110 protein-coding genes and 1 pseudogene (2 of these 111 cut by a window edge) are annotated in these 111,797 nt (G+C 71.5%); 50 read left to right on the forward strand and 61 right to left on the reverse strand.

Going from position 1 to position 111,797, the window contains the following annotated elements; translation table 11 throughout:
* The 3 genes in view from HP507_RS15245 to HP507_RS15255 are tightly spaced (each overlapping or abutting the next) and all read left to right on the forward strand, a layout consistent with a single transcriptional unit that may run on beyond the window.
* Positions 1–349, forward strand: partial view of a dipeptide ABC transporter ATP-binding protein gene (locus HP507_RS15245; protein ID WP_175352644.1) — the 3' end only. Its footprint begins 1,454 nt before the window's first position; only the last 349 of its 1,803 coding nucleotides appear in the window; the start codon falls outside the window, past its left edge; the stop codon is at positions 347–349.
* Positions 346–1,284: an ABC transporter permease gene (locus tag HP507_RS15250; protein WP_175352645.1), complete on the forward strand. Its 939-nt coding sequence runs from the start codon at positions 346–348 to the stop codon at positions 1,282–1,284. Before HP507_RS15245 ends, HP507_RS15250 begins: the two co-directional genes overlap by 4 nt.
* Positions 1,281–2,279: an ABC transporter permease gene (locus HP507_RS15255; protein ID WP_175352646.1), complete on the forward strand. Its 999-nt coding sequence runs from the start codon at positions 1,281–1,283 to the stop codon at positions 2,277–2,279. The genes HP507_RS15250 and HP507_RS15255 overlap by 4 nt, the downstream gene beginning before the upstream one ends.
* A 15-nt stretch (positions 2,280–2,294) precedes the next feature.
* On the opposite strand, the gene HP507_RS15260 is transcribed toward HP507_RS15255, so the two are convergent.
* The 4 genes from HP507_RS15260 to HP507_RS15275 form a co-directional block, all read right to left on the reverse strand.
* Entirely contained in the window at positions 2,295–3,281 is a 987-nt protein-coding gene (locus tag HP507_RS15260; protein WP_175352647.1) for a squalene cyclase, read from the reverse strand.
* Between the two features lie 92 nt (positions 3,282–3,373).
* Positions 3,374–3,514 (reverse strand): hypothetical protein, encoded by a 141-nt coding sequence (locus HP507_RS15265; RefSeq protein ID WP_175352648.1) that lies wholly within the window; start codon positions 3,512–3,514, stop codon positions 3,374–3,376.
* A 24-nt stretch (positions 3,515–3,538) separates the two neighbouring features.
* Positions 3,539–3,865, reverse strand: a complete 327-nt coding sequence (locus HP507_RS15270; protein WP_175352649.1) for a MazG nucleotide pyrophosphohydrolase domain-containing protein — start codon at positions 3,863–3,865, stop codon at positions 3,539–3,541.
* Positions 3,865–5,184, reverse strand: a complete 1,320-nt coding sequence (locus HP507_RS15275; RefSeq protein WP_175352650.1) for a GNAT family N-acetyltransferase — start codon at positions 5,182–5,184, stop codon at positions 3,865–3,867. Before HP507_RS15275 ends, HP507_RS15270 begins: the two co-directional genes overlap by 1 nt.
* Positions 5,185–5,287: 103 nt before the next feature.
* On the opposite strand from HP507_RS15275, the gene HP507_RS15280 reads away from it, so the two are divergent.
* Complete coding sequence (locus HP507_RS15280) at positions 5,288–5,728, forward strand: hypothetical protein (RefSeq protein WP_175352651.1); 441 nt, start codon at positions 5,288–5,290, stop codon at positions 5,726–5,728.
* 118 nt (positions 5,729–5,846) lie between these two features.
* Here the strand turns inward: HP507_RS15280 and HP507_RS15285 are convergent, their stop codons facing one another.
* From HP507_RS15285 to HP507_RS15305, 5 genes are all read right to left on the reverse strand, one after another.
* Positions 5,847–6,374, reverse strand: a complete 528-nt coding sequence (locus tag HP507_RS15285) for a hypothetical protein (RefSeq protein ID WP_175352652.1) — start codon at positions 6,372–6,374, stop codon at positions 5,847–5,849.
* A 1-nt stretch (position 6,375) separates the two neighbouring features.
* Complete coding sequence (locus HP507_RS15290) at positions 6,376–7,086, reverse strand: signal peptidase I (RefSeq protein ID WP_254701158.1); 711 nt, start codon at positions 7,084–7,086, stop codon at positions 6,376–6,378.
* Positions 7,083–7,967 (reverse strand): hypothetical protein, encoded by an 885-nt coding sequence (locus tag HP507_RS15295; protein WP_175352654.1) that lies wholly within the window; start codon positions 7,965–7,967, stop codon positions 7,083–7,085. The genes HP507_RS15290 and HP507_RS15295 overlap by 4 nt, the downstream gene beginning before the upstream one ends.
* A complete protein-coding gene (locus tag HP507_RS15300; RefSeq protein WP_175352655.1) occupies positions 7,964–8,560 on the reverse strand; it encodes a TasA family protein in 597 nt (198 codons plus the stop codon). The genes HP507_RS15295 and HP507_RS15300 overlap by 4 nt, the downstream gene beginning before the upstream one ends.
* A gap of 156 nt (positions 8,561–8,716) precedes the next feature.
* Complete coding sequence (locus HP507_RS15305) at positions 8,717–9,271, reverse strand: alternate-type signal peptide domain-containing protein (protein WP_175352656.1); 555 nt, start codon at positions 9,269–9,271, stop codon at positions 8,717–8,719.
* A 335-nt stretch (positions 9,272–9,606) separates the two neighbouring features.
* Here HP507_RS15305 and pnuC point away from each other — a divergent pair, with 335 nt between their 5' ends.
* Both pnuC and HP507_RS15315 read left to right on the forward strand, forming a co-directional pair.
* Positions 9,607–10,272 (forward strand): nicotinamide riboside transporter PnuC, encoded by a 666-nt coding sequence (gene pnuC / locus HP507_RS15310; protein WP_175352657.1) that lies wholly within the window; start codon positions 9,607–9,609, stop codon positions 10,270–10,272.
* A gap of 67 nt (positions 10,273–10,339) precedes the next feature.
* Positions 10,340–10,972 (forward strand): TetR family transcriptional regulator C-terminal domain-containing protein, encoded by a 633-nt coding sequence (locus HP507_RS15315; RefSeq protein WP_175352658.1) that lies wholly within the window; start codon positions 10,340–10,342, stop codon positions 10,970–10,972.
* A gap of 22 nt (positions 10,973–10,994) precedes the next feature.
* Here HP507_RS15315 and HP507_RS15320 read toward each other — a convergent pair whose 3' ends face one another.
* Positions 10,995–12,212, reverse strand: a complete 1,218-nt coding sequence (locus HP507_RS15320; protein WP_175352659.1) for an ABC transporter permease — start codon at positions 12,210–12,212, stop codon at positions 10,995–10,997.
* A complete protein-coding gene (locus tag HP507_RS15325; RefSeq protein ID WP_175352660.1) occupies positions 12,209–13,141 on the reverse strand; it encodes an ABC transporter ATP-binding protein in 933 nt (310 codons plus the stop codon). Before HP507_RS15325 ends, HP507_RS15320 begins: the two co-directional genes overlap by 4 nt.
* A 170-nt stretch (positions 13,142–13,311) precedes the next feature.
* On the opposite strand from HP507_RS15325, the gene HP507_RS15330 reads away from it, so the two are divergent.
* On the forward strand, positions 13,312–13,686 hold the full coding sequence (locus HP507_RS15330) for a hypothetical protein (protein ID WP_175352661.1): 375 nt from the start codon (positions 13,312–13,314) through the stop codon (positions 13,684–13,686).
* A 13-nt stretch (positions 13,687–13,699) separates the two neighbouring features.
* A complete protein-coding gene (locus tag HP507_RS15335) occupies positions 13,700–13,888 on the forward strand; it encodes a hypothetical protein (RefSeq protein ID WP_175352662.1) in 189 nt (62 codons plus the stop codon).
* 87 nt (positions 13,889–13,975) lie between these two features.
* On the opposite strand, the gene HP507_RS15340 is transcribed toward HP507_RS15335, so the two are convergent.
* From HP507_RS15340 to HP507_RS15355, 4 genes are read right to left on the reverse strand one after another with little or no spacing between them, the layout of a single operon-like run.
* Entirely contained in the window at positions 13,976–15,634 is a 1,659-nt protein-coding gene (locus HP507_RS15340) for a glycoside hydrolase family 13 protein (protein WP_175352663.1), read from the reverse strand.
* 50 nt (positions 15,635–15,684) lie between these two features.
* Complete coding sequence (locus HP507_RS15345) at positions 15,685–16,605, reverse strand: carbohydrate ABC transporter permease (RefSeq protein WP_175352664.1); 921 nt, start codon at positions 16,603–16,605, stop codon at positions 15,685–15,687.
* A complete protein-coding gene (locus HP507_RS15350) occupies positions 16,605–17,552 on the reverse strand; it encodes a carbohydrate ABC transporter permease (protein ID WP_175352665.1) in 948 nt (315 codons plus the stop codon). The genes HP507_RS15345 and HP507_RS15350 overlap by 1 nt, the downstream gene beginning before the upstream one ends.
* A gap of 11 nt (positions 17,553–17,563) precedes the next feature.
* Positions 17,564–18,871: an ABC transporter substrate-binding protein gene (locus HP507_RS15355; RefSeq protein ID WP_175352666.1), complete on the reverse strand. Its 1,308-nt coding sequence runs from the start codon at positions 18,869–18,871 to the stop codon at positions 17,564–17,566.
* Positions 18,872–19,003: 132 nt separating this feature from the next.
* Here HP507_RS15355 and HP507_RS15360 point away from each other — a divergent pair, with 132 nt between their 5' ends.
* Positions 19,004–20,167, forward strand: coding sequence for an ROK family protein (locus HP507_RS15360; RefSeq protein ID WP_175352667.1), 1,164 nt, complete (start codon positions 19,004–19,006; stop codon positions 20,165–20,167).
* Positions 20,168–20,265: 98 nt separating this feature from the next.
* On the opposite strand, the gene HP507_RS15365 is transcribed toward HP507_RS15360, so the two are convergent.
* From HP507_RS15365 to HP507_RS15415, 11 genes are all read right to left on the reverse strand, one after another.
* The gene (locus HP507_RS15365) at positions 20,266–20,949 is read right to left on the reverse strand and encodes a glycoside hydrolase family 16 protein (RefSeq protein WP_271207252.1); all 684 of its coding nucleotides are present in this window, start codon (positions 20,947–20,949) and stop codon (positions 20,266–20,268) included.
* A 379-nt stretch (positions 20,950–21,328) separates the two neighbouring features.
* Entirely contained in the window at positions 21,329–22,522 is a 1,194-nt protein-coding gene (locus HP507_RS15370; protein WP_175352823.1) for an alpha-hydroxy acid oxidase, read from the reverse strand.
* A gap of 128 nt (positions 22,523–22,650) precedes the next feature.
* Positions 22,651–24,129 carry a rhamnulokinase gene (locus HP507_RS15375; protein WP_175352669.1) on the reverse strand — a complete coding sequence of 493 codons (1,479 nt, stop codon included), beginning with the start codon at positions 24,127–24,129 and terminating at the stop codon, positions 22,651–22,653.
* 8 nt (positions 24,130–24,137) lie between these two features.
* Complete coding sequence (locus tag HP507_RS15380; protein ID WP_338085245.1) at positions 24,138–26,195, reverse strand: bifunctional aldolase/short-chain dehydrogenase; 2,058 nt, start codon at positions 26,193–26,195, stop codon at positions 24,138–24,140.
* A 28-nt stretch (positions 26,196–26,223) separates the two neighbouring features.
* Positions 26,224–27,396 (reverse strand): L-rhamnose isomerase, encoded by a 1,173-nt coding sequence (gene rhaI / locus HP507_RS15385; protein WP_175352671.1) that lies wholly within the window; start codon positions 27,394–27,396, stop codon positions 26,224–26,226.
* Positions 27,397–27,567: 171 nt separating this feature from the next.
* On the reverse strand, positions 27,568–29,892 hold the full coding sequence (locus HP507_RS15390) for an alpha-L-rhamnosidase (RefSeq protein ID WP_175352672.1): 2,325 nt from the start codon (positions 29,890–29,892) through the stop codon (positions 27,568–27,570).
* Between the two features lie 66 nt (positions 29,893–29,958).
* Entirely contained in the window at positions 29,959–30,825 is an 867-nt protein-coding gene (locus HP507_RS15395) for a carbohydrate ABC transporter permease (protein WP_271207284.1), read from the reverse strand.
* A gap of 5 nt (positions 30,826–30,830) precedes the next feature.
* Complete coding sequence (locus HP507_RS15400) at positions 30,831–31,685, reverse strand: carbohydrate ABC transporter permease (RefSeq protein WP_175352825.1); 855 nt, start codon at positions 31,683–31,685, stop codon at positions 30,831–30,833.
* A gap of 88 nt (positions 31,686–31,773) precedes the next feature.
* A complete protein-coding gene (locus tag HP507_RS15405) occupies positions 31,774–33,096 on the reverse strand; it encodes an ABC transporter substrate-binding protein (protein ID WP_175352673.1) in 1,323 nt (440 codons plus the stop codon).
* A gap of 350 nt (positions 33,097–33,446) precedes the next feature.
* Entirely contained in the window at positions 33,447–34,541 is a 1,095-nt protein-coding gene (locus HP507_RS15410; protein WP_175352674.1) for a LacI family DNA-binding transcriptional regulator, read from the reverse strand.
* Positions 34,542–34,801: 260 nt separating this feature from the next.
* Positions 34,802–35,812, reverse strand: a complete 1,011-nt coding sequence (locus HP507_RS15415) for a LacI family DNA-binding transcriptional regulator (protein WP_175352675.1) — start codon at positions 35,810–35,812, stop codon at positions 34,802–34,804.
* 123 nt (positions 35,813–35,935) lie between these two features.
* Here HP507_RS15415 and HP507_RS15420 point away from each other — a divergent pair, with 123 nt between their 5' ends.
* Positions 35,936–37,309 (forward strand): MFS transporter, encoded by a 1,374-nt coding sequence (locus HP507_RS15420; protein WP_217508846.1) that lies wholly within the window; start codon positions 35,936–35,938, stop codon positions 37,307–37,309.
* Positions 37,306–37,707 carry an L-rhamnose mutarotase gene (locus HP507_RS15425; protein ID WP_271207247.1) on the forward strand — a complete coding sequence of 134 codons (402 nt, stop codon included), beginning with the start codon at positions 37,306–37,308 and terminating at the stop codon, positions 37,705–37,707. The genes HP507_RS15420 and HP507_RS15425 overlap by 4 nt, the downstream gene beginning before the upstream one ends.
* A gap of 66 nt (positions 37,708–37,773) precedes the next feature.
* Here HP507_RS15425 and HP507_RS15430 read toward each other — a convergent pair whose 3' ends face one another.
* A complete protein-coding gene (locus tag HP507_RS15430) occupies positions 37,774–38,784 on the reverse strand; it encodes a threonine aldolase family protein (RefSeq protein WP_271207246.1) in 1,011 nt (336 codons plus the stop codon).
* Between the two features lie 59 nt (positions 38,785–38,843).
* Between HP507_RS15430 and HP507_RS15435 the strand changes: the two genes are divergently transcribed.
* Together HP507_RS15435 and HP507_RS15440 are read left to right on the forward strand one after the other, a co-directional pair.
* A complete protein-coding gene (locus HP507_RS15435) occupies positions 38,844–39,758 on the forward strand; it encodes a metallophosphoesterase (protein WP_175352676.1) in 915 nt (304 codons plus the stop codon).
* Between the two features lie 147 nt (positions 39,759–39,905).
* The gene (locus tag HP507_RS15440; protein WP_175352677.1) at positions 39,906–40,964 is read left to right on the forward strand and encodes an NADP-dependent oxidoreductase; all 1,059 of its coding nucleotides are present in this window, start codon (positions 39,906–39,908) and stop codon (positions 40,962–40,964) included.
* On the opposite strand, the gene HP507_RS15445 is transcribed toward HP507_RS15440, so the two are convergent.
* The 3 genes from HP507_RS15445 to HP507_RS15455 are packed head-to-tail and all read right to left on the reverse strand — an operon-like array spanning position 40,957 to position 43,893.
* Positions 40,957–41,832 (reverse strand): ABC transporter permease, encoded by an 876-nt coding sequence (locus HP507_RS15445; protein WP_175352678.1) that lies wholly within the window; start codon positions 41,830–41,832, stop codon positions 40,957–40,959. The two genes, HP507_RS15440 and HP507_RS15445, sit on opposite strands and share 8 nt — an antisense overlap.
* Positions 41,819–42,775 (reverse strand): ABC transporter ATP-binding protein, encoded by a 957-nt coding sequence (locus HP507_RS15450; RefSeq protein ID WP_175352829.1) that lies wholly within the window; start codon positions 42,773–42,775, stop codon positions 41,819–41,821. Before HP507_RS15450 ends, HP507_RS15445 begins: the two co-directional genes overlap by 14 nt.
* Positions 42,776–42,822: 47 nt before the next feature.
* Positions 42,823–43,893 (reverse strand): LolA family protein, encoded by a 1,071-nt coding sequence (locus HP507_RS15455; RefSeq protein WP_175352679.1) that lies wholly within the window; start codon positions 43,891–43,893, stop codon positions 42,823–42,825.
* Positions 43,894–44,100: 207 nt separating this feature from the next.
* Between HP507_RS15455 and HP507_RS15460 the strand changes: the two genes are divergently transcribed.
* Positions 44,101–45,660 carry an FGGY-family carbohydrate kinase gene (locus HP507_RS15460; RefSeq protein ID WP_175352680.1) on the forward strand — a complete coding sequence of 520 codons (1,560 nt, stop codon included), beginning with the start codon at positions 44,101–44,103 and terminating at the stop codon, positions 45,658–45,660.
* A gap of 21 nt (positions 45,661–45,681) precedes the next feature.
* On the opposite strand, the gene HP507_RS15465 is transcribed toward HP507_RS15460, so the two are convergent.
* Positions 45,682–46,812, reverse strand: coding sequence for a zinc-binding dehydrogenase (locus tag HP507_RS15465; RefSeq protein ID WP_175352681.1), 1,131 nt, complete (start codon positions 46,810–46,812; stop codon positions 45,682–45,684).
* A gap of 105 nt (positions 46,813–46,917) precedes the next feature.
* Between HP507_RS15465 and HP507_RS15470 the strand changes: the two genes are divergently transcribed.
* Both HP507_RS15470 and HP507_RS17620 read left to right on the forward strand, forming a co-directional pair.
* Positions 46,918–47,742: a GolD/DthD family dehydrogenase gene (locus tag HP507_RS15470; RefSeq protein ID WP_175352682.1), complete on the forward strand. Its 825-nt coding sequence runs from the start codon at positions 46,918–46,920 to the stop codon at positions 47,740–47,742.
* 100 nt (positions 47,743–47,842) lie between these two features.
* Positions 47,843–48,040: a MarR family transcriptional regulator gene (locus HP507_RS17620; protein WP_254701173.1), complete on the forward strand. Its 198-nt coding sequence runs from the start codon at positions 47,843–47,845 to the stop codon at positions 48,038–48,040.
* Here the strand turns inward: HP507_RS17620 and HP507_RS18030 are convergent.
* A pseudogene (locus tag HP507_RS18030) lies at positions 48,037–48,465 on the reverse strand (DinB family protein); the annotation flags it as partial. The gene HP507_RS17620 and the pseudogene HP507_RS18030 overlap by 4 nt on opposite strands.
* 191 nt (positions 48,466–48,656) lie before the next feature.
* On the opposite strand from HP507_RS18030, the gene HP507_RS15480 reads away from it, so the two are divergent.
* Together HP507_RS15480 and HP507_RS15485 are read left to right on the forward strand one after the other, a co-directional pair.
* The gene (locus HP507_RS15480; protein WP_175352684.1) at positions 48,657–50,186 is read left to right on the forward strand and encodes an MFS transporter; all 1,530 of its coding nucleotides are present in this window, start codon (positions 48,657–48,659) and stop codon (positions 50,184–50,186) included.
* Between the two features lie 85 nt (positions 50,187–50,271).
* Complete coding sequence (locus HP507_RS15485; protein ID WP_175352685.1) at positions 50,272–50,928, forward strand: histidine phosphatase family protein; 657 nt, start codon at positions 50,272–50,274, stop codon at positions 50,926–50,928.
* A 117-nt stretch (positions 50,929–51,045) separates the two neighbouring features.
* On the opposite strand, the gene HP507_RS15490 is transcribed toward HP507_RS15485, so the two are convergent.
* Positions 51,046–52,788 (reverse strand): glycerol-3-phosphate dehydrogenase/oxidase, encoded by a 1,743-nt coding sequence (locus HP507_RS15490; protein WP_175352686.1) that lies wholly within the window; start codon positions 52,786–52,788, stop codon positions 51,046–51,048.
* A gap of 178 nt (positions 52,789–52,966) precedes the next feature.
* On the opposite strand from HP507_RS15490, the gene HP507_RS15495 reads away from it, so the two are divergent.
* The 10 genes from HP507_RS15495 to HP507_RS15540 all read left to right on the forward strand — a co-directional run bounded on the left by HP507_RS15495 (position 52,967) and on the right by HP507_RS15540 (position 62,724).
* The gene (locus HP507_RS15495; protein ID WP_246328478.1) at positions 52,967–53,929 is read left to right on the forward strand and encodes a sugar-binding transcriptional regulator; all 963 of its coding nucleotides are present in this window, start codon (positions 52,967–52,969) and stop codon (positions 53,927–53,929) included.
* Positions 53,930–53,978: 49 nt separating this feature from the next.
* Positions 53,979–54,947, forward strand: a complete 969-nt coding sequence (locus HP507_RS15500) for a helix-turn-helix domain-containing protein (RefSeq protein ID WP_175352687.1) — start codon at positions 53,979–53,981, stop codon at positions 54,945–54,947.
* Positions 54,948–55,066: 119 nt separating this feature from the next.
* Positions 55,067–56,167 (forward strand): alanine dehydrogenase, encoded by a 1,101-nt coding sequence (gene ald, locus HP507_RS15505; protein ID WP_175352688.1) that lies wholly within the window; start codon positions 55,067–55,069, stop codon positions 56,165–56,167.
* A gap of 34 nt (positions 56,168–56,201) precedes the next feature.
* On the forward strand, positions 56,202–57,185 hold the full coding sequence (locus HP507_RS15510) for a magnesium and cobalt transport protein CorA (RefSeq protein WP_175352689.1): 984 nt from the start codon (positions 56,202–56,204) through the stop codon (positions 57,183–57,185).
* 44 nt (positions 57,186–57,229) lie between these two features.
* Entirely contained in the window at positions 57,230–58,522 is a 1,293-nt protein-coding gene (locus tag HP507_RS15515) for a chloride channel protein (RefSeq protein ID WP_175352690.1), read from the forward strand.
* A 96-nt stretch (positions 58,523–58,618) separates the two neighbouring features.
* Complete coding sequence (locus HP507_RS15520; protein ID WP_175352691.1) at positions 58,619–58,831, forward strand: antitoxin; 213 nt, start codon at positions 58,619–58,621, stop codon at positions 58,829–58,831.
* A 111-nt stretch (positions 58,832–58,942) separates the two neighbouring features.
* A complete protein-coding gene (locus tag HP507_RS15525; protein WP_175352831.1) occupies positions 58,943–60,244 on the forward strand; it encodes a SufS family cysteine desulfurase in 1,302 nt (433 codons plus the stop codon).
* Positions 60,241–60,684 (forward strand): Fe-S cluster assembly sulfur transfer protein SufU, encoded by a 444-nt coding sequence (sufU, locus tag HP507_RS15530; protein WP_175352692.1) that lies wholly within the window; start codon positions 60,241–60,243, stop codon positions 60,682–60,684. The genes HP507_RS15525 and sufU overlap by 4 nt, the downstream gene beginning before the upstream one ends.
* Before the next feature lie 104 nt (positions 60,685–60,788).
* Positions 60,789–62,192, forward strand: a complete 1,404-nt coding sequence (locus HP507_RS15535; RefSeq protein ID WP_271207244.1) for an LLM class flavin-dependent oxidoreductase — start codon at positions 60,789–60,791, stop codon at positions 62,190–62,192.
* 4 nt (positions 62,193–62,196) lie between these two features.
* Entirely contained in the window at positions 62,197–62,724 is a 528-nt protein-coding gene (locus HP507_RS15540; RefSeq protein WP_175352693.1) for a GNAT family N-acetyltransferase, read from the forward strand.
* Here the strand turns inward: HP507_RS15540 and HP507_RS15545 are convergent.
* Positions 62,691–63,179 carry an SRPBCC family protein gene (locus tag HP507_RS15545; RefSeq protein WP_175352694.1) on the reverse strand — a complete coding sequence of 163 codons (489 nt, stop codon included), beginning with the start codon at positions 63,177–63,179 and terminating at the stop codon, positions 62,691–62,693. The two genes, HP507_RS15540 and HP507_RS15545, sit on opposite strands and share 34 nt — an antisense overlap.
* Complete coding sequence (locus tag HP507_RS15550; protein ID WP_175352695.1) at positions 63,176–63,751, reverse strand: GNAT family N-acetyltransferase; 576 nt, start codon at positions 63,749–63,751, stop codon at positions 63,176–63,178. Before HP507_RS15550 ends, HP507_RS15545 begins: the two co-directional genes overlap by 4 nt.
* A gap of 43 nt (positions 63,752–63,794) precedes the next feature.
* Here HP507_RS15550 and HP507_RS15555 point away from each other — a divergent pair, with 43 nt between their 5' ends.
* The 3 genes from HP507_RS15555 to epsC all read left to right on the forward strand — a co-directional run bounded on the left by HP507_RS15555 (position 63,795) and on the right by epsC (position 66,681).
* A complete protein-coding gene (locus HP507_RS15555) occupies positions 63,795–64,832 on the forward strand; it encodes a dipeptidase (protein ID WP_175352696.1) in 1,038 nt (345 codons plus the stop codon).
* 329 nt (positions 64,833–65,161) lie between these two features.
* Entirely contained in the window at positions 65,162–66,100 is a 939-nt protein-coding gene (gene cysK, locus HP507_RS15560) for a cysteine synthase A (protein WP_175352697.1), read from the forward strand.
* Complete coding sequence (epsC, locus tag HP507_RS15565) at positions 66,097–66,681, forward strand: serine O-acetyltransferase EpsC (RefSeq protein ID WP_271207242.1); 585 nt, start codon at positions 66,097–66,099, stop codon at positions 66,679–66,681. Before cysK ends, epsC begins: the two co-directional genes overlap by 4 nt.
* A gap of 30 nt (positions 66,682–66,711) precedes the next feature.
* Here the strand turns inward: epsC and HP507_RS18465 are convergent, their stop codons facing one another.
* Positions 66,712–67,011, reverse strand: a complete 300-nt coding sequence (locus HP507_RS18465) for an excalibur calcium-binding domain-containing protein (protein ID WP_217508848.1) — start codon at positions 67,009–67,011, stop codon at positions 66,712–66,714.
* 83 nt (positions 67,012–67,094) lie between these two features.
* On the opposite strand from HP507_RS18465, the gene HP507_RS15575 reads away from it, so the two are divergent.
* Positions 67,095–67,478 carry an MmcQ/YjbR family DNA-binding protein gene (locus HP507_RS15575; RefSeq protein WP_175352698.1) on the forward strand — a complete coding sequence of 128 codons (384 nt, stop codon included), beginning with the start codon at positions 67,095–67,097 and terminating at the stop codon, positions 67,476–67,478.
* Positions 67,479–67,525: 47 nt separating this feature from the next.
* On the opposite strand, the gene HP507_RS15580 is transcribed toward HP507_RS15575, so the two are convergent.
* Both HP507_RS15580 and HP507_RS15585 read right to left on the reverse strand, forming a co-directional pair.
* Positions 67,526–67,966 (reverse strand): nuclear transport factor 2 family protein, encoded by a 441-nt coding sequence (locus HP507_RS15580; RefSeq protein WP_175352699.1) that lies wholly within the window; start codon positions 67,964–67,966, stop codon positions 67,526–67,528.
* Positions 67,963–69,252 (reverse strand): FAD-dependent monooxygenase, encoded by a 1,290-nt coding sequence (locus HP507_RS15585; protein WP_175352700.1) that lies wholly within the window; start codon positions 69,250–69,252, stop codon positions 67,963–67,965. The genes HP507_RS15580 and HP507_RS15585 overlap by 4 nt, the downstream gene beginning before the upstream one ends.
* Before the next feature lie 101 nt (positions 69,253–69,353).
* Here HP507_RS15585 and HP507_RS15590 point away from each other — a divergent pair, with 101 nt between their 5' ends.
* Positions 69,354–70,667 carry a DUF3500 domain-containing protein gene (locus tag HP507_RS15590; RefSeq protein ID WP_271207241.1) on the forward strand — a complete coding sequence of 438 codons (1,314 nt, stop codon included), beginning with the start codon at positions 69,354–69,356 and terminating at the stop codon, positions 70,665–70,667.
* An 80-nt stretch (positions 70,668–70,747) separates the two neighbouring features.
* Here HP507_RS15590 and HP507_RS15595 read toward each other — a convergent pair whose 3' ends face one another.
* Positions 70,748–71,950, reverse strand: coding sequence for an MFS transporter (locus HP507_RS15595; RefSeq protein WP_175352702.1), 1,203 nt, complete (start codon positions 71,948–71,950; stop codon positions 70,748–70,750).
* Between the two features lie 93 nt (positions 71,951–72,043).
* Here HP507_RS15595 and HP507_RS15600 point away from each other — a divergent pair, with 93 nt between their 5' ends.
* The 4 genes from HP507_RS15600 (at position 72,044) to HP507_RS15615 (ending at position 77,014) form a co-directional block, all read left to right on the forward strand.
* A complete protein-coding gene (locus HP507_RS15600) occupies positions 72,044–73,096 on the forward strand; it encodes an ABC transporter permease (protein WP_175352703.1) in 1,053 nt (350 codons plus the stop codon).
* Positions 73,097–73,134: 38 nt separating this feature from the next.
* Positions 73,135–74,301 carry a sugar ABC transporter substrate-binding protein gene (locus HP507_RS15605; protein ID WP_175352704.1) on the forward strand — a complete coding sequence of 389 codons (1,167 nt, stop codon included), beginning with the start codon at positions 73,135–73,137 and terminating at the stop codon, positions 74,299–74,301.
* A 71-nt stretch (positions 74,302–74,372) separates the two neighbouring features.
* Entirely contained in the window at positions 74,373–75,908 is a 1,536-nt protein-coding gene (locus tag HP507_RS15610) for a sugar ABC transporter ATP-binding protein (RefSeq protein WP_217508849.1), read from the forward strand.
* A 17-nt stretch (positions 75,909–75,925) separates the two neighbouring features.
* Positions 75,926–77,014 (forward strand): amidohydrolase family protein, encoded by a 1,089-nt coding sequence (locus tag HP507_RS15615; RefSeq protein WP_175352706.1) that lies wholly within the window; start codon positions 75,926–75,928, stop codon positions 77,012–77,014.
* A gap of 81 nt (positions 77,015–77,095) precedes the next feature.
* Here the strand turns inward: HP507_RS15615 and HP507_RS18225 are convergent, their stop codons facing one another.
* Positions 77,096–77,578 (reverse strand): MarR family winged helix-turn-helix transcriptional regulator, encoded by a 483-nt coding sequence (locus HP507_RS18225; protein WP_175352707.1) that lies wholly within the window; start codon positions 77,576–77,578, stop codon positions 77,096–77,098.
* Positions 77,579–77,688: 110 nt separating this feature from the next.
* On the opposite strand from HP507_RS18225, the gene HP507_RS15625 reads away from it, so the two are divergent.
* Genes HP507_RS15625 through hpaD form a run of 3 tightly spaced genes read left to right on the forward strand, consistent with a single transcriptional unit; the run spans position 77,689 to position 80,328 of the window.
* Positions 77,689–78,423, forward strand: a complete 735-nt coding sequence (locus tag HP507_RS15625; protein ID WP_175352708.1) for a dienelactone hydrolase family protein — start codon at positions 77,689–77,691, stop codon at positions 78,421–78,423.
* A gap of 21 nt (positions 78,424–78,444) precedes the next feature.
* A complete protein-coding gene (locus HP507_RS15630) occupies positions 78,445–79,299 on the forward strand; it encodes a fumarylacetoacetate hydrolase family protein (RefSeq protein ID WP_175352709.1) in 855 nt (284 codons plus the stop codon).
* A 27-nt stretch (positions 79,300–79,326) separates the two neighbouring features.
* The gene (gene hpaD / locus HP507_RS15635) at positions 79,327–80,328 is read left to right on the forward strand and encodes a 3,4-dihydroxyphenylacetate 2,3-dioxygenase (protein ID WP_254701159.1); all 1,002 of its coding nucleotides are present in this window, start codon (positions 79,327–79,329) and stop codon (positions 80,326–80,328) included.
* A gap of 75 nt (positions 80,329–80,403) precedes the next feature.
* On the opposite strand, the gene HP507_RS15640 is transcribed toward hpaD, so the two are convergent.
* Genes HP507_RS15640 through HP507_RS15655 form a run of 4 tightly spaced genes read right to left on the reverse strand, consistent with a single transcriptional unit; the run spans position 80,404 to position 84,285 of the window.
* Positions 80,404–81,843 (reverse strand): NAD-dependent succinate-semialdehyde dehydrogenase, encoded by a 1,440-nt coding sequence (locus tag HP507_RS15640; RefSeq protein WP_175352710.1) that lies wholly within the window; start codon positions 81,841–81,843, stop codon positions 80,404–80,406.
* The gene (locus tag HP507_RS15645) at positions 81,840–82,646 is read right to left on the reverse strand and encodes a fumarylacetoacetate hydrolase family protein (RefSeq protein ID WP_175352711.1); all 807 of its coding nucleotides are present in this window, start codon (positions 82,644–82,646) and stop codon (positions 81,840–81,842) included. Before HP507_RS15645 ends, HP507_RS15640 begins: the two co-directional genes overlap by 4 nt.
* Positions 82,643–83,590 carry a 4-hydroxy-tetrahydrodipicolinate synthase gene (dapA, locus tag HP507_RS15650; protein ID WP_175352712.1) on the reverse strand — a complete coding sequence of 316 codons (948 nt, stop codon included), beginning with the start codon at positions 83,588–83,590 and terminating at the stop codon, positions 82,643–82,645. Before dapA ends, HP507_RS15645 begins: the two co-directional genes overlap by 4 nt.
* The gene (locus HP507_RS15655) at positions 83,587–84,285 is read right to left on the reverse strand and encodes an RraA family protein (protein WP_217508851.1); all 699 of its coding nucleotides are present in this window, start codon (positions 84,283–84,285) and stop codon (positions 83,587–83,589) included. Before HP507_RS15655 ends, dapA begins: the two co-directional genes overlap by 4 nt.
* A 73-nt stretch (positions 84,286–84,358) precedes the next feature.
* Between HP507_RS15655 and HP507_RS15660 the strand changes: the two genes are divergently transcribed.
* The 3 genes from HP507_RS15660 (at position 84,359) to HP507_RS15670 (ending at position 89,356) form a co-directional block, all read left to right on the forward strand.
* Complete coding sequence (locus HP507_RS15660; RefSeq protein ID WP_175352714.1) at positions 84,359–85,807, forward strand: helix-turn-helix domain-containing protein; 1,449 nt, start codon at positions 84,359–84,361, stop codon at positions 85,805–85,807.
* Between the two features lie 133 nt (positions 85,808–85,940).
* Positions 85,941–87,866, forward strand: a complete 1,926-nt coding sequence (locus HP507_RS15665) for a phosphoenolpyruvate carboxykinase (GTP) (protein ID WP_175352715.1) — start codon at positions 85,941–85,943, stop codon at positions 87,864–87,866.
* Entirely contained in the window at positions 87,863–89,356 is a 1,494-nt protein-coding gene (locus HP507_RS15670; protein WP_175352716.1) for a glyceraldehyde-3-phosphate dehydrogenase, read from the forward strand. The genes HP507_RS15665 and HP507_RS15670 overlap by 4 nt, the downstream gene beginning before the upstream one ends.
* Positions 89,357–89,383: 27 nt before the next feature.
* On the opposite strand, the gene HP507_RS15675 is transcribed toward HP507_RS15670, so the two are convergent.
* From HP507_RS15675 to HP507_RS15710, 8 genes are all read right to left on the reverse strand, one after another.
* Complete coding sequence (locus HP507_RS15675) at positions 89,384–90,532, reverse strand: low temperature requirement protein A (RefSeq protein ID WP_271207240.1); 1,149 nt, start codon at positions 90,530–90,532, stop codon at positions 89,384–89,386.
* A 93-nt stretch (positions 90,533–90,625) separates the two neighbouring features.
* Positions 90,626–91,489 carry an aggregation-promoting factor C-terminal-like domain-containing protein gene (locus HP507_RS15680; RefSeq protein WP_175352717.1) on the reverse strand — a complete coding sequence of 288 codons (864 nt, stop codon included), beginning with the start codon at positions 91,487–91,489 and terminating at the stop codon, positions 90,626–90,628.
* Between the two features lie 284 nt (positions 91,490–91,773).
* Positions 91,774–92,235 carry a MarR family winged helix-turn-helix transcriptional regulator gene (locus HP507_RS15685; protein ID WP_175352718.1) on the reverse strand — a complete coding sequence of 154 codons (462 nt, stop codon included), beginning with the start codon at positions 92,233–92,235 and terminating at the stop codon, positions 91,774–91,776.
* Positions 92,236–92,411: 176 nt separating this feature from the next.
* Entirely contained in the window at positions 92,412–93,062 is a 651-nt protein-coding gene (locus tag HP507_RS15690; RefSeq protein WP_175352719.1) for a GntR family transcriptional regulator, read from the reverse strand.
* A gap of 115 nt (positions 93,063–93,177) precedes the next feature.
* Positions 93,178–93,612, reverse strand: coding sequence for a DUF1810 domain-containing protein (locus tag HP507_RS15695; RefSeq protein ID WP_175352720.1), 435 nt, complete (start codon positions 93,610–93,612; stop codon positions 93,178–93,180).
* The gene (locus HP507_RS18040; protein ID WP_175352721.1) at positions 93,609–94,406 is read right to left on the reverse strand and encodes a YqjF family protein; all 798 of its coding nucleotides are present in this window, start codon (positions 94,404–94,406) and stop codon (positions 93,609–93,611) included. Before HP507_RS18040 ends, HP507_RS15695 begins: the two co-directional genes overlap by 4 nt.
* Positions 94,403–94,801, reverse strand: coding sequence for a DoxX family protein (locus HP507_RS15705; RefSeq protein WP_175352722.1), 399 nt, complete (start codon positions 94,799–94,801; stop codon positions 94,403–94,405). Before HP507_RS15705 ends, HP507_RS18040 begins: the two co-directional genes overlap by 4 nt.
* Positions 94,802–94,845: 44 nt before the next feature.
* Complete coding sequence (locus tag HP507_RS15710; RefSeq protein ID WP_175352837.1) at positions 94,846–96,168, reverse strand: bifunctional phosphopantothenoylcysteine decarboxylase/phosphopantothenate synthase; 1,323 nt, start codon at positions 96,166–96,168, stop codon at positions 94,846–94,848.
* A gap of 65 nt (positions 96,169–96,233) precedes the next feature.
* On the opposite strand from HP507_RS15710, the gene HP507_RS15715 reads away from it, so the two are divergent.
* A complete protein-coding gene (locus HP507_RS15715; protein ID WP_175352723.1) occupies positions 96,234–97,022 on the forward strand; it encodes an NRDE family protein in 789 nt (262 codons plus the stop codon).
* A 64-nt stretch (positions 97,023–97,086) separates the two neighbouring features.
* On the opposite strand, the gene HP507_RS15720 is transcribed toward HP507_RS15715, so the two are convergent.
* Positions 97,087–97,995 (reverse strand): SDR family oxidoreductase, encoded by a 909-nt coding sequence (locus HP507_RS15720; RefSeq protein WP_175352724.1) that lies wholly within the window; start codon positions 97,993–97,995, stop codon positions 97,087–97,089.
* A gap of 112 nt (positions 97,996–98,107) precedes the next feature.
* On the opposite strand from HP507_RS15720, the gene HP507_RS15725 reads away from it, so the two are divergent.
* The 3 genes from HP507_RS15725 to HP507_RS15735 all read left to right on the forward strand — a co-directional run bounded on the left by HP507_RS15725 (position 98,108) and on the right by HP507_RS15735 (position 100,706).
* Positions 98,108–99,217 (forward strand): LLM class flavin-dependent oxidoreductase, encoded by a 1,110-nt coding sequence (locus HP507_RS15725; RefSeq protein ID WP_175352725.1) that lies wholly within the window; start codon positions 98,108–98,110, stop codon positions 99,215–99,217.
* A 98-nt stretch (positions 99,218–99,315) separates the two neighbouring features.
* Positions 99,316–99,939: a hypothetical protein gene (locus HP507_RS15730; protein ID WP_175352726.1), complete on the forward strand. Its 624-nt coding sequence runs from the start codon at positions 99,316–99,318 to the stop codon at positions 99,937–99,939.
* Positions 99,940–100,214: 275 nt separating this feature from the next.
* Positions 100,215–100,706 (forward strand): pyridoxamine 5'-phosphate oxidase family protein, encoded by a 492-nt coding sequence (locus tag HP507_RS15735; protein ID WP_175352727.1) that lies wholly within the window; start codon positions 100,215–100,217, stop codon positions 100,704–100,706.
* Between the two features lie 28 nt (positions 100,707–100,734).
* On the opposite strand, the gene HP507_RS15740 is transcribed toward HP507_RS15735, so the two are convergent.
* Entirely contained in the window at positions 100,735–102,000 is a 1,266-nt protein-coding gene (locus HP507_RS15740) for a hypothetical protein (RefSeq protein WP_175352728.1), read from the reverse strand.
* A gap of 217 nt (positions 102,001–102,217) precedes the next feature.
* Here HP507_RS15740 and HP507_RS15745 point away from each other — a divergent pair, with 217 nt between their 5' ends.
* The gene (locus HP507_RS15745) at positions 102,218–102,607 is read left to right on the forward strand and encodes a RidA family protein (protein WP_175352729.1); all 390 of its coding nucleotides are present in this window, start codon (positions 102,218–102,220) and stop codon (positions 102,605–102,607) included.
* A gap of 24 nt (positions 102,608–102,631) precedes the next feature.
* Here HP507_RS15745 and HP507_RS15750 read toward each other — a convergent pair whose 3' ends face one another.
* The 5 genes from HP507_RS15750 to HP507_RS15770 are packed head-to-tail and all read right to left on the reverse strand — an operon-like array spanning position 102,632 to position 107,985.
* Complete coding sequence (locus HP507_RS15750) at positions 102,632–104,224, reverse strand: N-acyl-D-amino-acid deacylase family protein (RefSeq protein ID WP_175352730.1); 1,593 nt, start codon at positions 104,222–104,224, stop codon at positions 102,632–102,634.
* Positions 104,221–104,883 carry a bifunctional 4-hydroxy-2-oxoglutarate aldolase/2-dehydro-3-deoxy-phosphogluconate aldolase gene (locus HP507_RS15755; RefSeq protein ID WP_175352731.1) on the reverse strand — a complete coding sequence of 221 codons (663 nt, stop codon included), beginning with the start codon at positions 104,881–104,883 and terminating at the stop codon, positions 104,221–104,223. The genes HP507_RS15750 and HP507_RS15755 overlap by 4 nt, the downstream gene beginning before the upstream one ends.
* Positions 104,884–104,942: 59 nt before the next feature.
* On the reverse strand, positions 104,943–105,920 hold the full coding sequence (locus tag HP507_RS15760) for a sugar kinase (protein WP_175352732.1): 978 nt from the start codon (positions 105,918–105,920) through the stop codon (positions 104,943–104,945).
* The gene (locus HP507_RS15765; RefSeq protein ID WP_175352733.1) at positions 105,917–106,759 is read right to left on the reverse strand and encodes an IclR family transcriptional regulator; all 843 of its coding nucleotides are present in this window, start codon (positions 106,757–106,759) and stop codon (positions 105,917–105,919) included. The genes HP507_RS15760 and HP507_RS15765 overlap by 4 nt, the downstream gene beginning before the upstream one ends.
* Positions 106,759–107,985 carry an alanine racemase gene (locus HP507_RS15770; RefSeq protein ID WP_175352734.1) on the reverse strand — a complete coding sequence of 409 codons (1,227 nt, stop codon included), beginning with the start codon at positions 107,983–107,985 and terminating at the stop codon, positions 106,759–106,761. Before HP507_RS15770 ends, HP507_RS15765 begins: the two co-directional genes overlap by 1 nt.
* A gap of 155 nt (positions 107,986–108,140) precedes the next feature.
* On the opposite strand from HP507_RS15770, the gene HP507_RS15775 reads away from it, so the two are divergent.
* A complete protein-coding gene (locus HP507_RS15775; RefSeq protein ID WP_175352735.1) occupies positions 108,141–109,544 on the forward strand; it encodes an MFS transporter in 1,404 nt (467 codons plus the stop codon).
* 147 nt (positions 109,545–109,691) lie between these two features.
* Positions 109,692–110,468, forward strand: a complete 777-nt coding sequence (locus tag HP507_RS15780) for an endonuclease/exonuclease/phosphatase family protein (protein WP_175352736.1) — start codon at positions 109,692–109,694, stop codon at positions 110,466–110,468.
* Positions 110,469–110,693: 225 nt separating this feature from the next.
* On the opposite strand, the gene HP507_RS15785 is transcribed toward HP507_RS15780, so the two are convergent.
* Both HP507_RS15785 and HP507_RS15790 read right to left on the reverse strand, forming a co-directional pair.
* Positions 110,694–111,365, reverse strand: coding sequence for a methionine ABC transporter permease (locus HP507_RS15785; protein WP_271207239.1), 672 nt, complete (start codon positions 111,363–111,365; stop codon positions 110,694–110,696).
* Positions 111,362–111,797, reverse strand: the 3' end of a protein-coding gene (locus tag HP507_RS15790; RefSeq protein WP_175352737.1) for a methionine ABC transporter ATP-binding protein. The gene runs 596 nt beyond the window's last position; only the last 436 of its 1,032 coding nucleotides appear in the window; its start codon lies beyond the right edge, outside the window; its stop codon occupies positions 111,362–111,364. The genes HP507_RS15785 and HP507_RS15790 overlap by 4 nt, the downstream gene beginning before the upstream one ends.

Consider the following 111,797-nt stretch of genomic DNA (forward strand, 5'->3'; position numbering starts at 1 on the left):
GCGTGCACTCGCACTCCGGCCGGCGCTCGTGATCGCCGACGAGCCGACCTCGGCCCTCGACGTCACGGTGCAGGCCGCCGTGCTCGACCTGCTCTCCGCGCTGCAGGAGGACTTCGGGTTCGGCATGCTCCTCATCAGCCACGACCTCGCCGTCGTCCGGCAGCTCGCCGACGAGGTCGTCGTGCTCCACGACGGCCGGGTGGTCGAACGCGGCACGACCGATGCGGTGCTCGACGACCCGCAGCAGGACTACACGCGCATGCTCCTCGCGGCAGCGCCCGTCGCCGACCCCGTGCGACAGGCAGCCCGACGCGAGGCCTGGCGTGCATGGGAAGGGGTGGCCTCGTGACCGCCAACGTCGTCGACCGTCCGGTCGCGGCAGCCGCGAACCGGAGCACCGGGTTCCGAGCCGTCGTGCGCCGGGTGCGGCAGGACCGCTGGGCCGTCGCGTCGGCGGTCGTCATCGCCGTGTTCGTCGTCGTGGCGATCGCCGCGCCGCTCATCGCAGCCGTCACCGGGCAGAACCCCTACGGGTACCACATCGACGCGCTCAACTCGTTCGGTGCGCCGAAGGGCGTCGGTGGAGGCATCAGCGGTGAGCACTGGTTCGGCGTCGAGCCGCTCACCGGGCGCGACCTGTTCGCCATCGTCACGTACGGCGCCCGGACCTCGCTCGGCATCGGGCTCGCCGCGACCGTCGTCTCGATCGTCATCGGTGTGCTCGTCGGCGTCACGACCGGGTTCTTCGGCGGCTGGTACGACCGGGTGCTCTCCCGGGTCGTCGACGTCATCTTCGGGTTCCCGTCGCTGGTGTTCATGATCGCGCTCACCGCGATCGTGCCGACGTCGTTCCCGAAGCCCGTGCTCGTCGTCCTCGTCATCGGGTTCTTCGGCTGGCCGTCCGTCGCCCGTGTCGTGCGGGGACAGACGCTGTCGCTCGTCACCCGGAACTACGTCGTCGCGTCGACCGCGATGGGCGCCGGGCGCTGGCACGTCATCCGCACCCAGCTGCTGCCGAACCTCGCCGCGACGATCACCGTGTACGCCACGATCTCGATCCCGTCCATGATCGGTGCCGAGGCCGCACTGTCGTTCCTCGCCGTGGGCGTCACCCCGCCGACGCCGTCGTGGGGGCGCAGCATCGGCGATGCGGTCGGGTGGGTGCAGACCGACCCCATGTACCTGGTGTTCCCGGGTCTCGCGCTGTTCCTCATCACGCTGGCCTTCAACGTGCTCGGCGACGCCCTCCGCGACGCCCTCGACCCGCGAGGAGCCGCCCGGTGACCACCTTCCGCTTCATCGCCATCCGCGTCCTCGGCGCCGCCGTCGTGCTGCTCGCCGTCGCCGCGATCACCTACGCGCTGTTCATGCTGCTGCCGACGAACCCGGCCCGAGCGATCTGCGACAAGCCCTGCACGCCCGACCGGCTGCGGGAGGTCCAGGCGTTCCTCGGCACCGACAAGCCCTGGATCGCCCAGTTCGGCGCGTACCTCGGCGGGATCTTCACGGGCCGGACGTTCGGGTCCGGTGCGTCCGTGATCCACTGCGCGGCGCCGTGCTTCGGGTACTCGTTCCAGCTGCACGACAGCGTCACGAACCTCATCCTCACCCGCCTGCCCGTCACGGCGTCGATCGCGGTCGGTGCGGCGGTGCTCTGGCTCGTCGCCGGGGTCGCCGGTGGCGCGCTCTCGGCGCTGCGCCGGGGGACCTTCGTCGACCGGGCCGTGATGACCGTGGCGGTCGCCGGGGTGTCCGCGCCGTCCTATCTAGTCGGCCTGCTCGCGATCCTGCTGTTCGGGTTCGTGCTCGGCATCCTGCCCACGAGCGGCTACGTGGCGTTCGGCGACGACCCGGTCGGCTGGTTCACGCACCTGGTCCTGCCGTGGTGCGTGCTCGCGTTCATCAGCGCGGCGATCTACGCCCGGCTCACCCGCGGCGAGATGCTCGAGTCGATGTCGCAGGACTTCGTCCGCACCGCCCGAGCGAAGGGGCTCCGCGAACGGCAGGTGGTCGTGCGGCACGGGCTCCGGACGGCGATCCTGCCCGTGGTCACGCTCTTCGGGCTCGACCTCGGGTCCCTGCTCGGCGGGGCGGTCATCACCGAGAAGGTGTTCTCGATGCAGGGCCTCGGGGCGCTGCTCATCGACGCGGTGCACACCCTCGATCTCCAGGTGGTCGTCGGCTTCACGCTGTTCTCGGCGCTGCTCATCGTGACGGCCAACGTGATCGTCGACGTCGTGTACGCGTTCGTCGACCCGCGGGTGCGTCGCCGGGCGTAGGCGCCGAGCGAGGGGTCAGGCGGCCTGCGCCTCGTCCCACCACCGGAGCACGCGGGTCCCGGACAGGGTGAGCCACTTCGACGGCTCGCCCGCCGGGACGTCCACCTCGAACCACTGCCGCCCGGGAGGCCGTTCGCCCTGCGTCCAGGTGCCGTCGGGGTTCCTCGCGGCACGGACCACCTCGATCGCCTCGGCTGCGCGCGGGTCCGGCGGGGTGCCGTCGTGCAGCGAGGCCGCGCGCAGGTGGTCGGTCGCCCGGAGCGCCGTGTAGATCCACCGGAACGGGTACGCGAAGCGGTGGACCCAGGGGCCGACGACCTCACCGTCGGACTTCCGGTGCAGCAGCCGCCGCTCGAGCAGGTACTCCGCGCCCCGGTGCCGGGCATCGCGGAGCTCGGCCGCCCGCCGGTGCCCGCCGTCGGTCAGCTGGTCGTGCTGCAGCAACCCGTCCAGCACGTTGAGGGTCGAGTGGAACGACGACACCGTCGACCCTTCCACCCACTCGCAGTTCCAGCCGCCGTCAGCCTGCTGGTGCTCGAGCATCCAGTCGGCGATGCCGTCGACGTCCGCGCCGAGCCACACCCCGTTCGCGAGCGTGAACGCGTTGATGCAGCAGTCGACCTCGCCGCTCCAGTACGGCAGTTGCTCGTACTCCCACCGGCTGTTCGCCCCGAGCCTGGCGGCGGTGTCACCGAGCACGGCGGCGTCGAGGCCCCAGTCGCGCAGGGCGTTGAGCGACCAGGTCGTCGCCGTGTACGGCTGACCGGGCTCCTTCGCCTCGGGGCCGTCGAAGTCGAAGTCGGCGGGGAAGTACGCCCCGCCTGCCCACTGCCCGTCGGGGTCCTGGTGTGCGAGGAGTGCCGCACCGAGTCCTTCGGTGGCCACACGGGCGCGGGTCGCCTCCCACGTCGAGGCGGGCGCGCCGACCAGGTCCCGCTCCACCTGCCACCGGATGGCCGGGTCCGAGTCGAGCAGCCAGTCGACCACCGTGTCGTCGGTCATGGCGGGCAGACTACGCCGGACGCTCGGCGAGGGCGAGGGCGAGGGCGAGGGCGAGGGCGAGGGCGAGGACGAGGACGAGGACGACGTGCGCCCTACCCGAGGTCGAACTCGAGCAGCGCCGCCGGTCCCTGCAGGCGCTGGAGGTCCTGCGCGGTCCGACTGAGCAGCGGCGCGTCCGGTCCGGCGTCACCGAGCCAGTCGAACGCCCCGATCGGCGACCGCCTGCCGCGCACGACCCACCGAGAGGGACAGCTCGCTCATGTACCGGTCGCCATCCGGTCCGGGTGCCACTTCGACCACTTGTCCCGCACAGCGTCGTCGAGGGGGACGTCGAAGTGCCGCGCCACGAGGAGCACCTGGGCGAGGACGTCGGCGACCTCGTCGCGGAACCCCTGCTCCATCTCGTCGTCCGTCCGGCCCTTCCGCCGTGCCTGGCCGGACCGGGCGAGGAACGCCTGCGTCAGCTCGCCGACCTCTTCCCCGAGCTTGAGCACGAACCATTCATCGGTTCGGTCGATGCCGTGGCGCTCGGCGTAGTGCGCCGACACCGCTTCGACCTCGTCGCTCAGTTCTCGTAGGTCCATCAGAAGTACGTGATCCCGTGCGGCGTCCGGGGCGGGGTCAGCATGGTACGGAGCAGCGCGGGCGCAGCCGGGTCGACGGCGCGGACGAGCCCGGCCGACGCGAGCGTCGTCGGCGACACCGAACCGAGGAGCAGCGCACCGAGGTCCGCCACGTCGAGCTGGATGTCGGAGCCGGCCACGTCGACGTCGTCGGCGACCTTCGTCACGCTGCCCCGCGCCTCCTGGACGTCCAGCCGGTACGTGCCGGAGGCGAACCCGAGCGCGTCCGTCACGGCGAGCGTCAGCGATCCGTCGACGGCGTACGGCCGGGAGGCGAGCACCGCCTCGACGTCGAGGACCCGCAGCCAGACGTGGTCTTCCTCGTGGTCGACGTCGTACGCGCGGTTGTCGCCGAGGGCCGCCACGATCGGGTCGTCGAGGCGCGACCGGTTGTACTTCACGACGTCGTTGAGGTCGACGGAGAGCAGGAACTCCCAGAGCGACAGGTAGGCCTCGTCGGTGGCGTAGACCAGGTCGACGACCTCGAGCACGGTGTCGCCGTCGCGGTTCTCCTTCACCCGCCAGGTCACGTAGCCGTCGACCTCGTCGGAGCCGTCGGGCCGGTGCACGGCGGCCCGGACGTCCTTCGCCTTCTCGCCGTCCTGGGTGCGGAGCCCGAGGGCGACCGGCCAGGTGCCGGCGTTCCGCACCATCGAGCCGGGGGTGCGGGCGTCGAACCGGTCGAAGACGGCGCGGCCGGGACCGCCGGCGAGCCACTCGGGCGTCACCACGCTGACGACCCCGGACGTCGGCGCGAGGAACGGCAGCGCCCGGTCGCGGCGGACGCTCACGGCGCGCTCGCGGATCGCGCTGCCGAAGCCGAAGCGGCGGTAGATGGTGCCCTCCGACGCGGTGAGGGACGCGACGGCGTAGCCCTCGGCGACGCCGCGCTCGAGAGCGTGCGTCATCATCCGGCGCAGGATCCCGCGGCGGCGCTCCGTCGGCCGGACGGTGACCGCGGAGATCGCCTGCGTGTCGATCGACGAGCCGTCGCCCCAGCTCAGCGGCTTCCGGAACCACGCGAACGTGCCCGCGGGCCAGGTCTCGTCGACGGAGCCCGGTGCCGGCCGACGGACGTACGCGCCGAGCCAGGTGTTGCCGTCCTCGACGAAGTGCTCGACCATCCGGCCCGCGGCTTCCTCGCCGGGGTGGGTCTCGTGGAAGCCGAGGCCGACCGCCTGCATCCAGGCCTCGGTCTCGGCGTTCGGTGCCCCCTTGTCGTCCGTCCCGGGCGCGAACTCGCGCAGCTCGTAGCGGTCGTCGAATGCCTCGTTGCTCACGGTTCCGACACTATCGGTGGCCGGTGACGAACGGGGGTGTCAGGATCGGGGGACCGGTGACATCTCCCATTGAGGGCATCACCGACCACGAGGGGCGACAACGATGCGACAAGCATTCATCCGGACCATCGTCGGGACGACCGCGGCGTGCGCCGTGCTGGGCCTCGCGACGGGGTGCGCGACCGAGGGGGCCTCGTCGGCACGGACGTCGACCCTGCAACCGTCGCCTCCGCCGGTCGCCACGCGCACGGCGACGGCCCAGACACCCTCCGCCGCAGCCCCGTCCGCGTCACCGCCGGGCTCGAGCACCGCGACCCACTGGCTCGACGTCTGCAGCGCCGGAGCGGCCGAGACGGGCATCAGCGAGTTGGAGTCCACGTCGTCGCCGGTGCAGGACACCTCGTCCGGCTCCTTCACCCTCACCTACCCGGTGGCGCGCTTCGCGGACGGGCACACGGATCCGTACGCAGCGTTCGTGTGCGTCCTCAGCGACGACAGCGGTGCGGCTCGGTTCGTCTCGGGCGGCCCGATCGACACGCACTGACGGGGCGGGGTCCTCGGACGGTCGTGCCGCGCGGCCCGCGCCGGGTCCTCAGTCGGCCGCGCCGCGCGGCCGGCACCGGATCCTCAGACGGTCGTGCCGCGCGGCCCGCGCCGGGTCCTCAGTTGCTCGCGCCGTGCGGCGGATCGACCAGCAGTCCGACCCGGTCGGCCAGGTACGCCTCGAGTGGCACCGCCGCACCGGCGGCCGGCGACCAGCGGACGAGCGGGGCGTCGTCCTCCACGAAGAGCACGCCGTCCGACCCGACGAGCGTCCCGTCGAGCGGGATCGGCGTCGCCCCGTGGTTCACCGTGTCGCCCGGCTCGAAGTGCCCCTTCTGCGCGGCCGCCCGGTAGGCCCGGCGTACCTCGGCGGAGACGGAGACGAACTGGGAACGACCGGGTTCGGTCACGCGGGTGATCAGCCCCGTCGCCCAGACACGGCCGCCGGTCTCGAGCGAGGAACCGACGAGCAGTGCGCCCACCCGCCAGACCCGGCCGAGTGATCGCATGGTGGGCTCGCGACGGATGCCGAGGACGGCCTTCGGCTCGACGTACTCGCCGAGCGCCTCGTCCGGGACGCCCGCCGTCCGGAGCGTCCGGGCCGCGTCGTCGAGCAGGGACCTCGTCAGTTCCACGCCGTCCGTCACGTCACCCGAGCGTAGCCCGGTGCGCCCCGGACGAGCGCCGGCCCCGTCGCCGGCCGGCGACGGGAGCGCGTCGGCGCCGGACGACGACGGAACCCCGTCGGCGTCGACCAGCGACGGAAGCGCGTCGGCGCGGACCACCGGCGGCAGCACCGGCGGTCGATCGCCGTCGTCGCCGCGCCGCGGACACGATCCCGATCGTCACCATCACCGCCCCGTAGGCGAGCAGCACCCCCGCGATGGTCGGCACGAGCCAGGTGCGCGACCCGTTCACGAGCTGGTTGACGAGCCCGATGTCCGGCAGGCTGTACCAGACGACGCCCCGGATCTGCGCGGCGGTGACCGGTGCCGGATCGGCGAGGGCGTTGTTGTCGCCCTTGAGCGTGAAGGTGCGGGAACCGTCCGACGAGGACTCGATGGAGACCACCCGGTGGCTGATCACGGCGGGCTGGCCCGAGGTGATCTGGTACGTCACGACGTCGCCGACCCGGATGGCGTCGACGGGCGTCGGGCGGACGACGAGCAGCGTTCCCGGGGGCAGCGTCGGGTCCATCGACTGGGTCAGGACGGTGAGGGGCGTCGACCCGGTCGCCTTCGGCACGACGATGAGCACCACCGCGAGCCCGGCGACGATGACGAGCAGGCTGGTGCTCAGGCCGAGTGCGAGGGCGTGGACGATCGCCCGCCAGCCGGTGCGCGGTGTCGTGGGGGTCATGCGCCGCATCGGACGGCCTTCCCGTTGCTCTGGGTGAGGAGGGTGATCGTGCCGGTTCCCGCGACGGTGCTGGTCGGGTTGCCGGCGCTGTCGAGGACCTTCACGGTCACGGTCACGGGGCCGCTCGTGCCGGCGCTCGCCGGGACCTGGTCCGGTGCCAGGGTGATGCGTCCGTAGTAGCCCTGCTCCTTCGCGGCGACCATCGTCGAGCCGACGAAGGCGCCGTACCAGGTGTCCTTCGGTCGTGACGTCGTGTCCCAGGCGAGTTCGACGTACGTGCCGTTGTGGTCCGTGCAGGTGAGTGCGGGGGAGGCGGCCGGGGTGGTGAGGGAGAAGGCGCCCTGCACGACGCCCGAGGTCCAGGTGCCCGTCGTGACGGTGAGGTTCACGTGCACGGTGGTCGTGCTGGACGCGGGGGCGGACGACGTCGGCGTGCTCCGCGCGCACCAGACGGCGCCGGTCCCCGCGGCGAGCTTCGACGTCATGCTCGGCAACGAGTTCCACGTGCCGCTGACGGATCCGGTACCGACCGCGGTCGAGTCCGTGCAGGCGGTCGCCGATGTGACCGGCCAGGCGGTGACGGTGACCGCCTGGGCGAGGGTGGTCGAGCTCCCGGAGACGACCGACACGCTGGTGGTGGCGGTGCCGGCGAGCGAACCGGAGTTCGTCAGGGTGATCGGCTTCGTGATCGAGGTCACGGTCGACGAGAACGTCGTGGTCATGGCGCTCGTCCCGCTCAGGGAGGCGCCGGTCTTCCCGATCGTCACGCTCGAAGCGGTGGTCCCGGTGGCGGTCCAGAGCGCCCACGCGGCCGAGGAGCCGCCGGCGACGAACGCGATGGTGAGGGCGGCCGCGAGGAGGACACGGAGGCGGCGGCTCATGCGGTGACCTGCGTTCCGGTGACGGTGAGGGTGAAGTCCGCGACGGCGCCGGACACGGTCTGGGGTGCGTCGGCGTCGAGGTCCATCTCGACACAGCCGACCGCGGTGGCACCGGCGGCGAGGGTGAACGACCCGCTCCCGGTGTCGAACGACGCGAGTCGGCCGCTCGCTCCGGAGAGTCCGGTGCGGCAGTCGCCCGTGCTCCCGACCACGGCGAGCCGCAGGGTCAGTTCGCCGAGGACGGCCGCGGGTGTGGAGTTCGTCGCGTCGGCGACGGTGGTCGAGGTCGTCGCCACGCGCATGGTCAGCGGGATGGAACCGGTGTTCCGCACGGTGAACGTGCCGGTCGTGCCGGAGCCGGGTCCGAGCACGGCGGTGTTCATCGCGGAGAGCGTCCCCGTGGTGATGGTCGCGGTGGCGGAGCGGACGGTCGACGCCGAGGTGCTCGCCGTCCCGTTCCAGAGCGCGTAGGTGCCGCCGGTCCCGAGCATCGCCGTGACGACCGCGACGACCAGGGCGATGACGGTCGGCCAGATCCACCGGTGACGACGGCGCGCGCGGTGGCGTCCGGTCGTCCTCGGCGTGCTGGTCATGTCCGTCTCCTGGTCGTCGTGGTCGCTCGGTCACCGCCGGTACGGCGGTGCGGTGCTGCAGATGGTGCCGACAGGGCCTGGAGGCGCGTGGTCGCGATCGCCGGATCAGGGACTCATCGAGACCACGGCTTGTCGGGCCCGGGGCGGCACCGCGGGTCAGGAACCGATCGCGGTCTGCGTCAGCGTGAAGGCGAGGGCGCCGACGTTGAGCGTGCCGCCCTGGCCGGTCGTCGCCGTGGACGGCAGCGCGATGGTGAAGACGACCTTCACGGTCGAGGTCGCCGACGAGGGGGAGACCACGAAGGTGTTCGCGTTCGCGGTCGACTGCACGACCGACGCGCTCGAGGAGGTCACCGCGAGGGTCTTCGTCGTCGCGGCGAGCAGCGCGGCGTCGCCGGTGATGCTCTGGTTCGCGTAGGTGAGGTTGGCCTTGAGGTCCTGGCCGGTCGCGCCGATGGTCAGCGTCTGCGTGAACTGGTACGTGTTGCCCGGGACCATGAGGGCGTTCGCCGGGTTGATCGTCGTCGAGCGGCCGTTCGTGACGTCCGTCCACACGCCGTCGTTGTTGGCGCTGAGGGTCAGCGAGCCGGAGCTCACGGACGACGCGGCGCTGCTGGCGCTGGCGTTCCAGAGGGCGAAGGTGCCCGCTCCACCGAGGAGGAGGGCGACACCGGCGGCGCCGGCGATGGCGCCGGTCACGATCTTGTGCATGGGGAGTCCGTTCTGCGCGTTCGGGCGCGCTGAGGCCACCGGCAGTGCCGATGGGACGATGTCATCGGCCCCTGGTTCGCGGGGCCGCGGCTGACCGATGCCGGAGGGTGGTCGCCGGGCTCCGCGACGTGACACGTCTCGGGCGGGCTGGACTCGCTCTCTGGTGATGACGCTACTCGTCCCCCAAAGTGCGGACAAGGGGAAACATGCGTCTGAATGGACCCAGTACGGGGGGCATTTTCGTCCCCGACAGTGCGGACACGGTTTGTACCCCGGTCTCCGCGGAATGCGGACCGTCCCCGTACCGTTGCACCGACCGGAAACGAGGAGGGCCCATGGGCATCGTGCGATGGCTGTTCGACGCGCAGCTCGTCATCGGCGACCAGACCGTGCTCTGGCGTGAAGTGATCGGCAACGTGTTCGGGTTGCTCAGCGCCCTCGGTGGGATGCGTCGCAAGGTGTGGGCGTGGCCGGTCGGCATCGTGGGCAACGCCCTGCTCTTCACCGTCTTCATGGGTGCGCTCTTCGACACCCCGAACCCGGTGAACCTGCTCGGCCAGGCCGGGCGGCAGGTGATGTTCGTCATCGTCAGTGTCTACGGCTGGTACCGGTGGACGCACCGACCCGACGACGCGACGACCGTGATCGAGCCGCGCTGGGCCTCCTGGAAGACCCGCGGACTGCTCGTCCTCGCACTGGTGGGCGGGACCGCGGTCCTGACACCGATCTTCCGCGCCCTCGGTTCGTACGAACCGGTCTGGAGCGACGCGTGGATCTTCGTCGGGTCGCTGCTGGCGACGTACGGCATGGCGAAGGGGTGGGTCGAGTTCTGGCTCATCTGGGTGGCGGTCGACCTCGTGGGCGTGCCACTGCTGTTCTCGGCGGGGTACTACGCGTCGGGGCTCATGTACGTGTTCTACGGGGTCTTCACCCTGACGGGCTTCTTCGTCTGGATGAAGCAGCGGACCGAGCCGTCGGCCGCTCCCGTCACCGTCGGCTGAGGCGTGCCCGTCCGCGGCCCCCGCTCTGGGACGAGACACCCGCGCGCCCGTGCGGTGTGATGGTCGAATGGAACACGACCACGACGCTGCGCTCGAGGGTGAGCAGTCCCTCGCCGAGCGGATCGTCCGCGGAGCCATCCGCGCCTATCGTCTGCACCCGTTCGACAGCGTGGACGCGAACGTCGTCGCCGAGACCGCCGGCATCCCGGTCGACACGGTGCAGCGACTGTTCCCGACCTGGGACGCCCTGCTGCTCGTGACGTACGACCGCTGGACGCAGCTCCGCGGGACACGTCGCACGAAGCCGCCGAAGTGCACGATCGACCACCTCCGCATGACCCTCGCCGAGGACGTCGCGGACCCCGGTCTCGTCCGTGTGCTCGCGGGCGTGATCACCATCGCGGCAGCCGACACCGGTTTCGCCGAGCTGTTCCGGAAGCGCTTCGAGGAGTACGCCGAGCAGCTGTCGACGGGGCTCCAGCACGATGTCGACGGAGGCTCGGAGCGCCTGGCGATCCCCGCCTACCAGGCGGCCACGCAGCTGCTCGCCGTCTACGAGGGGTTGCAGATCCAGATGCTCGTGCGGCCCCACATCGACGTCCTCGTGGAGTTCGACCGTGCGGTCCGGACCCTCCGCAAGGGATGGCGAGAGCGCGAGGTGCCGGCCTGGGACCTCGACGAGGCCGTCCTGACGAGCTAGGGACGGACGCGGCCGCGGGCCGTCAGTGCGTCCGGCGTCGCCACGACGCGATCTGCTTGAGCGTCACCTTCGACCCGTACTGCGCGACGGAGTGCCGGAACAGGTACTCCGCGAACCACAGCAGCAGACCGGCCACGACGAACACCTCGACGATGCAGACCACCGATTCGGTGACGGTGAGCGATCCGACGGCGTTCCGGACCATCGCCGTGATGGGCGTGAACGTCGGGAAGTACGTGAAGAAGGCCGCGATCGGCGACGACGGGGTGGTCATCACGAAGAACGCCGCGTAGAGCGGGATGATCAGCGAGAAGATCGCCACGGACTGCAGCGCCGAGGCGTCCTTGATCGACGGCACGGCGGCGCCGACGGCGACGAACAGCGCCGACGCGAGCAGGACGCCGCCGACGAGCAACAGCGCGCCGACCGCCATCCGCCACGGGTCGACCACGAGCCCGCCGAGGCGCGACGCGATGAGCGGGAGCGCGGCGAGCAGGCCGATCAGCCCCGGGACGACGAACACCCCGACCTGCACGAACCCGACGAGCAGCATCGCGATGACCTTGCCGCGGATGAGGTCGCCGGCCGTCACGGTGGTGAGGATCATCTCGGAGATGCGGTTCTCCTTCTCCTCGACCACCACGGTCACCATGCGGGTGGCGAGCAGGATGACGAGTCCGAAGAACGCCGCGACGTAGAGGAAGGGCGGCACGATCGACAGCCAGCCCGGGGCGACCTTCCCGTCGGCGTACGTCGTGAGGTCGGTGTCCGGCGGGGTGCGGAGGAGCTGCACGGACTCGGGATCGTCGACGGTCGCGGCCACGCTCTGCTCGAGCACCCGTTCGGCGAGCGAGGAGTACCCGCCGTTGCCGAAGAGCCCACGGTCGGCGGCCTCGACGCGGATCGGTGTCGTGGAGGGTGACCTCGGGAACTCGATGAACGCGTCGAGCGTGCCGTCGCGGACCGCCGCACGGTCGGCCGCCGCGTCCGAGGACGGCGACCCGCCCCACTTCGCGGCGACGCGTTCGGACACGAGCCCGGAGTCGTCGACGTACCGGAACGGGGTCTTCGCGGCCGACGAACTCGTCATGACCGAGTCGGTGCCCGCCGCCTGTCCGACGCCGACGAGCAGGGAGACGAGCACGATGACGACCGGCAGCGCGAGCGTGCCGATCCAGAAGGCGGGTTTCTTGACCGCGCGGACGAACTCGAACCGGATGACGGTCCCGAGCCGGCTCACGCGGCGACCCCCGTCGACTCCCCGACGAGCGCGTCGTGCCCGTACACCTGCACGAAGATCTCGTCGAGCGGGATGCGGCGCATCTCGAACCCGGTGACGTGCACCCCGGCCGAGACGAGCGACGCGAGGATGTCCGACCCGTCCGCCGCGGCCGTCGGTGTGGGGACGAGGTAGGCCACGTGTCCTTCGTGCCGGGCCAGCCGGTAGAGCGACGACGGCGGCACGGGGCCGTCGAGTCCGACCCGGGCGACGGCGCCGCCGAAGGCGTCCTGCACGTCGGGGATGGTGCCGTACGCCGCCGCGGTGCCGTCCTTGAGCAGGAGGATGCGGTCGCAGAGTCGTTCGACCTCGTCCATGTGGTGCGTCACGAGGATCACCGTCGCGCCGTCGGCCTTGCGCTCGTCGACGAGGTCGAGGAGCAGCCGGCGGTTCACCGGGTCGAGGCCCTTCGTCGGCTCGTCGAGGATGAGCAGGCGCGGCCGGTCCATGATCGTGATGCCGAGCTGCACCTTCTGCTGCTGGCCGCCGGAGAGCTTGTCGACACGGAGCTTCGCACGGTCGGCGAGTCCGACGCGGGCGAGGTACTCCATGCTCCAGGCGGTCGCCTCGGGTCCGCGCAACCCGCGGAGCCGGCCGAAGTACGTCATCACGTCGATGACGGACTCCTTGCGGTACAGCCCGCGTTCCTCGGGCAGGTAGCCGATGCCGCCCGTCGCGGGCCGGTACGGGTGGCCGTCGATGGTGAGCGTGCCGGCTGTCGGGGTCGTGATGCCGAGCAGCGCGCGGATCGTGGTGGTCTTGCCGGAACCGTTGCTGCCGAGGAGCCCGAAGGTCTCTCCGGGGGCGATGTCGAAGGACAGCCCGTCCACGACGTTCCGGTCGCCGAAGCGCATCACGAAGTCCCGCACACCGATGCTCGCCCCGGCCATCCTCGCCCCTCTCGACGGGACCGACCATACCGGTGTCGCCTGACGGGCAGGCTCGCGAGGGTGGGTACATGCGGCTGCGACGGCACCGATGTCGGCGGTTCCGCCGTATGTCTTACGCCCGCAAGTGCGGTCTTCGTAGCGCCGGGAGGGCCGGCGGGGGAAGGAACACCATGTACAAGAGGCTCACTGCCGCGATTCTCGGACTCAGCCTTCTGGGCGGCTCGGTTGTCGCCGCGGTTCCCGCACAAGCGTCGACCGCGCCGAAGTACCTCTGCTACAACAACGGGTCCGTGCCGAAGCAATTGACGGCGAACACGAGTCCGAAGACCTGCAACGGCATCTACCGCATCACCGTGAGCGGCAAGATGGTTGCGCAACTCGACAACCGCAGGGTGAAGAACTACGCCGACCTCCTGAAGCGTCTGCAAGCCGGCTACACGGCGTCGCAGAAGTGGTGCGCGCAGAACTCGCTCACGTGCACGATCGTGACGTCGGTTGGATCGCTGCTGCTCGGCGGAGTCATCAAGCGGACCATCACGGGATAGTACGGTGAGCACCATGACCCCAGCCCAAGCGCGGAAGTACGCCTCGTACCTCGCCATTGCGCTTGCCGTCGGCGTTGTCCTGCTCGTGCTCGGCCTGGCTCTGTCCGACGCGCTCCTCCGGACGACGGGCCTCTCGCTCGTCGTCGTGATGGCTTTGCTGCTGATCGTCCAGGCTGTCCGCTCCAGCAAGCACCGTGAGTAGCCGAGCCTGCATCCTCCTCGCACCGACTGGCGCGCCCCGTGCAACGCGAGCGTTGCACGGGGCGCGCCAGTCGGTCACCGGGTCACGTCAGGAACGCAACCAGGCGGTCCCCACACCCGACAGTGCGCCGTCTGCCACCGGCGCGGAAGCGAGCAGCAGCTCACCGGAGGGGAGTTCGTACGGCTCGTCGCCGAACACCGTGACGCTCGTCCAGCCGTTCGGCCGACGGAACGCGAGGACGTCCTCGCGGCCGGTCTCGAGCCACTCGAGGCGCTCCTCGGACTGCAGCTGACCACGCAGGCCGAGTGCCTTCCGGTAGAGGTTCAGCGTCGAGTCGGGGTCGGCGTCCTCGGCCTCGACCGAGTACTCCGCGAACCAGGCCGGCTGCGGCAGGTGCGAGCCGCCGGGCCCGAAGCCGAAGCTCCCGCCGGTCGTCGTCCAGGGGAGCGGCACGCGGCAGCCGTCGCGGCCGACGTCGACGCCCGGGTTCCGGAAGAACGCCGGGTCCTGGCGATCGGCGTCCGGGATGTCGCCGACCTCCTGCAGACCGAGCTCCTCACCCTGGTACAGGTACGCGGAACCGGGCAGGGCGAGCTCGAGGAGGGTCGCCGCCTTCGCGCGCCGCAGGCCGAGCGAACGGTCGAGCGCGTCCTGCGACCCGCCGGCGAGCAGCCAGGCGCCGCCCTGCTTCTGGTCCGACCCGTTCCGGGCGGGGAGGGCGTACCGGGTGGCGTGCCGCACGACGTCGTGGTTCGAGAACACCCACGTCGTCGACGATCCGGACTGCTCGGCGAGGCCGAGGTTGAACTCGATGATGCTCCGGAACTGCTCGGCGTCGAAGTCCGCTTCGAGCAGGTCGAAGTTGAACGCCTGCCCGAGCCCTTCGGCACTGGCGTAGCGGGCGCGGCGGTCGGCGGCGACCCAGGCCTCGGCCACGGCGGTCCGGGCGGGCGTGTACTCGTCGAAGACCTTCCGCCACTCGGCGTAGATCTCGTGCACGTCGTCGCGGTCCCAGAGGATGTGCGAACCGTCCTTGGGCGCGGCGAGCACCTCGGCCCAGGTGGGCAGCTCGGTGGGCAGGTCCTTGGCCAGGCCGTGCGCGACGTCGATGCGGAACCCGTCGACCCCGCGGTCGGACCAGAAGCGGAGGGTGTGCAGGAAGTCGTCGCGGACCTCGCGGTTCGCCCAGTTCAGGTCGGGCTGCTCCTTCGCGAAGTTGTGCAGGTACCACTGGCCGTCGCCGACCGCGGTCCAGGCCGGCCCGCCGAAGATCGACACCCAGTCGGCCGGCGGGTTCTCACCGGAGGGGCCGGTTCCGTCGCGGAACACGTACCGGTCGCGCGCCTTCGAGCCCGCAGGGGAGGCGAGTGCCTCGCGGAACCACTCGTGCCGGTCGCTCGTGTGGTTCGGCACGATGTCCACGATGACGCGGATGCCCGCTCCGTGCAGCGCCTCGACCATGGCGTCGAACTCGTCGAGCGTGCCGAGCTTCGGGTCGACGTCCCGGTAGTCGTCCACGTCGTACCCGCCGTCGGCGAGGGCGGACGGGTAGAAGGGGCTGAGCCAGACGGCCTCGATCCCGAGCGACGCCAGGTACGGTACGCGCTGGGTGATGCCAGGGAGGTCGCCGATGCCGTCGCCGTTCGCGTCCGCGAAGGAGCGCGGGTAGATCTGGTAGACGCTCGCTTGGCGCCACCAGGTGCCGTCGATGGCGGTCGGGTTCTGTGCGGGGAGCACGTCGGTCATGGAGGTCCGGGTCCTTTCGAGGGGGCTGGTGTCGTCGGTCACGGTCGTGCTCACTTGATGGCGCCCTGCGTCACGCCTGCCATCACCCATCGCTGGGTGATGAGGTAGACGATGATCGCCGGTGCCATCGCCATCAGGTACGACGCGAACGACACGTTGTAGTTGTTGCTGAACTGGGTCTGGAACATCTGCTGCAGCACCGGGAGTGTCTGCAGCGCCGGGTCGGAGGTGATCAGCGACGGCATCATGAAGTCGTTCCACGACGCGAGGAACGCGAAGATGCCGACGGTGGCGCTCATCGGTGCGAGCAGGGGGAACACGAGTCGCCAGAACACCTGCCCCGTGCTCGCACCGTCGATGCGTGCACTCTCCTCCAGCTCGGCCGGGATCGACCGCAGGAACGCGGTGAAGAGCAGCACGCTGAAGGACAGCTGGAACATGACGTGCAGGATCGCGACGCCGATCGGGTTGTCCAGGTGGGCGAGGCCGGTGAGCTTCACCTGCGACAGTGCGAGCACCGGGAACGGCAGGAACATCGCGGCGAGCAGGTAGAAGAACGACCAGCGGAACAGTCGGCGGTCCCAGTTCCGGGCGATCGCGTACGCGGTGAACGACGCGAGCAGGATCGTCCCGACGACGGTGATCGCCGCGACGAGCACCGAGATCCCGAACGCCCGCGGGAAGTCGGTGAGCTCCCACGCCTGCACGAAGCCGTCGACGCTGAACGGCGCCGGCAGGGAGAACGCGTTGCCGTCGACGGACTGCGAGGTGGTCTTGAACGCCATCGTGAGCGTCACGTACAGCGGGACGAGGACGGAGAGGGCGCAGACGACGAGGGCGATCGTCACGGGCCAGTTCGCGCGGCCGCGGCCCTTGCCCGCAGCCCGACCGCCGGCGTCGCGGTCCGCGTCCACGGAGCGGATGCTCCCGGTCTTCGTCGTCCCTGGTCGCAGGGGTGCTTGCAGGGTCATCAGAGCGCTGCCTTCCCGCGGGTCGCCCGCAGCTGGATCACGGCGATCACGACGGCGATCACGAAGAAGATCGTCGCGTTCGCCATCTGGTAGGCGTAGTCGCCGCCGTTGAAGCCCTTGAAGATCGACATCGCCACGCTGGTGGTGGAGGTGCCCGGGCCGCCGTCGGTGAGGCCGACGATGATGTCGTACGAGTTGAGGAAGTTCTTGAACCCGATCACGAGGTTGATCACGATGTAGCCCGCCGTGAGCGGTGCCGTGATCGAGATCAGCTGGCGCCACGAGCTCGCGCCGTCGAGCGCCGCGGCCTCGTACACCTCGCCGGGGATGGACAGGACGCCGGCGATGTAGATGAGGAGCGTCGACGGGATCGCCTGCCAGGCCGTGACCAGGACGATCGCGATCCACGCCAGGTCCGGGTTCGCGAGGATGCTCTGCTCCAGCGGTGCGAAGCCGAGCGTGGTCGCCAGGGCCGGGAGGCTGTTCGCGAACAGGAACGAGAACACGTACGCGATGACGATGCCGGAGATCACCATCGGCAGCACGAACACCGCCCGGAGCGCGATCTTCCCGCGCACCTTCGACGTCAGCGCGATGGCGAGCAGGAACGCGACCGCGTTCACGACGATCACGGTGACGAGCGAGAACCCGAGGGTGAACAGGTACGCCTGCAGGATCGCCGGGTCGGAGAACACCGCCACGTAGTTGGTGAGCCCGATGAACCGGAACTCGCCGAACCCGACGGAGTTCGTGAAGCTCAGCACGATCCCCATCACCGCGGGGAGCGTGATGGCGAGCGTGAAGAGCAGGATGGTGGGGAGCAGGAACGCCAGGAAGAGCGGTTCGATGCGCCTCCGCTTGTGTGTGACGGTCTGGAGGCGCGGTGCGGCTCCGCCCCGTCGGCGGCGGCCCGCCGTCGTGATGGACTCGGTGGTCGTGGTGGCCATTCGTCGTCTCCTTACGCGGCCGTGCGGAGCGCGAGGCGCGCCCAGTCGGCGTCGAGGGTGCGGAGCTGGGGCTGGGGGTCGCCGCCGAAGGCGATCGACTGCGCGTAGTTCGCGACGGGGATCTCGGCGGGGATGAGCTGCGAGGCACCGAGGTAGAAGGCGGCGTCGTCGTAGTAGGACTGCATGCCGGTGAGGGTGGGGTTCGACGCCGGAGGAGCGTCCTTCCGTACGCCGAAGCCGTTGTTGTCCGCGTTGTACTTGTCGTTGACCTTCGAGGTCATCAGGTACGACAGGAACTCCCGTGCCGCCTCCTGCTTGCGGGACGCCTCCGGGACCCAGAGCGCGAGGTCGACGTTCACGCGGACCTTCCGGTCGGCCGGGTCGTCCGTGACGGGGAGTGGGAACGTGCCGAGGTCCATGTCCGGCGACGTCTTCGCGATCTCGCCGAGCGCCCACGGCCCCTGCAGGTACATCGCCGCCTTCCGCTGGGCGAAGGCGAGGTTGCCGTCGCCGTACCCGCGGCTGTCGGCGCCCTTCTGGTGCCACTGGCGGAGCTGCACCATGCGCTCCATCGGGGCCCGGAAGTCGCGCTCGAACGACACGGAGGCGCCCTTGCCGACCTTCGTGCCCTCGCGCTCGAGCGCCGCGAACGTCTTCGGGACGTCGACCATCCCGCCGATCGTGTAGTCGAACATGCCCTGCGCGATCGTCCAGTTGTCCTTGAACGTGCCGTAGATCGGGTCGATGCCGGCGCGGGTGAGCCGCTCGCAGACGTCGGCGAACTCGCTCCACGTCGTCGGGACCTCGAGCCCCTGCTCGGCGAAGCGCTGCTTGTCGTAGATCACCGACGCGGCGGTGACCGAGTACGGCAGGGCGCTCTTGCGGCCCGGGTGGTCCGCGGTCTGGCGGAGGAGCGGCCAGAGGTCGGGGTTGATCGTGTCGGCCTGCGGCAGGTCGGACAGGTCCGTCAGCGCTCCGTGCTCGACGAACGGTGCCACCGAGAAGTTGTAGTTCCAGCACCCGAGGTCCGGCGGTCGGTTCCGGACGAAGTCCGCGGACATGCTCGAGGTCGAGTCGCGGATCACCCGGATCCTGGATTGGCTGTCGTGGAACTTCGCGATCACGTCGTCGAAGTACCCGATCACCTCGGGCTTCGACACGTAGAAGGTGATCGTCTCGGGTCGGCTGCTCGAGGAACCGAGCGGGGCGCACCCCGCGAGCGCCAGGCCCGCACCGATGCCCCCTGCTCCGAGCAGGAACGAGCGGCGGCTGACCGCGGCAGCGCTCCTGACCGGGTTCCCTGTGGGGTGTGGTCGCACGTCGTCTCCGTCCGCCCGGACCCGGCGTCCCTGCCGTTCCGGACCGCGGATGGCTTCGGTGCCACCCGCGGGACTAAATGTAGCGAGAAAATCTAATTACGCAAGGAACTCGTTCCGCGGTAGTGTGCCGGCATGCCGCCGCACCGTGGAACGAGCGCAGGGACGCTGCTCGCCTACGCGTTCGCAGTGCGCGCCTTCACCGCGACCGAGGCGATCGACGCCACCGGCCTGACCCGCTCGACCGTCCTCGCTGCCTGCGAGGAACTCGTCCGGCTCGGCTGGGTCCGCGAACTCGACGACGCCCGGGCTGCCGGCGAGTACCGCATCGGCCGTCCCGCCCGCCGCTACGAGCTCGACGACGCCGCCGGTGTGGTGGTCGGCGTCGACGCCGGACAGCACCGTGTGACGGCACTCGCCGCCGATGTCCGCGGCACCGTGCTCGGTCGTGCCGAGGGGAACCTCGGAGCCTCCGGTCTCGACGTCGCGGTGCGTCTCGCCGTGCTCGCGGAGACCGTCGCCGCGGCGCTCGCCGACGCCGCGGTCGATCCCGAGCGGGTGCTCGTCTCCGTCGTCAGCATCCCCGCACCGGTGGACGCCGGTGGTGCGTCGCCGGGCGACGGCGGGTTCTGGGACCGGATGAACCCGGGCTTCGCCGACGCCGTGCCCGGCCACCTGGTCGTCGTCGAGAACGACGCGAACCTGGCGGCGCTCGCGGAACGGCCGTCCTCCGGCGAAACGTCGTTCGCCGCGCTGCTCTCCGGCGAGCGGTTCGGCGCGGGCCTCGTCGTCGACGGGGTCCTGCTCCGTGGCACCCACGGCGGTGCGGGGGAGATGCGCGTGCTCGACCTCGTCGAGGGGGTCGGTTCGTCGGACGGCATCGGGGCCACGGCCCGCCGACTGGTCCTCGAGGCCGTCGCCGCGGGCGAGGTGCCGGCGGACGGTCCGCTTCCCCTCGACGCCGACGCGGCCGCGGTCTTCGCTGCGGCACGGGCGGGGGACCGCGTGGCGCTCGCGATCGTCGACCGGCTCGGCGACCGGCTCGCCCGGGTCTGCGTGCTGCTCGCCAGCCTGCTCGACATCGACCGCGTGGTCGTCGCCGGCGCGATCGCTCGACCGGCGGCCGCGGTGATCGACCGCGCCCGGGCGCTGCTCGGTGACTGGAACTTCGACCCCGTGCCCGAGATCGTCGCCTCCTCGCTCGGGGCGGACGTGGTCGTCATCGGGGCGGTGGCGCACGCGGTCGACGCCGTGCGTGGCGACCCGCTGTCGTTCCCGCTCCGGCCGGTGCACGCCTGATGTCCTCGACGTGATGCCGACCGGCGCGGCCGCGGGGCCGAGTACCGCCAGCCGCCCCCTGGCGGTACTCGGTCACCCGGCGTCGAGCGCGTCGGGCGTCACTCGGTGGTGGACACCCAGTCGATCAGCAGGTTGCCGGAGGCGCCCCAGTTCCCGACCTGGAACATGAACCGGTGCGGCGTGGTGGGGACGTCCTGGGTCACGGTCTCGAGGACCTTGCCGTCGATGCTGTAGGTGACGGACTTCCCCGGCACCCAGTCGATCGTGTAGGTGTGCCAGTCCCGCCATGAAACGCCGGTGTCCACCTGCACCCGGTTCGCCTCGTCGCCGGGGGTCATCGAGTGCTGGAAGGCGGACGGGCTCGACTCGAAGTTCCCCTCGGGGAAGTCGATCTCGCCGTCGGACCAGACGTCGGACGTCGGCCAGAGCATGAACGCCGCGCCGTTGCCGTCGCCACCGGTCGCCTTCGCGCGCACGGAGAACGAACCGCCGACGTGGCCCCAGGCCCCCTCGACCGAGCCGAACGTGCCGGCCGTGCCGGCACCCCCGAGGGCGACGTCCATGACGCCGTCGTGCACGGAGACGGTGCTGCTCGGCTCGTACATGCCGGACGTCCCGTCGGGGTAGGGCTGCCAGGACTGCGGGTACGCGGCGGTCACCTTGCCGGCGGCGGCCGACGTGGTGAAGTCCTCGACGAACGAGGAGTCGGGGGCGACCGCGGACGCGTCGGTCTGCGTCTCGGAAGCCGTGGGGGTGGCGGTCGCGGCGGCGCTCTGCGTCACCGTCGGTTCGTCGGCGGGTGTCGGCGAGGCGGTCGGCGCTGCGTGGTGGCCACGGCCGCTCCACCCCCACCCGGTCTGGGCGGAGGCGGCGGTCGGCGCGCCGATCACCAGGGCGCTGGCGGCTGCAGCCGCCAGGAGTACGGGGCCGCGGCTGCGGCGCGTGGGACGTCGGTCGATGGAGGTGTGCCGCGCTCGGGCGTGCACGTGCTTGGAAGCAGAGATAACGGGTTCCTCGTGTGGGGATCGGGGATGGGATGGACCCGCTCCCACGAGCGGTGCCCGAGGGATTTCGGTGACGAGTCCACGACCATCATGCCTCATCTGTGCCCCGTTCGGGGGGCGCCCCGTCGTCCGGCACGTGAATGCCCGGTGCGTCCCGTCAGCTCCGCGCGATCGGCGTCAACCGCTGCAACTGCGTCACGTGCCCGGGCTCGAGTTCGTCGAGGGTCGCGACCCCGAGCAGCCGCATCGTCCGTTCGATCTGCTCGGACAGGATCTGGATCATCCGGTCGACCCCCGCCTCACCGCCCGCCATCAGGCCGTACAGGTACGCCCGGCCCACCATCGTGAACCGTGCTCCGAGGGCGACCGCGGCGACGATGTCGGCGCCGGACATGATCCCCGTGTCGAGGTGCACCTCGGTGTCGTTGCCGATCTCCCGCACGACCTGCGGCAGGAGGTGGAACGGGACCGGGGCACGGTCGAGCTGCCGGCCGCCGTGGTTCGACAGGGTGATCCCGTCGACGCCCATGCCCGCCAGCCGCTTCGCGTCCGCCAGGGACTGCACGCCCTTGACGACGATCTTGCCCTTCCACTGCGACCGGATCCACTCCAGGTCCTCGTAGGTCACCGTCGGGTCGAACATGTGGTCGAGGAGCTCCCCGACGGTGCCGGACCAGCGGTCGAGCGATGCGAAGGCCAGTGGCTCGGTGGTGAGGAAGTCGAACCACCACCACGGCCGGGGGATGGCGTTGACGATGGTCTTCACACCGAGCTGCGGCGGGATCGAGAACCCGTTCCGCTTGTCCCGCAGTCGTGCGCCGGCGACGGGGACGTCCACGGTGACGAGCAGGGTGTCGAAGCCGGCCTTCTCCGCGCGGGAGACGAGTGCCATGGACTTCTCGCGGTCCTTCCACATGTAGAGCTGGAACCAGTTGCGTCCGTGCGGGTTGGCGTCGCGGACGTCCTCGATCGCGGTGGTCCCCATCGTGGACAGCGAGAAGGGGATGCCGGCGCGTCCGGCTGCCCGGGCACCGGCGCGCTCGCCCTCGGTCTGCATCATCCGCGTGAACCCCGTCGGGGCGATGCCGAACGGGTACGCGACGGGGGCGCCGAGCACGGAGCGGGAGGTGTCGACCGTCGACACGTCGCGCAGGATCGCGGGCGTGAACTCGATGTCCTCGAACGCCTGGCGGGCGCGGGCGAGTGAGATCTCCGCCTCGGCGGCACCCTCGGTGTAGTCGAACGCGGCCCTCGGCGTGCGCCGGGCGGCGATGTCCCGCAGGTCCCAGATCGTCAGCGCCGACTCGAGCCGCCGACGCCGGGCGTTCAGGTCGGGCTTCTTGAACTGCATGAGCGGCGCGAGGTCGTGCAGGGTCGGAAGCTGCCGCTTGACCCGTGTCCGTGCGGTCGAGGCCGTCCCTGTGGTGGGTGCCGGCGCGCCGGTGGCGGGGTCGACGCGGTGTTGGTCGTCGGTCGAGGTCATACAGACATCCTACGTCTCGGGGTGGATCGGGGAACAGGAAGGCTCGTGCCCCTCGGGGTGTAGCGAACCGGCTCGACGGCCTGCGCGACCGTGCGGCGGAGTGCCTCCAGGGACGCCCCACCGAGACCGCCGAGCCCGACAGCCCGGGCCTGCACGAGGACGTTGCCGAGCGCGGTCGCCTCGACGGGGCCGGCCAGGACCGGCAGACCGGTGCGGTCGGCGGTCAGCTGGCAGAGCAGACGGTTCTGCGAGCCGCCGCCGACGATGTGCACCTGTCGGACGTCTCGCCTCGTGACGGCGGTGATCGTCTCGAGCGTCGAGGCGTAGGCGGTGGCGAGCGACTCGAGGATCGACCGCACGAACTCGGCCCGTGAGGCCGGTGCGCTCAGCCCGTGCTCGGTGCACCAGGTGGCGATGCGGGCGGGCATGTCGCCGGGCGGCGTGAACGACTCGTCCGCGACGTCGAAGACGGGGACCGGTGCCGTGACGGCCGCGGCGGAGGCGAGCAGCGCCTCCAGGTCGACGGCCTCGCAGCCGCGCTCCCAGGTGCGCACGCTCTCGGAGAGCAGCCACAGCCCGGACACGTTCTTGAGGAACCGCACCCGCCCGTCGACGCCGCCCTCGTTCGTGCAGTTCGCCTCGCGGGCCGCGTCCGTCAGGACCGGCGCGTCGAGCTCGACGCCGACGAGCGACCAGGTCCCGGAGGAGATGTACGCGAAGTCGTCCTCGGTCGCGGGCACCGCGACGACGGCGGAGGCCGTGTCGTGCGAGCCCACCAGGGTGACGGGCGCCTGCCCGCCGACTGCGTCGGCGACCGACGGCAGCAGGGGACCGAGTCGATCACCCGGGTCGTGCAGCGTCGGCAGGAGTCCGGATGCCAGGCGCGCAGCAGCCCGCACCGCCGGGTCCCACCCACGGGTGGTCGCGTTCAGCAGCCCGGTCGTCGATGCGTTGGTGCGCTCGGCCGCCTCGACCCCGGTGAGCCAGTAGCCGAGCAGGTCGGGGACGAGGAGCGCGCGGTCGGCGAGCGGCGCGGTCGGGTCGGCGGCGAGCTGGAACACCGTGTTGAACGGCAGGTGCTGCAGGCCGTTGCGCGCGTACAGCTCCGCCGCCGGGACCTGCGCGTGCACGGGTCCGACGCCCTGCTCGTGCCGCGCGTCACGGTAGTGGTACGGCAGCCCGAGCAGTCGGCCCTCCCGGAGCAGGGCGTAGTCCACCGCCCACGAGTCGATGCCGATGCTCGCGATCGACGGGTGTCGACCGAAGGCGTCGCGCAGGCCGGCGGTCACCTGCCGGTCCAGGTCGACGACGTCCCAGTGCAGCGCCTCGCGGTCGCGCTCGTGGAGGGTCACCGGGCCGTTCGGGAACCGGGCGACGTGCTCCATCCGCACGCCGTCGGTGTCGACGTGGCCGACGATCACCCGACCGCTCGTGGCCCCGAGATCGACCGCGGCGACGCTGCCGCTCTTCGTCATGACGGTCCCTACCGCAGGAACGCCGCGGCGACGCCCGCGTCGACCGGCACGTGCAGCCCGGTGGTGTGCGAGAAGTCGTCGGTGCAGATGGCGTACACGGCGTTCGCGACGTTCTCCGGCACGACCTCGCGCTTGAGGATGGTGCGCTGCGCGTAGAACTTGCCGAGGTCCTGCTCGTCGATGCCGTACGTCTTCGCCCGGTTCGCTCCCCAGCCGGAGGCGAAGATGCCCGAGCCGCGGACGACCCCGTCGGGGTTGATGCCGTTGACGCGGACGCCGTGCTCGCCGAGCTCGGCCGCGAGGAGCCGGACCTGGTGCGCCTGGTCGGCCTTCGTCGCGGAGTAGGCGATGTTGTTCGGACCGGCGAACACGGAGTTCTTGCTCGAGATGTAGACGATGTCGCCGCCGAGGCCCTGCTCGATGAGGACCTTCGCCGCCGCCCTGGACACGAGGAACGAGCCCTTTGCCATGACGTCGTGCTGCAGGTCCCAGTCCTGCTCGGTGGTGTCGAGCAACGACTTCGAGAGCGAGAGCCCGGCGTTGTTGACCACGAGGTCGAGACCGCCGAAGTGCAGGAGCGCCTCCTGGATCGCCTCGTCGATCGCGCCGGAGTCGGTGACGTTCGCCGCGACGCCGATCGCCGTGTCCGGGCCACCGATCTCGGCGGCCGCCTCTTGGGCCTTCGCCAGGTCGAGGTCGGCGATCACGACGGCGGCGCCCTCGGCCGCGAGGCGCTTCGCGATCGCCTTGCCGATGCCGCTCGCCGCACCCGTGACGAGGGCGATGCGGGTGGCGAGCTTCTTCGCCGGCGGCATGCGCTGGAGCTTCGCCTCCTCGAGGGCCCAGTACTCGATGCGGAACTTCTCGGCCTCGTCGATCGGCGCGTAGGTGCTGAGTGACTCGGCGCCGCGCATCACGTTGATCGCGTTGACGTAGAACTCGCCGGCGACGCGGGCGGTCTGGGCGTCCTTGCCGTACGAGAACATCCCGACGCCGGGGACGAGCACGATGAGGGGGTCGGCGCCGCGGATCGCGGGGGAGTCCGGCGTCGCGTGGCGGTCGTAGTAGGCCTGGTAGTCCGCGCGGTACTCCTCGTGGAGTTCGTGCAGGCGGGCGACCTGCTCCTCGACGCTCGCCGTCGCGGGCAGGTCGAGGAGGAGCGGCTTCACCTTGGTGCGGAGGAAGTGGTCCGGGCAGCTCGTGCCGAGTGCTGCGAGGCGGGGCGCGTTCTCGCTGGCGAGGAAGTCGAGCACGACGTCGCTGTCGGTGAAGCGGCCGACGACGGGCTTGTCGTGGCCGGCGATGCCGCGGATCGTCGGGGCGAGGGCGGCGGCGCGCCGGCGTCGTTCGGTGGCGGGGAGTGCCTCGTGGCCCGCCCGCGTCCCGCCGAACGGCTCCACCTTCCCGTTCGCCTGGATGTACTGCTCGGCCGTGTCGATGATCCAGCGCGAGTTCGCCTCGGCCCCGGCGCTCGTCGCGCCCCAGGCGGTGATGCCGTGCCCGCCGAGGATCGTGCCGACCGCCTGCGGGTTGTCCCGCTTGATGCGTGCGATGTCGAGACCGAGCTGGAACCCGGGACGACGCCACGGCACCCAGACCACGCGGTCGCCGAAGATGCGTTCGGTCAGTGCCGGGCCGTCGGCCGCCGTCGCGATCGCGATGCCGGCGTCCGGGTGCAGGTGGTCGACGTGCGCGGCGTCGACGAGGGCGTGCATCGCGGTGTCGATGCTCGGAGAGGCTCCACCGCGTCCGAACAGGCAGTGGTCGAACGCGGCGACCATCTCGTCCTCGCGGTCGACGCCGGGGTAGACGTCCTGGAGGGCACGGACACGGTCGACGCGCAGGACCGCGAGCCCCGCCGGGGTCAGGGTGCCGAGGTCGCCCCCGGAGCCCTTCACCCAGAGCAGTTCCACCGGTTCGCCCGTGACCGGGTCGGTGTCGGTGCCCTTCGCGGACGTGTTGCCGCCCGCGTAGTTCGTGATCCGCGGATCCGAGCCGAGCGCGTTCGAGCGCGTGATGAGGTCCGCGACCACCTGTTCTGCCGTCACCTGCGTTGCGGGGTCCACCCGTGCCTCCAGTCCTGTGTCCATCTGTCTACGCGCCCCACCCGGCCTGGACGCCGCCGACGCGGTCCTCGGCGATCTGCCGCTGGTAGCCCGACTCGCGGTACGCCCGCATCGGGTCCGCCGGCAGCCCGCGCGACTCCCGCCACTCGGCGAGGTCCTTGCGGACGTCGGTCTGGTACGCGTCCATGAAGATCTCGTTCGCGCCGAGGACGTCGTGCGCCTCCTGCGCCGCGGTCAGCGCGACGCGGTCGAGGAGCAGCGCGCGGGCCGTCATCTCCTGGACGTTGAGCACCGAGCGGATCTGGCCCGGGATCTTGTCCTCGATGTTGTGGCACTGGTCGAGCATGAACGCCACGTCGGGGTTGTCGTAGCCGCCGCCGCGGACGACCTCGACGAGGATCCGGAACAGCTGGAACGGATCGGCGGCGCCCACGATGAGGTCGTCGTCGGCGTAGAAGCGCGAGTTGAAGTCGAAGCTGCCGAGCTTGCCGAGCCGGAGCAGCTGCATCACGATGAACTCGATGTTCGTGCCGGGCGCGTGGTGACCCGTGTCGAGGCAGACCATCGCCTTGTCACCGAGGGCAGCCGTGTGCACGTAGCTCGTGCCCCAGTCCGGGACGTCCGTGTGGTAGAACGACGGCTCGAAGAACTTGTACTCGAGCACCAGGCGCTGGTCCGGGCCGAGGCGCTCGTAGATCGTGCTCAGGCTCTCGTGCAGGCGGTCCTGGCGGCTGCGCATGTCCTCCTGGCCGGGGTAGTTCGAGCCCTCGGCGAGCCAGATCTTCAGGTCGCGGCTGCCGGTGGCGTCCATCACGTCGATGCAGCGCAGGTGGTGGTCGATCGCCTTCTGCCGGATCGTCTCGTCCACGTGGGTGAGCGCGCCGAACTTGTAGTCGTCGTCCTGGAACGTGTTCGAGTTGACGGTGCCCAGGCGGACGCCGTGCTCCTCGGCGTGGCGGCGGAGGTCGGCGAAGTCGTCGACGAGGTCCCACGGGATGTGCAGCGCCACGGTCGGGGCCAGGCCCGTGTACCGGTGCACCTGGGCGGCGTCGGCGATCTTCTCGTAGGGGTCGCGCGGGGTGCCGGGCGTGCTGAACACCTTGAAGCGGGTGCCGGAGTTGCCGAATGCCCAGGAGGGCAGCTCGATCTGCTGCCGGGCCAGCTGGTCCGCGATCCCGGCGAAGGTCGGGGTTGATGTCATCGTGCACTTCCTCGTGGTCGATTGAATCGTTTCATACGGTACGGCCTGCGCGTCGCCCGCGCAACCCACCGAGTACGTGGTCGGCCGCAAGACACCGGTGTTCGCCCGATGAACACCCGCATACCGGGGTGCGACGAGCGAACACCGGTGTCTTGCGGAAGGGGGCCGGCGTCAGCCGGCTGGGACCGCGGCCGGCGAGCGGAACTCGTGCGTGCCCGCGCCGACGCGCTGCTCGTCGAGACCCGGGAGCCGCACGACCGCGGTGACGCCGTCCGGCACCGTCGCCCGCACGACGAGCTCGCCGTCGACGAGCTCCCACCGCACGGCGACGTGCCCGTGCACCGTGTCGAGCGAGGTCGACGCCCACGTCAGACCTCCGCCCGGCTGCGGCGCGATCAGCACCTCCGCGTAGCCGGGCGACAGCGGCGCCAGGCCACCCACCACCCGGTGCATCCAGTCCGCCACCGCACCGAGGGCGTAGTGGTTGAACGACGTCATCTCGCCGGGGTTGATCGTCCCGTCGGGCAGCATCGAGTCCCACCGCTCCCACACCGTCGTCGCACCCATCGTCACCGGGTACAGCCACGACGGGCACTCGGTCTGCAGGAGCAGCCGGTACGCGTCCTCCAGGTTGCCGGTTTGCGTCAGCGCGTCCGTGATGAACGGCGTGCCGGCGAAGCCCGTCGAGATCCGGTACCCGCTGCGCTCGGCGAGTTCGGCGAGGCGGTCGCCCGCCAGCCGCTCACCCTCGGCGTCGAGGATCCCGAACACGATCGCCAGCGTGTACACGGTGGTCGAGTCGGACAGGATCCGTCCGTCCTCCAGCAGGTAGTGGGCCCGGAAGCCGGCCTGGAGGCGCGACGCGAGTTCCCGGAACTCCGTCGCCTCCCCCTCGTGGCCGCCCAGCAGCTCGGCCGCCTCCGCCACGATCGTCGCGGACCGGAAGGCGCAGATCGTCGCGACGACGCCCTTGTCGGCCTTCGCGTCCGCCGGGTCCTCCGGCGGGGCGTCCGGGTCGAGCCAGTCGCCGAACTGGAAGACCGTGTCCCAGAGGTCCTGCGGGGACAGGTGGTCGCGGACCCGGCGGAGGTGCGCCGCCATCGACTCGAACTGCTCCTCGAGGACGGCGGTGTCGCCGTACGCCTGGTAGAGCGTCCACGGCACCCACACTCCGGCGTCCGACCAGATCGCGGTGGCCTCCGGCTTGCCGAAGTGCTCGGAGGGGGAGTACTTGAGCACGTCGGGGACCACGAAGGGGATGACACCGTCGGCGTGCTGCTGCTCGAGCCACACGTCGCGGAGCCAGTCCGCGAGGAACGTCCTCGTGTCGAACAGGTACGAGGCCGTCGGGGCGAACGCCGCGATGTCGCCCGTCCACCCGAGGCGCTCGTCGCGCTGCGGGCAGTCGGTCGGGACGCTGAGGAAGTTGCCCTGCATGCCCCGGACGACGTTGTCGTGGAACGTGTTCAGCAGATCGTGGCTCGACTCGAACGTGCCCGTGCGGGTGAGGTCGGAGCCGACCTGCACGGCCGTCAGCGCAGTCCGGAGTTCGTCGAGCGTGCCGGGCCACCCGTCGATCGAGGCGTACCGGAAGCCGTGGAACGTGAAGCGCGGCTCGAAGCGGTCCGGCTGGTCCGGACCGCTGCCGCTCAGGGTGAAGTGGTCCGTCGCCTTCGCGGAGCGCAGCGGGCGGGTGCCGAGTTCGTCGTGCTCGAGGACCTCGGCGTGCCGCAGGGTCAGGACGGTGCCGGCCGGGCTGCTGGCGGTGACGCGGATCCAGCCGACGAGGTTCACGCCGAAGTCGACGAGGGTGGCGCCGGACGGGCTCGTCCAGACGTCGACCGGGGCGATCTCGGCGAGCGGCCGGACGGGCGGGACGGTGTCGGCGACGAGTTCGCGGTCGCCGAGGTCCACCGCGTGCACGGTGCTCGTCCGGCCCTCGTGACCGTCGACGCTCGGGATGGTCGGGGTCCCCGGCTGCAGGAACGACCCGTCGCGGAGTCGGGCGTCGATGTCCTCGCCGTCGTAGAGCTGGTCGGCGGTGATCGCACTCGACAGCGCCTGCCATTCCGTGTCCGTCGCGACGTGCTGCTCGTGCCCGTCCTCGAACGCGATGCGGAGCTCGGCGAACCCGGCGCGCTCGTCCGTGTACCAGCCCCCGCCACCGCCCCAGGCGAGCCGTCCCGCCGCCCAGCCGTTGCCGACGACGAGCGCGAGCACGACGGCACCGCCGGGCTCGGTGCCGCCGAGGTGCGAGGTGACGTCGTGCGAGACGACGCGGACGCGCCACTCGTAGCTGGTCCACCCCGGTTCGAGCAGGTGGTCGGAGACGCGCTGTCCGCCGAGCCACCCCTCGACGACTCCGAGGGCGCTGAGGTGGAGGGTGGCGCTGGTGACGGGGCCGTGGCCGGTGTGGAGCGTGAACTCCCGACGCAGGATCGGTGCGCTCCCGAGGTCGTCGTCGCTCGCGATGAACGATGCGGTCCAGGTGGTCATGGTGTCCTTCCGGCGGACGTCGTCGTCCGCGTCGTGGGTGGATGGTGGGGCTGCGCGGGTCCGGCGTCAGCCCTTGACGGCGCCGCTGGTCATGCCGGCGACGATCTGACGGTTGAAGAAGATGTAGAGGATGAGCGGCGGGATCGTGATGAGCAGCACGTCGGTGAACAGCAGGTTCAGCTGGCTGACCGACTGGCTCTGGAACGTGTAGAGCGTCTGCTGCACCGTGGCGTTCTCGGACCCCGGCAGGAAGTACAGCGGGTTCGTGAAGTCGTTGAAGACCGTGACCGACTGCACCAGCACGACCGTGATGATGACCGGCTTGAGCAGCGGCAGGACGACCCCGAAGAACAGGCGGATCGGGCCGGCGCCGTCGAGCACGGCGGCCTCGTCGAGCTCCTTGGGGATCGTCGCGACGAAGGCCCGGAACAGCAGGATGCAGAACGACAGGCCGAACGTCGCCTCGACGAGGATCATCCCGCCCATGGTCTTGAACAGGTTGAGACCCTGCAGCACCCAGATCGTCGGGACGATCGCGGGCGGGACGATGAGGCCGGCGAGGACGAAGAAGTTGATCACGCCGTTCCACCTGCTCGGCCGGCGCTGCAGGACGTAGCCGACCATCGCGGCGAACACCACCATGATGACGACGCTGCCGACGGTCAGGACCGCGCTGTTCAGGAAAGCGCGGAGGATGCCACCGTCACCGGTCTGCATGACCGCGACGAGGTTCTGCCACAGCTGCCACTGGGTCGGGAGCGTGAAGCCGAGCTGGTTCGCCTCCGCCGGGGACTTCGCGGCCTGCAGCAGGACGAAGACGAACGGCACGAGGAACACCACGAAGCTGACGACGATGGCGATGGTGCCGATGACCCACTTGCGGGCGTTGTGGCGTCCGCGTGTACGGGACGGGGACAGCCGCTGGCTGGTGATCGCGGTCACAGTTCCGCCTCCTTGCGGTTGAGGAGCCAGGAGATCGGCACCATGATCGCGGTCACGACGATGAACAACACGACGTTGCCGGCGGTCGACAGTCCGTAGAACCCGGCCTGGTACTGCTTGTAGATCACGCTCGCGATGACGTCGCTCGTGAAGCCCGGTCCACCGCCGGTCATCGCCCAGATGAGGTCGAACGACCGAAGACCGCCGATGAGCGACAGGATGATGACCGTCCCCATCGCCGGCCGGGACAGCGGCAGCGTGATGTTCCGGAAGATCGTCCACGAACTCGCGCCGTCCACGCGGGCGGCCTCGAAGTACTCCTGCGGGATCGCGACGATGCCGGCGATGAAGATGAGCGTGGCGATCCCGACGCCCTTCCACACGTCGACCGCTGCGACGCTCCAGAGCGCGAGGCTCGGGTCCGTCAACCACCCCGGCGTCGGGAGGCCGACCGAACCGAGGACGCCGTTGATGATCCCGTGGAACGGGTCCATCAGTGCCTTGAACGTGATGCCGATGCCGATCGTCGACACCAGTACGGGGAAGAACACCACCGCTCGGAGGTACCCGCGCCCGAGCACCGGGCTCGTGAGGAGCAGGGCGAGGGCGAGTCCGAGGACCACCTTCGCCGCGCTCGTCACGAACCCGTACTCGAACGTGTGCACGAACCCGGAGACGAGCTGCGGGTCCTGGAAGAACCGGACGAAGTTGTCGAAGCCGATGAAGGTCTGGTCGAACAGCGTCCAGCGGGTGAGCGAGAAGTAGAACCCCGCGAAGGTCGGGACCGCGAAGAACACGACGTACAGCGCGATCGCCGGGATGAAGAACCACGCCGGGTAGAACGAGCGCATCCGCTTCCGAGCGGGCCCGGCACCACCGGCGCCGGCTCTGGTCGTCTTCGACGGTTCGAGCGCCGTCGTGAGCGTCGCGGTCACCGGATCACCAGCCCTTGAGGCCGAGCTGCTGGGCCTGCTGGACGACGTCCTCGTCGTACTGGTCAGCGCCCTTGGCGGCGGAGGTGATGCCCGACCCGACCTGCACGCAGATCTTCTCGAGGTTCGGGCCCTTGATCGGGGAGAGGAACTCGAGCGCCGGGCTCGCCTTCTTCTCGTCGAGGTACTTCTGCAGGTCGTCGATCATCGGCGGCACCGAGTCGGGGAGCGTGCAGGTCGAGATCACGTACGGGCCGCCGGGTGTGCCGGTGTCGTTCTGCACCTTGCAGCCGCCGGACGAGTTCGCGAAGGCGATGAACTTCTTCGCGGCCGTGAGCTTGTCGCCCGTGGTCGTCTTCGGGATGTACAGGCCGTTCGGCTCCCAGATGGTGAGGTTCGTGTCGTCCGCGTTCGCCGCCGGCAGGGCGAAGGCTCCGATGTCGTTCACGGCGTCAGGGCTGTCCTGCTGGATCGCCGAGATCGCGTTCGTCAGCATCGGGTACTGCGCACCGGTGCCGTCGGCGAGCATCTTCAGGCCGTTCGCCTGCGTGGCCGACGCGTAGTCCTTGTTGTAGAGGTCCTTGTCCTTGCCCTCCTGGAGGTGCTGGAACCCGGCGAGTGCCGGCTGCTTCGCGTAGGACTCCTTGTGCTTCGTGTACTGCGTCGCCCAGTTCTTCTGCTGCGCGGTGATGTTCCCGAAATCGGCGAGGACGAACAGCTGGCTGGTCCAGGTGTCGCCGTAGGTCTGGATGATCGGCGCGATGCCCGCGTCCTTGATCTTCTCGCTGTTGCTGATGAACTCGGCCCAGGTGGTGGGGACGCTCAGTCCGAGCTTCGCGTAGACCTTCTTGTTGTAGAGGACCGCGCCGCCGAAGCTCGTGCCGAACGGTGCGCCGTACATGCCCTTGTCGGTGCTCACGACCTTGGTGAACTGCGGGTCGACGTCCTTCGCCCAGCTCTCCTTCGACAGGTCGACGAGGGTGTTGTCCGGGTTGAGGGCCTGCATGAGCGAGCCGGAGTTGTAGTTGAAGACGTCGGCCATCTCGCCGGTCGACAGCCGGGTCTTCACCAGGTTGTCGCCGTCGGTGCCCTGCGGCTTCGTGTCGAGCTTGACGGTGATCTCGGGGTTGGCCTTCTCGAACGCCGTGATGAGGGCCTTCGCGGTGACGCCGGTCGCCTCCGCGTTGTCGACCAGGTACGTGATCGTGGTCTTGCCGCCGCTGCTGCCGGTGTCGGCGGAGCCGCCCGACGAACACGCGGCCAGACCGCCGATGAGGACCGTGGCGCCGCCGATGGCGAGCAACCTGGTGGTCAGGGAACGAGCTGACATTCCTTACCTCCTCGTAAGGCCCGGGGCAGGGGTACCCCGGGTGAAACGGACCCGGGTCCCGCTCCAGTGCGGGGCCCGGTGCTGCTGTTTAGAACGTTTCAATCGGAATCGAACCACGACGATTGAAGCGTGTCAATCACCGATTCGGATTCGTTACGGAAGTGCGTGCTCCCGCACCGCGTCCCCCTTGTGCCCGCGAAAGCGACAGCCTGCCGCCTCCGCGAAAGCGACAGCCTGCCGCCGAAGTTCGGCGGCACCATGTCGCTTTCGCGGCACAGACAGGCGCGCTCGACGGCAACGTGTCGCCTTCGCAGGTGAAACCGGCCCCGTCCGCCGAGGCCCGGCGCGCCTCAGCCCTCGCGCAGCCGCGGGTCGGCCGGCGTCCGGAGCCGCGCAGCTTCGGCGGCGGCCGCGCGCCCGAGCGTGCTCTCCCGCGCCACGAGTTCGCTGCCGATCACGATCGTCCGGTGCACGTGCTCCTCGGGCGGTTCGCGCAGTTCGTCGAGCAGCAGCCCCACCGCCGCCTGGCCCATCTCCGCTCCGTGCATCGTCACCGAGGTCAACGGGACCGCACCGCCCCACGCCACGGAGTTGTGGTCGCAGCCCGACACCGGGATGTCCTCCGGCACGCGGAGTCCGGCCGCGCGCAGCTCCGTCACGACCGCCATCGCGAGGAGGTCCGTCACCCCGAGCACGCCGTCCGGGCGCTCCGCAGCGGGCATCCGGGCGATGCGGGCGCCGGCGTCGGTGCCTCCCGGCGGGTCGATGTCCCCGGCGTCGACGTCGACCAGCACGACCCCCGGGTGCTCGGCGATCGCCCGGAGCACCCCGGCGCGACGTCGGTGCACCGGTTGGAGGTCCGGCCGTGCACTGACGAAGCCGATGCGCCGGCAGCCCCGCTCGATGAGGTGCGTCGTGGCGAGGTACCCGGCCTGCTCGTTGTCCACGACGACGGAGCAGGCGTCGACCTCGGACGGCTCGTAGTTGACGTAGACGACCGGGTGCCCGTGCCGGCGGGTCAGCTCCACCTGGTCGCGGGACTCCGTCATGGTGGCGAGCAGGATCCCGGACACCCTCGTGCTCTCGAGGTAGGCGAGGTGGTCGCCCTGCGCCTCGAGGTCGTCCTCGCTGCTCGCGATCAGCAGGGTGTGGCCGCGGTGCCGCGCCTCGAGCTGCGCCCCGTTCACCATGTCGCTGAACAGGGAGTTCCGCAGTGACATGACGACGAGACCGATCGACCGCGTGGTGCCCGACACGAGTGCCCGCGCGTTGCGGTTCGGCGTGTACCCGAGCTCGGCGATCGCGTCGCGGACGCGTGCGGCGGTGGCGTCCGCGACCCGCTCGGGGTGGTTGAGGACGTTCGACACCGTGGCGAGCGAGACGCCCGCGCGAGCGGCGACGTGGTGCACGCTCGGCGGTCCGTCGCGCCGTGGGACATGCACCATGGTCCGATCGTAGGCGGAGCGGGATGCGGTCCCGCCCCACCGCCGGACTGGAGGCGCGGTGCGGCGCCGCCCCGCGCCTCCAGTCGGTCGCGGCGGAGCCGACCCGTTCGCGAAAGCGACAGTGTGGCGCGAAGGGTTGCCGGCATTCTGTCGCTTTGCCGGGAGGGACGCCACGGCTTGCCGGGATCCTGTCGCTTTGGCGGAACTGACCGCGCACGACGCGCACGACGCGCGATGCGCGCCGCACAGCGCCGGCGGCGTCAGTGCTCGGCGACCGTGGACTGGCGCACGACGAGTTCGGGCGTGAACTCCACGTGGAGCGTCTCGACGCCCTGGCCCTCCTCGACCTGTGCGAGCAACAGCTCGATGGCTCGGCGCCCGAGGTCCTGCGCCGGCTGCCGCACCGATGTCAGCGGGACGACCGCGACCTCGGCGAACGCGATGTCGTCGTACCCGACGATCGCGATCTCCTCGGGCACGCGGATCGTGCCCCGCATGATGAACGCCTGCTCGAGTCCTACGGCGAGCAGGTCGTTCGCGGCGAACACCGCGTCCGGGCGCTCCGACGCCGGGCGTGCCTGGATCTCCTCGCCGATGCGGCGGCCCTCGAGCACGGACAGCGACGTGGTCGGCAGGACCTCGAGCTCCACGCCGGCCGAGCGTGCCGCTGCGACCGCCCCGGCGTGCCGGTCGGTGACCTGCCGGATGCCGAAGGGCCCCCCGACGAACGCGATGCGGCGGCGCCCGATCGCCGCGAGGTGCGACACGGCGATGCTCCCGCCCGCGACGTCGTCGACCGAGACGGACGCGAAGTGGTCGTCGTCGGAGCGGCGGTCGACGAGGACCACGGCCGTGCCCTGGTCGCGGAGGCGTCCGAGGCGGGTGAGGTCGTCGCCGGCGGGGGAGATGAGGAGTCCGGCGACGCGGCGTTCCTCGAACAGGTCGACGTAGGTGTGCTCGCGGTCGACCGACTCGTCGGAGTTCCCGACCAGGACGGCGAGGCCCTTCCGCATCGCCGCGTCCTCGGCGCCGCGAGCCACGTCGGTGAAGAACGGGTTGCCGCCGTCGAGCACGATGAGCCCGACGGTGGAGCTCCGGCCGGCCCGGAGTTGGCGAGCGGAGTCGTTCCGCACGAACCCGAGCGACGCGATCGCGGACTGCACCCGCTCGACCGTGGCGGGGGCGACCTTGTCCGGTCGGTTGAGCACGTTCGAGACCGTGCCGAGGGACACGCCGGCGAGCGCCGCGACGTCCCGAACGCTCACTGCCATGGGGTCATCCTGACATCGGGCACTCCATTTCGACGGAACGACTTGCCCTCGTGTGGATCGGCGGGTAACGTCCTCGCAGCACCGTTGAAACGATTCACCGACGAACGCACGAACGGAGGACCAATGGCGGTCCGCATCGGAGCCCGCAACACCACGGGCTGGAAGGCGACTATCTCGGTCGCCATGTCGAACTACATCGAGTCCGGGTCGATCATCGCGATCGCCACGAGCCTGAGCCTCTGGCAGGCGCAGTTCCACATCGGGGACCTGCAGGTCGGACTCCTCGCGAGCCTGTCCGCGAACGCGTTCGGCGCGGCCGCCGGCGCGATCATCGGCGGTCCGCTCTGCGACCGCTACGGCCGCAAGTTCATCTACACGTACGACCTGCTCCTCTACATGCTCGGCATCCTGCTCGCGGTGTTCGCCGGCAGTTACGGCATGCTGCTCACCGGGTTCATCCTCACCGGCATCGCGGTCGGCGCGGGGGTCCCCGCCAGCTGGACCTACATCGCCGAGCAGGCCCCGGCGGACAAGCGCGCCGCCCACGTCGGCACCGCGCAGCTCGCCTGGTCGATCGGTCCGATGGTCGGGTTCGCCCTCGCCATCGCGGCCGCACCGCTCGGGTTGCTCGGCAGCCGCCTGATCTTCGCGCACCTGTTCGTCGTCGCCGCGATCGTCTGGTGGCTGCGCCGCGGCCTGCCCGAGTCCGCGATCTGGAAGGACGAGCGCGCCGCCACCGGGACCGCGAACTTCTTCCACGGCATCACCCAGCTCTTCAGCCGACGCAAGAACCTCACCGCGATGCTGTTCCTGTTCGGCGTCTACGCCCTCTGGAACACCGTCGCCGGGCAGGCCGGCATCTTCCAGCCGCGCGTCTACTCGGCGACCGGCGTCACGAGCGTCACGGAGCAGTACGGCCTGCAGATCCTCGTGTGGGGCTGCACCGTCGCCGCGACCTACTTCGGGTTCATGCGCTTCGCCGACCGGATGAGTCGCCGGGTCCTCTACGCCATCGGCGCCCTGCTCGCGATCATCGCGTGGGCCGTCCTCATCTACGCACCGGCGAACCTCGGCACCCTCCTGTTCTTCGCCATCGCCTGGGGCATCTCGTCGGGCATCGGGGCGCAGGCGTTCTACGGCCTCTGGACCTCGGAGCTCTTCGCCACCCGCTACCGTGCCAGCGCGCAGGGCGTGCTGTTCCTGGCTGCCCGCGTCATGGTCGGTCTGCTGAGCATCTGGTTCCCGCTGCTCCTGTCCGACATCGGCCTCCGTGCCCTCGGCGGGCTCATCCTCGGGCTGCTCGCACTGTCGTTCCTCGTCGGCACGATCTGGGCGCCGAACACGCGCGGCAAGACCCTCGACGAGATCGAGGCCGAGCGCTACGGCACGGTCACCAGCATCACGGGGACCGTCCGCACGGTCGACGAGCACGAGGAGCGTCGGCAGGCGCTGCGCGACCAGGTCCGTGGTGCGCGAGACGAGCGGACGCCGCGGTGAGCGACGGCGACCGGCGTGAGCCGCACACCGGGGACCGGACTGGAGGCGCGGCTCACGTCACCCGCGTCTGCTTCCGACTGCAGGTGGCGGCCGAGCACATGGACGCCTACCGGGAGCGTCACGCCGCGGTCTGGCCCGACATGCTGCGGGCCATCGCCTCGGCCGGGCGGCGGAACTACTCGCTCTTCCTCGACGACGACGGCCTGCTCATCGGGTACTACGAGACGGACTCGGTGGCCGACGCCGACGCCTCGCTCGCTGCGTCCGAGGTGGCGACGGCGTGGGAGTCGCACATGCAGGACCTCTTCACCGGGGCCACCGGGCGGGCCGACCAGGCAGCGCGGGTGCTGCCGGAGGTGTTCAACCTCGAGGACCAGCTGGCCGCGGCACGGGGATGACCCGACCTTGCGGTGCTCGTGCCGGGCGGTGCTCGTGCCGGCGGACGTGCTGCCGGCCCGACGTGGTCAGCGGGGGAGTGCCGCCAGGACCTCGGCGGCGCGGACGGCGTCCTCGCGCGAGACGTCCAGGTGCGTCACGAGCCGGATGCGCCGCGGCCCGAGCTGCATGAGCACCACACCCCGTTCGGCCGCCCGGGCCACGAACGCCGCGGGGTCCGAGACCTCGGCGAAGACGATGTTCGTCTGCACCGTGTCCGGGTCGACGTCGAGTGCCGCCGCCAGCACCCGAGCGTTGGCGTGGTCGTCCGCGAGCCGGTCGACGTGGTGCCGGAGCGCGAACCGTCCGGCCGCCGCGAGGAACCCCGTCTGCCGCATGCCGCCGCCGTACCGCTTCCGCCAGATCCGCGCGGCGTCGACGCGCTCACGGGAGGCCACGAGCACGGAGCCGACCGGGGCGCCGAGGCCCTTCGACAGGCAGACGGACACGGTGTCGAACCCGGCGGCGAGCTCGGGCAGCGGTGTCCCCGACGCGACGTGGGCGTTCCAGAGCCGTGCGCCGTCGAGGTGCAGGGCGATGCCGTGCTCCCGGGCGTAGGACTGCACGGCGCGGACCTCGTCGAGCGGCTGGACGGTGCCGCCGCCGAAGTTGTGCGTGTTCTCGACCGCGATCGCCGCCGTCGACACCGAGTACGCGCCCGCGTTCGGCTCGGCGATCTCCTGCACCGCGGCGGCCACGAGACGACCGCGGTCGGAGGCCCAGGTGCGGGTCGTGATGCCGGAGAACACCGCCGCTGCGCCGAGTTCCGCACGGACGACGTGCGCCTGCTGGTCGGCGACGAGTTCCTCCCCGGGGCCGACGAGCAGCCGGAGCCCGAGCTGGTTCGCCATCGACCCCGACGGCGTGAAGAGCCCCGCCTCGCAGCCGAGCAGGTCCGCGACCTCCTGTTCGAGGGCCGCGGTCTCCGGGTCCTCGCCGAAGACGTCGTCACCGACCTCCGCCTCGGCCATCGCGGCGCGCATCGCCGCGGTCGGACGGGTCACGGTGTCGGAGCGGAGGTCGATCGGCGCGTCGGTCACCAGGCAACGCTAACGCGCCGTTCAGTCCACCGATCACCGCCGTGGCTAGCGTGGGGCCCATGCAGCCGCCCGCAGCAGGAACCCTCCGCGTCCTCCACCTCTCCGACACCCACCTGACGGGCGACCGCGCCCTGCACCAGGGATCGGTCGACACCACCGCGGCGCTCGAGCGCGTGCTCGCCCGCGTCGACACCGTTCCCGGCACCGGCCTCGTCGTGGTCTCCGGAGACGTGTCCGAGGACGGCTCCGCGGAGTCGTACGCGGCGGTGCTCGAGCGGGTCGGCGGTTGGGCCGGACGGCACGGTGCGGCGCTCGTCGCCGTCCCCGGGAACCACGACCTCCGCGAGGGGTTCCGGCAGGTCCTCGCGAACGGGCACGTCCTCGGCGAGGGCGGTCGCCCGCTCGCGCACACGATGGAGTACCACCCGCCGACCGTCCCGGTCTGGGGTCAGTCCCTCGTGTCGGGACGCCGGATCGTCACCGTGGACACCAGCGTCCCCGGCGCCGGGTACGGCGAGATCACGGACGCGTCGCTCGACCGGCTCCGCGCCGCCCTCGCCGGAGACCACGCGCCGCACGGCACCGTGGTGGTCCTGCACCACCCGCCGCTGCCGGCCCCGACGGCCCTGCACGACGCGCTCAAGCTCCGGAACCCCGGCGACCTCGCCGACGCGATCAGCGGCTCGGACGTGCGGGTCGTGCTCGCCGGGCACTACCACCACCACTTCGCCGGGTCGCTCGCGGGCGTTCCGGTGCTCGTCGCCCCGGGCGTCGCGAACGACACCGACGTCACGGGCGTCTACGACGAGGAGGCGGCGTACGTCGACGCGGGCGCCCTCGTCGTCGACATCGCCGAGGACGGCTCCGTCTGGTCGACGCCGGTCCGCGTCCCGCGACCGGACGCGGATCCGCTCGCGTTCGCGTTCGACGCGGAGACCGTGACCCGGATCATCGAGGCGTCCACCGGTCCGTGACGCAACCGCCTGCGGGCCGGGAGGCGCGGTGCGGGCCCGCACCGCGCCTCCCGTCGGTCGTCTGCGCGCGTCGGTACCCGGCGTGTTCGGGTTGCGTTCGGGAGCACCGAGTAGGCCGGTGCCACACCTCCAGGGAAGGAGCACCCCATGCGGATCGGCAGTGCAGTGCAGTACGACCGGTACGGCGGGTTCGACGTCGTCGAACTCGTCCCCCAGGAGCGTCCGGAACCGGGACCGGGCGACGTCGTCGTGGAGATCGTCGCGTCCGGACTCAACCACATCGAGCGGTTCCTCCGCGAGGGCGGACTCCGCGACCGCATCGAACTCGAGTTCCCCGCCCACCAGGGGGTCGACTTCGCCGGCATCGTCCGCGCGAAGGGCGCCGAGGTCCGGCGGATCCGCGTCGGCGACGAGGTGATGGGACACGCCCCCGACGGTGGCGCGCACGCGACCTGGATCCGGGTTCCGCGCGAAGCCGTCATGGTCAAACCGACCCACGTTGGCTGGGAGGTCGCCGGCGGCCTGTACCTCGCCGGGTGCACCGCGGTGTCGATCGTCCGCGATCTCCGGCTCGGGCCGGACGACACCGTCGTCGTCAGCGCCGCGGCCGGCGGGGTGGGGCACATCGAGTGCCAGCTCGCACACGACGCCGGGGCCACGGTGATCGCCCTCGGGAGTCCGCGCAACCACGACTACCTGCGGCAGATCGGCACCCTGCCGGTGGTCTACGGGGACGGCGAGGAGACGCGCATCCGTGACGCCGCGGACGGCCGTCCGATCACGGCGTTCATCGACAACCACGGCGACGCGTCCGCTCGGAGCCTGGCGGCCGCGCTCGGCGTCGACGAGAAGCGCTTCGTGTCCTCCGAGGACCGCCGCGACGTCGAGATCCGGTTGCTCCGCGCACCGGCGGCCGATCACGAGGTCATGGAGGACCTCGCCCTGCTCGCGAAGGCCGTCGAGGAACGCCGTGTGCAGGTCCTCATCTCGGGCTTCTACCCGTTCGAGTACATCGTCGACGCCTACGAGGACCTCGCCGAGATGCACTCCCGCGGCAAGGTCGTCGTGGGCATGCAGCCCGTCGAGTCCGGCGCACGACTCGACTGGTACCGCTCCGAGAAGGCCAGGGACCTGCGTGACCGGTACGCGGAGGAGCGCGCACCCGAGACGGAGACGATGGCGGGCGGTTCCGCCTCTCCTAGCTGAGGACGTCCTTCGTGGCGAAGCGGCTGTACGCCAGCGCACCGAACACCACGACGTATCCGAGCTGCAGCACGGCGTTCGACCCGAAGGAGTCGAACGCGATCGGGTCCCGCAGCAGGTCGCCGAACCCGAGCCACTGGTGCGAGAACAGGTACGGGTGCAGCCAGTCCAGCTGCGGCAACTGGTCGAGCACCTGGGACGCCCCCGCGAGCACCACCGTGGCGGCCATCGCCCCGACCGGCACGGTCGTCAGCGTCGACGCGAACAGGCCGATCGCCGACAGTCCGAGCATCGACAGCGCGACGTACAGCGCGAGGAGCAGTGCCCGGCCGGCGTACGACCAGCCGCCGACCTGGGTGCCGGAGAGCAGCGTGACGGGCCCGATCGGGAACAGCACCGCCCCGATCGCCGCCCCGACCAGCACGATGAGCAGGGTCGCCGCGAGGCAGAACGCGACCGCGCCGGCGTACTTCACCAGGATGAACCGGACGCGCCCGGTCGGTGCGACGAGCAGGTAGCGCACGGTGCCGTGGCTGGCCTCGCCCGCGACCGTGTCGCCGGCGACCACGCCGACCGTCAGCGGCAGGAACAGCGGGATCGAGACCGTCAGGGCGGTGAACGCCACGAAGAGCCCGTTGTTCGTGATGTCGCCGAGGAACGCCGGGCCGCCGCTGTCGTCCCCGGTGGTGAGGCGCACCGCGATCGCGATGAGGATCGGCACGAGTGCGAGTGCCCCGAGCATCGCCCAGGTACGGCGGCGCCGGAAGACCAGCGCGAGCTCGGAACCGAGCAGCGCGAAGGGACGCTGCCGACGTCGCGGGAACGAACGGACGTCGGGGGCCCGCCGGACGACGACGTCAGGCTGCGACATCGAATCCCTCCCCGGTGAGCGCGACGAACAGGTCCTCGAGCGTGCCCCCGCCGACCGTCAGGCCCCGCACCCGGACGTCGGCGCGGACGAGCTCGGCGGTGATGGTCTCCGGCAGGAGCTCGTGCGGCAGGTCGGCGACGAGGGCGTCCGCACCACCGTCGTGCCGGGGCGTCAGACCGAGGCGCGTCAGGACGGAGCCGGCCTCGCCGAGGTCCGGGGTGCGGACGGTGACCGTCCGGGCGCCGGCGGACCGGAGCTCCTCGAGGGTGCCCTGCGCGACGAGCCTCCCCGTCCGCATGACCGCGGCGTGCGTGCACACCTGCTCGATCTCGGCCAGCAGGTGACTCGACACGAAGACCGTCGTGCCGTCGTCCGCGAGGGAACGGATGAGGTTGCGGACCTCGCGCGTGCCCTGCGGGTCGAGGCCGTTCGTCGGTTCGTCGAGCACGAGCAGGTCCCGCGGTGCGAGGAGGGCGTTCGCGAGTCCGAGCCGCTGCTTCATGCCGAGCGAGTACGCGTGCGCCTTCTTGTCGGCGGCGTGCGTCAGGCCGACGCGGTCGAGGGCGCTCGCCACGCGGTCCGTCCTGGTGCGCGGGTCCGACGTCGGGTCGGCGGCGTCGAAGCGGAACAGGTTCGCCCGTCCGGACAGGTACGGGTAGAACGCCGGCCCCTCGACGAGCGCACCGACGCGCGGAAGGACGTCGTGCAGCGCCTTCGGCATCGGTTCGCCGAGCACCTCGATGCTGCCGCCCGTCGCGCTCGAGAGCCCGAGGAGCATGCGGATCGTGGTCGTCTTGCCGGAGCCGTTCGGTCCGAGGAAGCCGAAGACGGCGCCTCGGGGGACGGCGAGGTCGATGCCGTCCACGGCGCGCTGCCTGCGGAACACCTTGCGGAGGCCCGTGGTGCGGATCGCGAGGTCCGGTCGCGTGGCCGGTGCGGACACGTCGGGCGCCGGTCCGTGCGCGCCCGACGTGTCGGCGTCCGTCGTGCTCACTTCGCGGCGGCGACCAGGGCGGACACCGGCACGGCGCCCGCGAGCACCCGCCCGTCGTCCGTCAGGTAGACCGACACGAGCGACGTCTGGACCGCGCGACCGCCGTCGACGGACTTCGTCAGCTGGTTCAGCAGCCCGGTGGCGTCGACACCGAGCGACGACCGGTCGACGGTGCCGGCCGGGAGCTCGGCGATCGTGCTCCAGCCCTTCCCGCTGAACGTCGGCTCGTCGCCGGAACGCTCGCCCTGACGGTGCGTTCCGTCGCCGTTCGCGTTCGGTGCGGCGTCGGAGAGGTCCTTCGTCTCGACCTTCGCGTTCGACGGAGGTGTGAAGTCGAAGAGCCGTGCGGCCGGTGCGCCGTACTGCAGGCTGGTGAACCCGACCTGGACGGCGGGGTCGTCCTGCCCCTTCGCCTCGATGGTGGCGCGCAGCGGGAGGCCGGTCTGCTGGTCGACTGCGAGTCGCACCGTGCCGACCAGCGTGCCGGAGGACTTCGGGGTGAGCGTGATCTGCCAGGCGTCGTGTCCGGCGACGCGGACGTCCTTCGGCTTCGACACCGTCGTGGACGGCGTGATCGCCGTGATCGCCTGCTTCGCGACGTCGGACGGCGTGGTGGTGCCGTCCGGGGTGGCCGCGTCCTTCGGCAGCGTGACGTGTGTCGCGGTGCGCTCCTTCGAGTCCCAGGTCCAGACCTCGGACCCGTTGCGGATGACGTCCTGCTCGGCGAGCTGCTGCGTCAGCTGGACGCGCTGCTTGTCCGCGCCGTCGACGTAGACACGAGCGGTGTGCGACGAGGTGAGGAGGCCGAGCGCGTCGGAGGCGTCGCCCTCGAGCGAGGAACCCCCGGAGCCCGTCGGGAGCTCGGGGAGACCGAGGTCGCTCGTCTGCTCGAGCTTGCCCGAGTACTTCGCGTCGGACGACTTCGCGATGCTGGCGATGACGTCGGCAGCGCTCGGGTTCGTGCCTGCGATCGGGTCGCTCGACGCGTTCGCGATCATGGGTGCGGCGACCGCGCCGGCGACGACGACCGGAGCGATGACTGCGGGCAGCCAGGCTGACTTCTTCATCGGTTTCCCCTCGGTGGAGCATTCGGAGTCGGGAGCACGGTACGTCCGGCCCCCGACAGGAGCCTGGGCGTCGCCGTGTTCCCACGATGCCTCGTGCACCACCCACTGTCGTCCCCCGCGAGGATGACCATCGCCGATCGTTCGTAGACTCGTGGGACGACCGACGACGGTCGGTGGCGGCGAGTCGGTGGCGGCGAAGGAGGCGGCATGCGGGTGGTGCTCGGTCTGGACATCGGGACGTCGAGCACGAAGGCGCTGCTCGCCCGGTTCGACGGCACCGTGATCGCCGAGGTCGGACGCCGTCACGAGGTCGACCGGCCCGAACAGGGACTCGTGGAGATGGACTCCCGGATCTGGTGGGACGAGTTCACGACGCTGACGCGGGAGCTGCTCGAGCGGGTGCCGGACGCCGAGGTCGCCGCCGTGGGCGTCAGCGGGATCGGCCCGTGCGTGCTCCTCACCGACGGCGCCGGGGAGCCGTTGCGCCCGGCGGTCCTGTACGGCGTCGACACGCGGACGGCGGAGATGCTCGCCGACGTCACCGCGGAGCTCGGCGGTGAGGGTGCGATCCGCCGGCGGTGCGGCTCGGCGCTCTCCACACAGGCAGCGGGGGTGAAGCTCGCCTGGGCCGCCCGGCATGAGCCCGACGTGTGGGCGCGAGCGGCACGCTTCACGATGCCGTCGTCGCGCATCGTGGAACGGCTGACGGGGGAGTACGTCCTCGACCACCACTCGGCGAGTCAGACCACGCCGCTGTACGACGTGCACGAGAACGCCTGGATCCCCGAGTGGTGCGAGCGGCTCGCACCGGGGCTCGAGATGCCCCGACTGCTCTGGTCCGGGGACCCGGCGGGCGCCGTCACGGACGCGGCGGCCGCGGCCACGGGCCTCCCGGCCGGCATCCCGGTGACGGCAGGGACCATCGACGCCTGGGCCGAGGGAGTGAGCGTCGGGGAGTCCGTGCCGGGTCGGATGTTCCTGCAGTACGGGACGACGATGTTCATGATCGTGCCGACCTCCGAGCCCACCGCGGTGCCCGGCATGTGGACCACGGTCGGGACGCACCCGGGGCAGCCGAGCGTGTCCGGCGGGATGGCGACCTCCGGAGCGATCACGGACTGGTGGCGACGCCTCGTCGACGGAGACTGGGCGACGATGCTCGCGGAGGCCGAGTCGTCGGGCGCCGGAGCGAACGGCCTGCTCATGCTGCCGTACTTCGCGGGGGAGCGGACGCCGATCGCGGATCCCGACGCCCGCGGGGTGGTCGCCGGGCTCACCGTGCGGCACACCCGCGGGGACCTGTACCGGGCGACGCTCGAGGCGACGGCGTTCGCGGTGCGGCACAACGTCGAGGTCCTGCGGGAGGCCGGGGTCGAGGTCCGCGAACTCGTCGGCGCCGGCGGAGGGTTGCTCGGGCGGCTCTGGCCGACGATAGTGACGGACGTCACCGGGCTGCCGCAGACGGTGCCGAGCGTCACGATCGGCGCGTGCTACGGGTCGGCATTCCTGGCGGCGTCGCTCGTCGAGGCAGTGGACATCACGACGTGGAACCCGCCGTCGACCGTCATCGAGCCGGACCCCGACGCGTACGCTGCGTACGAGCCCGGGTACCGCGACTACCGCGAGCTGTACGAGGCCACGAAGTCGGTCGTCCACCGGTTGGCGGAGCGGGGCCGGAGGAGTGCGCCCCGGGGCCCGGACGGCGGGCCCCGGGGTGGTCTCCTGCCGGGCGGGCCCGCCGGCGGGTCGGTCGACCGGTCCTGCTGAGCACCGGACCGGTCCTGCGGTTCAGGCGTGCAGGGCGGGGATGATGGAGACCTTGACGCTGGCGCCGGCGGAGTCGCCGACGAGGTCGAGGGCTTCCTGGAACTGTTCGAGCGGGAATTGGTGGGTGCAGATCTCGGACATCGGCAGCGTTTCGGTCTCGAGCAGTTTGATGGCGGCGGGCCAGGTGTGGGGGCCGAGGTGGGCGCCGCGGACGTCGAGTTCCTTGTCGTCGGAGATGATGGACCAGTCGACGGAGACGTTGTCCTTGAACACGGAGTACTCGACGAAGGTGCCGAGTTTGCGGAGCAGATTGAGGCCTTGTGGGACGGCGGAGGGGTGGCCGGTGGCTTCGATGTAGACGTCGGCGCCGTAGCCGTCGGTGAGTTCCTTGACGCGGGCGACGGCGTCGTCCTCGGCGATGTTGATCGTGATGTCCGCGCCGACCTTGCGGGCGAGGTCGAGCTTGGCCTCGACGACGTCGAGGGCGATGATGCGCAAGGGGTTCTTCTGGCGGGCGCCGGCGATGGCGGACAGGCCGATGGGGCCGGCGCCGGCGATGACGACGGTGTCGCCGAACTTGATGTCGCCGCGTTCGACGGCGTGGAAGGCGCAGGAGAGGGGTTCGGCGAACGCGGCGACCTGGCCGGGGAGTGCGCTCGACACCGGGTGGGTCAGGGCCTTCGCCGGCACGAGGACGTACTCGGCCATGGCGCCGTCGTAGCCCTTGAAGCCGAACATGTCGTGGACGTTGCACATCCAGTAGGCGCCTTCGAGGCAGTACTTGCATTCCCAGCAGGGGACGATCTGTTCGCAGGCGATGCGGTCGCCGAGGGTGACCTTGCGCTTGGTGAGGGTGTCGTCGTCGCCGGCGACGATGGTGCCGACGAATTCGTGGCCGGGGATGCGGTTTGTCTCGGCCCAGGCGGGGCGGTTGTCGTCGCCCCAGAACTTCGCGGCGCCGTGGTAGCACTTCAGGTCGCTGGCGCAGATGCCGACGGCGTCGGTGCGGAGCAGGAGTTCGCCGGGGCCGGGTGTCGGGACGGGGCGGGTCTCGAGGCGGTAGTCCCCGGGGGCGTGCACCACGACGGCACGCATCGTCGTGGGGATGGTGGTTGCGGCGGTCGTCGCCGCGTTCTCGGTCGTCGTCGACATGAGCTGTTCCTCCGTTGGGTGGCTTCGCGACGACTGTACACCACGCGGAACGTTTGTCCAGAACACAATTTCTGCTAGGTTCTGGCTGACTGCAAGGGAGCGCACATGACCACCAGCACGAGCACCGACTTCGCGGCCGCCCTCCGCCAGGGCCCGGACACCGTGGATCTGACGAACGACTTCTCCGGGCGTACCGCGATCGTCACCGGGGGCGCGTCGGGTATCGGGAACGCCATCGCCCGGGCACTCGCGGTGCGCGGTGCGCGGGTCGCGATCGTCGACGTCCGAGCCGAGGGGGCAGCGGCGGCCGCAGCGGCCCTGCCCGCAACCGAAGCCGGCGACGGCGTCCACGCCGGGTTCGGCTGCGACGTCACCGACGAGTCCTCGGTGGCCGGCACGATCGCCGCCGTCACCGAGCACTTCGACGGCATCGACGTCCTCGTCAACTGCGCCGGCATCGTCGCCCTCGCACCGGCTGAGGACCTCGAACCCGGCGCGTGGGCGAAGACCATCGACGTCAACCTGACCGGCACCTACCGCGTCGCGCAGGCCGCCGGCCGTCACATGCTCGCCGCCGGGTACGGCCGCATCGTGAACATCGCCTCGCAGGCCGCCCACGTGGGGATCGACGGCCACGCGGCGTACTGCGCGTCGAAGGCCGGCGTGATCGGGCTCACCCGCGTGCTCGCGCTCGAGTGGGGCGGCCGGGGCGTCACCGTGAACACGGTGTCGCCGACCGTCGTGCTCACCGACCTCGGCCGAGCGGCCTGGGCGAACGAGAACGGCATCCGGCACCAGGACGAGATCCCGACCGGCCGGTTCGCGACGCCCGACGAGATCGCCGCGGCCGTGCTGTTCCTGGCGGGGGAGTCGAGCGCCATGGTGAACGGCGCCGACCTCCGTGTGGACGGCGGGTTCACGATCCGCTGACTCGCCCCGGGACTACGATCACCCCATGTCCGCCGAGATCCCCACCCCGGATGGTGCCCGGACCCGCTTCCCGCTCGACACCGTGTACCAGGCGGCGCGGATGTACTACCTCGAGGACGCCACCCAGGTCGAGATCGCCTCGCGCCTCGGGGTCTCCCGTCCCACGGTGAGCCGGCTGGTCGCCGAAGCCCGGAAGGCCGGACTCGTCCGGATCGAGGTCGTCGACCCGTTCCAGGACGAGACCGTCGCGCTCGCCGAGCGGCTGCAGGTCGTGCTCGCGCTGCCGTCGGAGCGGTGACCGGTGCGTTCCAGCTGGTCGTCCCGGACGTCGTCGAACGCGCGTGCCGCTCGGTGCGCCGCCTCGCCGAGCTCCCGGGCGACGGTCGCCGGGTCCTGCTCGCCGTAGCGGTCCTCGACCGCCGTGGCGTCCTGGTCCCAGTTCGGGAACGTCGGGGCGTCCTCGGCGAGCATGAGCGCGAGCCGCTCCGCCATCTTCCGGTGGACGTCGCGCACGTGGGCGGCGTACTCCAGCGCCGACCAGGTGTGGTCGTCGGGGCGCTCCCGCACGTCGTCGCGCTCGAGCACCCCGGGCCAGGCCGCGGCGTTCGCGTCGATGATGCCCGGCACGTCGCGGATCGTCACGGCGCTGCCGTCGTAGCCGCACTCCGGGCACGCGGACTCGATGACCCACGTCCAGTTCTTCGTCTCGGGTTCGATCGCCATACCCGGATGTTACGGCCTCGTTATTCAGGCTCTGCGATGCCCGCACACGCGCGGATCCACTGCGGCCCCCGTTCGGGTGACACGCCGGTTCCTGTGAATCACCGGCCAATGACATTTCGGTTGCTCGGTAACGTCGCTCGCTGTTCCCGGGCCGGTACCCGCCGGCCCGCCGATCCCTCGAGGAGAAACGCATGGGCTCCGATCCCAGCCATACCCCGATCCGACCCGCGCGGCGCCTCCGTGTGAGCGACGTCACCGTGGTCGACAAGAGCATGATGCGCCGAGCCGTCAGTGGCATGGTCGTCGGCAACACCATGGAGTGGTACGACGTCGGCGTCTACGGCTACCTGGCCGTCACGATGGGGAAGGTCTTCCTCCCCACCGCCGAACCCGCCGTGCAGATCCTGTTCAGCCTCGGCGTCTTCGCCGCGACGTACGTCGCCCGTCCACTCGGCGGGATCGTCTTCGGACGGCTCGGCGACCGCATCGGTCGCCAGAAGGTGCTCGCGACGACGCTGATCATGATGGCGGCGTCCACGTTCCTCATCGGAGCACTGCCCGCCTACGCCACGATCGGTGTGTTCGCACCGATCGTGCTCGTCGTCCTGAAGCTCGCGCAGGGCTTCTCCACCGGCGGCGAGTACGCCGGTGCGACGACGTTCGTCACCGAGTACGCGCCGGACCGTCGCCGCGGCTTCTTCGCGAGCATCCTCGACTTCGGCAGCTACCTGGGCTTCGCGCTCGGTGCGACCGTCGTCTCCGTGCTGCAGATCTCCCTCGGCGACGAGGCGATGACGGCGTACGGCTGGCGCTTCCCGTTCCTCGCCGCCGGGGTGATCGGTGCCGTCGCGATCTGGTTCCGTCTGCGCATCGAGGAGTCCCCGGTGTTCCAGGCGACGCAGGCCGCGCAGGAGGCGGCGGACGACGTCCACGCGTCCTTCGAGGGGCGTCCCGCGAACCTGTTCGCGATGCTCCGCGACCACTGGCGCCCGATCCTCATCGCGGTGATGCTCGTCGCCGCCTCGAACACCGTCGGGTACGCGCTGACGTCGTACATGCCGACGTACCTCACCGACTCGCTCGGCTACTCGGCGCTGAACGGCACGCTCCTGACGATCCCGGTGCTCGTGCTGCTCGCGGTCATGCTGCCCCTCACCGGCAAGCTCTCGGACAAGCTCGGCCGCCGCGTCGTCATGTGGATCGGTGCCGGCACCACCGTCGTCCTCGTCGTCCCGGCGTTCCTGCTCATCGGGCACGGGGCGCAGTGGTCGACGCTCACCGGTCTCGCCCTGCTCGCACTCATGACGGCGCTGTGGGTCTCGAACCAGGCCGCGTCGCTGCCGGCGCTCTTCCCGACCGCGACCCGGTACGGCGGCATGGGCTTCGCGTACAACATCGCGATCGCGGTGTTCGGCGGGACGACGCCCCTCATCGTGCAGGCCCTGCTCACGGCGACGGGTGACGAACTCGCGCCCGCGTACTTCCTCATGGCGATGAGCGTCATCGGGGCGATCGGGGTGTTCTGCATGAAGGAGTCCTCGCGCCGGCCGCTGCCCGGGTCGATGCCGGCGGTGGAGACCGAGGAGGAAGCCCGCGAACTCGTGCTCACGCAGGACACGAACCCGGACCTCGACCTCGGCGACCTGCCGTTCGCGGCCGAGGACGCCGTGCGCCGAGCCCAGGAGGCCGCGCGTGAGGCGGAGCTGACGCGGGCGCACTGAGCTCGGCGCGTGAGGCGCGGTGCGGGAGGCGCGGTGCGGGGCGGTCCCGCACCGCGCCTCCCGCCCGTGTCCGTAGGGTGGCTGCATGCGACTGCTGCTCATCCGTCACGGCCAGACCCCTGCGAACGTGAACGGCGTCCTCGACGCCGTCGTCCCCGGACCGGGCCTGACGGAGCTCGGGCAGCAGCAGGCGGACGCGCTGCCGGCGGCGCTCGGCGACCGGGGCATCGAACGGCTCTTCACCTCGACGATGGTCCGGACGCAGGTCACCGCGGCGCCGCTGGCCACCGCGCTCGGACTCGAGCCGGTGGTGCTGCCGGGGCTCCGCGAGATCGAGGCCGGTGACACCCAGGGCAGGAGCGACAGGGTCTCCGTGCAGACGTACCTCTCGACCGTGCACGGCTGGTCCCAGGGCGACCGGACCATCCGGATGCCCGGGGCCGAGAGCGGCGTCGAGTTCTTCGAGCGTTACGACGACGCCGTGCGGCAGATCCTCGAGACCGGGGTCGAGGTCGCGGCCGCGTTCAGCCACGGCGCGGCGATCCGGACGTGGGCGAGCGCCGCGGCGCAGAACACCCCGGACGAGTTCGGGACGAAGCGGCACCTGGAGAACACCGGGATCGTCGAGGTCGAGGGTTCGTTCGACGACGGCTGGCGCCTCATCGACTGGGAGGGTGAGCCCGTCGGCGGTGAGCAGCTCATCGACCGGACGGCGCAGGACCCCACCGGCGAGCGCTTCTGACGCGCCGCGGTCACGGCGGCGGCTCGCAAAACGCAAAGGAGGCGGTTTCTCGCAGCGCCATATCGCTGCGAGAAACCGCCCTCCTTGCGTCTTGCGGGAGGAGGGAGGAGGCGAGCGCTACGCGAGCTGCGACGCGGACGTCAGCGGCACGATCACGCCGTGCGCCTCGCGCAGGACGTCGAGCGTGCGCTGGATCTCGTCCGCGCGCTCTTCGGGCGTCCAGCCCAGGGGCGACGCGAGCACGTCGGCCAGCTCGTCGAGCAGGTCGATCGTGACCCCGCCCACGAACGCGAGGTTCGTGCGCCGCAGCACCACGTCGACCAGGTGCACGGCCTGCTCGTGCTCGGCGAAGTACGCGACCTCGGCGCGGGTGAGCGCCGGGTCCGACTCGAGGGGCTCGACGGGGCCGTTCACCAGGACGTCGACGACCTCGGCGGCGCGGGTGCCGTAGCGCTCGAGCAGCCCCTCGACGATCGACGCGTCGAGGCCGTCCCGGTGCGACCTGATCCAGAGGGCACGCTGCGCGTCGGTGGTCGGGAACTCGTTGCCGCCGCCGATCGGGAGCCCTGCGGTGTCGACGGTGCGGGTGATGCCGAGCTTCGTGGTGACGTCGGTGGAGAGGTGCGCGGCGAGGGCGCGGAACGTGGTCCACTTGCCGCCGACGAGGGAGAGCACCGTGGTCCCCGGCAGCCCGGCGATCGGGGTGTCGACGATCCGGTAGTCGCGGGACACGAAACCGGGGGCGGTGTCCTCGTGGCGGGGGAGCGGGCGGATGCCGGAGTAGCGGTAGACGATGTGGTCGCGGTTCAGCTCGATCTGCGGGAAGACGTGCTTCACGAGGCCGAAGAAGTAGTCGACCTCTTCCTCCGTGCAGACGGCCGGCTGTGACGGGTCGGCGTCGATGTCGGTCGTGCCGATGAGCACCCGGCCCTTGAGCGGGTAGATGAGGACGATGCGGCCGTCATTGTTCTCGAAGAACAGCTCGCGGCCCTTCGTTGCCTCGAGCAGCTCGGGGTTGTCGACGACGATGTGGGAGCCCTTCGTGCCGCCCATGTACTTCGTCTCGCCGCCGAACGCCTCGTTCGTGAGGTCCGTCCAGGGTCCGGACGCGTTGATGACGACGTCGGCGGTGAAGACGAACTCGTCGCCGGTCTCCTGGTCGCGCAGCAGGACGCGGCCGTCCCGGGTGCCGGCGGCTTCGACGTAGTTCACGGCGCGGGCGGTGGACGCCGCACCGTCGCCCGACCCGGCGGCGAGGCCGTCCTTGAGGACGTCGAGTGCCAGGCGCTCCGGCTCGTGCACCGAGGCGTCGTAGTAGGTGCCGGTGTACTTGAGGTCCTTGTTGAGCGCCGGCATGTCCTCGAGTGCCGCCTTCTTCGTGAGGAAGCGGTGCTTCGGGACCGAGCCGCCGTCGCGCGAGAAGGAGTCGTAGATCGTCATGCCGATCTTGATGAGCGCCGCACCGCGCTCCTTCGTGGAGCGCTGCTTGTGCGTGAGCATGCGCAGCGGGGCGTTCATGATGCCGGAGAACGTCGAGAAGATCGGCATCGTGGTCTGCAGCGGCTTGACGTAGTGCGGCGCGATGCGGATGAGGCCGTTGCGCTCCTGCACGCTCTCGCGCACCAGGCGGAACTCGCCGTTCTCGAGGTAGCGGATGCCGCCGTGGATCATGTGGCTCGACGCGGCCGAGGCGCCGGAGGCGTAGTCGCCGCGCTCGACGAGGGCGACGTCGACTCCCTGCAGCGCGAGGTCGCGGAAGGTGGCGATGCCGTTGATGCCGCCACCGACGACGAGGACCTGTGCGTTCGGGCGCTCCGTGAGCGCGTTCACCGTGTTCCGGGGCTGCGTCTTCTTCGACATCGTGCGTCGCTTCCTTGGTCGGTTCCGTGCTGGTCGACACGATCGTGCTCCCCGGTTGGGAGGTCGGGCAACTCGCGTGCACGAACGTGCAGCACGTCCGTCGCGACGTGCCGACGGAGGGCCAGGAGGCGCGACAGGGGTTGCAGAGGCCGTGCACGTCCGTGCATGCTCGGTTCCCATGAGTGACGCAGCGCAGTCCATGCGCACGCAGCAGGCGCTGCGCGCCGCGCATCTGTACTACCTGCAGGACCTGACGATGGACGCGATCGCCGACGAGCTCGGCACCTCGCGGTCGTCGGTGTCCCGCCTGCTGAAGTACGCGAGGGACACCGGGCTGGTCGACATCCAGATCCGCTCGCCCCTCGACCAGGCCGCCGCGCTCAGTCGGAGCATCCGGTCCCGGTTCGGCGTGCACGCGCACGTGGTTCCGGTGCCGGACCACACCAGCGACGTCGACCGTCTCGAACGGGTCGCGCTGTCCGCAGCACGGATCCTCACCCAGTACGTCGAGTCGAACATGGTGATCGGCATCTCGTGGGGGTCGACCGTGAGCGCGGTCAGCCGGTACCTCGTGCCGAAGACCACGCACGGCTCGACGGTCGTGCAGATCAACGGCGCCGCCAACACCCGCACGACCGGCATCGTCTACGCGTCCGAGATCCTGCGCCGGTTCGGCGAGGCGTACGGCGCGTTCGTGCAGCAGTTCCCCGTGCCGGCCTTCTTCGATGACCCGTCCACGAAGGAGGCCCTGTTCCGGGAGCGCTCGATCCGCCGCGTGCTCGACCTGCACGAACGGATGGACCTGGTGGTGTTCGGTGTCGGTGCGCCGCAGGCCCCCGTGCCCTCGCACGTGTACTCGGGCGGCTACCTCGACCCGTCCGACCGCGAGGACCTCGCGCAGGCGGAGGTCGTCGGCGACGTGTCCACCGTGTTCTACCGGGCGGACGGGTCGTGGAAGGACATCGGCGTCAACGCCCGGGCGGGCGCGCCGGACCTCGACACGATCAAGCGCGCACCACGCCGGGTCTGCGTGGTCGCCGGGCGTTCGAAGGCGGCGTCGCTGCGCGGGGCGCTGGCGGCCGGACTCATCACCGACCTCATCCTCGACGAGAGCGTGGGCCAGGCGATCCTGGAGCCGTGAGTCGGGACGCGATCCGCTCTTGTCGGCGTTGCCGGGTAGGTTCGGATGCATGGTCGCCATGCCCGATACCCGCCCGCCCGGCGACACGCGGTACTTCCGGCGGCTCATGGGCACGGATGTCGACCAGGCACTCGCGTTCTTCACCGGCGACTACGACTTCCGCACCCCTCGCGTCCGGCGTACCAGGCCGCAGGCCCACTGGGACTTCGCCGGCGTCGGGGACGAGCGACTGTCCCTCCGGTCGTCGCGCTTCCTCGTCGACCTGCGGAGCGACAGTCGTGTCGACGACGAGTTCGTGGTCGCCTGGATGCGCAGCGGTTCGAGCACGCTCACGCACGACGGTACGTCGTACGACCTCGAGCCGGGCGTCCCAGTCGTGCTGCCGTTCGCGGCCGCCTACGAACTGCACCACCGTGACATCGCGCTCAACCTCGTGCACCTCGACGCCGCGTTCGTCCGGTCCGTCGTGGGCGAGGACGACTTCGCGTTCGAGCCGATGCGCCGCCCGTCGGCCGAGGGGATGCGGACGTGGCAGTCCGTCGTCCGCGCCTACTCGTCCACGTGGCTCGACGTCGACCACGGGCTGACCGAGTCCTCGCAGCGGGACATCGCCGAGGCGTTCGCGAGTGCGGCGATCGCCGCGTTCCCCCAGCGTGATCGATGGCGGTCGGCCGTGACCGGCAGCGGGCCCGAGCACGAGCGGCTGAGACGTGCGCTCGAGTACGTGCACGAGCACGCGCGCGACGCGATCGGCACGCCCGAGATCGCCGCCGCCGCGGGCCTCAGCCCGCGGGGGTTGCAGCAGTCGCTCCGGCGGCACCTCGACCAGACGCCCGGCGACCTGCTCCGCAGCGTGCGGCTCGACGGTGCACGAGCCGACCTCGTGCGGGCCGACCGCGACGAGACCTCGGTGGCGGACGTCGCGCGGGCCTGGGGCTTCGGGCACCTCGGGCGGTTCTCGGCGACGTACCGCGCCCGCTTCGGGGAACTGCCGAGCGAGTCGCTCCGTTCGCGCTGACACCGAATTCCGTGGCACGGATTCGCGAGAACCTGCCCGGATGTTCTGCCGTCACGTCGCTGTAACGAACCCGGCGCTCAATGGTGGGGACGAACGCACCGCCCACGAAGGAGTCCGCAATGCTCATCGGCGTCCCCACCGAGATCAAGAACAACGAGTTCCGCGTCGCCGCCACCCCTGCCGGCGTCGCCGAGTTGGCACTGCACGGCCACGAGGTGCTCGTGCAGGCGGGCGCCGGGGACGGATCGTCCTTCGCGGACGCCGAGTACGCGGCCGCCGGAGCCACGATCGTGGGTTCGGCGGACGACGTCTGGTCGCGGGCCGAGCTCGTCCTCAAGGTGAAGGAGCCGGTCGCGTCCGAGTACGACTCGATCCGGCCCGGCCAGGTGCTGTTCACCTACCTGCACCTCGCGGCGGACCGTCCGCTCACCGACGCCCTCGTCGACTCGGGCGCGACCGCGATCGCCTACGAGACCGTGCAGCTGCCGGATCGGTCGCTGCCGCTGCTCTCGCCGATGTCCGAGATCGCCGGACGGCTCTCGGCGCAGGTCGGCGCGAACCACCTCATGCGCGCGAACGGCGGTCGCGGGCTGCTGCTCGGTGGCGTCCCCGGTACGCCGAAGGGCCGCGTCGTGGTCATCGGCGGCGGGGTCGCAGGGGAGCACGCCGCGACGATGGCGCTCGGCATGGGTGCCGACGTGACGGTGTTCGACATCAGCCTGCCGCGGCTCCGTGCGCTCGACGCCCGGTTCGACGGCCGGATCACCACGCTGCGGTCGTCCTCGCACGCCATCGCCGAGGCACTGCGAACCGCTGACCTCGTCATCGGATCCGTCCTCATCCCGGGCGCCTCGGCACCGAAACTCGTGACCGACGCCATGGTCGCGGACATGCAGCCCGGGTCGGTGCTCGTCGACATCGCGATCGACCAGGGCGGCTGCTTCGAGGGCTCCCACCCGACGACCCACGACGACCCGACCTTCGCCGTGCACGACACCGTGTACTACTGCGTCGCCAACATGCCCGGCGCGGTGCCCCGGACCAGCACGATCTCCCTGACGAACGCCACGCTGCCGTACGCCGTGGCGATCGCGAACCAGGGGTGGGAAGCGGCGACCGCCGCCGACCCGGCGCTGGCGCTCGGGGTGAACGTGCACGCGGGGCGGGTCGTGAACGAGGCGGTCGCGGCCGCGCACGGCCTGACGCCGGCGGTGCGCTGACGCGGCGCCACCTCGCCCTGCGTACGGTGGGGGCGTGAGCGTCGAACTGAACACCGTCTACGTCGACCGGATCGCCCCGATCCCGAGTCCCTCGCTCGACGACACGTTCCGGATGCTCGAGGACCAGGGCGCCAGTGCGTGCATCGTCCTCCACCGGCCCGATGCCGAGGAACTCGGCGACGTCGCGGTCGCCCTCGGCCTGCACGAACTCGCGGTCGAGGACTCCGCCGAGGGTCACCAGCGCCCGAAGCTCGAGCGCTACGGTTCGACGCTCTTCGCGGTCCTCAAGCCCGCGCTGTACAACGACCGGCAGGAGGAAGTGGAGTTCGGCGAGGTCCACGCCTTCGTCGGCGAGGACTTCTTCCTCGCTGTCGTCCAGGCCGACCCGCGGGGCAAGCAGACCGTGCCACGGGCCCTGCAGCGGATGAGCGGCAAGCCGGGCCTCGTCACGGTGGGACCGCAGGCGCAGCTCTGGGCCCTGATGGACTCGATCGTCGACGGCTACGTACCGGTGATCGACGGCCTCGAGGAGGACATCAACCAGATCGAGGAGCAGCTCTTCGCGGGCGAGGCCGGTGTCTCCCGCCGCATCTACGAGCTGTTCGGCGAGGTCGTCGACTTCCAGCGGGCCGCCCGTCCGCTCATCCACATGATCGAGAACCTGCACCGTGGAGCCGAGAAGTACCACCTGCCGGTGGAGATGCAGCGCCGGTTCCGCGACGTCCTCGACCACGCGATCCGGACGGTGGAGCGGTTGGACACCTTCCGGCAACTGCTGCAGAACGCGCTGACGGTCGACTCGACGCTCGCCGCCCAGAAGCAGAACGACGACACGAAGCGCATCTCGGGCTGGGCGGCGATCCTGTTCGCACCGACGCTCGTCGCCGCGATCTACGGCATGAACTTCGCGCACATGCCCGAGTTGCAGTGGCCGTGGGGGTACCCGCTGGCGCTCGTGGCGATGGTGCTGTTCGCCGCCGTGCTGTGGGTGGTGTTCAAGGTCAAACGCTGGTTCTGACGCGTCGTCCTGCGCGCTGGGGGTGAGCCGATAGGCTTCCCGATATGCCGCACACCGGACACGCGACACGCGCGACCCCTGTCTGGGCACTCAAGCTCGCCGTCGTCACCGCGCTCGTCGGCGTCGCGGGTGGCATCGCCGGCGTCTCGGTCTGGCTCGCCCTGCAGCTCATCCAGTTCGTCGCGTTCGGGTACCCGTTCGGCGGTCACCTCGAGGCGGCCGACGCCCCGTCGGCGGGCAACCGCCTCGTCGCGCTCGTCGCGGCCGGGGTCCTGACCGGGTTCGCCTGGTGGGCGCTCCGTCGCTGGGCACGCCCGGTCGTGTCGGTACCCGCTGCCGTGGGCGGCAAGCGGATGCCCGTGTTCTCGACGGTCGCGAACGCCGGCGTGCAGATCCTCGCCGTGGGGCTCGGAGCCTCCATCGGCAAGGAGGTCGCGCCGCGCGAGATCGGCGCCTGGCTGTCCCAGCTCGTGACCGCTCGGGCCGGTCTCACCGGTCGTGAGACGAAGATCCTCGTCGCGTGCGGTGCCGCCGCGGGCCTCGCCGCCGTGTACGACGTCCCGCTGGGCGGTGCGCTGTTCGCGGTCGAGGTGCTGCTCGGCGAGCTGACCTTCGCCACCGCGCTGCCGGCGTTCGCGACGAGTGCCATCGCGGCGTTCGTGGCCCGGCTCGTCATCCCCGACGAGGTGCTGTACCACGTGCCGGCGATGCACCTCTCGCCGTCGCTGCTCGTCTGGGCCGTGATCGTCGGCCCCGTGCTGGGGTTCGCCGGTGTCGCGTTCGTCAAGCTCACGAACGGGCTGCAGGGCCTCGCGCCGAAGGGCTGGCACCTGCTGGTCGTGCTCCCGGTCGTGTTCGCGATGGTCGGGGTCATCGCGGTGCCGTTCCCGGAGATCCTCGGCAACGGGCGCGCCCTCGGCCTGGTGGCGATGAACGCGTCCCTCGACGCCGGGTCCGTCGCGGGGCTGTCGCCGATCGTGTTCCTCCTCGTCCTCGGTGTCATCCGGACGATCACGACCTCGGCCACCATCGGCGCCGGGGCCGTCGGCGGCACGCTCACCCCCTCCATCGCGATCGGGTCGGCCGTCGGCGGTGGACTCGGTGGGCTGTGGCTCCTGCTCTGGCCGACCGACGGTCCGAGCCTCACCGCCTTCGCGTTCATCGGTGCCGCCGCCTTCCTCGCCACGACGATGCGCGCTCCGTTCACCGCCCTCGTGCTCGTCGTCGAGTTCACCCAGCAGGGCACGGACATCCTCATCCCGTCGCTCCTGGCCGTCTCCGGATCGGTGGCCGTCGGCTACGTGCTCGCCCGTCGGCGCAGCGCACAGATGGTCTGAAACGCTCGTCACGAACCGGTGCGCGAGCCGGACACGCGGCCTAGCATCGGCTGCAGGACGGGGCATCGGGCTCCGCCCCGAGGTGAGGAGCTGCCGATGGCGGGGTTGGACGACATCACGAAGAAGGCGCAGGAGTTCCTGAAGGACGGCAAGGTCCAGGACGCCCTGAAGAGCGAGCAGGCGGAGGGCATCAGCGACAAGGTGCTCGACGGAGTCGTCGATGCGGTGAAGAAGGCGACGGGCGGCAAGTTCGACGACAAGATCGACGGTGCCCGCGACGCTGCGGACAAGCGGATCGGCAACCAGTAGTCGCACGACACGGACGACCCCGGGCCGTGTGGTCCGGGGTCGTTCGCCATCAGCGGGACCGGCCGACTGGACGCCGCGCCGTCCGCGGACCACCATTGTCTGGTGACTGTCGTGGCGCCGAACCAACCGCTCACCGAGTCCGAGGTCGAGGCGATCAAACGGGACTTCCCGATCCTCCAGCAGGAGGTGAACGGGTTCCCCCTCGCGTACCTCGACTCCGGTGCCACGGCCGAACGACCCCGCCAGGTCCTCAAGGCCGAACGCCGCTTCCTCGAGCACGACAACGCCGCCGTGCACCGCGGCGCCCACACCCTTGCGGCGCTCAGCACCGACGCGTACGAGGACGCCCGCACCACCGTCGCCGGCTTCATCGGCGCGGCGTCGGCGTCAGAGGTCGTGTGGACGTCGAACGCCACGGACGCCCTCAACCTCGTCGCGTACGGCATCGCGAACGCCAGCCGTGGTCGCGGGGGAGCGGACGCCGAGCGCTTCCGCATCGGGCCGGGTGACGAGGTCCTCGTCACCGAGGCCGAGCACCACGCGAACCTCGTCCCCTGGCAGGAGCTCGCCGCGCTGACCGGTGCGACGCTCCGCTGGGTCCCGGTCGCGGACGATGGCACCTGGACCGCCGAGGACGCCGTCGCCCTGATCTCCGAACGGACGAAGGTCGTCGCGTTCGCCCACGTCTCGAACGTCACCGGGATGGTCGCGCCGGTGTCGGCCGTCGTCGCAGCCGCGCACGCGCACGGCGCCCTCGTCGTGCTCGACGCCTGCCAGTCGGCACCCCACCGGCCGCTCGACGTGCAGGCGCTCGACGTCGACTTCGCCGTGTTCTCCGGGCACAAGATGCTCGGCCCGAACGGCATCGGTGTGCTCTGGGGACGGCACGAGCTCCTCGACGCGCTGCCACCGTTCCGCACCGGCGGCTCCATGATCACGACGGTGACGATGGAGCACACCGACTTCATGCCGGCGCCCGAGCGCTTCGAGGCCGGCACGCAGCCGGTGTCCCAGGCCGTGGCGCTCGCCGAGGCCGTCCGCTACCTCCAGGGCATCGGCATGGAGCGGGTCCGCGCGCACGAGGAGCACCTCGCACGACGGCTGCTGGACGGGCTCGCCGGGATCCCCGGCATCCGCGTGGTCGGACCACCGGCCGGGGTTCCCCGGTCGGGCCTCGTGTCGTTCGACGTCGACGGCGTCCACGCACACGACGTCTCGCAGTACCTCGACGCGCAGGGCATCGCGGTGCGCTCGGGTCACCACTGCGCCCAACCCCTGCACCGCCGGCTCGGCCTCGTCGCCACGAGCCGCGCGAGCACGTACGTGTACACGACCGACCAGGACGTCGACCGCTTCCTCAGCGCGGTGGGCGAGATCCGTGGCTACTTCGGCGCGGACGGGGTGGACGCGTGAACGCCCTCGACTCGCTCTACCAGCAGGTCATCCTCGACCATGCCAAGGCCCGGCACGGCGACGGCCCGCTCGAGGCCGCCGACGCCGAACACTTCGAACGGAACCCCACCTGCGGCGACGAGATCACCGTGCGGGTGCGGCTCGAACCAGGAACGGACCGCATCGCCGAACTGGCGTGGCAGGGCGACGGCTGCTCGATCTCGATGGCCTCGGCGTCCGTGCTCACCGACATGGCCGTCGGCCGCACCGTCCCCGAGCTCCTCGCGCTCACCGAGGCGTTCCGCACGATGATGCGCTCCCGCGGGACCGGCGAACCCGACGAGGACGTCCTCGAGGACCTCGTCGCGTTCCACGGCGTCTCGAAGTTCGTCATGCGCGTGAAGTGCGGCATGCTCGCCTGGGTCGCGGCCGAGGCCGCGGTGCGCGACGCGACCGCCTGAGGGGCCGCCGGTGGTGGCGGACCCGCGCCGCGCCTCCAGGCCGTCCGCGTCACACGACGCAACGTCCGAGACGGTCCCGGGGCACCGCACGTAGCCTCGCGCGGGTGACGACGAACAGCGCACCCCGGCAGATCCGCTTCAACGCGTTCGACATGAACTGCGTCGCGCACCAGTCCTCGGGGCTGTGGCGGCACCCGCGCGACCGGTCGCGGCACTACAACGACCTGTCGTACTGGACGGACCTCGCGAAGCTGCTGGAGCGTGGAGCCTTCGACGGGATCTTCATCGCCGACGTCCTCGGCACGTACGACGTCTACGGCGGGACGAACGAGGCGGCGCTCCGCACGGGGTCGCAGGTGCCGGTGAACGACCCGATCCTGCTCGTGTCCGCGATGGCGTCGGTGACGGAGCACCTCGGCTTCGGGATCACCGCGGGGACCGCGTACGAGCACCCGTACCCGTTCGCGCGCCGCATCTCGACGCTCGACCACCTCACCAAGGGCCGCATCGGCTGGAACGTCGTGACCGGCTACCTGCCGAGCGCCGCTCGGAACATGGGACAGAGCGACCAGCTCTCGCACGACGACCGGTACGACGTCGCGGACGAGTACCTCGAGGTGCTCTACAAGCTGTGGGAGGGCTCGTGGGAGGACGACGCCGTCGTCGAGGACCGCGAGTCCGGCGTCTTCACCGACCCGGCGAAGGTGCACCCGATCGAGCACCACGGCACGCACTTCGACGTCCCGGGCATCCACCTCTCCGAGCCGTCCGTGCAGCGCTCGCCCGTCATCTACCAGGCGGGCGCGTCGCCGCGCGGCATCCGCTTCGCGGCGGAGAACGCCGAGGCGGTGTTCGTCGGTGCGCCGACGGTCGAACAGCTCGCCACGACCGTCGCGAAGGTCCGCGATGCCCTGGAGGCTGCTGGTCGCGACCGGTACGCCGCTCGCGTCTACACGCTGCTCACCGTGATCACGGACGCGACGGACGAACTCGCGCAGGCGAAGTACGAGGACTACCTGTCCTACGCGTCCGAGCTCGGCGCGCTCGTCCTGAACTCCGGCTGGATGGGCGTCGACCTGTCGCAGTGGGACCTCGACGAGCCGCTCGGGGACGTCGAGTCGAACGCGATCCAGTCGGCCGCGGCGAACATCGCGGCGGCGACCGGTTCGGACGGCTCGAAGTGGACGATCCGCGACCTCGCCCGGCACACCGCGATCGGCGGGCTCGGTCCGGTGGCGGTCGGCAGCGGTGCGACGATCGCGGACCGGCTCGTGGAGATCCAGGAGCAGACCGACGTCGACGGGTTCAACCTCGCGTACGCGGTGACCCCCGGCACCTGGGAGGACGTCATCGAGTTCGTGGTGCCGGAGCTCCGCGCGCGGGGCGTCTACCCCGACGGTTACGAGCCCGGGTCGCTCCGTCACAAGCTGCACGGCCGCGGCGATCGGCTGCCGGACGAGCACCGCGGTGCCTCGTTCCGTGTCGGCCAGCGCTCCGTCGTAGGCTGAACGGATGATCGGATCGTCCTGGGTCGTGCGCGCCGCGACCGAGGACGAGGTCGCCGGCTGCACCGCCCTGTGGACGACCGCCGTCGCGACGCGTGACGGTGCTCCGGAGTCGGACGCCGTCCGGGACCGCGCACGGGCGAAGTTCGCGGCGCCGCGGGTGGCGCTCGTCGTGGCGTCGGACGACCGTGGGCTCGCCGGGTTCGGCCTCGTCACGGCGCCAGGCACCGGCCGGCCCGACGATCCGGACGACGCCGCGTACCTCTCACTCCTCGCCGTCGATCCGCGGGCGCAGGGTCACGGCCTCGGTCGGTCCCTGCTGCGGGCCGCCGTCGCCGGGGCCGGAGGCGCCGGACACCGCCGGTGCCTGCTGCACGCGCTCGAGGGCAACGCGCCCGCGCTCCGGCTCTACCGCAGCGCCGGTTTCCACCCCGTCGGGGCAGTGTTCCCGCATGCGCTGAGCGGCCGGCCCACCCGCGCCTGGGTCGCCGATGCAGGCACCTACGGCGCGGACGGTGAGCTCGTCGGGGCCTGACCGCCGTCGCGGAGCTCGGCCGCCAGGGACGCGTTCCGCGCGCGGATGAGGTGCGGCAGGTACCGCGCCAGCGCGACCCGCTCGGCGAGCAGGCCGAGCGGACCGAGCGGCGCGCGGAACTCGATCTCGTCCACCATCCGGGTGCCGCGAGCCGACGGCTCGAAGCGGTGCTCGTGCCGGAACCGGGCGAACGGCCCACGCACCTGTTCGTCGACGAACGCGTGGGGCGCCTCCAGAGCGGTGATCCGGCTCGTCATCCGCCAGACGACACCGAAGTGACGGGCTCGCCACGTGACGGTCTCGCCGAGCCCGATCGTGCCGGAGGTCGTGCCGGCGACCGCGCGCTCGGCGCTGGCGGCCATCGATCGTTCGTGCGCGTCGATGTCGAGCGACAGCGCGAAGGCGCGCTCGGGCGGGACGTCGAGCTCGGTGACGACCCGGAACGACACGGTCACGTCGTCGGCCAGACCGTCGGGTCGGAACGGTCGTCCTCGCGGAGTGCTGCGGCGATGAGCTGGTCGTGGCGTCGCCCGCGGTGGAGCACGCCGGCGCGGAGCCGGCCCTCGTAGCGGAGGCCGAGCCGCCGGGCGATCGCCGCCGACGGTGCGTTCGCCGCGATCGCGCGCCACTGCACACGGACGAGACCGAGTCCGTCGGGGAACGGCGCGAACGCCCACTCCAGCACGGCCGCTGCGGCCTCGGTCATGAGCCCCTGCCCGCGTCCGTCCGGGTGCATCGCGTACCCGATCTCGGCGGCACCGTCCACGAACCCGAACAGGCCGACGGTGCCGAGCAGCCGGGGATCGTCGGCCCGACGGACGCCGAACTCGTACCGGGAGCCCGCCGTCCAGCCCGCGCGCACGATCTCGGTGATCCAGTGGTGCGCCTCGGCACGGCCGTACGGCACCGGAACCGGGGTGTAGGCGATGACGTCCGGATCGTTCGCGTACGCCACGACGTCGTCCGCGTCGGCGGGTTCCGGCACCGAGAGCACGAGCCGGTCGGTGCGGAGCGTGACGGGGTCCATCCGCCGAGCCTAACGACGCCCGGGCCCGCGGTACCGTCGGGACATGACGTTCGACACGCTGCCGTTCCCGGTCATCGACGGACACAACGACCTGCCGTGGGAGCGACGCGACACGCACGGTTCCGGGGTGGACGGCATCGACTCCGAGGAGGGATCGCTGCACACCGACCTCCCGAAGCTCCGCGCGGGCGGCGTCGTCGGTCAGTTCTGGTCGGTGTTCGTCCCCGCCGACGACCCCGACCCCGTGCGGACGACGCTGCAGCAGATCGACGTCGCGCACCGGCTCATCGAGCGGTACCCGGAGTCGCTCGCGCTGGCCCGGACCGCGGCCGAGGTCCGAGCCGCCGTCGACTCCGGTCGGATCGCGTCGCTCCTCGGTGCGGAGGGCGGGCACTCGATCGGCGACGACCTGGCCGTCCTCCGTGACCTGGCCCGGCTCGGCGTCCGGTACATGACGCTCACGCACAACGACGACACCGCCTGGGCCGATTCCGCGACCGGTTCGCACCCGCACGGCGGGCTCACGGACCGCGGACGAGAGATCGTCGCCGAGATGGAGCGGATCGGCATGCTCGTCGACCTGTCGCACACCGCACCGGCGACGATGCGCGACACCCTCGACGTCGCCACGCAGCCCGTGGTGTTCAGCCACTCGTCGACGATCGCGGTGAACGACCACCCCCGCAACGTGCCGGACGACGTGCTCGCCCGGCTGGCGGACAACGGTGGCGTGGTGATGATCACCTTCGTGCCGAAGTTCGTGTCGGCGGCCTGGGCCGGGTGGGAGGACGCCGGGTCGGTCGGGGAGCCGCCGCTCGTGACGGTGTCCGACGTCGCGGACCACGTCGAGCACGCGCGCGAGGTGGCTGGTGCGTCCCACATCGGCCTCGGTGGGGACTACGACGGCACCCCGGTGCTGCCGCCGGACCTCCGGGACGTGTCGCGGTACCCGGTGCTCGCGGCGGAGCTCCGCCGCCGTGGATGGGGCCAGGAGGACATGCGGGCGCTGGCCGGCGGCAACGTGCTCCGGGTGCTCGAGGCGACCGACGGGCGCTTCGCGCGCACGGCGCACGTGCGCTGACGCGTCGGCGCTGCGGTGGTAGCGGCGGCGGTGGCGCGGCGGCGCTGTGGCGCGGCGGCGGTGGCGCGGTCGCTGTGGCGCGAAAGCGACAAGCCCGCGGCAAGCGGCACGGTCCTTTCGGCGAAAGCGACAGATTGCCGCGAGAGTCAGGCGGGAAGCTGTCGCTTTGGCGAGCGAGCCGGCCGGCGACGGACGGGAGGCGCGGCGCGCGTCCGTCGCGCCGCGCACGTCATCGGACAGGGACACGCTGGGTCGGATCGCTAGGATCGCAGCGCACGCCGTGCCTCCAGGGCGGAGGCACGCGACCTGACCCGAAGAGGACGGTACCGATGAGCGGCACGATCCACGACAACATCTCGCAGGCGTTCGGGAACACGCCGCTGGTCCGGCTGAACCGCCTCCCGAAGGAGGGCGGAGCCGAGATCCTGGCGAAGCTCGAGTTCTACAACCCGGGCGCGAGCGTGAAGGACCGCCTCGGCGTCGCGATCATCGACGCAGCCGAGGAGTCCGGCGAGCTGCAGGCCGGTGGCACCATCGTCGAGGGGTCCTCCGGCAACACGGGCATCGCGCTGGCGCTGGTCGGCGCCGCCCGCGGGTACCGGGTCGTCATCACGATGCCCGAGACGATGAGCGTCGAGCGTCGTGCGCTCATCCGCGCGTACGGGGCCGAGATCGTCCTCACGCCCGGTCCTGAGGGCATGAAGGGCGCGGTGTCGAAGGCCGAGCAGATCGTCGCGGAGACGCCGGGCGCGATCCTCGCCCACCAGTTCGAGACACCGGCGAACGCGGCGATCCACCGGAAGACCACGGCGGAGGAGATCCTCCGCGACACCGAGGGGCACGTCGACGTGTTCGTCGCCGGGGTCGGCACCGGTGGCACCATCACGGGCGTCGGCCAGGTCCTCAAGGAGCGCGTGCCCGGCGTGCAGATCGTCGCCGTCGAGCCGAAGGACTCGCCGCTGCTCACCGAGGGCAAGGCCGGTCCGCACAAGATCCAGGGCATCGGCGCGAACTTCATCCCGGAGGTCCTCGACCGGAGCGTCATCGACGAGGTGTTCGACGTCGAACTGGACGACGCGCTCCGCGTGGCCCGCGACCTCGGCACGCAGGAGGGGATCCTCGCCGGCATCTCGTCGGGCGCGATCGTCCACGCCGCGATCGAGATCGCCGCCCGCCCGGAGAACGTCGGCAAGCGCGTCGTCGCGGTCGTGTGCGACACCGGTGAGCGCTACCTGTCGACCGTGCTCTTCGAGGGACTCACTGCGTGAAGCCTCCTGTCCGACGAGGCGTGCTGCGGACCGTCCGGGAGGACCTCGCCGCAGCACGCCGCGGTGACCCCGCTTCCCGCGGCGACCTCGAGAACGCGCTCGTGTACTCGGGGTTGCACGCCATCTGGACCTACCGGCTGACCCACCGACTGTGGATCGCCGAGGGGCTGCCCGGCTCGCGGTTCGCGGCGCGCGTGATCGCGCAGATCGCCCGTTCGCTGACGGGCATCGAGATCCACCCCGGCGCGCGCATCGGCCGGCGGTTCTTCATCGACCACGGCATGGGCGTCGTCATCGGGGAGACGGCGGTGGTCGGCGACGACGTGGTGGTCTTCCACGGGGTGACCCTCGGTGGGCGCGGCGGCGAACACGGCCCCGGCGCTCGTCGGCACCCGGCGGTGGGCGACCGAGTGGTGCTCGGGGCGGGGTCGTCGCTCATCGGCGCGATCACGGTCGGGGCGGACTCCGTCGTGGGAGCGAACACCGTGGTGACGAAGGACGTCCCCGCGGGCTCGGTCGTCACGGGCGTGGCTGGCTCGGCGCGCCCCCGCTCCGGGCACGAGGGCGTGCCGACGCTCTGAGGGAGCGGGCGCGTCGACGCCCGCACCGCGTCAGCTCTTCTCGCAGGCGATCCCGTCGCCGTCCGCGTCCATCTTCTTGTTCGCCTTGTAGAGGGCGTCGTCCTTCTTCACGGTGCCCTTGAGCGCCCGGTAGGTGACCTTCCCCTTCGACGTGACGCGGTTCTTCGTGACGGACTTCTTGGCGATGCCGCCCGAGTACACCTTCTGCACGGCGGTGCAGTTCTTGTAGACGGTCGGGGCGGCCTGCGCGGTCGAGGCGCCGCCGACGACGACGGACGCGGCGAGCACGGTGGCGGCGGCGGTGATGCCGAGGGTTCGGGTGAGTCGCACGACCTGAGGGTACGTCGCTGCCGGGCGCCGGGTCCCACCCCAGAACGAGGCGCGTGGTCGGTGGTGTGGTGCATGCTCGAACCATGGACGGCGAGACGCTGCACGAGGTCGCGGCCCGGACCGCGATGGGCCTGCCCGCCGTGGCCGAGACACAGCCGTTCGGCGAGGGCGCGTTCGTCTACAAGGTCGTGGGGAAGATGTTCGTGATGACCTCGGAATTGCGGGGCGTGCCGATCGTGAACCTCAAGTGCGCCCCGCCGCACGGTGCCGCCCTCGTGCGCGACCACGACGAGATCACGCCGGGCTGGCACATGAACAAGCAGCACTGGATCACGCTGTCGCCCGGCGACGGCATCGACGAGACCCTGGTGGAGGACCTCGTCGGCAACGCGTACGACCTCGTCGTCGCGAAGCTGCCGCAGGCGAAGCGGCCGGTCGACCCGGCCCGCCGGGCGCAGTTCGACTGACACCCCGGCGGTCGGCGGAGGACGCGAGCGCGCCCACCGCCGTCGGGTCACGCCGGGTCGGATGCCCGCTGCTCGGACGGCAGCGACGGCCAGGCCTGCTCTCCGTACGGGGTCATCTGGAAGCTGATGAAGCGCCAGGCTCCGTTCGCTTCCCGGTGCAGCACCTGGGTCACGACGCCCTCGAGCGTCCGCTCACCGCCGCCCGGCGCCCGCATCCGGTTCGCGATCGGTCCCGTGATCACCGCGACGTCGTCGCCGACCACGCGCAGGTCGAGGTCGCCGCGGGTGATCTCGAGGTAGGGGCGACGGGTCGCGGTGTGCTCGAGCAGCTGCTGCTTGTCCTGGACGAGCCCGGGTGCGTGGATGTGCACGAGGGAGTCGTCGAAGAGCTCGTCGAGCGCGTCCAGGTCCACCGCGATGAGCGCCTCCTGGCGTCGTCGCTCGGCCGCGAGGAGTTCTTCGGCCACGGCCGGGCTCGCGGTCGTCACGCCCTGGACCACGGTGCCCCCGATGTCGTGGCGTCACTCGAACGGAACCCGGTGGCCTCGCCGGCCTCGAAGCCAGGGCGGGGCATGCCGACGAGCGCGTGGTACTTGCTGAAGATGGCGTCGGCCTCGGCGAGGGGGAGCACCTGCTCGATGTCCTCGAACGGCTTGCCCTCGGTGCGTTCGGCGACCATGCGGCGGATGACCTCGTAGGCCTCGCCGCGGTTCGCCATCACCAGTCGGTTGACCGGTCCGAGACGCTCGGCCTCGTACGCGCGGAGCGCCTCCGCCGGGTCGTCCGACTCCGTGAGCCGCTCGGCGACGATCCGGGCGTCGACGAACGCCTGGCACACGCCGTTGCCACCGCGCGGGTACATGGCGTGCGCGGCGTCGCCGAGCAGCACGACGCGGCCGTCCACCCAGGAGTCGAGCGGGTCGTGGTCGATGAGCGGGAACAGCAGCACCTCGTGCGCGTTCCGGAGCATCTCCTGGACGTCGAGGAACGGCAGCTTCGTGTGCTCGAAGAGCGGCAGGATCTCGTCGACGGTGCCGTGCTGGTTCCAGTCCTCGACGGATTCGTCGCGGGTCGCCTCGACGACCCAGTTCACCAGGGTCTCCCCGGTGCCCTCGAAGTCGTCGGCGATGGGGTAGACGATCATGCTCGCGATGCGGGGGTCGCCGATGTGCAGGATGGTGCCGCCGGTCTTGAACGGCTCCATGACGGTGGTGCCGCGCCACATCGTGATGCCCGAGTACTTCGGGTCGGCGCTCTCGGGGTGCATCTGCCGGCGGACGGTGGACTTGATGCCGTCGGCGGCGATCACGACGTCCGCGTGCACCTCGCTCGTGCTGCCGTCGCGGTGCTGCAGGTGCAGCGTCGCGCCGGTGTCGTCGGAGTCGTAGGAGACGGTGCGGGCGCCGAGCACGACGGAGTCGGACCCGAGCCGGTCGATGACGGCACGGTACAGCATCATCTGCAGGTACCCGCGGTGCACGAACCGCTGCGGGTAGAGGTACCCCATGTGCGTGCCGCAGAGCTCGGCGTAGATCTCCTGACCGAAGTGGTTGAAGAACAGCGACTCCTTCGCGTCGACGGAGATCGAGTCGAACTCTTCCCGCAGGTCGATGTCCTCGAGCTCCTGCACCCCGTACGGCTTGATGTCGACTCCGACGCCGAGTGGCCTGAGTTCCGGGACGGATTCGTAGATCCGTGGGGACAGCCCACGCTTGTGCAGCTGCAGTGCAGTGATGAGCCCTCCGGGGCCAGCACCGACGATGGCGATGTCCATCAATTCCACTCCTTCGTGAAGTACGTCCCCCTGGACCGTAGATGATTATAAAGATACAGTCAAATGGTTCTGATGCGAGAAACGACGAGGAGGTCGGCACCGTGGAAGCGCGAACTGGCAGGGAGAAGACCGCGGAGGACGACGAGTTCTTCTCGGACGATCGGACGACCGGCGTCGAGGGGGCGGTCGAGCTCCCGGGCGGCGACTTCCGCGACTTCCTGCTCGATCCGGACGACCCGACCGTGGCCCAGTACCGGGGTGAGTCGTGGGACGTGTACTCGGCGGAGCGTACGGCGCCCTCGTTCGTGCAGGAACTCCTGGCGTCCTGGCGGCGCCTGTACGACGAGCCGTTCCGCGGCGTCACGAACGACGGCGCGGTGCGCGAGGGGCTCTACCCGCTCCCCGTCGGCGCCCCCGGCGACCCGGCGCTCCGCGAGGCCGCCGAGCGGCTGCTGCGGACACTCGACGCGGAGGAGCGCGAGCGGTTCACCCACCCGGTCGACGCCCCCGAGTGGCGCGCCTGGAGCAACCCCGAGTTCGTGATCCACCGCGTCGGACTCCGGCTCGAGGACCTCGACGAGCCGGAGGTGCGGGCGGTCCACGATCTCCTGCGGGCGAGCCTCAGCCCCGAGGGGTACGAGCGGGTCCGCACGCTGATGTCCCTGAACGGGTTCCTCGGGGACCTGGTCGGGCTGCCGACCGTCATGAACGACCGCAGCTACTGGGTGTCGATGTTCGGCACCCCGTCGGACGACGCACCGTGGGGCTGGCAGCTGTTCGGCCACCACGTCGCGGTCAACTTCCTCGCCGTCGGCGACCGGCACGTCATCGCGCCGGTGTTCCTCGGTGCCGAGCCCGCCGTCACGGACGACGGTCGACCCGGTGTCTTCGACGAGCGCGAGGCGGCGGCGCTGCGGCTCGCGGCATCCCTGACCGACGCCCAGCGCGAGCGGGCGGTCGTGTACGCCTCGGTGCTCGACCCGGCGATGCCCGAGGGGCGACTGCACCCGGCCGACGAGCGGCACGTCGCGGGGGCGTTCCGCGACAACCGCGTGATCCCGTACGAGGGGATCCCGGCGGCCGAGCTCGACGCGGAGCAGCTCGGGCTCCTGCGCGCCGTCGTCGCGGACTTCCTCCTGCTCCTCCGGGAGCCGCAGCGGGAGGCGACGCTCCGGGACTACGACGCTCACCTCGAGGAGACGTGGTTCGCCTGGTACGGCGCGACCGACGGCACCCAGCCGTTCTACCTGCGCGTGCAGAGCCCGGTGATCCTCGCGGAGCTCGACCACCACGCCGGGGTCTGGCTCGGCAACCGCCTGCCGGCACGGTTCCACGTGCACACGACGCTCCGGCTCCCGAACGGGAACGACTACGGTCGGGCGTACGTGGACGCGTGGCGCGCCCGCACCGCCTGACCGCTCGCAAGGCAGCGCCCCGCGCCGGGCGGCGCTCCCGCCGCGGGCAGCGCACCCGCCGCGGGCAGCGCCCCGTCCGGTCACCGGGACGCCCGCCGGACCCGCCGGTGGACGCCGAGCGCGACCGCGGAACTCGCGACGAGCACGAAGCCGAGCGAGAGCGCGGTCGCCCCGAGGAGACCGGTCACCGGCGACCCGAGGACACCGCCGAGGAACTGCGCCGACCCGGTCAGCGCCGACGCCGAACCGCTCGGCGCGTCCGTGAGCTGCCCCCACGTGTGGGATCCCGGCAGGACGAGTCCGACCCCCGCCGCGAAGAGCGCGGACGCGGCCCACAGGAGCGGGTCCGGCCCCCGACTCACCGCGATCGCGGCCAGGGCTCCGCCGGCCAGGAGGCTCACCACCAGTCCGGCTCCGGCCAGCGTCCCGGGGTGGTTGCGCCGGGCGAGTCGCCGGAACAGGAGGTTCGCCCCCACCATGGCCGCGGCGTTCGTCGCGAACACGAGCGTGAACACGTCCCGTCCGTACCCGAGCTCCCGCTCGACCACGTAGGACGCCGTGGCGACGTAGGCGTAGAAGCCGAACGACTGCGCGGCGAGCATCGCGGCGACGCCGCGGAGCTCCCGCGAGCGGAACGCCGCTCCGAGCGATTCGCGCACCGCCCCGACGAGCGACCCGCTCGACACCGCCCGCGGACCGTCCACGGCGTCCGCCGTACGGGTCTCCGGGACGAGCACGAGGACGCCGACGATGACGAGCGCCCCGACCCCCGCGAGTGTCAGGAAGTCCGCACGCCAACCCCACAGTGCTGCGACAGCGGCCCCCAGTACGGGCGCCACGACGGGCGCGCCGGCACTCACGGTCGCGAGCACCGCCACCCGTCCGCCCATGACCGCCCGGTCCTCCGAGACGTCGCGCACCACACTCCGTGCGGCGACGATCCCCGCGGACCCGAACAGCCCGGCGACCCCGCGGATCGCGACGAGGGTGAGCGCCGACGGGACGAACGCGCTGGCGACCGACGCGAGCGTCCAGCCCGCGACGCCGACCAGGATGACGGGACGTCGTCCGATGCGGTCGCTCAGCGGGCCGAACGCCAGCTGCCCGATGCCGATGCCCGCCAGGCACGCGGTGATGCTCGACTGGATCACCCACGGGGCCCCGCCGAGGTCGGCTCCGATGCGTGGCAGCGACGGCGTGTACACGTCCACGGACAGTGGTGCGAGCGCGGTGAGGACGGCGAGCACGGCGAGCACGGGCCCTGGGCGGCGAGCTGGGTCCACGGTGCCTCCCGGCGGGTCTCGTTGTATTTCTGCTTATAGCGTTATAACCTTTCCACGCCGACACCGAGGTCGGCGAACGAGTTCTCGGGGACGATGATGACCACACGAACCGACCGGCGGCGCGACACGCAGAACCGCAGCGTGCCGCCCACCGCGACCATGAGCCGGGCGACCGTCCCGGCCGCGACCACGATCCGCCGTTTCGATGCGGTGCGGACGGGGTCCCAGTTCGCCGTGCTCGGCGTGTGGCTCGCCCTCGCCGTGCTGTACGCGGTCCTGGTGCCGAAGACGTTCCTGACGGCCGGGACCTTCCAGACGATCTTCGGGTCGCAGCAGGCCCTGGTCTTCCTCACGGCGTCCCTGCTCTGCACGATCATCGTCGGTGAGTTCGTCGACATGTCCGTCGCGTACAACTTCGGCTTCGCGGCCGTCCTGGTCGCGGTGCTCAACGTCGATCTGCACTGGCCGGTGCTGCTCGCGGCGCTCGCCGCGGTCGTCGTCGCGACGGCCGTCGGTGCGGTGAACGGCTGGCTCGTGGTCCGCCTCGGCGTGAACACCATCGTGGTGACGCTCGGCATGGGGACGTTCCTCCTCGGCCTCGGTCTGTGGGTCACGAACCTCACACCGGTGTCCGGCCTGCCCGCCGGCTTCGCGAACATCGCCCTCATGACGATCGCCGGACTGCCGGTCGGGTTCTGGGAGGGCCTCGTGCTCATGCTCGGGTTCGCGTACGTGATGTGGTTCACGCCGCTCGGCCGCAACATGCGGTTCGTCGGCGCGAGTCGGGAGGTCTCCCGCCTCGCCGGCATCCGCGTGAACCGGCTGCGGTTCGGGTCGTTCATGTCGGCCGGCCTCATCGCCGGCATCGGCGGGGTCATCTCCGCCGCGGCCACCGGCGGCTTCGACGCGACCGTGTCGCAGTCGTACCTGCTCCCGATCTTCGCGGCGACGTTCCTCGGCACCGCGATCCTGGAACCGGGCCGGTTCAACCCGCTCGGCACGCTCCTCGCGGTGTACTTCCTCGCCACCGGCATCCTCGGGCTGCAGTTGCTCGGCGCGGCCGGATGGGTCTCGAACGTCTTCTACGGCGGCGTCCTCGTCGTCGCCGTCACGATCTCCACCATCCTGCACCGCAGGGTCTCCTGATCCCAGCGCCCTCTGTCAACGACGTCAGAAAGGTCGACATGTCCCCGATCACCACCCGGCGCGGAACCCGCATCGCGCTCGGCGCCGCAGCAGCAGCAGCAGCCCTCTTCCTCGCCGGCTGCTCCACCGTCGGGAGCGCGTCGACCCCGAGCGCCAGCTCCGGCGACAGCGCACTCGCCTCCAAGATCGCGAAGCTCGAGAAGCTCCCGTCGAGCTACCCGATCCCGAGCGGCACGATCTCCGACGTCTCGTCGCTGCGCGGGAAGACCGTCTACTACGTGCCCATCACCCAGCAGTCGCCGCAGTTCGGCGTCACCCAGGTCGCACTCAAGGCGGCGCTGGGCAAGCTCGGCATGACGCTGCAGGTCTGCAACGGCAACGCGACCCCGACGGGCATCTCGCAGTGCGTCACCCAGGCGACGTCGGCGAAGGCGGCCGCGATCATCACCGACGCCATCCCGTACCAGGAGGCGTCGAACGCCTTCGCCGCGGCGCAGAAGGCCGGCATCACGGTCCTCAACACGGACCAGATCGTCGATCCGGACGCCCCGGCATCGAAGACGCTCGGCTACATCGAGGCCGCCGGGACCTCGCAGATGAAGGCGGTCGCCGACTGGATCGCGTACGACTCGAACGGCAAGGGCAGCGTCGTGATCAACGAGAGCACCGACAGTCCGGCGTCCGTCGCGTTCGTGACCGCCGCGCAGAAGGAGTTCAAGAAGGTCTGCTCGGGTTGCTCGGTGACGATCAACAAGGTCTCCTCGGCGAACTTCAGCCTGATCGCGTCCTCGACGTCCTCCGCGCTCGTGAAGACGCCCGGCGTCGGCTACGTGGTCTCCGAGTTCGACCAGTACCTGCAGCCGACACTCGGCGGTGTGCAGCAGGCGGGGAAGACGGCGAGCGTCAAGGGCGTCTCCGGTGCGGCGCAGCTGTCCGGCCTGCAGATGCTGTCGAACAAGAACTTCCTCTACGCGTCCGTCGGGCAGGCGTCGGCGTACCAGGGCTGGGCCGATGCGGACGCCGTCGCGCGGATGCTCACCGGCACGTCCGGGGCGGACCTGCCGGAGTACACGATCCCGATCCGGCTCTTCACGCGGAACAACGTGGGTGACGTCACGCTCACCAACGACGCGCAGGCCTCGGGCGAGTGGTTCGGACCGAAGGACTACACGGACTCCTTCCTGAAGCTCTGGGGTGTCTCGTGATCGATGCTGCCGAGGCTCCTGTCGCCGTCGAACGCGGCGACCGCGGGGTCCCGCGGCTGAGGGTCCGTGACGTGTCGGTCACGTTCGGGCACAACCGGGTGCTCCGCGACATCGGGCTCGATGTCCGCGCGGGGGAGATCCAGGCGCTCGTCGGTCAGAACGGCTCGGGCAAGTCGACGCTCGCGAAGGTCCTCACCGGCCTGTACGTGCCGGACCCCGGTGCCGTGGTCGAGGTCGACGGCGAGGCACTCCGCCTGCCGGTCCGGCCGCTCGAGTCGCGTTCCCGCGGCGTCGCCGTCGTGCACCAGTCGCTCGGGCTCGTCCCCGAGATGTCGGTGCTCGAGAACATGCGTGTCGGGCGGTTGGGCGCCGGTCGCTTCTCCCGCCGGATCCGCTGGTCGGTCGAGCGTGAGGCGGCAGCGGGCGTGTTCGACCGGCTCGGCCGGCACGTCCCGCTCGACGCCCGCGTGTCGTCGCTCAGCGAGGAGGACCGGGCCACGGTCGCGATCGCCCGAGCCCTGCAGGACGCTCCGGACGGGCGGGGGCTCATCATCTTCGACGAGTCCACCCGGGCGCTCTCCCGACGGTCGCTGGAGCACTTCTACGAGATGCTCGACCAGGTGGTGCGGAGCGGCACCTCGGCGCTCCTCATCACGCACCGGCTCGAGGAGGTCATCGAGGCCGCCGACCGCGTGACGGTGCTGCGCGACGGCGACCTCGTGGAGGCGGGGATCCCGGTCGCCGGGCTCACCGCGGCCGACCTCGCCCGGGTGATGCTCGGGCGCGTGCTCGGCGCTGTCAGCTCCGGCGGCGGTCATGCCCGTCCCGGAGCGGGAGCCGCCGCCGAGGTCGTCGACCTCCGGAGCGCCCGACTCGACGGCGTCGACGTCCGGGTCGCACCGGGGGAGATCGTCGGCGTGACCGGGCTCGCCGACGCCGGCTACCACGAGCTGCCGTACGTGCTCGGCGGCGCGGTGCGCGCGGCCTCGGGCCGTCTCGAGGTCAGCGGTACGGAGGTCGACCTCCGGGCGTACGGCCCCACCGTCGCGATGGACGCGGGCATCGCGCTGGTGCCCGGTGACCGTGAGCACCAGGGCCTCGCCCTCGAACTGACCGTGGCCGAGAACGCCGCGGTCCCGCGGACCGGCTCGGGCGGCGGTCGGTTCGCACCGATCCCGCGTCGTGCGGAACTGGCGGAGCTGCAGCCGTGGATCGACCGGCTCGAACTCCGGCCGCCGGACCCGGCCGTGGTGGTCGGCAAGCTGTCCGGCGGCAACCAGCAGAAGGTCGTCCTGGCGAAGTGGCTCGCCCGGTCGCCGAAGCTGCTCGTGCTCCACGAGCCGACCCAGGCCGTCGACGTCGGCGCGCGCGAGATCATCGTGAACGCGGTCAAGGACGCCGCCGCTGACGGCTGCGGGGTCCTCGTCGCGAGCGGTGACGAGAACGAGCTGTCGATGCTCTGCGACCGGCTCCTGGTGTTCCGCGACGGCCGGGTCGCGGCGGAGCTGGCCGGACCCCTCGCGCCGGACGACATCGTCGACGCGATCTTCACCGGCAACGACCGCCGCCCGCTCCGCGGTACGCCGTCGACCCCGACCGACCAGTGACACGAGAGGACCACGACATGACCGTCGTCGACATCAACATCCACCACCTTCCGGAGGACCTGTTCTCCAACCCGAAGATCCTGAACGCGTTCCTCGACTCGGCGCCCCGCGGCTTCGGCGAGATCGCGCGGGTGATCGAGATGGAGTCCGGGAAACACCAGCTCATCCTCGAGAAGCCGGCGGGGCACCAGAACCTCAACTACGTCGAGGGCGACTACTCGGCCGAGGCCAAGCTCGCGGCGATGGACGACGCCGGTGTCGACTACGGCATCATGCGCGTCCCCGTCTGGCAGGAGTGGCTCCCGCTCGAGGCCTGCAAGTACGTCAACGACGAGGCCGCCAAGATCGTCGACGAGTCGAAGGGGCGCCTGTTCATGACGGCCGCGGTGCCGCCGTGGGGCGGGAAGGACAACATCGCCGAGCTCGAGCGGTGCATCGACGACCTCGGGGCCGTCGGTGTCCAGCTCGCGTGCCACTACGGCCAGCTCTACCTCGACGACCCGGTGTTCGAGCCGTACCTCGAGGTGCTGAACGACAAGCGGATCCCGGTGATCGTGCACCACACGCCGCTCCCGGTCGAGTGGCGGTCGATCATCGACTACACGAACCTCCGTCGCGAGTTCGGGCGCATCCAGGACCAGGCGACGGCGGTCGGCCGTGAGCTCTTCTCCGGCATGTTCGACAAGTACCCGAACCTGCGCTTCGTGCACACGATGCTCGGCGGCAACTGGTTCGCGAACACCGCACTGCTCACGCCGCACGCGTCGAACAAGAAGGAGTCGATGGTCCGGCTCGACCCGACGGGCGGCGAGAAGATCACGAGTTACCTGGAGAACAACATCTTCTACGACCTGACGCACCCGCACTCGTGGGGCAAGAAGCAGGTGGAGGCGGCGATCGAGATCAACGGCGCCGACCACTTCATGTTCGGGTCGTCGTTCCCCGTGTTCTACGGCTGGATGGGGCAGGGCGTCGAGTTCATGCGGAACACGGTCGACCTCTCGGACGCCGATCGTGAAGCGGTGCTCTCCGGGAACGCGAAGCGGATCTTCGACCTGCCGATCCCGTCGAGGGTCCCGGAGACGGCCGGGTCCGCGGTCGGCTGACGGGCTCCGGGCGCTCGCCCGGACGGACTGGAGGCGCGGTGCAGGACCTGCACCGCGCCTCCAGTCCGTCTCGTGGGGCGATCACATCTGGTTGCGCTTCCAGCGAGCACCCGACCGCCGGCGCTCGTCGGCGAGGCCCTCGCCGAGCCGGCGCAGGAGCTTCGTCGCCTGCGGCACGCCGGTCGGCTTGCCGAGGACGCGAGCCGCGTCCTCGGCCCACCGCTCGCGCACACGGGCGAGGTTCGCGACGGCCGTCGGTGTGGAGTGCAGACGCACCCCGCGTCCGTCGTGCTCGTCCCGGCGCTTCTCGATGAAGCCGATCTGCTCGAGCTCGCGGATGGCGGTGCTGAGGTTGCTCCGCAGGAGCCCCGTGGCCTCGGCCGTCTCGCTGGGCGTCGCGCCGGGATGGGTGTCGATGTACCGCATCACCTGGGTGTTCGACGGGGTGAGCGAGATCGTGTCGCCGAGGTCGGTCTCCCGCAGGCGGATCTCCCGTGCGACGGTCAGCACGATCTCGGCCAGGTCCGCGTAGTCGATCCCCGCATCGTCGTCAGTGGTAGCCACCAACCGAGTATATGTCGCGCTCGACCGTATATCTATAGAACCATATCTTTCTACAGTTGACTTTGAAAACATAACCAAATAGGTTGCTGGTGCGAACGCGAGGAGGCGGCATGCAGGGCGATCACCTGATCGGACGGGACGTCGAGTACTCCCACGGCGACACCGTCATGATCGGACGCTCCGCCGCACCGGCAACCGGTGGACCGCACCCCGGTGTGGTGCTCGTGCACGACGCGTTCGGACTCACCGAGGCGATGATCCGGACGAGCGAGGAGTACGCCGCTCGGGGGTACGCCGTCCTCGCCGCGGACGTCTGGGGCTCCCGTACGACACCGACCGACGGCGCCGCGATCGGGTCCCTCATCGGCGGGATGGTCGCCGACCGCGCCGAGTGGGCCGGACGGATCGCCGCCGCGCACCGGACGCTCCTCGCACGTCCCGACGTCGACGCCGACCGGACCGCGATGGTCGGATGGTGCTTCGGTGGATCCTCCGCGATCGAGTTCGTCCGTGGTGGCGGCGCGGTGCGCGGCATCGTCAGCGTGCACGGCGGCCTCGACCTCCTCGGCGACGACTGGACCACCCCGACCGACGCGCGGGTCCTCCTGTGCACCGGTGCGGACGACCCGATGGCGACCCCGGAGATGCTCTTCGCCCTGCAGCGCGGCCTGGACGCGGTCGGGGCCGACTGGGAGGCCGACGTCTACAGCGGCACCCGGCACGCCTTCACCAACCCGGACGCCGCGCTCGCCGGGCCGCCCGACGTCGTCGGCTACCACGCCCGCAGCGCCCGGCGCGCGCACGAGTCCGCCGAGCGGTTCCTCGCCGACCTGCTCGCCCCCTGACCACACACGGAGGAACACCGCATGAAGCTCGCCCGATTCCGCACCGCAGACGGACAGGACCACGTCGGTCGTGTCGACACCGACCGCCTCGTCGACCTCACCGGCACGGCGGGCATCGGGTCATCGGTCACGGCGATCCTGCCCGACCTCGAGACGCTCCGCCCGGCGATCGAGACCGCCGACGGTCACGAGTACGACCTCGGCGAGGTGACGCTCCTGCCGCCGGTGGACGCGCCGCAGAAGTTCCTCGGGATCGGGATGAACTACCGGGCCCACGCCGCCGAAGCGCTCCAGGCCGGCATCCCGACGCCGACGAGCCAGCTCTGGTTCAACAAGCAGGTCTCGTGCATCGTCGGTCCCCACGACGACATCGAGAAGCCCCGGGTGTCCGACGAGATGGACTACGAGATCGAGCTCGGCGTCGTGATCGGGAAGCGGTGCCGCCACGTCGCAGCCGCGGACGCCCGATCGGTGATCGCCGGGTACGTCGTCGTCAACGACGTCTCCGTGCGCGACTGGCTCGCGAAGCGGTCGCCGACCTTCACGCTCGGCAAGTCGTTCGACACGCACGGCCCGATCGGCCCCTGGCTCACCACCGACGACGAGATCGCCGACCCGCTCGACCTCGGACTCCGGCTGTGGGTGAACGGCGAGGAGCGGCAGAACGCCCGCACGAACGACATGATCTACGACGTCTACGAGCAGATCGAGTACCTGACGACCGTGATGACACTGATGCCAGGCGACGTCCTCGCGACCGGCACCCCGTCGGGGATCGGTGCTCCGACGCGGAACTTCCTCCGGGTGGGCGACGTCGTCCGTGGCGAGGTCGACGGACTCGGCGTGATCGAGAACACCGTCGTCGCCGAACCCTGACCAGCCATCGGAACCGACGAAGGAGTCATGATGCTGCCCATCACCGAACCGAACCCCCCGTTCCGGATCACCCGCGCGAGCCACGTCTCGCTGTTCGTGACCGACCTCGCCGCGAGCCGTGACTTCTACCGCGACGTCATCGGACTCGTCGTCACCGAGGAGACGGACGACACGGTGTACTTTCGCGGCCTCGAGGAGGCTGCGCACCACAGCCTCACGCTGCGGCGGACCGACGGCGCGCCGTTCGCCGACCGCGTCGGGTTCCGCGTCGAGACCGACGAGGACATCGACCGCGCCGAGCACTGGTTCCGGGCGAACGACGTGCGCCACCGCCGCGTCGACGTGGCGCACCAGGGACCCACGATCCAGTTCACCGACGGCGTCGGCACGCACATGGAGATCACCAGCTCGATGGAGGTCGTCGAGCGGAAGATGCAGCGCTTCGACGAGTTCCGGGCGGGCGCGCCGCAGCGCCTCGACCACTTCCAGGTCGTGACGCACGACGTGCAGGCCGCCACCGACTGGTGGTCGCAGCTCGGCATGCGGATGTCGGAGTACACGGCGAAGGACGGCACCGAGGAGCTCTGGGGCTCGTGGATGGAGGTCAAGGGGAACACCCACGACCTCGTCTTCACCAACGGCCGCGGCCCACGACTGCACCACTTCGCGTACACCGTGCCCGACGCCGTGAAGCTCATCGACGCGGCCGACGTCGCGGGCGCCCTCGGGTTCGGCGAGGAGATCGACCGCGGCCCGGGTCGCCACGGGATCTCGAACGCGCTGTTCCTCTACCTGCGCGACCCGGACCAGCACCGCATCGAGCTGTTCACGACGCACTACCAGTTCATGGACCTCGAGACGCCGCCGATCCGGTGGGACGTCAGCGACCCGCGCCGCGCACAGCTGTGGGGGATGCCGGCGTCCGCCCGCTGGTTCTTCGAGGCGAGCCCGTTCCCGGAGGAGCCCGTCAACGAGCCGCTCCTGTCCGCGACGCCGGGGACCCTCGAGGACTACCTGCAGATCCACTGACGCGAAACGAGGAAGGCCCCGTTCCGGATCATCCGGAACGGGGCCTTCCTCGTGAGCGCGGGTCGCGCCGCCCGGTCACCACTGCGTGGCGATCATCTGCACCTCGGTGTACTCGAGGATGCCCTCCTCGGCGCCCTCCCGGCCCAGGCCGGACTCCTTCACGCCGCCGAACGGGGCGGCCGGGTCCGAGACCACGCCCCGGTTCAGCCCCACCATGCCGACGTCGAGCCGCTCGGCGACCGCGAGTCCCTGGGCGAGGTCCCCGGCGTACACGTAGCCGGCCAGCCCGACCTCCGTCGCGTTGGCGAGCCGGACCGCCTCGTCGACGGAACCGACGACGCTCACCGGGGCGACGGGTCCGAAGATCTCCTCCCGCAGCACCGGTGCGTCGCCCGGCACGTCGGCGACGACCGTCGCCGGGTAGAAGCTCCCGGGACCGACCGGCACTGCGCCTCCCGTCCTGGCCCGCCCGCCGGAGGCGAGCGCCTGGTCGACCAGCGACTGCATGTCCCGCTGCGCCGCCCGGTTGATGACCGGGCCGAGCTGGTTCCGCTCGTCGTGACCCGGACCCATGGCCAGCGAGCCCATCGCGGCGGAGAACCGGTCCACGAAGGCCTCCGCGACGCTCTCGTGCACGATGAAGCGGTTCGCGGCCGTGCAAGCCTGCCCGCCGTTGCGCATCTTCGCGAGCATCGCTCCTGCCACGGCCGCGTCCACGTCGGCGCCGGGCAGCACGACGAACGGGGCGTTGCCGCCCAGCTCCATCGACGCACTGACGACGCGGTCCGCCGCCGAGCGGAGGAGGACCTTGCCGACCTCGGTCGAGCCGGTGAACGACAGCTTCCGGACGGCCGGGTGCGCGAGGAGCTCACCGACGATCGCGCTGCTGTGAGCGGAGGGGAGGACGTGCACGACACCCTCGGGCACGCCCGCCCGCCGGAGGACGTCGGCGATCACGAGGGCGGTGAGGGGCGTCTCGCTCGCGGGCTTGAGCACGACCGTGCAGCCGGCGGCGAGGGCCGGCGCGATCTTCCGCGTCGCCATCGCCGCGGGGAAGTTCCACGGGGTGACGAGCGCTGCCACGCCAATCGGCTTGTGTGACGTCAGGATCCGGTTGCCGCCCGAGGGGGAGCGACCGAGGCTGCCGTCGAGCCGGACCGCTTCCTCCGAGTACCAGCGGAAGAAGTCGGCGGCGTAGTGGGTCTCGCTCCGGGCGTCGGCGAGGGCTTTGCCGTTCTCGGCGACGATGACCCGGGCGATCGCCTCGGCCTCGCCCTCCATGATCTCGAACGTGCGGCGGAGGATCTCCGCCCGGGAGCGCGGCGTCGAGGCCGCCCAGGGGCCGAGCGCAGCCGCCGCCGCGTCGGCCGACTGCCGCGCGGTCTCGGGCGTCGCGGACGGGACGGTGCGCACGACCTCGTCGGTCGCGGGGTCGAGCACGTCGAACGTGTCGTCGCCGCGCCACGGGTCGCTGGTCGCGACGGCGGCGTCGAGCAGGGCGGTGACGTCGGTCATGCGTGTGCCCCGTCCGTGCTCGCGTGGTCGCGGTCGCGGTCGCGGTCGCGGTCGGTGTGGAGGGCGAGGGCGCTCTCGGGGATGCCGCCGGCACCGTACGCGGCGTCCAGCGTCGCCTCGTCGACGCGGGGGAGCGCGCCGGCCTCGTCGAGTGCGTGGTCGGCGGTGCCGATCGGGCTGCGGAGCCGGCCGCTCGACAGGTCGCCGGCCGTGACCTCGACCTCGACGACGTCGCCGGGCTCGACGACCGACGACCCGGTCGGGGTGCCCATCAGGATCACGTCGCCGGGTTCCAGGGTCATCATGCGTGAGAGGTCCGCGATCACGAACGCCGGGTCGAAGAGCATGTCCTCGCTCGTGAGCGCGTCCTGCACGATCTCGCCGTTCACCCAGGTGCGGAGGTGCAGGTCCCCGGGCTCGACGGCCGCGGCGTCGATGAGCTCCGGGCCGATCGGCGTGAACCCGTCGAACCCCTTCGAGTGGACGTTCGATCCGGGGTCGGCGTACCGGAGGTCGTACACGCCGAAGTCGTTCGCCGCGGTCACCGATCCGACGTGCGACCACGCATCGGCGCGCCCGACCCGGCGGGCGCGCGTCCCGATGACGACGGCGATCTCGCCCTCGAGCGCGAGGAGCCTGGTCCCCGCCGGGCGTTCGACGACCGCACCGGACGTGGTGATCGTCGACGGCGCCTTGAGGAAGTACGACGGGTTCGCCGGGCTCTTCCCGCGCTCCGCCGCACGGGAGCGGTAGTTGAGGTGCACGGCGATGAGCTTCGACGGCCGGACGAGCGCTCCGCTCATGCGACGACCCGCTCGAGCGTCAGACCCTCGTACTCGAGCACCGCGGCGGCCTCGTCGAGCAGCCGGTCGATCTTCGCCCGGCCGGCCTCGCTGACCGACGCGAGCGGCGGACGGACGTGGTCGGAGGCGATCTTGCCGGCGCGCGCCAGGACCCACTTCGCCGGCGCCGGGTTGGTCTCGACGAACAGCAGCTCGACGAGCGGGTGCACGGCGTAGTGGACCGCGCGGGCCTCGTCGAGCCGTCCGGCGGCCCAGTGCTCGTACATGTCCGCGATCGACCGCGGGGCCAGGTTGCTCAGGGCGTTGATGAAGCCGGCGCCGCCGAGCGCGAGGAGCGGGATGCCGAGGAGCTCGATGCCCGACCAGACCATGAAGTCCTGACCGCACAGCTTCAGCACGTGCGAGAAGTGCTCGAAGTCCTTCGTCGTCTCCTTGATGCCGATGATGTTGTCGTGCGCGAGCCGGAGCGCGTGCACGGTCTCCGGCGCCATGTCGACGGCGGTCCGGCTGGGCACGTTGTAGACGACGAGCGGCAGGTCGGGGTACTCGCGGGCGATCGCCCCGTACCACTCGATCAGTCCCTGCTGGGTGGGGCGGGCGTAGTACGGCGTGATGACGAGGACCGCGTCGGCGCCCGCGTCGCGTGCCTCGCCGGTGAGGCGGATCGTCTCGTCGAGCTTCGTCGAGCCGGTCGCGGGGAGGAACGGGACTTGGTCGGCCGTGACGGAGGCCACCGTGCGCATCGCGGTGACGCGTTCCTCGAAGCTCTGCGCGCTCGGCTCGGCGGTCGACCCGCCGACCGAGAGCCCGTGCAGGCCGGCGTCGCGCTGCCACTGCGCCAGGGACCGGAGGCTGTCGACGTCGAGGTCACCGTCGTCGGTGAACGGTGTCAGCACGGCGCCGAATGCGCCGCGGAGCGCGTGGGGGTCGTTGCGGAATCTCACGAGTGGTCCTCTTTCCAGTGTTCGTACCGGGGCCGCCATTCCGGTCCGAGGGGGTAGAGCCCGGCGACGGACGCTCCCTCCCCGACCCGTTCGGCGATGAAGGTCTCCTGCAGTTCCTGCTCGACGGCGTCGGCCGCGACCTCGGCGGCGAGCGCCCGGGGCACGACGACGGCACCCTCGGCATCGCCGACGATGACGTCGCCCGGCATCACGAGGACGCCCGCGCAGGTGATCGGGAGGTCGGAGTCCATCGGGACGTGGCGTTCACCGAGGACGGCGCCGTGCGCACCGCCGACGTAGAGCGGCAGCGTCATGCGGGCGAGGGTCGGAGTGTCCCGGGAGGCGCCGTCGGTGATCACGCCGGTGCCGCCGCGCTGCTGCACGCGCAACGCGAGGATGTCGCCGATGGTCCCGGCGGCGAGCTGACCCCGCGCCTCGATGACGAGTACCTCGCCGGGCTCGATCGTGTCGATGACGCGCTTCTGGGCGTTCATCCCGCCGCCGATCTCGTCGAACACGTCGGCGCGGTGGGCGGTGTAGCGGAGCGTCCGGGCCTCGCCGAGGAGGCGGACGTCGGGCCGGAGCGGCCGGAGCCCGGTGAGGAACGTCCCGGTGATGCCGCGGCGACGCAGTTGGGAGCACAGCGTCGCGGTGCTCACGCGCTCGAGGTTCGATGCGACGGTAGGGTCGATCACGCGGGTTCCCTTCGTTGGGTAGTTATAATTATATGCACAGACCGAGCCGAGTACCAACGGAGGTGCGAGCCGGATGTCGTCATCACGGTCCCTCGACGCCGCACGCGTCGGACAGTGGGTCCGGCACGTCCGGACCGAACGGGGCTTCACCCTCGACGTCCTCGGGCAGGCGTGCGGACTGCCGCCGAGCCAGCTGTCGATGATCGAGAACGGGCTGCGCGAACCACGCGTCTCGGTACTCGGCCGGATCGCCGACGCGCTCGGTACCGACATCCCGACGCTCACCCGGTCCGATGCGCCCTCGGAACGCGCCCACCTCGAGCTCGAGCTCGCACGCCTCCAGGCCTCACCCGTCGCCGAGCGGCTCGGGATCCCGCGACTCGACGTCCGCCGGAGCGTGCCCGACGACGTCCTCCGCACCGTCGTCGCACTGCACGGCGCGCTCGGCCAGCAGGTCCGCGAGGCCTCCGCCACCCAGGCGGCCGGCCGTCTGGCGATGATCGCGCTGCGTCTCGAGGGACAGGCGCAGGACAACTACCTCGAAGCCGTCGAGGATCGTGCGGCCGAACTGATGGCGTCGGTGGAGCGCCCGCCGGGTCCGCTCACCCACCACACGGTCTCACGGTTGGCCGAGCACCTCGGGTACCGCCTGGTGCACGCCGACGACCTCCCCGCGTCGACCCGCACCGTGACCGACCGCGAGCACGGCGTCATCTACCTGCCGCCCGCCGCGACACCGGGAGCGCACGGGCTCAGGAGCCTGTCGCTGCAGGCCCTCGCGCACCGAGTCCTCGAGCACCGGGAACCGACCGACTACGCCGACTTCCTGCGGCAGCGCATCGAGATCACCGCGTTCGCCGCCGCGTGCCTCATCCCGCGCGACACCGCCGTGCCGTTCCTGCGGGACGCGAAGGGCCGCCGGGACATCGCGCTCGAGGACCTGCGGGACGCCTACGGTGTGACGCACGAAGCGGCCGCGCACCGCTTCACGAGCCTCGCGACGAAGTTCCTCGACATCCCCGTGCACTTCCTGCGGGTCCGGAGGTCCGGCGCGATCGTGAAGGGCTACGAGAACGACGGCATCGCGTTCCCCGTGGCCACCGACGGCGGCATCGTCGGCCAGGTGGTGTGCGCGAAGTGGGCAGCCCGGACGGCGTTCGTGCACCGGAACCGCTCCCGCGAGCACTACCAGTACACGGACACGCCGACCGGGACGTTCTGGTGCAGCGTGCAGACCGGCACGAGCGAGGACGAGTTCTCCATCACCCTCGGTACGCCGTTCGCCCACGCGCGCTGGTTCCGCGGCCGGGAGACCGGCGTGCGACGGACGTCGACCTGTCCCGACCCCACGTGCTGCCGTCGGCCGGAACCCGAGCTCGTGCGCCGGTGGCACGACAGCGCGTGGCCCAGCGCCAAGCTCGGCGAGCACGTCCTCGCCCCGCTCCCGACGGGCCGGTTCCCCGGCGTCGACGACGGCGAGGTCTACCGGTTCCTCGAGTCGCACGCCCAGGCGTGGGACTGAGCGTCCGCCCGATCAGACCCGGCGAATTCACGGATCCGGAAGAATCGCCGATCTTCACGACTCCCCGATCGCCTCCCGCAGCTCGTGCCGACGGAACCTGTCGGTGACAGCCCGAGCTCGATGAGGAGTGACGATGCACCCGACCGCACAGACCCACAACCACGCGTTCCCGCCCGTCTGGGCGTCCGCCATCCCGGAGGTCCCGGACGGTGCCCGGCGACACGACGTCGCGAACAAGCAGCTCGCCGACTGGGTCGTCCGCATCGCCCTGCTGACCCGGCCGGACGAGGTCGTCTGGTGCGACGGCTCCGACGAGGAGTGGAACCGGCTCACCACCGAGATGACCGACGCCGGCTCACTCGTCCGACTCGACCCCGGCGTGCACCCGGACAGCTTCCTCGCCCGGTCCGACCCGGACGACGTCGCGCGGATGGAGGACCGCACGTTCATCTGCTCCCGCAGCGAGGCCGACGCCGGACCGACCAACAACTGGCGCGACCCCGCCGACATGCACACCGAGTTGAACGCGCTGTTCGCCGAGTCCATGCGCGGTCGGACGATGTACGTCGTCCCGTACTCGATGGGACCGGTCGGGGGCGCGATCTCGCAGGTCGGTGTGCAGATCACCGACTCGCCGTACGCGGTGATCTCGCTGTCGATCATGACCCGCATGGGGGACGACGCGCTCGCCGTGATCGGCCCGGACACCGACTGGGTCGCCGGGGTGCACAGCGTCGGGTACCCGCTCCGCGACCGAGACGGGCTCCGACGCGACGACGTCCCGTGGCCGAGCAACCCCGTGAAGTACGTCAGTCACTTCCCCGAGGAGCGCGCGATCTGGTCGTTCGGGTCCGGGTACGGCGGCAACGCCCTCCTGCCCAAGAAGTGCTTCGCCCTCCGGATCGCGTCGGTGATGGCACGGGACGAAGGATGGCTGGCGGAGCACATGCTCCTCCTCAAGCTCACGTCGCCCGCCGGCCGCGCGTTCCACATCGCCGCGGCGTTCCCGAGCGCGTGCGGCAAGACGAACCTCGCGATGCTCCGACCGACGATCCCCGGGTGGGACGTCGAGACGATCGGCGACGACATCGCCTGGCTGCGACCGGGCGACGACGGCCGGCTCCACGCGATCAACCCCGAGGCCGGGTTCTTCGGCGTCGCACCGGGGACGTCCGTCCAGAACAACCCGGTGGCGATCGACACCATGCGGAAGCACACGATCTTCACGAACGTCGCGTTGACCGAGGACGGCGAGGTGTGGTGGGAGGGGAAGACCGACGAGCCCCCGGCGCACCTCATCGATTGGCGCGGGCAGTACTGGACGCCCGCGTCCGGCACGCCCGCGGCGCACCCGAACGCCCGGTTCACGGCGCCGATCGAGCAGTGCCGGACGCTCGCGGACGACTGGTACGAGGCCGACGGTGTCCCGATCGACGCGATCGTGTTCGGCGGCCGACGCGCCAGCAACGTGCCACTCGTCGTCGACACGGGTGACTGGGAGCACGGCGTGTTCGTCGGGGCCACCGTGTCGAGCGAGCGGACCGCCGCCCAGGAGGGGCGGGTCGGCGAACTCCGCCGCGACCCCTTCGGCATGCTGCCGTTCGTCGGCTACGACATGGGGGACTACTGGCAGCACTGGCTCGACGTCGGAGCCGCGCTCGGCAGCGGGGCGCCGAAGATCTTCCAGGTCAACTGGTTCCGCCAGGACGAGGAGGGAGCGTTCCTCTGGCCCGGGTTCGGTGAGAACAGTCGGGTCCTCGCCTGGATCGCCGGCCGGGTCTCCGGCGAGGCCGAGGCCGTCGACACGGCGATCGGCGAGGTCCCCGCTCCGGGATCCCTCGACGTCACCGGGCTGGGACTCGGGGCCACGGTGCTGCAGTCGCTCCTGGACGTCGACCCCGTGGCGTGGCTCGAGGAGTGCGACCGGACCGAGGAGTTCTTCGCCCGGTTCGGCGACCGCGTGCCGGGCCGGCTCCGGGACGAGCTCGCGCGCCTGCGCGAACGACTCGCGGGCGCGGGCGCGGGCGCGGACGCCGGACGCGACGAGGTCGCGGCGTGAACGGGGACGACGCATCCACGGCGTTCACACGGTGGATCGACCACGAGTCCGTCGCCGAGGCGATGGTGCCGATCATCGGCGGCCTGTACCGGCGGAACAACGTCGTCACCACGATCCACGGCCGCCGGCTGCCGAACCGGTCCGCGACCCAGATCCTGAAGCTGCACCGGTTCGCGCGGCACCTCGACGGTGTCGAGCTGTCGCCGCACGCGATCTTCCCGGTCCTGCACAAACTGACGACGCTCGACCTCGGGCCGGCGGCGATCGACGTGGCGGAGCTGAACCGGCGGTTCCGTGCCCAGCACGAGCTCGACCTGGACGCGTTCCTGCGGCGCGAGCTCGCCGAGGTCGTCGACGGCGGCCTGTACGCGGTGCCGCCGACCGACGTCGTCCTCTACGGCTTCGGCCGCATCGGACGCCTGGTCGCGCGGATCCTGATCGGCCGTGCCGGCGGGGCCTGCGGGCTGCGGCTCCGCGCGGTCGTCGTCCGGGGCGACGACCCCGGCGACCTGGTCAGGCGGGCGAGCCTGCTCCGCCGCGACAGCGTGCACGGACCGTTCGACGGCCGGATCACGGTCGACGTGGAGCGGGACACGATCACGGCGAACGGCACGGTGATCCAGTTCATCCGCGCGTCCGACCCGGCGCACGTCGACTACGCCGCCCACGGCATCCGCGACGCGATCGTCGTGGACAACACCGGGCGGTGGCGGGACGAGGCCGGCCTGCGCCAGCACCTCGAGAACGACGGCATCCGGCGGGTGCTGCTCACCGCGCCGGGCAAAGGCGGCCTGCCGAACATCGTGCACGGCATCAACGAGGACGACATCGGCGACCACCCGATCGTCGCCGCGGCGTCGTGCACGACCAACGCGATCACGCCCGTCCTCGTCGCGATCGACCGCGAGTTCGGCGTCGAGCACGGTCACGTGGAGACGGTGCACTCGTTCACGAACGACCAGAACCTCACCGACAACTACCACCGGTCGAGCCGTCGCGGCCGTTCGGCAGCGCTGAACATGGTGCTCGCCGAGACCGGTGCTGCGACGGCGGTGGCGAAGGCGTACCCGCGGCTCGCGGGGAAGCTGACCGGGAACGCGATCCGGGTGCCGACGCCGGACGTGTCCATCGCGGTCCTGAACCTGCAGTTGCGCGAGCCCGTCGGCAAGGAGCAGCTGAACGCGTACCTGCGGTCGGTGTCGCTCCGTTCCGCCCTGCACCGGCAGGTGGACTACGTCGATTCCCCGGAGATCGTGTCGAGCGACGTCCTCGGTGCCCGCAAGGCGGGCGTCGTGGACGGGCTCGCGACGATCGCGGACGGTGGCCGCTCGGTCGTCGTGTACGTCTGGTACGACAACGAGTACGGGTACAGCCGCCAGGTCGTCCGCATCCTCGAGACGATGACGGGCGTGCGCATCCGGACACTGCCGGCGCCCGAGTACGAGACGCGGTCCGTGCACACGGACGTCCGGGTCGCGCGCGTCGGCTGACGGTCCGCGCTCCCGTCGGTCGTCCGGTCACCCCCTGCGGCCCGCGACCTCCAGGACGACCACGATCGCGGTGACGAGCACCGCCGTCGCGACCAGCGAGACCGAGGGCACGGCGATGCCGGCGAGCACGGCGAGCGCGAGCACCACGACGACCACGTTCCAGCCGATCGGGAGCGACGGCCGCAGCGCCAGCGCCCAGATCGACAGGACGAACAGCGCGACCGGCACCGCGATCGTCGCCGCGACGGTCGCGTGCGACAGGTCGGCCTCGCCCGCGTCGGCGCTCACCGCGACCTCGATCCCGGCGGGCAGGGCCCCGGCGGCGGCGAACACGAGGTAGTGGCCGTAGCCGAACACGAGCGCCGTGGGCAGGGAGCGGATGTGGTCGTGCTGCTCGCGGGAGAAGTAGATCCACCACAGCCCGGCGACGACGACGAGCCCGCACGCCGCCAGGACGAGGAGCGAGGCGAGGTGGTCCGCGTGCGCGATGCCGTCGATGACCGCGTTCGCCGAGGCGATGAGCCCCTCGCCGAGGACGATGAGCGTGAAGAGCGAGTACCGCTCGGCGATGTGCCGGGTGTGCCACGGGGTGGTGCGCGTACCGGCCTCGGCGAACGGCGGGACCAGGACCTCGAGCAGGATGAGGACCGGGACGACCCACGGCCGGACGGCGTCGGGCAGCACGAGCGCGAGCACCCACAGCACCTGCACGACCGTGATGCCGGCGGCGTAGCGGAGCGCGGTCCGGCGGTACTCCGGCGACGACGCCGCGGCGCGGAGCCACTGTCCGACGAGCGCCAGGCGCATCACGACGTAGCCGACGACCACGAGGCCGATGTCGGCGTCGACCATCAGGGCGTGCACCCCGGCGGCGAGGACGAGCACGCCCGCCATCTGCACGAACGTCATCACCCGGTAGAGCCAGTCGTCGGTGTCGAAGGACGTGGCGAACCAGGTGAAGTTGATCCACGCCCACCAGATGGCGAAGAACACGAACGCGTACGAGAGCACCGCCGAGGACACGTGGCCCTCGGACTCGATCTCGTGCAGGTTCGAGGCGGCGAAGCCCACGGCGACGACGAAGACCAGGTCGAAGAGGAGTTCGAGGGGGCTGGCGGTGCGGTGTCCTTCGGCGGGGTCCCGGGGCCTCATGCGGCGGAGTCCGATGGTGGTCACCCGGTATGCCTACACGAGAACGACCCCGGGCGCAGGACCCGGGGTCGTTCGTCGGCGCTGATGCCTGGCGCTCAGGAGGAGCGCGCCTGGCGCTCAGTAGAAGTTCGACGCCTGCGAGTGCGCCCACGCGGCACACGGCGTGCCGTACGAGGCGCTGATGTACTGCAGTCCCCAGGTGATCTGGGTGGTGGCGTTGGTCTGCCAGTCCGCCGCGATGGTCGCCATCTTCGAGCCGGGGAGCGCCTGCGGGATGCCGGTCGCGCCGCCGTTCGCGTTGACGGCCCGGTAGTTCCAGCCGGACTCCTTGGTCCAGAGGTTGTCGAGGCACTGGAACTGGTCGGAACCCCAGCCGTACTCGGACGCCGCGAGCGAACTGGCCGTGGCCTTGGCGCCGGCCACGGTGTTCGCGGCGGCCTGCTTGCGCGCGGCCTCCGCTGCGGCGGCCTTCTCGGCGGCGGCCTTCTGCGCGGCTGCCTCGGCGGCGGCCTTCGCATCGGCGTCCCGCTTGTCCTGCGTGGCACTGGCGCTCGCGACGTCCGACGCGGCGTCCACCGTGGAGGAGATGCGCGAGCTGAGCGCCGCTCCGGAGAGCTTCCGGTAGTCGTCGAGCGCCCCGATCCGGCGTTCGAGCGTGGTGGTGTCCGTCTTGTCGTTCGCGGTCTCGACGACGGTCTGCGCCGTGGCGATGGTGGCGGCGGCCTGCGCCCGGTCGAGTGCGGTGCCGCCGAGCGCCGGCGCCGAGGTGGCGCTGGCGGTGGGCATCCCGAGGGCCTCGCCGATCGCGGGCTGCGTGCCGACGGTCGCGATGCCGCCGGCGACGGCGAGGACCGCTGCGCCGCCCACGATGAGCGTCGTGGGGCGGCGGAGTGCGCGGCGGAGGCGTCGGCTGGGGGAGTTCAGGGCCTCACGTCGGGTCGAGGCGGTGGTCGTGGGGAGAGCGGTGTTGCGTCCTGTCATCGATTCCGGTGGTCGGCCGACTCGTGGTGGGGAGCTGTGGCGCTGCACGCGGGGGATGGGGGAGCGCGCAGGAGTACGGGACGTGGGGGACGTCCGTCGTCAGGAGCTCGCGAGCCGGGGGAGGACCGGACGGTGGTGTGGGGCCCGTCCGTCCGCCGGCCGGCGACCGGGGTGGCCGCCGCTGGGCGAAGCCGCCACGATGACCGGTACGGCTGGAAGCGCCGTCCAGATTGGCTGGCAGAACCGTCCGTCCACCCTCGGATAACGGTTCGGTAACGACCGGATCAGGAGCCGGAGGTGGGAGCTTGCTGGGTACGTGCGCCCTGTGCGACGCGCTCGAGGGCGTCCAGTGCTGCGGCGATCGCGTCGACGTCGGTCTCCGGCAGTTCGGCGATGAGCTCGGCGACGATCCCGGTGCGGTCGGAGCGTGCCCGTTCGACCGCCGCGATGCCCTCCGCTGTGGCGCTCACCATGAACGCGCGGCCGTCCCGGGGGTCCGCCTCGCGCTCGATGAACCCGCGCTGCTCGAGCTCGGTGAGGATCCGGGTCATCGTCGGCTTCGTGACGACCTCGATCCGCGACAGGTCGCCGGGGCGCAGGGGTCCCTCGCGCTGGATGGTCGCGAGGGCGGAGACGATCCCGTACCCGAGTGCGGCCGAGTCGGTGCGCGCCCGTCGGTTGATCCGGCCGACCGCGGCGGCGAGGCGCGCGGCGATCTCGGGTCGGTCCGGCTGGCGGTTGCTCATGCGGTGCTCCGGGTGGTTCGACGGGCGGTCGGGGCGATGCTATCGGCTCTCCGCACCGCATGACTGCGAGCAGGTCGCCGGCACCCGCAGGTGGCCGACGGGAGGCACGGCGAACGGAAGCCGCCCGGCTCGCGGGTGCGAGACGGGCGGCTTCCTGTGCGCCTGTTCAGATCGGCTCAGCGCTTCTCACCGGGGAGGAGGTGGATGGCCTCGGTCGCGAGCTCCGCGGCGATGTTGTCGCCGGAAGCCGTGGCCTCGCGCAGCCGGCGGAAGTCGGCCGTCATCTGGTCCCAGTCGACGAGTTCGTCGAGGTTCGGCAGGCGCAGGCGGAACGCGAGGCCGTCCATGGTGTCACGGCACACGCGCTGCAGGTTCTCGTTGCCGCACTCCTCGACGTACCGGGCGAACACCGCGAGCGCGTCGTGGTTGACCGCCGCGACGTCGTGCGCCTCGTAGTCCTTGATGGTGGCGTCGAGCTGGGCGAGGATCTTCTTCCTCGACGCGGCGCCGAGTCGCGGGACCGCCAGGCGCACGACGCCGCCGAACAGCACGCCGAGGGTCTGCAGCGCCTCGACGACCTCGGTCGGGTTCGGCGTGGTGACGCGCGTGTACCGGTTCGGCGCCATCTCGATCAGGCCGGCGCGGGCGAGCTGGCTGAGGGCTTCGCGGATGGGGGTCCGGGAGACGCCGAGCCAGGCGATCAGCTCGTCGTCGTTCAGCCGTTCGCCGGGCTCGAGCGTGCCGTCCATGATCGCGTCGTGGATCTTCTGGCGGACGGTGTCGCGGAGCAGCTGGTGCTCGGTCGGTGCGCTGCTGGGGACCGGCATGCGGTTTCCTTCGGCTCGTGGCGGGAGGCGGACGGGTTGCACATCCGACCTCGGTGCGGACGCATGCTTCACCGTACCTGATATACGAACGGCGTTGCGCTCGGTTCGGAGCGTGTCAGTCGTCGAGGTGCAGGAGCCGCACGGTCGCCGGGTCGTCGGTGCCCGCGTACCAGCGGTCGAGCACGGCGCGGAACGGTGCCGGGTCCGAGGCGGCGAGCGCGAAGAGCGTCATCGACGAACGGAGCTTCAGCGCGTCGACGCCGCCGAGCAGGTCGTCGGCGGACCGTGCGGGCGCCGACGCCGCCGCGGCGGTCGCCTCGAGCAGGCGCGGGCCCAGGACGGGGTGCGCGAGGTACGCCCGGGCCTCGGCGAGCCCGTCGATGGCGAACCGCTGCGCGGTGGCGGAACGGCCGAGCCCGGTGAGCTGGGGGAAGACGAACCACATCCAGTGCGACGACTTCCGGCCGCGCCGGAGCTCGGCGAGGGCGGCGTCGTGCACGTCCTCCTGCGCGCGCACGAAGCGGCCGAGGTGGTGCGGGTCGTCGCTCACCGGACCACGTCCCCCCACGCGTACCGGACGGTGGTGCCGTCGACCACCACGAGCGAGTCGGGTTCCCGGTCGAACAGCCCGGGCATCCCCACCGCGTCGGGCAGGTCGCCCTCGAGGCGCTCCAGCCGCGCCGACCGGATCGTCATCGGTGGGTGCTGGCGCTGCCAGAACACCGTCTGCGCCAGGTGCCGGGCGTGGATGCCCTGGCGGGTGGTGAGCTCCGTCGCGAGCGGGGTGTCGACGACGTCCCCGGCCACGACGCGGACGGCCACCTGCTGACGGGGCCGTGCCGCGCCTCCTGGCTGCACCGGACCGCTCCGTCGTCCGCGCAGCCAGCGGACGGGGTGCAGCGCACGGGCCGGGTGCCGGACGGACCGGTACGCGAGCGCGTCACCGCGCCGACGTGCCCGCGCGTACGCGAACGTGTACGGCACCCCGAGCAGGGCGTGGGCGGCGACGATCGCCGGGACGTTCGCCGTGTCGACCGTGCGGTAGGCGACCCCGCGGCGGCCGCTGTCGTCGATCGTCAGCACCTCGATGGTGATCTCGGTCATCGTGCCGAGGCGTCCCGACGGCGGGAACGGCGGCACCCGCGTCTCACGGAACACGTACGCGGACAGGCCCGCCCAGGCGCTGCCGTCGACCACGTCGGGGCGGGTGCCGCGCGGTACCAGGCGCGCGAGTGACGCCGGGTCGTGCCGCCAGTGCGCGAAGACGACGTCCTCCCAGGCGTGCACCGTCACCGGGCGCTGCAGCAGCGGCACCGCGGCCCGGGTCCGCGAGGGCTCGGTCACCGTCGTGGTGCGTGCCGACCGACGCGCACGGCCCAGGCCACGAGCGGTGCCTGCAGCGGCAGGCGGAGCACCGAGACCAGTCGCATCGCGCGCGTCGACCGCGGGCTGCCGAGCAGGTCGTTCGCCATCTTGACGTTGGCGGGGAACACGGCCAGGAACAGCGCGGCGGCCGCCCAGCCCGCGGCGCGGCGGGTCGCCGGGATCGCGAGGCCGGTGGCGATGCCGAGCTCGGCGGCGCCGGACGCCAGGGTGGTCAGGCGCGGCGGGAGGGCGTCCGGCACGATCCGGTCGTAGCCGGCCGGCCGCAGGAAATGAGTGACACCGGCCCCGCCCAGCACGACGGCGAGGAGGGTGGCGGTGCGGGTGGCGCGTCGTGCGCGCTCGCGTCGTCGCATGCACCCATCGTGCTCGCGGCGTCCTCGACGCGTACGGGGAAGGCTCAGGTCAGCGCGGTCGCGACGAGGTCGAGGATCGCGGTGGCGACGTCGGCCTTGCTGCCGGAGGTCTCGCGGACCACCTCGCCGCCGGGGACGAGCACCTCGATCGCGTTCTCCTCGCGTTCGAAGCCCGACGACCAGCCGACGTGGTTCACCACGAGCAGGTCCGCCGGCTTCCGGGCGATCTTGGCCCGGCCGAGCTCGATGCGCGCGGCCCGGTCGGGTTCGGTCTCGGCCGCGAACCCCACGACGATCTGGCCGGTGCGGCGGGCCGCGACGAGGTCCGCCAGGACGTCCGGGTTCCGCACGAGCTCGAGCGTCATCGTGTCGCCCTGGAGGTCCTTCTTGAGTTTCTCGGTGCGGACCTCGGCGGGGCGGTAGTCGGCGACCGCGGCGGTCATCACGACCACGTCGGCGTCGACGGCCGCGGCGTGCACCGCCTCGGCGAGCTCGAGCGCGGAGCCGACCGGCACGACGGTGGCGTCGAGGCCTGTGGTGAGCGCGGCCTCGACGTTCGCGGCGACGACGGTCACGGTCGCGCCGCGCCGTGCGGCGTCGGCGGCGATCGCGAGGCCCTGGCGGCCGCTGGAGCGGTTGCCGACGAACCGGACCGGGTCGAACGGTTCGCGGGTGCCGCCGGCGCTGACGACCACGCGGACGCCGGCGAGGTCGCCCTGCTCACCGCGGGCACCGGTACCGGCGACGTCGGTCTCGCCGGCCGGTCGGATCTCGCCGGCGGGTCGGGTCGGGGCGGCCTGGAGGCTCGGGTCGGCCGACGCGGGTCGGCCCGCGTCCGCCGGGTGGTCCAGCACGGCGAGCGCTCCGGCCACGATGTCCTCCGGCTCCGCCATCCGCCCGATGCCCGCGTCGTCGCCGGTCAGCGCCCCGACCACCGGGCCGATGAAACGCACCCCGCGGTCGCGGAGCGTGGCGACGTTGGCCCGGGTCGCCGGGTGCTCCCACATCTGCGGGTGCATCGCCGGGGCGACCACGACGGGCGCCTCGGTCGCGAGCAGGGTCGTGCCGAGGAGGTCGCCCGCGAGGCCCGCCGTCATCCGGGCGAGGGCGTCGGCGGTGGCGGGGGCGACGACCACGAGGTCCGCCCTCCGGCCGAGCGACACGTGCCGGACCTCGGCGACGTCGTCGAACACGCTGGTGGTGACCGCGTTCCGGCTGAGCGCCTCGAGGGTGGGCACGCCGACGAACCGCAGCGCACCCTCGGTCGGGACGACGTGCACGTCGTGCCCCTGCTTGACGAACTCGCGGACGACGCCGACGGCCTTGTAGGCGGCGATGCCCCCGGTGATCCCGACGATGACGGTCAGACGGCGCTCTGCTGCTGCGTTCACGTCGGTCACGCTACCCGGGGCGCCGTGCGAGGATCGATCCCATGTGCACCGTCGTCGTCCGCGTCGACCCCGGCTCCGAGTGGCCCGTCACGATGCTCGCCCTGCGCGACGAGTCGCCCGAGCGCCCGTGGGACCCGCCCGCGGCGTGGTGGCCCGAGCTGGACCCCTCGGTCCGGGGCGTCCGCGACCGTTCGGCGGGTGGCGCCTGGCTCGCCGCCTCGGACACCGCGGGGCTCGCCGTGGTGCTCAACCGCGCCGAACCGGTGCCGAGCGACGACGGCACGTGGACCACGCGCGGGGTCGTGCCGCTCGAGGCCGTCGCCGGGGTGCTCCCGGGCCACGACGGCACGCTGCCGACCACACGCGCGTTCAACCTCGTCCGTGCCACCGCGGACGGCGCCGAGGTGCTGACGTGGGACGGCTCCCGTGTCCGCACGACCGAGCTCGGACCGGGCGTGCACATGGTCACGCACGGCGAGCCCGACGATCCGGCAGCGCCGCGCATCGGGCGGTGGCTCGAGGCGTTCCGCGCCGTCGACGCCCCGGTCGGGCCGCCCGTGCTCGGACCCTTCGACGAACTCCGCACGGCCGACGCCGGCGACGACGCGGGCGACGGGTGGAGCGGTTGGTTCGGTCTGCTCGCGGAGTCGGCGGCGCTGCCGGCGGACGACCCGGATGCGATCCTCCGTGACGCGCACGAGCGGGACGGGCACTTCGCGACGCTGTCGATCGTCGCCGCGGCGGTCGGGCCGTCGCGGACGGTGCTGCAGCACGCGCGACTCACCGAGCCGGGCCGACTCGACGGGTCGGTGGAGCTGCACCGCGCCTGAGCCGGACCGGCGGGGGCGGGGACGACCCGCGCCTCCCGACCACCGCACGCGGGGCGGGCGCGCCTCAGACCGGCGGCCGCGTCCCGGTGAGGTCCTCGGCGACCGCCCAGAGCGACCGCGCCAGGTCGGCGCTCCGTGCCGACTTCGGGATCGACGCCGTCGTCGCCGGCCCGACGAGCCCGAACGGCCCGGACGGCCCGTAGTACGCACCACCGACGGCCTTCGGCCCCACCGCGGCGTACAGCAGCGGCTCGGCGCCCTGCTCGACGTCCTGCGTGAACGGCAGCGCGCGGTTGCTCGACCGCACCGGCTTGCTCCGCCCGAGGGAGCGTCCGGCCGACTGCAGGTTCGTCCGCGTGTACCCGGGGTGCGCCGCGGTGCTCGTCACGGGCCAGTCCAGTTCGACGGACAGCCGGTGCAGGTGCAGCGCGAGGAGCAGGTCCGCGAGCTTCGACTGCGAGTAGGCGCGCCAGCCGTTGTAGCCGCGCTCCCACTGCAGGTCGTCGAACCGGATGCGGCCGGGGACCGCGGCGATGCTCGACATCGTCGCGACGCGGGCGTCCGACGAGCGCAGGAGCGCGGGGAGCAGGAGGTTCGTCAGGGCGAAGGGCCCGAGGTAGTTCGTGCCGAACTGCAGCTCGAAGCCGTCGACGGTCTCGAACCGCTTCGGCGGCGCCATCACGCCCGCGTTGTTCACGAGCACGTCGAGGGGGCGGTCCTCGTTCACGACCCCCGCGGCGAACCGGCGCACGCTCGAGAGGTCCGCGAGGTCGAGTTCCCGGACCTCGACGTCGGCGCCGGGGTGCGCGGACCGGATCGCGTCGGCGGCCTCGTCCCCCTTCGACGTGGTGCGTACGGCGAGGACGACCGAGGCGCCGGCGGCTGCGAGGCGGGTGGCGGTCTCCTTGCCGGTTCCGCTGTTCGCGCCGGTGACGACGATGCGGCGGCCGGTCTGGTCGGGGATCTGCGGCATGCGGGTGACCGTACACGCGAGGGCTGGCCGTGCTATATTGATGCAAACGCATGAAGATGCGATCGCATCGGCGTGTGGATGCAATCGCATCGGCGCGTGATCAGGAGGACCCATGAGCAACGCATTCGGCACCGGCCGCCCCTCGGACGTCCCGCCGCCCGCACCCGAGCGGATCGGCCCCGTGCAGCTCGGCCTCGACACCTTCGGTGACCTCACCGACCGCCCCGACGGAACCCTCCGCACCCACGCCGAGAGCATCCGGGACATCGTCGACGAGGCCGTCCTCGCCGACCAGGTCGGCATCGACTTCATCGGCGTGGGGGAGCACCACCGAGCCGACTACGCGGTGAGCGCACCCGAGGTCGTCCTCGCCGCGATCGCCGCCCGCACGTCGTCCATCCGCATGGGCAGCGCCGTGACGGTGCTGTCGAGCGATGACCCGGTCCGCGTCTACGAGCGGTTCGCCACCGTCGACGCGATCTCCGACGGTCGCGCCGAGGTCATCCTCGGCCGCGGCTCGTTCACCGAGTCCTTCCCGCTCTTCGGCTACGACCTCGCCGACTACGAGGTCCTCTTCGAGGAGAAGCTCCAGCTCTTCGCCGCCCTCCGCAGCGGCGACCCCGTGACGTGGTCCGGCACCGTCCGGCCCGGCCTCACCGACCAGCACGTCTTCCCGAAGCTCGATCACGGTCCGATCCCCACCTGGATCGGCGTCGGCGGATCGCCCCAGTCGGTGATCCGGGCGGCGTCGTACGGACTGCCGCTCTTCCTCGCCATCATCGGCGGCCAGCCGGCGCAGTTCGCTCCGTTCTCGCGCCTCTACCGTCAGGCGCTCACCCAGCTCGACCTGCCGCAGCAGCCCATCGCCATGCACTCGCCGGGCTTCGTCGCCGCCACCGACGAGGAAGCGGCGGACCGGTACTGGCCGTACCACAAGGCCGTCACCGACCGACTCGGTGCCGAGCGCGGCTGGCCGCCGCTGGACGTCGCCGGGTACCGCGCCGGGCTGTCCGCCGGCGGTTCGCTCTACGTCGGATCGCCCGAGACCGTCGCGCGGAAGATCGCGCGCAACATGCGGATCCTCGGCGTCTCGCGGTTCGACATGCGGTACGCGACGGGGCGCCTGCCGCACGAGGACATGATGCGGTCGATCGAGCGCTACGGCACGCAGGTCGCGCCGCGGGTGCGGGAGCTGCTGGCCGAGCCGGTCCCGGTCCCGTAGGTCGCGTCGGCCGTGTCGGCCAGGCGGCTGCGTCGCTCTGGAGGCGCGGCCCGGCTCTTCGGCGTCCGCTCACCGCGCTGCCGGGTACGGTCCAGGGCATGTCGTCGCGTCCTGCTGCTCTCGAACGTCGGTTCCGTGGTCGCATCACGGGCGTCGGCACGACCTCCGGCGTCCGGATCGTCGTCGGGATGTGGGAGCGCTCGCCGTTCGGGGCCTTCGCCGACGTGTTCCTCGAGCTCCCCGACGGCACGAGCGTGCTGCTCGCCCCCGACGAGATCGTCGCCGCCTACGTGTCCGGGACCTACCGCTTCGACACGGTGTCGGTGGTCGACGTGTCCGCCCGCCGGACCGCCCGCGGGGTGGAGCTGTCCGCCGGGCCACTCCGGGCCTCGATCGACGTCGGGACGATCTCCCCGCTCGGGCGAGTGGTCCGCATCGTCCCGAAGCGGATCGCTCGCGACCCCCGGTGGCTCGCGGCGATCGACCCGGTGGCGCGGCTGATCGCTCCCGGGTCGGGCACGGCGGGCTCGGCGGGGAACGGCCGCCGCGAGTACTACGGGGTGACCGGGGCCCACGACGTCACCGGTGTGCAGGGGACCTGGGCGGGGGAGCCGCTGGGTTCCCTGGCGCCGCTCGACCCGCCCGTGGCGTTCGGCTTCGCGTCGCTGCCGCGCATCCCGCAGGTCGTCGACGTCGAGACCACGATCCGCGAGCCCGTCTAGAGGAGCGGGCTGCGCCGCCCCGCTGCCCGCGAGTTCCGACAGGGCACGTGTCGATCGACTCGCACAGTGTCGCTCGTTGCGCGCGAATGGCGCAGGCGCGGCCACGCGCGGTGGTGCGGCGCGCGGCGGAGGCGAGCCGTGCCTCCAGGCCGGTGCCGGGGGCCGGACCGGACGCGCACAGCGGCCGAGGGGCACACTGGTCGGAACGGAACGCGCCCCGGGGACACCCGGCCGCACGTCGAGCACAACGGGGCGCACGACGCGAGAGGATCACCATGACCGACACAGAGGCAGACCAGCGCGCAGCCATCTCCGACATCGTCCACGGAGCCCACACGGCCCTGCTGACGACCGTGAACGCGGACGGCCAGCTCCACGCCCGTCCGCTCGCGGTGCAGGACAAGGCGTTCCACGGCACCCTCCGGTTCCTCGTGCAGGACGGCAGCGAGAAGGTCGAGGACATTGCGCGGAACCCGCACGTCAACGTCTCGATCGAGTCGCAGGGCGGGTACCTGTCGATCGCCGGCACCGCCACCGTGACGCGGGACGACTCCGTGGTCGACGAGCTCTGGTCCCCGTTCGCGGAGGCCTGGTTCCCGCAGGGGCGTCAGGACCCGTCGATCCGGCTCCTCACCGTCGAGGGCGACTCGGTCGAGTACTGGACCCAGGACACGGGCCCGGTCGGGAGCCTCGTGCAGACGCTCAAGGCCGCGATCGGCAAGCAGCGCCAGCCGGACACCGGCGACCACGGCACCGTCGAGCTCTAGCGAGCGGCCTCGGGTTGCTCGGTCCGTCTCACGGGGGGCCGAGCAGCCACAGCACCGCGACGAGCACCGGCTGCCCGAGCACGGCGCAGACCACCAGGGTCCACCGCAGCCACGGCTTCGCCACGAGTTCGGGCGACCCGAAGAGCGGCGCGAGCGGCATGAGCAACCGCGGCGTCGACGCCATCGGCAGCGACACCGCGAAGATGTACAGCGCGTACGCCGCCGAGTAGACCACCGTCGTGAACCCCAGCCGGCGGGTCGAGCGGCGGAGCAACCACACCGGGTACGCCACGAGCAGGAACACCACGATCAGGACCCCGCCGACACCCAGCCACCGCGAGGCGATGAGGAACCACGGGGTGAGCGGTGTGAAGTCGACCCGCCCGATGAAGTTCACCCACCAGGACATCTCGGTCTCGAGGTAGGCGTTCGGGGACCCCGTCGCGTGTGCGGCGATGAGCGGCCAGGCGAACCCGGCGACCGCCATCACGATCCCGGCGGCGACGACCCGCACCCGTTCGGCCACGGGGAACGCGTCGAGTGACCGCACGCCGGCGACCGCGCCCGTCGCCCTGGCCGTCCGTCGTGCGCCGATCCACCGCACGAGGGCGACGACGCCGAGCACGAGCGGGATCGCGAGGGCACCCGGCCGGGTGAAGGCCGCGATCACCCCGAGGATCGTCAGCAGCCCGTACCGACGCCGTTCCAGGGCGAGCAGCGCCCCGAACGTCAGCGCCAGGAACATGCTCTCCGCGTAGCCGACCTGCAGCAGGAACGAGAGCGGGCCGCAGGTGAAGAAGAACACGGCCCACATGGCCGCGGCGGACCCGGCACGATCGCGCACGAGCCGGTGCAGCAGGTAGGTGGCCACGAGTCCGGCGAGCAGTGCGATCGCCGGGGCGCCGACGTCGAACGGCACCCCCGTCGACGCGGTGAGCATCCGGATGGTGAACGGGAACGCCGGGAGGAACGCCCACGCGTTCTGTGCGACGTGACCCGCGGCGTCGAGCGGCAGCGTGGACGGGTAGCCGTGCACAGAGATCTGCTCGTAGTACTGGCCGTCCCACGCCGTCAGGAAGTTGAGGAAGCCGTGGTCGTTGCCCCAGATCGCGTTCTCCGGCAGCGCTCGGCCGATGAGCGGGAACGCCAGGGCCAGCCAGAACGTCGACACGATGCGGCCGCCGGTCCACACCAGGAGCACGGCGGCCCACGCCGGCAGGCTGGTCGCGAGGTCGAGGACCCGGCGACGTCCGCTGGCGATCGACTCCGTGAGGGTCCCGTCCAGTCGACTCACCGCGGCGCTCCGCGATGTTCGGGCATGGCAGGGGGCACGCTACGAGCGTAGGCGCCACAGCCTTGGGGGTTCCTCACGGTGTCGGCGTGGCCGGCCAGATCGGACTGGAGGCGCGGCCCACGTTCTGCAGCGCAGAAAGCGTCCGGCGCGCGGTCCCGTCCCGCACCGCGTCCCCGCCTAGCCTGGAGTCCCCGTCCACCGACCCGTGAGGAGCACCGTGCCGAACAAGACCGCCATCGTGACCGACAACGCCCCGAAGCCCGCCGGCCCGTACAGCCAGGGCATCGTCGCGAACGGATTCATCTACACCGCCGGGTTCGGCCCGCAGGACCCCGCCACGGGCGAGATCGCCGACGACGTCGCCGGTCAGACCGCCCAGGTGCTCGCCAACGTCACCGCGGTCCTGGCGGAGCACGGCGCCACGCTCGACGACGTCGTGAAGTCGACCGTGCACCTCGAGCACTCGGACCGCGACTTCCCGGCCTTCAACGAGGAGTACGCCAAGCACTTCTCCGAGCCGTACCCGGTGCGCACGACGGTGCAGTCGCACCTCGCGAACATCCTCGTCGAGATCGACGTCGTGGCGGTGCTCCCGAACGCAGGGTGACCGCCGCGCTCACTGAGCGAAGCCTCATCGACCCCCGGTGCCGGATCCGTCCCGACGGAGCCCGGCCCCGGGGGTCGCGTGCGTCAGCGCGCCGTCGGCGAGCACCGGGACCCCTGCGACGAGGACGTCCTCGATGCCCACTGCCGGACGCATCGGCCGCTCGTACGACGACCCGGCAGCCACCCGCGCCGGATCCACCACGACGAGGTCCGCGATCGCGCCGACCCGGACCGTGCCCCGGTCGCCGAGCCGGTAGCGCTCGACGCTCGTCGTCGACAGGTGCCGCACCGTCTCCGGCCACCCGAACCGCCCCGGGAGCGTGTAGTCCTCGAGGTACCGCGCGAACGTGCCGTAGGCCCGCGGGTGCGGATGCGTGCCGACGAAGATGCCGTCGGAGCCTGCCGCGTGCCCGGGCAGTCGGAACAGCGGCGCGAGCTCGTCGGCGGTCCGGGGACGGGGGACCCGCATGACGACGGTGACCTGCAGCGCCGAGTCGACGAGGACGTCGAGGGCGAGGTCGACCGGGTCCGTGCCCGTGGCCGCGGCGGCCTCGGCGAGCGTACGGCCCTGCAGCGCGTGGAACTCCGCCGCGGGCACGTGCGACAGCGTGATCTGGTCGGCCCAGCCGGTGCCCAGGTCCGCCCGGCCGAGCACCCGCTCGAGCACGGCACCGCGGACCCGGTGGCGGCCGGGTTCGTCGGACACGGCACGGACGAGGTCCTCGGTGCCGGGCCGGGCGAGCTCGGCGGGCAGGAGCAGCATCGACAGGATCGTGCAGCCACGCGAGTACGGGTACGCGTCGAAGGACATCGGCGCGCCCGCCGCCGCGAGCTCGGTGAGGGCGTCGACCGCCAGCTCGACCGGGGCGTGCAGGTGCGACACGTGTGCGCGGACCCCGGACGCCCGGACGATCTCGGCGATCTCGTCGAGCCCCGCGCGGGCGTTGCCCTCGTACCCGCCGCGCATGTGGGAGACGTAGAGGCCGTCGGCGGCGGCGACCTCCGTGCAGAGCGCCGCGAGCTCCGCGGTGTCCGCGTACAGACCAGGCACGTAGTCGAGCCCCGTCGCGAGGCCGGTGGCCCCCTCCGACAGTCCCCGTCGGACGAGCGACCGCATCGCCTCGACGTCGGCCGGGGTCGCGGGCCGGTCGTCGTCGCCGAGGACCTCGTGCCGGACCGTCCCCGCGGGCACCAGGGTCGCCACGTTCACCGGCGTCGTGCCGTCGTACGTCGCGAGGAGCGCGTCGACGCCACCGCCGCGGTACCGGGGGTGCGGGCCGTCGATCGCGGCGAAGTACCGGTCCGCGTAGGAACCGTCGCCGGGAGCGGGCCCGACGCCGTCCTGCCCGGTCACGATCGTCGTCACGCCCTGCCGGAGGAGCCCGTGCTGGACGGCCTCGTCGAACACGAGGGACCCGGCGTGCGAGTGCGCGTCGACGAACCCGGGCAGGACGAGGCGCTCGCCGCAGTCGATCGTCCTCGTGCCCGCCGGGACGTCGACGCCGGTGCCGACCGTGGCGATCCGGCCGTCCGCGACGAGGACGTCGGCGCGCACGATCCCGTCGTCGGCGACGACCCCGCCGCCGCGGAGGAGGACCGCCGGCGCCGGGTCGGTCACCGTGCGAGCCCCGCCACGAGTCGCTCGGCACGGGTGCGGAGGGCGTCGAGGTCCCCGCTCGTGAGGGCGTCCCCGACGAGCGGCGACCCCAGCCCGACCGCGACCGCACCGGCCGCCAGGTACTCGGACGCGTCGTCGACGCCGATGCCGCCGGTGGGGATCACGTCGACGAAGTCGAGCGGCGCCAGCACCTGCTTGAGGAACGCCGGTCCGCCGAGCTGCGCGGCCGGGAAGACCTTCACCGCCCGGGCTCCGAGCTCCCAGGCGCGGACGATCTCCGTCGGGGTCGCCGCGCCCGGGTACCACCCGAGGCCACGCTCGTGCGCGCGTTCCCCGATCGCGGCGTCGAGGTGCGGACTCACCGCGAAGACCGCTCCCGCACCGGCGGCCTCGTCGAGCTGCCGCGGTTCGAGCACGGTCCCGACGCCGATCGACGCGGACGTGCCGTACCGGTCGGCGGCCCAGGCGATGCCCTCGCGCCAGCGCGGGGTGTTCGTCGTGATCTCGATGGCCCGTACGCCGGCGTCGACGAGCGTCGCGATGACGTCCTCGACGTGCTCGCCGGTGCCACCGCGCAGGATCGCGATCGCGGGTCCGGCGGCGTGCCGGTGCCGGACCGGGGTCGCGGTGGTCGGGTCGGTGCTCGTGGTGTTCGTCATGTCTCGTTCCTCGTGGTCGGCGGGCGACGCGGCCGGTTCGGCGGTCGACGTGGTCGGGTTCAGCGGTCGACGCGGTCGTGGACGGCGTGGTCGACGTCCGAAGGTGTGGCGGGGTCGTGCAGGGCGGTCGGGTCCGGGCGCTGCCAGTCGCTCTCGACCGTGCAGGCGAGGGCTCCGGCGTCGGCGGCGCGGTCGAGCGCTTCGGCGGGGGACGCTCCGCCGAGCGTCGCCGCGAGCCAGCCCGCGACGAAGGCGTCCCCGGCACCGACGGGATCGACGACCCGCACCGGGGTGGCCGGGCGGCGGAGGAACACCCCGTCGACCGAGGCCACCGCCCCGCGGGAGCCGAGCTTGACGACGGCGCGGCCGCGGCCGAGGGCGGCGAGGTCGTGCGCCAGCGTCTCGTCGTCGCCCTCGTCGTCGGCGAGGCCGAGCACGAGCCGGGCCTCGTCGTCGCCGGCGAAGACGATCGACGAGCGGACCGCGACCGCCCGGTAGCGCTCACGCGCGCTCTCGGCGTCGATGAGCTTCGGTCGGTGGTTCACGTCGAACGACACCGGGACGCCGGCGGTGTCCGCGCGGTCGATCGCCGCCTCGACGGTGGCGCGCGCCTCGTCGGAGAGCGCGAGCGTGATGCCGGTGACGTGCAGGAGCGCGGCGTCCTCGACGATGCCCGCCGGCAGGTCGGTCGCCCGCAGTGCGGAGCCCGCAGAACCCCGACGGTGGTAGGTCACCCGGGTACGCCCGTCGGCCAGGCGCTCCTTCATCATGATGCCCGTCGAGCGGTCGGGGTCGGGCACGGCGAGGACGTCGACACCTTCGTTCCGGACGTCACGGGTGACGCGGTCGCCCGCGGGGTCGGTGCCGACGCGGCCGATCCACGTCGTCGGGACGCCGGCGCGGACGAGACCGATCGCGACGTTGCTCTCGGCCCCGCCGGTGTCGACGCGCATGTGCTCGAGGTCGGGGACGGCCCCGGTGTCCCCTCCGGTCAGGAGCAGCATCGTCTCGCCGAAGGTCACCACGCGCCCGCTCATCGCGCGGCCTTCGACAGGGCGAGCTGGGCGGACGACGACCCGAGCGCGACCGAGATCTCCCGCGCGGTCCGGACGACGCCGTCCCCGAGTTCGCGGACGGCCGCGGCCGGGAACCGCGATGCCAGCCCGGAGATGCTCATCGCACCGACGACCTGGTTCGCGTGGTCGAACACGGGCGCGGCGACGCAGCGGATGTCGGGCTCGTTCTCGCGGTCGTCGATGCCGTAGCCGCGGCCGTGCGTGCGGTCGATCTCGGCGCGCCACCGATCGTCGTCGACGATCGAGTGCTCGGTCATGGCCGTCGCCGGCTCCGCGAGCACCCGGTCGAGCAGTTCGGGCTCGCCGAACGCCACCATCGCCTTGCCCGACGCGGTGTTGCGCATCGGCAGTCGGTTCCCGATGCGGGAACCCATCCGCACCGTCCCGCGCGTCTCGACCTTGTCGACGTAGACGATGTCCGTGCCGTCGGGGACGACGAGGTGGCAGGTGAGGCCGGTGCGTTCCGCGGTCCGGCGGAGGAACGGGGCGGCCGCGGACCGGAGGTCGATGCCCTCGAGGTAGCTCTGCCCGAGCAGCAGCGCGCCGAGGCCGAGCGTGAAGCCGGCGTCGGCGGTCCGGCGGAGGAGGTCGTTCTCGACCATCGGGGCCGTCAGCCGGAGCACGGTCGACTTCGAGGTGCCGAGCTCGGCCGCCAGCACGGTGAGGGACACCGAGGGCTCGCCGTTGCGGGTGCGGTCCGCGATGCAGTCGAGCAGGCGCAGCCCTCGCCGGAGCGACAGGGCGGCGTTCCGCGCCGGGGCCTCGTCGGGGACCGGGGTGACCGGGGTCGTCGCCCGCATCAGAACCACGTCGCGATCGACTCGAGGACGATCTCGTCGTCGTCGATGACGAGCACCTGCCGCCACTTGTCGAAGACGGTGCACGGGTGCGAGATGCCGAACACGACGACGTCGCCCGGCGTCAGCGGGGTTCGGTCGTCCGCCAGCGCGAGGTAGCAGTGCTGGTCGTCGAGGCGGGTGACGGTGACCGCCCCGGGTGCCGGGACGACCTGCGCGACCGCAGCCGTGCCTCCCGACCCAGCGGCGTCCGCGCCGGACCGGATCGAGCGCACGACGGGGAGTCCCTCGTCGAAGGAGATGTCCCGTTTGCCGACCGCGACCAGCGCGAGGCCGGGCTCGGGGCGGGAGGTGACCCGGCCCCACACCTCGATCGCGGGGATCAACGAGCCCTCCTCCGGGTGCCGGCGGAACGGCGTGCGCTCGGCGTAGAAGCCGTCGTCGTGGGTGAGGTAGGCGCCGGAGCGGAGCAGCACGTCGATGTCATCGGGGCGTCCGGCGACCGCGTCGACCACCCCGTCGAACCAGGCGCTGCCGCCCATGCTGAGCAGGCCTCGCGGTGCGTCGACCAGCGGGCGGACGGCGACGGCGACCTCGAGCACCCCGTCGACGTAGGCGCGTGCGGCGTCGACGCCGGGCAGCCCGCCCTCGTAGCCGGACACCCCGCGGAGCGACAGGCCCCGGTCATGCGCGACCTGCGCGAGGGCGCGCGCTCCGGCAGCGGTCCGGACGCCGGTGCGACCGCCGGGGAACCCGACCTCGACGACCACGTGCAGATCGCCGGCGACCGCGTCCTGCGCGGCCCGGCCGGCCTCGACGCCGGCGGGGGAGTCGACGTAGCAGAGCACGTCGGCGTCGGGGTCGGCGGCGCGACGGGAGGCCAGCCAGGCGAGCCCGGTGGGGTCGAGGACCTCGTTCGCGACGAGGATCCGGTGGATGCCGTGCTCCCAGGCCACCATCGCCTGCTGGACGGACGCGACCGTGACGCCCCAGGCACCGGCCGCGGTCTGCCGGGCCGCGAGGGACGGCGCCATGTGCGTCTTCATGTGCGGCGCGAAGAGCAGTCCGTGCCGCTCGACGTAGGCCTGCATCACCGCGGTGTTGTTCGCCAGGGCGGACTCGCGCAGCGTCATCACGGGCAGGTACGCGTGCTCGAGGACGTGGCGGGTCGGCGGGGCCGCCGGGTCGGGCGCGCCCTTCGTCGTGACCGTGCCGGGTGTGGTCGTCATCGAGCCTCCTGTGCGTCTGCGGTGCCCCCACGTTCCCCGTCGCGGGGAGAGCAGGGCAACGGCGGCGTGCGTCTCATTCTGCAGTGCACAACCACTGTCCGCGCTCGGGGCGGGCACCGTCACGGAAACCGATCGGGCGTAGCATTTGATGTGACATGGCGACGACGATGACGACACGACGACGGGGGAGCACGGCGGTGGCCGTGCTCGTCGCGGGCACCTTCTTCATGGAGCTCCTCGACGGGACGATCCTGGCCACCGCGGCCCCGGCGATGGGACGCGACCTCGGCGTCGACTCCGCGGCCGTCGGCGTGGCGATCACCGCGTACCTGGTGACCCTCGCGGTGTTCATCCCGGTCAGCGGCTGGCTCACCGACCGGGTGGGCTCGCGGACGGTGTTCGCCGGAGCGATCGCGCTCTTCACCGTGGCGTCGGCCCTGTGCGCGATGTCGACCGGGCTCGTCGACCTCACCGTCTGGCGCATCGTGCAGGGCCTCGGCGGCGCGCTCATGGTCCCGGTGGGGCGGCTCGTCGTGCTCCGCGGCGCCGGGCGCGAGCAGCTCGTGACGGCGATCGCGATCCTGACGTGGCCCGCCCTGGCGGCACCGATCATCGCGCCCTTCATCGGCGGCGTGCTCGTCGACACCCTGTCCTGGCACTGGATCTTCCTCGTCAACATCCCGCTCGGGATCGTCGCGTTCGTCGCCGCGCTCGTGCTCGTGCCGCAGGAGCGCGCGGCGGAACGGGTGCCGTTCGACTGGTTCGGCTCGCTGCTCGCGTGCATCGGGCTCGGGTCGCTCGTCGTCATGGCGTCCCTGCTCGCGCTCGACGCCGTCCCGGTCCTCGCGGTCGTGCTGTTCGGCGTGCTGGGCGCGGTCTGCTGCTGGCTCGCGGTGTGGCACTTCCGCCGTGCCCGGCACCCGATCATGGGACTCGGCTCGTTCCGGCTCGAGACCTTCCGGGTGTCCCACGCCGGCGGCGGCCTGTTCCGCCTGGCGGTCTCGGCCGTGCCGTTCGTGCTGCCGCTGCTGTTCCAGGACGCCTGGGGGTGGAGCGCCGTGCTCGCCGGGTCCGCCGTGCTCTGGGTCTTCGTCGGGAACCTCGGGATCAAGCCGATGACGACGCCGTTCCTCCGCTGGTTCGGGTACCGGCCCGTGATCATCGTGTCGAGCGCGGTCGCGGCGCTCAGCGTCGTCGCGATGGTGTTCATGACCGAGGAGACTCCGTTCTGGCTCCTCGCGGTGCTGCTCGTCGTCAGCGGTGCAGCGCGCTCGGTCGGCTTCACGGCGTACAACACCATCGCGTTCGCCGACGTCGAGCAGGCCGACATGACCCCGGCGAACACGCTCTCGTCGACCCTGCAGCAGACGGCCGCGGGCTTCGGTGTCGCGGTCGCCGCGGTGGTGATCCGGGCCGCCGCCGGGCTCGGTGGTTCCGGACCGTACGATGCGGCGTTCTGGGTGATCGCGGTGCTGCTCGTCGTCGCCTGCGTCGAGGGACTCCTGATGAGCCGCACAGCAGGCGAGACGGTCCGCCCCGCACGCCGCGTCCGCGCCTGACGACCGGGATCGGCCGCCGCCGTCCGTTCTCGACTCGGTCACACGGACGAAACCCGGGCCGCGCTACAGTCTCAGCAACTGTTTGCGATCGCCGAGTACGGTTGCCCGCGGCAGGGTGACCGGAAACGCCCGGAACAGGAAGGCAGCATGGCCGCGCCAGAGCAGCAGGGGACGATCGCAGCCGACACGGCCGTGGAACCGACCGGGCTGCGCGTCGTCAGCTACAACCTCCGCGAGCACACCGCGAACGGCGAGCTCGCCGCTCTGGCCGAGGCTTCCGAGGCGGACGTCATCTGCGTCCAGGAGTGCGACAGCAACGACCTCGCCCCGTCGATCGCCGGGCTGTCCCTCGCGGCGTCGACGAAGGCGAACCGGCTCGGCCTCGCGATCTACAAGCGCGACGACCGGTTCGAGGTCGAGGACTTCAGCATCCATTCCCTCCAGAAGTCGCTGCACGACCGGGTCCTCGCGCCCGCGCACGAGCGGCTCATCGCGATGCACCTGCGTGACACCGAGGCCGACGCCGAGGTCATCGTCGCGTCCTTCCACGCCTCACCCCTGACCGCCACGAACTCCCTGCGCCGCAAGCAGATCGAGGCCGCGCACCAGTTCCTCCGCGACCTGTCGAACGAGGCCCCGGCGATCATGGTCGGCGACTTCAACTACCCGTGGTTCCAGACGAACCTGCGGCGGAAGATCGAGCAGCACGGGTTCGCGCTGTCGCTGTCCGACCAGCCGACGTACCTGCGCTACCGCAAGTTCACGGGGCACTTCGACTTCGCGACGAGCGTCGGGCTGCACATCGCCGGCGTCGAGACCCTGCCCGCGGGCATCTCCGACCACCGGCCGATCCTCGTCCGGGCGCACTACGAGCACCCCGGCGCGACCGGCGCGGTCGCGACCGTCGAGTCGCCCGCCGCCTGACGCGCCGGCGCTGACGCGCCCGCCGTGCCGTCTGCGTGAGTGGGCGGAACACGCCGTAGGCGGCGCGCCGGGTGGGCGGAACCGGTCGCCTGGCAGCACCGGGGGGTGACGGAACGTGCCCGCTCGGGGAGCGCCCCGCGCCCGGCGTACGCACTGGAGGCCCGGTGCCGGTCTCGGGGACCGGCACCGGGCCTCCAGGCGGTCGCGCTCGGGACCCGGTCCGCGTCAGCGGCGCAGGGTCGCCCTCGCCAGCCGGTTGCCGATGAACTGGCCGAGCTGCACGATCACGACGATCGCCGCCACCGACACGTAGACGATCCACCAGTCGTACCGCTGCGACCCGTACGTGATCGCGTACTCGCCGAGCCCGCCGCCACCGATCAGCGCACCCTGCGCCGTCATGTCGACGATGCCGATGTAGATGAACGTGTAGCCGAGGATGAGTGGCCCGAGCCCCTCGGGGATGAGCACGGTCAGCAGGATCGAGATCGGGTGCGCACCCGACGCCCGAGCCGCCTCGACGACGCCCGGATCGACGGCGAGCAGGTTCTGCTCCACGATCCGGGACACCGCGAACGCCGCCGCGAGCGAGATCGCGAACGTCACCGCCGGCACCCCGATCGTGGTCTGCACGACCACGCGGGACAGCGGTGCGATCGCCGCGAGGAAGATCACGAACGGGATCGGCCGGACCAGGTTCACGACCACGTTGAGGATCGTGTGCGCGGTACGGCTCCCGAGCAGGTTGCCCGGACGGGTCGCGTACAGCGCCAGGCCGAGTGCGAGGCCGATGATCCCGGCGATCACGAGGGAGACGAGCGACATCACGATGGTGTCGCGCACCGACGAGAGGAAGACGTCGAACGTGTCGATCACGCTCTGGAACGTGTTGTTCACGCGGCGGCCTCCTCGTCGGCGGTGACCCCGGACGCCCGGAGCGAGGCGATGGCGTCGTCGATGCCGTCGCCGGTCAACTCGTACGTGAGCGAGCCGATCCGGCGCTCCCGGATCTCGCCGACCCCGCCGTAGACGAGCTCGGCGGAGACGCCCGCGGAACGGAACACGGCGTCGATCCGGTTCTGCAGGCCGGCCTCGTCGGTGATCTGCACCGTGAACAGCCTGCCGGGGTGGCGGTCCCGGAGGCGCAGCAGCGTCTCGGGGGAGGGCCGGTCGTGCAGCGCCGTGCGGACGAACCGCTGCGCCGCGCCGGTCTTCGGCTTCGAGAACACGTCGTAGACGTCACCGACCTCGACCACGCGACCCTGCTCCATGACGGCGACCCGGTCGGCGATCTGCCGGACGGCGTCCATCTCGTGCGTGATGACGATG

It is taken from the genome of Curtobacterium pusillum, assembly GCF_013359865.1.
Classification (GTDB): domain Bacteria; phylum Actinomycetota; class Actinomycetes; order Actinomycetales; family Microbacteriaceae; genus Curtobacterium; species Curtobacterium pusillum.

Excerpts from the sequence above, each read along its gene's own strand:
- HP507_RS15260 (WP_175352647.1), bottom strand. The coding sequence starts at position 3,281 with ATGACCGACGACACGGTGGTCGACTGGCTGCTCGACTCGGACCCGGCC.
- HP507_RS15270 (WP_175352649.1), bottom strand. The coding sequence starts at position 3,865 with ATGGACCTACGAGAACTGAGCGACGAGGTCGAAGCGGTGTCGGCGCAC.
- HP507_RS15280 (WP_175352651.1), top strand. The coding sequence starts at position 5,288 with ATGCGACAAGCATTCATCCGGACCATCGTCGGGACGACCGCGGCGTGC.
- HP507_RS15290 (WP_254701158.1), bottom strand. The coding sequence starts at position 7,086 with ATGACCCCCACGACACCGCGCACCGGCTGGCGGGCGATCGTCCACGCC.
- HP507_RS15295 (WP_175352654.1), bottom strand. The coding sequence starts at position 7,967 with ATGAGCCGCCGCCTCCGTGTCCTCCTCGCGGCCGCCCTCACCATCGCG.
- HP507_RS15300 (WP_175352655.1), bottom strand. The coding sequence starts at position 8,560 with ATGACCAGCACGCCGAGGACGACCGGACGCCACCGCGCGCGCCGTCGT.
- HP507_RS15305 (WP_175352656.1), bottom strand. The coding sequence starts at position 9,271 with ATGCACAAGATCGTGACCGGCGCCATCGCCGGCGCCGCCGGTGTCGCC.
- pnuC (WP_175352657.1), top strand. The coding sequence starts at position 9,607 with ATGGGCATCGTGCGATGGCTGTTCGACGCGCAGCTCGTCATCGGCGAC.
- HP507_RS15315 (WP_175352658.1), top strand. The coding sequence starts at position 10,340 with ATGGAACACGACCACGACGCTGCGCTCGAGGGTGAGCAGTCCCTCGCC.
- HP507_RS15325 (WP_175352660.1), bottom strand. The coding sequence starts at position 13,141 with ATGGCCGGGGCGAGCATCGGTGTGCGGGACTTCGTGATGCGCTTCGGC.
- HP507_RS15330 (WP_175352661.1), top strand. The coding sequence starts at position 13,312 with ATGTACAAGAGGCTCACTGCCGCGATTCTCGGACTCAGCCTTCTGGGC.
- HP507_RS15335 (WP_175352662.1), top strand. The coding sequence starts at position 13,700 with ATGACCCCAGCCCAAGCGCGGAAGTACGCCTCGTACCTCGCCATTGCG.
- HP507_RS15340 (WP_175352663.1), bottom strand. The coding sequence starts at position 15,634 with ATGACCGACGTGCTCCCCGCACAGAACCCGACCGCCATCGACGGCACC.
- HP507_RS15345 (WP_175352664.1), bottom strand. The coding sequence starts at position 16,605 with ATGACCCTGCAAGCACCCCTGCGACCAGGGACGACGAAGACCGGGAGC.
- HP507_RS15350 (WP_175352665.1), bottom strand. The coding sequence starts at position 17,552 with ATGGCCACCACGACCACCGAGTCCATCACGACGGCGGGCCGCCGCCGA.
- HP507_RS15360 (WP_175352667.1), top strand. The coding sequence starts at position 19,004 with ATGCCGCCGCACCGTGGAACGAGCGCAGGGACGCTGCTCGCCTACGCG.
- HP507_RS15370 (WP_175352823.1), bottom strand. The coding sequence starts at position 22,522 with ATGCAGTTCAAGAAGCCCGACCTGAACGCCCGGCGTCGGCGGCTCGAG.
- HP507_RS15375 (WP_175352669.1), bottom strand. The coding sequence starts at position 24,129 with ATGACGAAGAGCGGCAGCGTCGCCGCGGTCGATCTCGGGGCCACGAGC.
- rhaI (WP_175352671.1), bottom strand. The coding sequence starts at position 27,396 with ATGACATCAACCCCGACCTTCGCCGGGATCGCGGACCAGCTGGCCCGG.
- HP507_RS15390 (WP_175352672.1), bottom strand. The coding sequence starts at position 29,892 with ATGACCACCTGGACCGCATCGTTCATCGCGAGCGACGACGACCTCGGG.
- HP507_RS15400 (WP_175352825.1), bottom strand. The coding sequence starts at position 31,685 with ATGCGCTCGTTCTACCCGGCGTGGTTCTTCATCCCGGCGATCGCGCTG.
- HP507_RS15405 (WP_175352673.1), bottom strand. The coding sequence starts at position 33,096 with ATGTCAGCTCGTTCCCTGACCACCAGGTTGCTCGCCATCGGCGGCGCC.
- HP507_RS15410 (WP_175352674.1), bottom strand. The coding sequence starts at position 34,541 with ATGGTGCATGTCCCACGGCGCGACGGACCGCCGAGCGTGCACCACGTC.
- HP507_RS15415 (WP_175352675.1), bottom strand. The coding sequence starts at position 35,812 with ATGGCAGTGAGCGTTCGGGACGTCGCGGCGCTCGCCGGCGTGTCCCTC.
- HP507_RS15420 (WP_217508846.1), top strand. The coding sequence starts at position 35,936 with ATGGCGGTCCGCATCGGAGCCCGCAACACCACGGGCTGGAAGGCGACT.
- HP507_RS15435 (WP_175352676.1), top strand. The coding sequence starts at position 38,844 with ATGCAGCCGCCCGCAGCAGGAACCCTCCGCGTCCTCCACCTCTCCGAC.
- HP507_RS15440 (WP_175352677.1), top strand. The coding sequence starts at position 39,906 with ATGCGGATCGGCAGTGCAGTGCAGTACGACCGGTACGGCGGGTTCGAC.
- HP507_RS15445 (WP_175352678.1), bottom strand. The coding sequence starts at position 41,832 with ATGTCGCAGCCTGACGTCGTCGTCCGGCGGGCCCCCGACGTCCGTTCG.
- HP507_RS15455 (WP_175352679.1), bottom strand. The coding sequence starts at position 43,893 with ATGAAGAAGTCAGCCTGGCTGCCCGCAGTCATCGCTCCGGTCGTCGTC.
- HP507_RS15460 (WP_175352680.1), top strand. The coding sequence starts at position 44,101 with ATGCGGGTGGTGCTCGGTCTGGACATCGGGACGTCGAGCACGAAGGCG.
- HP507_RS15465 (WP_175352681.1), bottom strand. The coding sequence starts at position 46,812 with ATGTCGACGACGACCGAGAACGCGGCGACGACCGCCGCAACCACCATC.
- HP507_RS15470 (WP_175352682.1), top strand. The coding sequence starts at position 46,918 with ATGACCACCAGCACGAGCACCGACTTCGCGGCCGCCCTCCGCCAGGGC.
- HP507_RS17620 (WP_254701173.1), top strand. The coding sequence starts at position 47,843 with ATGTACTACCTCGAGGACGCCACCCAGGTCGAGATCGCCTCGCGCCTC.
- HP507_RS15480 (WP_175352684.1), top strand. The coding sequence starts at position 48,657 with ATGGGCTCCGATCCCAGCCATACCCCGATCCGACCCGCGCGGCGCCTC.
- HP507_RS15485 (WP_175352685.1), top strand. The coding sequence starts at position 50,272 with ATGCGACTGCTGCTCATCCGTCACGGCCAGACCCCTGCGAACGTGAAC.
- HP507_RS15490 (WP_175352686.1), bottom strand. The coding sequence starts at position 52,788 with ATGTCGAAGAAGACGCAGCCCCGGAACACGGTGAACGCGCTCACGGAG.
- HP507_RS15495 (WP_246328478.1), top strand. The coding sequence starts at position 52,967 with ATGAGTGACGCAGCGCAGTCCATGCGCACGCAGCAGGCGCTGCGCGCC.
- HP507_RS15500 (WP_175352687.1), top strand. The coding sequence starts at position 53,979 with ATGGTCGCCATGCCCGATACCCGCCCGCCCGGCGACACGCGGTACTTC.
- ald (WP_175352688.1), top strand. The coding sequence starts at position 55,067 with ATGCTCATCGGCGTCCCCACCGAGATCAAGAACAACGAGTTCCGCGTC.
- HP507_RS15515 (WP_175352690.1), top strand. The coding sequence starts at position 57,230 with ATGCCGCACACCGGACACGCGACACGCGCGACCCCTGTCTGGGCACTC.
- HP507_RS15520 (WP_175352691.1), top strand. The coding sequence starts at position 58,619 with ATGGCGGGGTTGGACGACATCACGAAGAAGGCGCAGGAGTTCCTGAAG.
- HP507_RS15540 (WP_175352693.1), top strand. The coding sequence starts at position 62,197 with ATGATCGGATCGTCCTGGGTCGTGCGCGCCGCGACCGAGGACGAGGTC.
- HP507_RS15550 (WP_175352695.1), bottom strand. The coding sequence starts at position 63,751 with ATGGACCCCGTCACGCTCCGCACCGACCGGCTCGTGCTCTCGGTGCCG.
- HP507_RS15555 (WP_175352696.1), top strand. The coding sequence starts at position 63,795 with ATGACGTTCGACACGCTGCCGTTCCCGGTCATCGACGGACACAACGAC.
- cysK (WP_175352697.1), top strand. The coding sequence starts at position 65,162 with ATGAGCGGCACGATCCACGACAACATCTCGCAGGCGTTCGGGAACACG.
- HP507_RS15575 (WP_175352698.1), top strand. The coding sequence starts at position 67,095 with ATGGACGGCGAGACGCTGCACGAGGTCGCGGCCCGGACCGCGATGGGC.
- HP507_RS15585 (WP_175352700.1), bottom strand. The coding sequence starts at position 69,252 with ATGGACATCGCCATCGTCGGTGCTGGCCCCGGAGGGCTCATCACTGCA.
- HP507_RS15600 (WP_175352703.1), top strand. The coding sequence starts at position 72,044 with ATGATGACCACACGAACCGACCGGCGGCGCGACACGCAGAACCGCAGC.
- HP507_RS15605 (WP_175352704.1), top strand. The coding sequence starts at position 73,135 with ATGTCCCCGATCACCACCCGGCGCGGAACCCGCATCGCGCTCGGCGCC.
- HP507_RS15615 (WP_175352706.1), top strand. The coding sequence starts at position 75,926 with ATGACCGTCGTCGACATCAACATCCACCACCTTCCGGAGGACCTGTTC.
- HP507_RS15625 (WP_175352708.1), top strand. The coding sequence starts at position 77,689 with ATGCAGGGCGATCACCTGATCGGACGGGACGTCGAGTACTCCCACGGC.
- HP507_RS15630 (WP_175352709.1), top strand. The coding sequence starts at position 78,445 with ATGAAGCTCGCCCGATTCCGCACCGCAGACGGACAGGACCACGTCGGT.
- hpaD (WP_254701159.1), top strand. The coding sequence starts at position 79,327 with ATGATGCTGCCCATCACCGAACCGAACCCCCCGTTCCGGATCACCCGC.
- HP507_RS15640 (WP_175352710.1), bottom strand. The coding sequence starts at position 81,843 with ATGACCGACGTCACCGCCCTGCTCGACGCCGCCGTCGCGACCAGCGAC.
- HP507_RS15645 (WP_175352711.1), bottom strand. The coding sequence starts at position 82,646 with ATGAGCGGAGCGCTCGTCCGGCCGTCGAAGCTCATCGCCGTGCACCTC.
- HP507_RS15660 (WP_175352714.1), top strand. The coding sequence starts at position 84,359 with ATGTCGTCATCACGGTCCCTCGACGCCGCACGCGTCGGACAGTGGGTC.
- HP507_RS15665 (WP_175352715.1), top strand. The coding sequence starts at position 85,941 with ATGCACCCGACCGCACAGACCCACAACCACGCGTTCCCGCCCGTCTGG.
- HP507_RS15680 (WP_175352717.1), bottom strand. The coding sequence starts at position 91,489 with ATGACAGGACGCAACACCGCTCTCCCCACGACCACCGCCTCGACCCGA.
- HP507_RS15685 (WP_175352718.1), bottom strand. The coding sequence starts at position 92,235 with ATGAGCAACCGCCAGCCGGACCGACCCGAGATCGCCGCGCGCCTCGCC.
- HP507_RS15690 (WP_175352719.1), bottom strand. The coding sequence starts at position 93,062 with ATGCCGGTCCCCAGCAGCGCACCGACCGAGCACCAGCTGCTCCGCGAC.
- HP507_RS15705 (WP_175352722.1), bottom strand. The coding sequence starts at position 94,801 with ATGCGACGACGCGAGCGCGCACGACGCGCCACCCGCACCGCCACCCTC.
- HP507_RS15715 (WP_175352723.1), top strand. The coding sequence starts at position 96,234 with ATGTGCACCGTCGTCGTCCGCGTCGACCCCGGCTCCGAGTGGCCCGTC.
- HP507_RS15720 (WP_175352724.1), bottom strand. The coding sequence starts at position 97,995 with ATGCCGCAGATCCCCGACCAGACCGGCCGCCGCATCGTCGTCACCGGC.
- HP507_RS15725 (WP_175352725.1), top strand. The coding sequence starts at position 98,108 with ATGAGCAACGCATTCGGCACCGGCCGCCCCTCGGACGTCCCGCCGCCC.
- HP507_RS15730 (WP_175352726.1), top strand. The coding sequence starts at position 99,316 with ATGTCGTCGCGTCCTGCTGCTCTCGAACGTCGGTTCCGTGGTCGCATC.
- HP507_RS15735 (WP_175352727.1), top strand. The coding sequence starts at position 100,215 with ATGACCGACACAGAGGCAGACCAGCGCGCAGCCATCTCCGACATCGTC.
- HP507_RS15755 (WP_175352731.1), bottom strand. The coding sequence starts at position 104,883 with ATGACGAACACCACGAGCACCGACCCGACCACCGCGACCCCGGTCCGG.
- HP507_RS15760 (WP_175352732.1), bottom strand. The coding sequence starts at position 105,920 with ATGAGCGGGCGCGTGGTGACCTTCGGCGAGACGATGCTGCTCCTGACC.
- HP507_RS15765 (WP_175352733.1), bottom strand. The coding sequence starts at position 106,759 with ATGCGGGCGACGACCCCGGTCACCCCGGTCCCCGACGAGGCCCCGGCG.
- HP507_RS15770 (WP_175352734.1), bottom strand. The coding sequence starts at position 107,985 with ATGACGACCACACCCGGCACGGTCACGACGAAGGGCGCGCCCGACCCG.
- HP507_RS15775 (WP_175352735.1), top strand. The coding sequence starts at position 108,141 with ATGGCGACGACGATGACGACACGACGACGGGGGAGCACGGCGGTGGCC.
- HP507_RS15780 (WP_175352736.1), top strand. The coding sequence starts at position 109,692 with ATGGCCGCGCCAGAGCAGCAGGGGACGATCGCAGCCGACACGGCCGTG.